This window comes from Paraburkholderia sp. BL6665CI2N2 (genome assembly GCF_004366535.1).
Lineage (GTDB): Bacteria > Pseudomonadota > Gammaproteobacteria > Burkholderiales > Burkholderiaceae > Paraburkholderia.
Map to the genome: position 1 here is coordinate 4,191,939 of NZ_SORC01000001.1, position 115,343 is coordinate 4,307,281.

Sequence of the window (115,343 nt, forward strand, 5' to 3'; positions counted from 1 at the left end):
TTTGCCCCAGTCGCGCGTAGAAGGACGCCAGCTGTTCGGCGATCTGCAACTCGCCCTCGACGACGCCGACCAGATCCTCGTCACCCTGATCGTCGTCTCAACGGCGGCCGACAATGCGTTGATTCCCGGAAACGCTCCGTGCCGCCTTGGGCGAGACCGCGCGGTACGGCTCGCACGCTGTCTCGGCATGCTCGCAGAAGTGCTTGCCCGCATCGCGTTGATCCTTGAAAAGCCGCTTTCGCCGTTCCCATATGAACTGCGCGCGCGCCTGCCAACAATCGCCCGGCGACTCGAACAGGCCATGGATCATTCGCTCTCCATCCGCCTTTTGTCAGTCAACGCGCAACGCTATCCGCCCGCAGCAACGGAACAGGACTGGTGGCGCGCGACGCTCGGCACCACTCGCAACGCGCTCAAAACGCTGCGGGCGAACCTGCGGCCTGGTTCGCCCGGCCTGCGCCACGCAGCGCGGCTTTGCCTGGCGACGACGTCCGCGTTCGTCGTCGTGCGAAGCTTTCACATTCCGTTTGGTTATTGGGCAACCATGGCGACACTGTTCGTGCTGCAACCCGCTAGCGGCACGACGCTGTCCAGAAGCCTGGAACGCGCGGCCGGAAGTGCGGCTGGCGCCGCGCTCGCCGCGGTAATCGGGCTAATTATTCACAGCCCACTCGCGATCTCGTTGGTCGTCTTCCCGCTGGTGTGCCTTACGATGGGACTACGGCGCGTCAGCTATAGCTTGTATGTCGTGTTCCTTACCCCGTCGTTCGTGCTGGTCGCCGATTTCGCCAAGCCGGCGAACGAGTTCATGTACGCACTCGACCGACTCGGAAACAACCTGCTCGGCTGTCTGGCCGCAGTGCTAGCTACCTGGATCGTCTGGTCAGCGAAAGGTGGCGAAAGTCTCGGCGACGCCGTTGAGCGCGCGGTCGAAACCAACCTCGCGTATCTGGCCGCTGCGGCAGGAATTTCGCATCGATGCGACGGTGAGATCGAGTCGCTACGGCGCGCCGCGGGCCTCGCAAGCACGCACGCCGAGGAGATTTATCGGCGCAGTTGGCCAAGCCGCACGCCTCAGCGACGCAAGACCGTTGCGACGCTCTCGCTGCTGCGGCGGATTTTGGGAACGGCAGCCGTTGTCCGGGACTCGCCAATTCCGGCGGGAGGAAGTGCGCCGTTCCGCGATGTTGTCTGCACCGCTATCGACAAGATCCACGCACAGGCACACACGAGCACCGACGCGCCACCAGGTATTCCACGTGACATTCGGCTGCGTCCCATCGAGTATGAATTGCTGCGCCAGTTAATGGAACTGTGGACGCTGCGGCGCACCATCGTCGTGAAAGAGCGCGAAGGCGAGCCGGCAACCTAGCGGATACATCAGTCCTTCGGTTGCTTCTCCGACAAGGGTGCCAGGCCCTGTCATTCCCGTTGCAGCTCGCGACTTAAACCTTGCGTGGAGCTCAAAACAGGCAACCCGCGTCCATGTGTTCAGAGCGCGTTGCCATTCGTACCATCAGCTCACGCCCGGTACAGTAGAATATTCAGCCCCCCAGGCGATTGCCCGAGCTGCATGCATGGCTCGAGAGTGCGGCAGGCATTGGGCAACAACCTCGACTAGCTATCCCGGAAGCGGACCATGGACTACTTCTCTGCAATACGCGCTTTTCTTCATGCGGCGGAGCTCGGAAGTTTCAGCAAGGCGGCAGATAAAGTTGGGATTAAGACGTCTACCGTTTCGCGCTATATCAACGAACTGGAACGGGATCTGGGAATCGCGCTTTTCAATCGATCGACGCGAGGCCTGGTGACCACCGAAGGGGGACGGGTCTTCAGGGAACACGCGCTCATCGTCATCAAGAGCCTGGACGAAGCACGCGAAATCACAGCATCACTCAATACGTCCCCGCGCGGGCTCCTGCGCGTTACGATGCCGACATCATTTGGGCGCAGACATGTGATACGCCATCTGCCGGATTTCATGGATCGCTACCCCAAAATCGATATCGATGCGGTCGTCACCGACGACGTCCTGAACATCATTGATTCGGGCATCGATCTCGCCATCAGAATTGGTGTTCTGCCGGATTCGCAGTTGATGGCGCGGCAACTGGCAGTACATCGAAGGATTGTATGTTCGAGCCCGGCCTATCTGGCACAGCACGGCACCCCAGCGTCTCCGGAGGAACTTGCAAGCCACACGACGCTACGCATGCCCCTGTCGACAGACGACACATGGTATTTCGTCAACCGCACGCATCGCACGGTTCCTCAAGAAGTATCTGTACGACTCCAGAGCCGCTTGCGTATCAACGATACCGAAGCGGTACTGGATCTCGCCATTGCCGGCCGCGGCATAGCCCTGCTACCCACCTGGGCCATCGGCCCCGCTTTCCGGAAAGGCAAGCTGGTGCAGATCCTTCCTGAGTGGGAAGCGCAACCTACGCACGCGGCGCCTGCGGTATGGGGCGTTTATCCCCCCAAAAAGACTGTGTCATCAAAGGTACGGGCGTTTCTCGACTTCTACGCAGCGATATTCGGTCAGGAAGGCTACTGGGAAAGCTGAACGGCCCGGCGGTGACCCATGCGGGTTGACAGGCTCCGCCCCCAGGTCAATCTCCGCGAGCAGCATGACCGCCGCGACACCCCAACGATCCACTGCAAGCACAGTGAGGCCCGGACAAACGCGACTCCCGATGCCCGGCGCACGCATCGCCAGATGCGCATGCGCCACTACTGCCGCATGCCCCTCTGCGCAAAGCAGAATTCCCGATTAGGTCCTTCCGCACCATGCTTGCGGCAGCTAGTCTGCAAGTGAGTACGCAGCACCGCTGATTCGCCCGCTCCCCGAGACCGGGCGAGTTACGTGCGTGCAATGGTGTCCGGTGGTACGAAATGACCGAGTATTCCATGGCGCGAGCTGCTCGATGGCGAATTCGACTGACCCCGGCAGGATTGCCGGAAACAAGTTTGAGGGGGAGGCTGATGGATACGACCGAGTATTCGTTGCGTTCGTTGATCGAAAAATGGTTCGGACCGACTCCGGCGAGTCCGGTTCGTTTAACCCGATTCAGCAATCGCACGCCCCCGAGCCGCGGACGTTATGCGTGTGTCGAGGCCTCGCGACCGGCCGCTTCGCTTGCAATATTTTTCTTCCGCCACGAGGACGGTACGTGGCACGTGTTCCCACCTGAGGCCACGCGTCCGGCGATGAGCGTTTCCCCGCAGTGCACTGCGGTCCAGGAATCTGCGGGCCATCCAACGCCGAGCAAGTCTGGAGTGAGAGGAGTTAAGAATGCTCGATGAATCTGAACATCTAACTGTCGAACACCTTCGAGAGTTACAGGTATGGACCTGCGCTTGGTACGACAAGGCCATCGCGGCGAATTTTGTACGGCCGGCGTATCAGCCCGATGAGAAGGTCATAAAGCGTCTCCAGGGTTACTACCACGCCGGCCTGTCGCCGACTGAAGCCGCGGAGGCCTGCTTCGGAAGAAAGAACTGAAGCGGCTCCGTTGTCGCCTCTTTATCCATCGTCTGCGTTTGGATATACGACGAAGCGGCGGATTCGCCCGAACACGGAATAGCGCCTTGCAGGCGGCTCGCAGACATTCCCGGAGATTGGCGTTGTCCCCCGTGAGTCGGAAAGGAAGACTTTGCACTCGTTGAGCTTTGAGCATCATTGCGCAATCTAATTCCGAAATGCCCGATTCCATGAAGCTTTCCCGTCGCGCGCTGCTTGGCGGTGGCCTCGCCGTTCCGCTGGGCCTCGGCCTGTCGCCATTTCTGGCCCTTCGTTCAAGCCTCGCCAATGCGGCCTCCCCCTCTATCGCGATTGTGATGAACTCCGGCGAAGCAAGCGTCTCGGTCATCGACATGGCGTCGCGCAGAGTCGTCCGAACCTTGCCGACAATGCGTGAGCCCAGCCACTGGACCCTTTCACCGGACAGAAGCAAGCTCTATATCGCCGACGCCAGCGGCAACGCGCTGTTCATAGTCGACCCGCGCAACGGCACGTCGCTTGGCCACAAGGTCATTGCCGACCCCTATCAGCTCGGCTTTACACCCGATCAACGTTACCTCGTCATCAACGCACTGCGGATCAACTACGTCGACGTGTACCGGTCCGATGACCTGACGCTGGTCAAGCGCTTCTCGCCCGGCGAGATGCCAAGCCATCTGGGCTTCTCGCCGGACTCGCGGTGGAGCTTCAATTCGATGCAGGAGTCTGGCACGCTCGTGTCGTTCGACCTGACGAACATGACGATCCGCTGGAAGTCGGAACTCGGCTCAACGCCCGCTGGCGTGCTTTGGCACAACGGCAAGGTGCTGGTCTGCGTGATGGGCAGCGACCATGTGGCGGAAGTCGACCCAGTAACGGGTGACGTGCTGCGGCGGGTCAAAACCGGTGTCGGTCCACACAATGTCTTCCTCACGCCGGACCGCAGGACGCTTTACGTCACGAACCGTGTCGGAGGCTCGCTGGCGGCGCTCGACGCCGTCACGCTTGAGTTGCTTCGCACGTATCCGCTTCACGCTGGGGGGCCAGACGACATCAGCGTTGCACCCGACGGCAAACTATGGGTCACGCTGCGTTTCCGTGAACAGGTCGCCGTGCTCGATCCGGCCAGTGGCAACTACGAAACCATCGACGTGGGGCGCTCGCCGCACGGCATCTTTCTCAGCACTCAAATGAGCCGGCCTGGTTTCGTTACAGCTGAAAACTTGTAGGGCGCATCATGCTTGTATTTCTCGACAGGTGGTTCAGTATGCTGGCTGGTGAAATCGACACGCATCTCATTCTGCCGGTGCTGTATCACTTCGGCTGGATGGAGTGGGAGGAGTTGTCGTTCGACTGGGCGCTTGTCGGCGTCTACGGCCTGTTCGCGGTGATCGTCACGTACGCTGTGTGCTGGCCGCTCGAAGTGTTCTTTCCGATCGAGCGCTGGGAAAACCGGACAGCCGTGCTGATCGACGCGTTCTATACGATTTTCAACCGGGTCGGCGTATTGCCCGTCTTTAGTTTCCTGCTGTTTTACCAGGTACAGGTATGGGTGTACGGTTTTGTGATCGCGCACGGCTACATACCGCCGACGCTCGAGACGCTCATACCGCCGCTTCTCGGGCATCCGGTCATCACCTTCATTGCGTATGCGTTGATACTCGACTGTACCGACTATTGGCGTCACCGCCTGTCCCATTCATCGCGCAGCGCTTACGCACTTCATGCATTGCACCATGCGCAGCGGCAGATGAGTTTCTGGTCGGATGACCGAAACCATGTGCTCGATGAACTGGTCGCTGGCGTGTGGTTCGGCGCCGTTGGTTTAGCGATCGGCATTCCCCCGCTGCAATTTCCGCTGCTGTTCCTGATCTTGCGCTTCATCGAAAGCCTGAGCCATGCGAATATCAAGCTTTCGTTCGGCTGGCTCGGCGACCGGTTGATCGTCTCGCCGCGCTTTCACAGGCTGCATCACGGCCTGCGGGCGGCGGGGCGAAACTCCTGCAATTACGGCGCTGTGTTTCCGATCTGGGACATCGTGTTTCGTACAGCCAATTTTTCTGACGAGTACCCACCTACCGGAGATCGTCGCGCACCGGAATCGATGGCCACGGGCGGCTACCTCGCGCAGCAACTGGGCGGCTTCCAGTTTTTCCTTGAAGAATGGCGACAAGCGGCAAAGGCTGCGCGTTCTCAAAGTTGAAATGCAACACCTTCACTTGTATAAGGTGTTGCCATGGAAAAACGATACCAATAGCGCCAGGCTGAAGAACCGCTGACGATTGCCAGGATGCCTCTGGAGGCACATACAACTATCGGAACTGTACCCCTGACGAAGCCGCCAAAATGTATCTCAAGCCTGCAGCCGATCGCATTTAATCTCCTGCTATGCACCCGCGAGCAGCAGGCAAACACGTCCTGCACCGTGATTCACGCTCTCACAGAGAGTGAAACGCCCCTTTTGACTGCCCACACGTTATCTCCGTCATGATCGTCCGCCCGGCGCCCAACTGGTTTCGCATGCTCTTTGTGTGGCAAGGATCTGTCCTTAAGGCAATCCTTCCCCAACTGGCGCTGATGACACTCGTGAGCGTGCTGGCCATGTGCACGCACGGCCGGATCTTCGGCGAAAAGGTTCCGTTGAATACGACGCCCTTCACGCTGTGCGGCGTCGCGTTGACGATCTTTCTAGCGTTTCGCAACAGCGCCAGCTATGAGCGCTATTGGGAAGCACGCCGCCTTTGGGGCAACGTGCTCATCGCCGCGCGTACGCTCACCTCGCAGGTCCGCCGCTACCTGCCCGGCGACAGCGCCCTGTTCGACAACGCCGCTTTCGTTCGCCTCTTGATCGCATTCGCCTATGCGCTCAAGCATCAACTCCGTCACTCGGACCCGTCGGCCGACCTTGCGAAGCTGCTCGGCACCGCACAGGCCGCGGAGCTTCGCGGTCGCCTCTTCACGCCGATGCTGCTGCTCGACGAAGCGCGTAAGCGTCTCGCCGCGCTCAATCGCGCGGGCGTGCTGGCCGACATGCATCTCTGGATGCTCGACAGGCCGCTCGACGAACTCGGCGCGGCCGTCGGCGGATGCGAGCGGATCCACGCGACCCCGATTCCCTTCGCCTACGGCGTTCTGCTCCATCGAACCGTCTACGCCTACTGTGCCCTGCTCCCCTTCGGTCTCATCGACTCAATTGGCTTTGCGACGCCGCTCATCTGCGTATTCGTGTCCTACACCTTGCTCGCGCTGGAAGCCATCGCGAGCGAAATCGCGGACCCCTTCGGCCTCGCGCCGAACAGCCTGGCACTCGATGCCATGACGCGCAACATCGAACGCGCCGTGCTCGAACTGACCGACGAGGAAGTGCCGCCCGCGATCCAGCCCGGCCCGTGCTACGAGCTTAGCTAACGTCCAGATCCGGAGAACATCTCATGTCTAGCCCTTTGATGGCGAAACCAGCGTGCCACGCGCCGCGGTGTGCTTCGAACGATTGGGCATGTCCGCCCGGTCGGTGTGGCGAACCCGCTCCCCTTTTCTCCGGTGCGATGATAAAGCCGACGAGACTCGCCGCTTTCAGAGGCCTTAGCGTGCCTGGCAGCCTGCTTCAGCGCGCGCACGCCGTCGCCAGCTTGCCGACCGTAATGACAGCCTGCTCGATTTCGGTCGACCACGGGCTGCTGTAGTTGAGGCGGATGAAATTCCGGTAGCTGTCCGATACCGAGAACATGTAGCCGGGGCCGATCGTGATGCGCTTTTCGAGCAAAAGCTTGTAGAGCATCATCGAGTCGACCTTCGAAGGTAGCTCGACCCACAGCACGTAGCCTCCCGCCGGGCTCGATATGCGCGTGCCGGCAGGAAAGAAGCGCGTGACCATCGCTCTCATCAGACTGGCCTGCTGCGCGTAGTTCCTGCGCACGCGCCGCAAGTGATGCTCATAGCCGTCGCGCTCGAGATATTCCGCAATCGCCAGTTGTGGAATGACCGGGGTAGTCAGCGTGTTCAGGAATTTCAGCTTCTCTACCTGATCGCGATAGCGGCCGGGCAGCGCCCAGCCGATGCGGTAAGCCGCCGTGAGACTCTTCGAAAATGACGCGCAGTGCAGCACCGTTCCTTTTTTGTCAAACGACTTCAGCGTGCTCGGATGCGATTTGCCGAAGTACAGCTCGTTGCAGACGCCGTTTTCAATGATCGGAACGTCCGCGCCGGCAAGCAGTTCCACGAGCGCGCGCTTGCGCTCGTCCGGCATCTGAAAACCGAGGGGATTCTGGAAGTTCGGCATCACCATGCAGGCGGCAATCGGCTGCGAGTCGATGATCCGCGCGAGCTCGTCGATGTCGATGCCGTACTCCGGGTGCGTCGCCACCTCGATCGCCTTCATGCCCGAACGCTCGATGGCGTGGAGCATCGCGTAGAAGGTCGGTGATTCGACCGCAATGACGTCGCCCGCCTTGGCGACGGCCTGCAGGCACAGATTGATGGCCTCCGTTGCGCCTACCGTCACGATGATCTCGTTCGGATCGACGGTCATGCCGTTCTCGAGGTAGCGCCGGGCAATTTGCCGCAGGAGGTCAGGGCTGCCGGGCGGCAAGCCATTCGTCACTCCCCACAGCGCCTTGTTGCGGCCGACCGCCCACGCATAGCGATTGAGCTTCTCGAACGGAAAGAGCTCGGGATCGGGATAGGGCGAGCCGAGCGGCACGGCGCGGTCGACACTGATCGAGCGCAGCGTCGAGAGCACGAGCCGGCTCACGTCGACGGAAGCAGACACTGCAATCGGTCGTGTCGGACACAACCCGTGCGCGGAGCGGTCGCCTTCTTGCGCGCGCAGGCTCACAAAGTAGCCTGACTGGGGGCGGCTTTCCAGCATTCCCCGGCTTTCCAGCAGCAGATACGCGCGAATCACCGTCGTGATGCTGATGCGGTGCTGCTGGCTCGCCTGTCGAACGGATGGCACCCGGTCGCCGGGCCGATACACGCCTTTACGAATCAGATTTTCGATGTCGTCGGCGAGCCTTTCATAAAGGTTCACAGTCCTTCCCCCTGAACGCCGCACGCAGCACAGCGCTTCGACTGTGCTGCCACTCGACGAACTGTACTCGAGCAAGTCGGGGGATTCTGTGCACTCGTGAACGCGGCCTTTGCTTTTACGCTTACGCCAATCAATCGCAGTATGCGGCTCTGTCGAAAAAAGACCGGGGTCCGCGCGAAGTCAACGGAGCCAAGGGCATGGACAAGGCAAAGCAAAAAGGCAAAATCGAGGCGTATCACCACCCCGCCGCCGGCTGGGGCGCACTGAAGTATGTCGCCATCAATCTGATCAAGGAGCGCGTTGCCGGCAGCAACTATCGTACCCTGTTCAAGCAGAACCAGCCGGACGGCTTCGATTGCCCCGGCTGCGCATGGCCCGATCGCCAGCACGCGTCGACATTCGAATTCTGCGAGAACGGCGTGAAGGCCGTCGCGGCCGAAGCCACGACCAAGCGCGTCACACCGGCGACTTTCGAGGCGAACACGGTCGAATCGCTCATGAAGCAGACCGATTACGAACTCGAGCAGCATGGCCGGCTCACCGACCCGATGGTGTACGACGCCCGCACGGACCGCTACCGGCCCATAGCCTGGGACGACGCCTTCGCGCTCATTGCAAGGCATCTCAACCAGCTGGATTCGCCGGACGAAGCCGCGTTCTACACGTCGGGACGCGCGAGCAACGAGGCCGCGTTCCTCTATCAGCTGTTCGTGCGCATGTACGGCACGAACAACTTCCCCGACTGCTCGAATATGTGCCACGAAGCAACCAGCCGCGGCCTGCCGACGACGGTGGGCGTAGGCAAGGGCACGGTCACGCTCGACGACTTCGAACTGGCGGACACCATTATCGTCTTCGGGCAAAACCCGGCCACGAACCATCCGCGCATGCTGGGCGAACTGCGTGAAGCGTCGCGCCGCGGCGCCACAATTGTATCGGTGAATCCGTTGCGCGAACGCGGTCTCGAACGCTTCGCGAGCCCGCAGCACCCGGTCGAAATGCTGACCTTCAGCAGTACGAAGATCGCCTCGACGTTCATCCAGCCGAAACTGGGCGGAGACTTCGCGCTCATCAAGGGCGTGGCCAAGCATCTCATCGAGCTCGACGACAAGGCGATTGAAAACAGCACGGAACGCGTGCTCGATCTCGACTTCATCAACCAGCACACTCTCGGCTTCAGCGCGTTCGCCGACGACCTGCGCAGCGAGAGCTGGCCGCTTCTCGAAGCGCAGTCCGGCGTCGCCCGCGAAGACGTCGAAGGTCTCGCGCGCATCTATGCCAACGGCAAGCGCGTGATCGCCACCTGGGGCATGGGCATTACGCAGCACAAGCATTCGGTGCAGACCGTGCACATGCTCTCAAACCTGCTGATGATGCGCGGCAATATCGGCCGCGAGGGCGCCGGCCTGTGTCCCGTGCGCGGCCACTCGAACGTGCAGGGCAACCGGACCGTGGGCATCGAGGACAAGCCCACGCAGGCCTTCCTTGACCGGCTGGGCAAGGTGTTCGACTTCGATCCACCGCGCGAGCATGGTCTCGACGTCGTCGAGACGGTCGAGCACATGATCGAAGGCAAAGTGAAGGTGTTCATGGGGCTGGGCGGCAACTTCGCCATGGCGACCCCGGACACCCGTCGCACCTTCGACGGCCTGCGTTCCTGCGACCTCACGGTCCACATCACGACCAAGCTCAACCGCAGCCATCTTGTGCACGGTGCCAATGCGCTGATCCTGCCCACGCTCGGCCGCACCGAGATAGATGTGCAGAACGGCATCGCTCAGGGGGTCACGGTCGAAGACTCGATGAGCATGGTGCACATATCGTATGGCATGAACAAGCCCGCCTCGCCGAACCTGATGTCCGAAACGGCAATCGTCGCGAACATCGCGCACGCCACGCTCGGCGACGAGAAGGTGGACTGGCTCGCGTACGTCCGCGACTACGCGAAGATCCGCGACGCCATCGAGCAGGCCATCGAGGGCTTTGACCGGTACAACGAGCGCATCCAGCACCCGGGCGGCTTCCATCTGCGCGTGGCCGCGCGCGAGCGCGACTGGAAGACCTCGACCGGCAAGGCGAACTTCGTCGTGCACGCCGTGCAGCAGGACACGCCGATCGCCCGTGCAAAGGCGATTCACGGCGAACGCCTGATGACGCTGATGACCACGCGCTCCCACGACCAGTACAACACGACGGTCTACGCGCTCGACGATCGCTATCGCGGCGTCTTCGGCCAGCGACGCGTCGTTTTCATCAATCCGACCGACATAGGCATGCTCGGTTTGAAGAACGGCGACTGGGTCGACATGACCACGGTCTGGGACGACGGCATCGAACGCCGTGCGGACCACTTCCGCCTCGTCGAATACGACATTCCGCGCGGCTGCATCGGGGCGTACTACCCGGAGACGAATCCGCTCGTCCCGCTGTCGAGCGTGGGCGACGTCTGCAACACCCCGACCTCGAAGTCGATTCCGGTGTTGCTGCACCGTTCGTCCGAGCCGCCCCTGCTGCCTGCGTTCTGATTCCCACTGTCGGGTCGAGTCGCGCGCGTTTCTGTTCTCTAATCACCTGGTGATCACCATGTCTATCGAAGCCCTGAATCTGGCCCGCGGTCAGTTCGCCTTGACCGCGATCTTCCACATACTCTGGCCGATCCTCACGATCAGCCTGTCCGCCTTTCTGCTCGTCGTCGAAATCCTTTGGGTCAAGACGAGCGACGTCGTCTGGTACCGCCACGCGCGGTTCTGGAGCAAGCTGCTGCTGCTGAACTTCGCCGTCGGCGTCGTGAGCGGCATTCCCCTGGAATTCGAGTTCGGCACGAACTGGGGACCGTTTTCCCAATACACAGGCCAGTTCTTCGGCAATATCCTCGGCTTCGAGGGGGCCCTGGCGTTCATGCTGGAGGCGGGCTTCATCGGCATCATGATGCTCGGATGGGGTCGCGTGCCCAAGGGCGTGCACCTGTTCGCCACCGCGATGGTCGCGTTCGGCTCGTCCCTTTCCGCTTTCTGGATCATGGTCGCGAACTCGTGGCTGCAAACGCCGAGCGGCGTAACCGTGGTGGACGGCAAGCTCGTCGTCACCGACTACCTCAAGGCGATCTTCAGCCCGGACATGCCTTGGGGCGCGTCGCACATGTGGGTCGCCGCACTCGAAACGGGCCTCGTCGTGATCGCCGGCATCTCGGCGTACTACCTGTTCAAGCGTCGCAATCCGGCGTTCTTTGCCCGCTCGTTCAAGCTCGCCCTGCTGCTGCTGCTATTCGTCGCGCCCGTGCAGATATGGCTCGGCGATTCGAGTGGCGTCGACGTCTTCGCAACGCAGCCAGCCAAGGGCGCCGCGATCGAGGGCCACTGGGAAACGAACGCGCCCGGTACCGGTGCGAGCTGGTCGCTCCTTGCGTGGCCGGATGCCGTCAAACAGCGCAACGACTGGTCGCTTGAAGTGCCCGGCCTGCTGAGCGTTCTCGGGACGCACAGCCTGCACGGTCAGGTTACGGGCCTGAAAGACATTCCCGTCCAGAATCAGCCGCCGATGATCCCGCTGCTTTACTACGCGTTTCGCGTCATGGCCGGGATCGGTTTCCTGTTGATGGTGCTCGCATTCTGGACCCTCTACGCATTGCGCAAGTCGGGCCGCCACCTCGACAAGCTGCTCGCGCAGCGCAAGCTGCTGCTCGCCTGGGTGCTGGCGATCCCGCTGCCGTACATTGCCGTCGAATGCGGCTGGATCGTGCGCGAAGTGGGCCGCCAGCCGTGGCTCGTCTACGGTCTGCTGCGCACCGAGCATGCAGCCTCCGCCATTCCGGCCGGCACCGTTTTGGGCAGCATGATCATGTTCTGCGCCTTATTCGTCATCCTGATCGTGTCGTTCTTCGTGTTCGCCCGGCGCTGGCTGCGTCAAGGTCCCGATCTCGACCTGATGCCGCCGGCCGAGCCCGCACGCCAGGCCGTTGCGCACGCCGTCGACTATTGATCTGCGCCCTCTCCCCAATTCGCTTTCACCTTACAGGAAGTCATCATGACCCCCGCATCAACCCAGGACCTGTTGAATCACGCATGGTTCGGGCTCATCGGCCTGATGTTCGTGCTCTACGTCGTCACGGACGGCTTTGACCTCGGCGTGGGCGTGCTTACGCTGCTGCAGCGCCGCCAGAGCGACCGCGACCTCATGGTCCAGTCCATCGGCCATGTCTGGGACGCCAACGAAACCTGGCTCGTCGTGCTCGGCGGCGCCCTCTTTGGCGCCTTTCCGGCAGCCTATGCGATGATCCTCTCTGATCTCTACGTCCCCGTGATGGTGCTGATCGCGAGCTTCATCATGCGTGGCGCGGCCATCGAGTTCCGTCACGCGGCCCACTCCAGCAAGGTCGTGTGGGACCGCGTTTTCGGCATCGGCAGCCTGCTCGCCGCAGTCTCGCAGGGCATCGTGCTCGGAAGGATTCTTACCGGCTTCGTGCCGGGCGCCGCGAGCCTCGGCTTCGTGGCGGTCACGGCGATCGGCGTCGTATCCGGCTATTGCCTGCTCGGCGCGACCTGGCTCGTGAAGAAGACCACGGGCGGACTCGAGAGCTCGGCGCGCCGCTACGCCATCGTTTCCGTCTTCACGACCGTGGCCGCCGCCCTCGTGGTTTCGTTCGCGACGCTGAAGCTGAGCCCGGTCGGCGTGACGCGCTGGCAGGAACAGGGCGTCTTCCATCTACTGATCGCGCTTGCGGTGCTCGCTGCGCTGGCGTTCCTGTATGTGCTTTACGCGATCCACATGCGTGGCGAACACGGCCCGTTCGTGGGGGCGACGCTGCTCTTCGTGATCTCGTTCGCGGGGCTCGCCATCAGCCTGTTCCCGTACATCGTGCCGGGCCAGCTGACCGTTGCCGCCGCCGCCTCGGATAGCGCGACGCTCACTTTCATGCTCTTCGGCATCGGCACCGTCTTCCCGATCATGGTCGGCTACAATCTTTACCAATACCATCTGTTCCGCGGCAAGTTGGTGCCGGTCAAGCACTAGGCGGCCACCGCGCTACGTCAACAACGCCTTGCGCGCGGGACACCGTGCGCAAGGCATTTTCCTTAGTGTCGCCGCGTGCGAAGCGTCACCGGCAAGCGACCCTTCGGCGCGCCAGTGCCCGCAGAAGCGCTCGACGAAGCCACCAGCGCACCTCGGACCACGGCCGCGAGGAGACTCGCGCTCGCGCGATCCAGGCGACCCTGCGCGCATTGCGTGCGCAGTCCGACCTGATCGTGATGTCGGGCGGCGCGTCAGTCGGCGAGCGCGACATGACCCGCAGCGCGTTGACGTCGCTCGGAGCTTCCTTCGTTCTGTGCGGCAAGCGCGTTAAGCCCGGCAAGCCGGCCGCGCTCGCGCAACGTACTGCTTTAATCAGACGCGGACTGTGCATTCGGGGCGGAAGGCTTGTGCACTATCCTGAGCGCAACTTGTTCGCGGGCATCGTCCGGCTTTGGAGGCCAGTGGAGTGAAGCCCGATGCCCTACCCTTGTCGCCAGCTACGGACCCTCGAAGAGATCGTGAACGCCATCGCCAAGCCCCCCATCACCGACGCCGCGCGACGTCTTCGATGCCGATTACCCGTCCCTGCGCGCGTCCGAGCGGCTGTCGTTCGATCAGATGGAGAAGGTCGCGGGAGCATTCTCGTCGCTCGGCGTCGAAAAAGATTCGCATCACCGGCGGCGACCGCTCCTGCGGCGCGGACTCGAATCGCTCATTGAACAGCTCGCATGTCTTACGACAGTCAGCGGCAAGCCGATGGGCATCGCGATGACGACGAACGGCTCGTTGGTCGCGGCACGGGCGAGCGCCCTTCGCGATGCAGGTCTCGGCCGCGTGGCTCGACGACGCCGTGCCGGTAGAGCAACTGGCCGCGCCCGTGCGTGCGCGCTGGAGCGCGCGAGACGACCGGTACCCGGAGCCGTGCGCGATCCGGCGCAAGCCTGATTCGGGCAAGGTCTGGCCCACGGTCCGCGTGTCGCTGGTCGGCGGCTGACCGCGAGCAGCGCGCCTCACAAAACGTCCCTGGAGAAGAAGACTTGATGACGCATCCCATGCGCGCCCCCGGCTGCCCTGCGCGATGTCGCGGCGCCCCGCGAACATGGCGAAAACGCGACGCCGCGCGCGGGCATCGCCGCGGGGTTCGAAGTGCGGGTAGAGCACCAGCCGATCGACGTTCAGGCCAACGTCGCGCCGATATGCGCAACGCCAACGTGGGCGCGGTGGTCAGCCTCATCGGGCTCGTGCGCAACAGCGGCGAGTTCGACGACGTCGTCGCACTCGAGCTTGAACGCTATCCCGGCATGACGGGACAGCCGCTATGGAGCATTTTCGAAGAGGCCGTTGCACGCTGGAAGGTGGACGCGTGAAGGTCGTTCACCGGATCGGCCGCGTCGCGCTCGGTCATGCCGTCGTGGTCGTGGTCGTGGCCGCGCCGAATCGCGCGGCCGCGTTCAAGGCATGCGAGTTCGTGATGGACTTTCTGAATGCACATACGCCGTTCTGGAAGAAAGAGGTTCGCCGCGACGGCTCTGCCGAGTGGGTCGAAGCCAGAACGCGCGACGAGCAGGCCATGCTGCGGAGGGGCTGACTTAGCGTTGCCCCACCGCCCACGCAACAGGAATGCAACGATGAAACTCACCATCAAGTATGTCGCGAGCATTCGCGAACAAATCGGCATCCAGCACGAAACCGTCGATATCGACGCGCCGCATCTGACGGTGGACACCCTCCGGGCGAGACTCGCCTCGCGCAACGCGCGGATAGCCGACGCCCTGAGCGAGGGCCGCCCGGTGCGTACCGCGGTGAACCACGAGTTGGTCGCTGGCACGTTCGTCGTGCGTCAGGACAGCGAAGTCGCGTTTTTCCCGCCTGTCACCGGCGGCTGACGAGGACGGACAACGCAGGCCGCGCGCCGGCGCGCGTCCGCGCACGGACGCCGCCGCTTGGCATGCTGGCGCAGGACGCCGCGAGCCGGGCCCCGATCCCGTCAGCCGGGCCGATCGAGGTGCAGCAGCATGAAGTCCCACGCTCGCGCAAGGAGTCCGGCCCGCGGAACTGCGTCGAGCGCGACAAGCGGCGCCTGTGCGAGAACCCGGCCGTCCGTTGAGACGAATTCGACGTTCCCCACCTTCTGATCCGCCGCGAGCGGCGCGACGAGCGGTGACAAGATTGAGACCTTCGGCTTGATGCCGCGATCCTGACCGGCGGGCACGGTCAGCATCAGGTCCTTCGCCACGCCCACCCTGACGCTCAATGCCGTGCCCTCGTAGAGGCGGGACGTCTCGACCGCCTGACCGGCCTTGTAGAACGCGACTTCCTCGAACGCATCGTAGGCGAAGTCGATCATTTTCAGGCTGTCGCGCACACGGTCGGATCCTGTCGGGTCGCCCATCACGACACTGATGACACGCCGCGCCATACCGGGGGCGCCGGGTACGGGCCGCAGGGCGCTGGCGATCAGGCAGTACCCGGCGGCATCGGTATGTCCAGTCTTGAGACCGTCAACAGTCGGATCGAGCCAGAGCAGGCGATTACGGTTTAGCTGCCGGATGTTGTCGTAGCTGAACGTCCTGACCGAAAAGATTGGATAGTCCTGCGGGAAATCGTGAATCAGACGCATCGCGAGAATCGCCAGATCGCCTGCCGTCGTGTAGTGATTCGGTTCAGGCATGCCGTTGACGTCCGCAAAGTGCGTGTGGCTCATCCCTATCGCCTGGGCCTCGGCATTCATCATGTCGACGAAATGCGATTGCGTGCCGCCCACGACTTCCGCCAGTGCAATCGCGGCATCGTTGCCGGACTCTACAATCAACCCGTAGAGCAGGTCGTGCACGGACACCGGCTTGTTCGCCTCGATGAACATCCTCGATTCGTCCTTGCCGACGGAGCGAACGGCATCGCTGGGCAGCACCGTTTCGTCTATGCGGATTTTATTGTCCTGCAGCGCCTGAAAGACCAGATACGCCGTCATGATTTTCGTGAGCGACGCAGGCTCCATGCGCGCCTCGGCGTTCTGCGAGGCGAGGATCTGATTGCTCGACGAGTCCATTAAGACCCAGGCGCGCGCGTTGACCGCGGGCGGTGCGGTCTGGGCCGATGCGCGATTCGAAAGCAGCGCGATCGAGCAAAGCGACGCGAGGAGGACATATCTCTTACGAAGGGACTTGCACAGACTCATACGCTCCTTGTGACGCTCAGGGTTGCTGAAATGCGGTACAGCAGTAGCAACGCGCGCACGCAACCGCGCGGTGCGCATCCGCCTTCATCCGGCCGATTGCGAGACAAGTACGGTAAAGGGCCCCCCTGCGCCCTGGAAGTCCCTTTTCCAGAATACTGTTTTGCGCGCTTGGCGCCGCCCCGACGCACGGACGCCACCCCGCGGCAACTCACCGTTTTCGTAACTCTGCTTTGCGCAACCGGTATAGCGGCCCCCAAACCACGCGTCCTAAACTACACGGGCCGGCTTCTGCTCCCGCGCTCTGCGCCGATCGGTTGGGCAGTGGATCGGGGCGCCGAGTGTCCAGACTTCTCGCGCCGCGTGAGCAGGAGGCGCCCGGCTCGCATGCGGCACCCGCGGCTCGCCTATTCGCGCCCGGTGCCCGATCGACGGCCAGGCTGAAATCGCTACAACGGAAAAAGGAAAATCTCAATGCTTTTTGAAAAAAAACTGGCCAACTGGGCGGAGGAAATACGGTCGACGTCAAACCTTCCAGCGCGCCTTGTGTTGTGGAATGGTGAGCACTTCGATTTTGGGACGTTCGCCGAGCCTCATGTTACGCTGAACGTCAGGAGCGCATCCGCATTGCCGTTGCTCCTGGATCCGAGTCTCGACAACCTCGGCGAGGCGTACGTGAACGGCAAGATCGATATCGAAGGCAAACTCACGGACATCATCGACATCGGCTACGCGCTCGCCCGTAGTACCGTGACTAACGCCCTCTCTGCTGTGCGTGCTGTGCGCGCCATGACTCACACGAAACGGTCCGACAAGCGGGCAATCCAGTACCACTACGATGTCTCGAACGAGTTCTACCAACTGTGGCTCGACGAAAACATGGTCTACTCGTGCGCGTACTTCGAGAACGGCGACGAGGACCTCGCCGCCGCCCAACTCAAGAAGATCGACTACATCCTCACCAAGATCCAGTTGCAGCCCGGACAGCGCCTGCTCGACATCGGCTGCGGCTGGGGCGCGCTCGTGCTGCGCGCGGCCCAGAAGTTCGGCGCGCGCTGTGTAGGTATCACGCTTTCGCAGAGCCAGTTCGATCTCGCCGCTGCGCGCGTGAAAGCAGCGGGACTCGAGGACCGCATTGAGATCCGCCTACAGGACTATCGCGACGTCGAAGGCCAGTTCGACCGCATCACGAGTGTCGGCATGTTCGAGCACGTCGGCTGCAGGAATCTGCCTGACTATTTCTCTCGGATCCGCGCATTGCTCACCGACGACGGCATCGCGATGAACCATGGGATAACGTCCACCGGCGCGGACAGTCGCGAGAGCAGCCTCGGTGGTAGCGAGTTCATCGACCGCTACGTGTTCCCGGACGGCGAACTACCGAACATCAGTGTCGCGCTCGAGGCGCTGCAGAGCGGCGGACTGGAGGCGGTCGACATCGAGAACCTGAGGCGACACTATGCCCGCACGCTCAACACCTGGAGCGGGAACTTCGAGGCGCAAGCTGAGCAGGCCAGAAAGCTTGTCGATGATGTGAAGTTCCGCATCTGGCGCGTCTATCTGGCGGGTTGCGCCTACGCGTTTGAGCACGACGACGTCTCGATCTACCAGATCGTCTGCCGCAAGGCCGGGCGCAGCGCGGCGACCCTGCCGTGGTCGCGCCGATACATGTACGAGCAGACGCTGCCGCGCTAGCGCATTGGCCCGGGCCGATCGCGCGGCCGCGCGGTGTCACTGTACAAGAGAACGCACAGCGCGGGCACGCGGCCTTTCCGACCTTTCGACCTCTGAAAACGACACAGTTGGGAATTTTCCTTGACTAACTACCTATCAGTAGATATAGTTGGTCTATGGACACGACATCGACAGTACGCGAGCAGATCCTCGACCACGCAGTCACGCTGATTATGCTCCGCGGTTACAACGGCTTTAGCTACCGCGATCTGTCGGAACTGGTCGGCGTGAAGACGTCGAGTATCCACTACTACTTCCCGTCGAAGGACGATTTGGTACTTGAAGCGGTCAATGAGTACAGCAGCGAAGTACTCGATACCGTCAAGGCGATCGACGATGCGTTGCCGGCCGATGCGAAGCTCAGCAAGTACACGAAGTTGTTTGGCAGGACCCTGGGGGACGGCAATCAGATTTGTCTGTGCGGCATGCTCGCGGCCGACATCGAATCGCTGCCAGACAACATCCGAAATGCGATACAGGCTTTTTTTAAGGCCAACGAAAGCTGGCTGGCGAAAGTGCTCGCGCAAGGTGCGCAGGAGCGCACGCTGACGGTCAACGGCAAACCGGAAAATGCCGCGCGCGCCCTCTTCGCGGCTTATCAGGGCAGTGTACTGGCAAGCCGGTTGTTTAAGACGAAGGCCAGGCTCGAAGATATCGAGGCTACCTTGAAAGTAAGTGCGGTAAAGCGGTAGTGCAGTAAAGCTGTAAGGTGAGGTGGTGATTCACCTCTTTAATTGGCCGTCTATCTATCTTTGCGTAGATAGACAAGGTCAGGCGGAAAGCGAGGACATCATATCTTCCCTCGCTGATTCATCTATCTATCAGTAGATTTATATCGGCGAATCACTGGTCGTGAACATGAAACTCATTGGCGTTTTTGTACTATCCGGCGCGATCGCCGCCCGCGCATTGACCGATGGCGGCCGCACGTAACGCCCACAGCCAACTATTTCCTCAACCACACCTTTGTATTGGAACTTCACCATGTCACTCGAAAAAGTTCTCTATCGCGCTCACGCCCACGCCACAGGCGGTCGCGACGGCCGTGCCGTGGTCCCCGAAGGCAAGCTCGACTTCAGGCTCACCACCCCGAGGGAACTGGGCGGGGCAGGCGGTGAAGGCGCCAATCCCGAACAGCTGTTTGCCGCCGGCTACAGCGCGTGCTTTCTCGGCGCGATGAAGTTCGTCGCTGCCCGCGACAAGATCGCCATCCCGGCAGATGTCTCGATTGACGGCAGCGTCAGCATCGGCGCCCTCCCGAACGGCTTCGGCATCGAGGTCGAACTGAAGATCGCGCTGCCCGGCATGGAGCGCGAAGCGGCGAGGGCCCTGGTCGACAAGGCTCATATCGTCTGCCCGTACTCCAACGCTACGCGCGGCAACGTCGACGTCACGCTCACCCTCGTTTGATCCAGTTCGTCACGAACCATCCTCCAACCCGATCTGAAGAAAGCACCCGCCATGAAATCATTCAAGCCCCTGCTGGCTGCGGTCACCCTTGCTGCCAGCACTACTTTTGCAGTCGCGGCGAACTCCGCGGCGCCCGCTACGCCCGACCACGTGACGAGCCAGTTCCTCCAGGCGCTGAACAGCGGCACGGGGCCAGCCCTCAACACACTGTCGCCGGCGAAGGCGCGTGAGGTGCTGGTCAACGCACAAAACGGCGTGAAGGTCGATCTGTCCGGAATCGACGTATCCAGCAAGACCATCGAGCAGGACGGCATCACCGTGCCGCTGACCATCGTCCGTCCTAAAGGGTCGACGGGCACCCTGCCGGTGTTCATGTTCTTCCACGGCGGCGGCTGGATTCTCGGCGACTTCCAGACGCACGAGCGTCTGGTGCGCGACCTCGTCGTGCAATCCGGCGCAGTGGCGGTATTCGTGAACTACACGCCGTCGCCGGAGGCGCATTACCCGGTCGCAATCAATCAGGCCTATGCCGCCACGAAGTGGGTTGCTGCCCATGGCGGAGAAATCGGCGTGGATGGTAGCCGCCTCGCGGTGGTCGGCAACAGCGTGGGCGGCAACATGGCCGCGGTCGTCAGCCTGATGGCGAAGAACAGGCAAGGCCCGGCGATCCGCTTCCAGGGCTTGATGTGGCCGGTGACGGATAACAATTTCGCTGATGGATCCTACAACGCCTACGCGGAGGGCCACTTCCTGACGCGCCCCATGATGAAATGGTTCTGGGATGCCTACACGACGGATCAGGCCCAGCGTAACGAGATCTACGCGTCGCCGTTGCGTGCCTCGGTGGATCAGTTGAAGGGCCTGCCGCCAGCGCTGATTCAGGTTGCGCAGTTCGACGTGCTCAGCGACGAGGGTGAAGCCTACGGCCGCAAGCTCGACGCAGCGGGTAACGAAGCCGCGACGATCCGTTATGACGGTACCATCCACGACTTCGGTTTGCTGAACGCGCTCGCCGAAGATGCGGAGACAAAAGCCGCGATTCGCCAGCTCGCGAACGAGTTGAAGACGCGATTGCAGTAATTGCACATAACCCCGATCGCGGTGCGGTAGCGAAGTGCCACTGCGCAGCGGTTGGCACGACAACCCACCGGCTACGGCCCACGGTCTGTGAACAACGAAACCGCGTTACGCGTGCGTCAGATCATTCGACGCCTTGGGAGACAATCCGGCGCCGCGCCTGGAAATCGTGCAATGCAGGTCGAGCAGCGCGGGAAAGGGACTCACCCCCTGCGCAGACCGATCGCAAACTGCCGCATACTGAGCGCGACGCGACGCGCGTAGCCCTTGCTGCCGCCGCTGTAGCGCATTAATGCCAGATTCAGATCGCCTTACGTCGCGTCGAGATAACCACGAAGGATCGAAGAGCCGATGCGCACGTTCTCGGCGGGGTCGGACAAGTCCTTGTTCAGCGCGACCACCTGCGGATGGGCGGTCGGCAGAACCTGCATGAGGCCTTTCGCACCAGCCGCGCTGATCGCGTGACGGTCGAATCCCGATACTATGCCAAACCTGTGGCGACTCTGTGACGCAGCTGTGCGCCACGCCAATATGCTACGTTACATAGCGGCGCCTCGGGGTGTCGTTTCCCAAAGAGCGGGAGACAGCTGCAAATGGGCGCTGCCCGTTTGATCCGCGTGAAGCCCGCAATCTGTGCTGCGTCCATCGGCACTGGTTCACTATCCCTCTTTCTCAACGGCACGTCCTGCGCGGTCACACTGCGTCCGCTGCAGGCGTGGCAAGCACTCGGTGCACTGGTACCGACGAGCCGCTACGTTCCAATACCATTCCAACCCCACGAGGAGCAATGTGCATGAAGTATGAAGGCGCTCTGCACCACAGCATCAAGAGGCGGCTCGAGCAAGTGATAGAGATGGCCGAACTGGTCGGCTTGCTGGTCATCGGCATCGGGACCGCCCTGGCGATGGGGCACCTAATCTGGAACATGGCGGACTCCGGCGACGTTACACTGACCGATCTGCTGCTCATGTTTCTATACCTCGAAGTGTTCGCCATGGTCGGGCAGTACCTGAAGGCGGGGCAATTGCCGGTGCGCTTTCCGCTCTACATAGCGATGGTCTCGATCGCGCGCGACGTGATCCTGCGCGCTGGCGCGAATACGGAGCTGCATCTTGTCGCCTCGGCCGGCGCCATCTTGCTGATAGCTCTAGGTGTGCTGTTGATTCGTTATGGAGAGTCCAAGTATCCAAGCGATACCAACGAACGGCCTGACGAGGAGGCGCGTTAAGCGGGCACTGGAGATGTCGGTAGTCGCGGGACAACTCCGCGTTGTTTTCACCGAGGTCTGCATGTCCGCGCCCGCGGGTGCGTCGCGGTGTGAAGGGTGCCGGAGAGACGGCCACTTTGCGCTAACTCTGCGCGAGGGACTGACGCGGGAGTGGCGTCGCGGTTATATGGATCGAGCGGGCGAAGTACGCCCGATACTTGAGCGCGAAGAAAGCCAGTCCGTCGTTGGTGCGACTGGCATTTTATTTTGGACGCGCAGTTTTCAAAGAACGCTTATGAATTTCGACTTTGGGATGGATACGCGATCGGCTGAAGTCGGACCCACTTCTGCCGTTGGACGCCTCATCATGTAGACGGCAGCTTTCGAGGGCGCAACGGTCATCCGTGCCTCCGCGGCTGCCGATACGCTCTCGGCCTTTGCGTACGGTCGCGCAGCGTTGGCCAAGGTCGACCGTTCGGCGGAAGGTAGCTCCAGACAGGCGCTTTTGATCGTGACCCTCTCCGTTCACTTCATGAGCGTATCTTTTTCGCTGAGCCGCGTCGGTGGCGCGCCTGGCCCCAACCTTGGCCGAGATCCTGATATGACTTTCGCAGTCAAGTACCGCAAGGTTTTGTTCTGAGCGCCTATCGCTTTTAGGGAATCTTCTGGGGGCGGCGCAGCCTGTAACGTCGACGGTGGATCCGGCTGATATCCGTGGGTTGGTTACCACATTACAGGGTTCCGTCTTGTGAACCTGCCGCACTCTATGGCCAAGAGTCTGCCTCGGAGGCTGTCTCGTAGGATCTTCGCGGATTGTTCACGGACCGTGCTGCGCCGTCCTCAGGAGACTGTTCCCCCTCCGTTGAATGTGGGATGGTGCTGTGATCAGTGCGTGTGTGGTTGCGGGTCGGGCGTAGGTGAGGTCATTCGCGCGATGTCCCGCACGAATGCGGCCAGCTCCCGGGCGATGGCGATCACGGCAACGTTGGGATGCTTGCCACGGGCGACCAGTCTGCGATACCGCTTGCACAGCCGCAGCTGTGCGTCCCACGCGCGGCCGACGATCGCCTTGGGCAGTCCATCATGGCGTTGCCGGATGGCGGGGCTGACCTTGGCGGGGTGACGGTACGACCAGGCCGCTTCAACCAGCAGGCGACGCGCACGGCTGTTGCCGGCCTTTGTGATACTACCCAGCCTGCGCCTCTGACGGGAGGAATGTTCGGATGGCGTAAGTCCAAGCCACGCAGTCAGCTGCCGCGGGTGATCGAAGCGTGACAGATCACCGAGCTCGGCAAGCATGCCGATCGCGGTGGTGAACTGAATGCCCCGCAACGCCTGAAGCGTTTGGACTGTCGGATAGAAACGCCACTGCGGCGCCATTTCGCGCAGCGCCGTCTCCAGCCGGGCGCACTGGGCAAGACGGTCTTCGATCGTCCTGCGATGTTCCTCGAACGCGAGTTGCTGCCAGGGTGAATCGAACGAATAGCCGCTGATCCAGCGCCGGTGCACCGGCCCTCAGTCCGAGCGGCCAGTGTAGCGCACGTCATGAACCAGCAGGAAGGCCTTTAGGCGTTGCCTTGCCTGCTTCAGATCCTGTCTGGCGTGCCCCCACGCGCGTACCAGGTCACGGAACGCCTCGTCCTCGACGGTCGGCACGTGCACAGGCGACAGATCTCCCGCGCGCAGCGCGCGTACGAGTTTCGCGGCATCGCGGCGGTCGGTTTTGACACGTTCCCCGGGCTTGCGGGGAATCAATGACGGCGAGCAGACCATGCACGGGTAGCCCTTCGCAGTCAACTGGCGATGAATGCAGTAACCGCAAGGGCCGGCCTCATAGACGAACACGACATTCGACGCTTTTGACTGCATGCGCTTGCACAATCGATCGATATCAGTCACGCGAGGCGCAATCTTGCCGAGGACCTCTACTTCACCAAACCCGACGGAATACGCGACCACGATCGAGTCCTTGTGGACATCCAGGCCGACAAACACAGTGCTATCGTTATTCACGCTTTGCGACACGTGTCGCCGTCTGCCGGACGTAAACCGGTTGAGGTATTGGATGGCAAAGCTCCTCCCTGTCTTGTCGCACTCCGCCGCCATTGCTATTTGCGGCAGAGCTGTGACCTGCTGTACGACCAGCAGTTGCCTACCAGGACATGCGCGATGGGTAACTGTCGGGTGTGAAGCTCTTGGGACAATGTACTTTCGAATGACGGCTCATCTCGGTGACGAGGGGGCCGACACTGCAAGCAGCAACGCGGTGTGAAGGCTAGGCAAGTTCCGAACGCACAACGTAAGTGAATTGCCGCTCGAATCCTCGAAAAAACGGACAAGCCAAAGCTGCTGATAGGCTTGAACCAAAAGGTGAATGGCCGGTTACTTCCTTAGCGTGTGGAAGTACGTCGTCGAAGCGCCATCGGGGAACAGGCAGGTGCTAACCGGATAGGCCCACCGACGTGGGTCGGCAAGGATGGGAACGTGGTAAACCCGATTTCTCGCCTTCATTCCAGTGAACCGGTATGAAGGCAGGCAATCCGCAAGGAAAGCTGTTGGGGGAGCGGGCATGGGATTGCGGAAAAAGCGAACGGCGGCCTGTAATGGGCCGCATAAGGGTTCAAGATTTGCCCTGACCTGAAAGGGTGCCCACTTCCGCATGGTGCAGCTGTCGTATGCCATCGTCTGAGATTCGACGAGAGGAAGCCTGGAAGAGACCGGTATCACTGCGGTTCGGCGCCTCTCGCCTTGCAATACGGTGAATCAACGATGAGACGTATGCGAAGTCCATGTGTAGTCAACATGGTCGGTGTCTGGACGACACTTAACGCTGTGCTTGAGCGCAGTGCGGTGAAAGTCGCACGCTGCGTTCTTAGGGGGCGGCGACGCAGCAATGCGTTGCTGCTACCCGCCGACCTCCAGCCGGAAACAGGCTGTTGAGTATTGGCTTAGACCATACTCTTGCGGCTCTGGCATTCGTTGCTAACCCGCGTTTCATCTCCGCGCGGCGGTCAGCCTCGTACGCAGCGAAAGTCATACTGTCTATGGCGCCGCAGTGGTCGACGTGTATCCTGACCAGATGCATGCTGCTGTAAGCGTTGCTGGAGTTGCCGTCTCGTAGATTGCTTTTCGAGCGCACCTGCCCAGTTAAGGCGGAGAACGAAGCATCAAGCAAGGAGGGCCGCCGAATGATACGAGGTGGACCGCAGTACCATGAACAAGCCACTCTCTTGGCGAGCCTGGAACGAAGTCAAGCGGAGTGCGGCCAAGTCCGGCGAGAGCGCGAGGAAGCTCGCAAGACCGCCACGGAGGCAATTTGCGCCCGCGACGAGGCAGTCCGGGCCTTGCAGGATAGCGAGCAACAGTATCGCGATCTGACCGAGGCGTTGCCCCAACTCCTCTGGCTCACGCGGCCCGACGGCTGGCATGTGTACTTCAATCAAAAATGGTGCGCTTACACGGGTCTGACCTTGGAGGAGAGCAACGGCCACGGCTGGAACCATGCCTTCCACCCCGACGACCGCCAGCGCGCCTGGGAGCGCTGGAAGCAGGCAACCGAGACAGGCGAGGCGTACGAGATCGAATACCGCCTCCGGCGTGCGGACGGCAGTTACCACTGGGTTCTTGGCCGCGCGCTGCCTCTGTGCGATGCCTCCGGCCAGGTCGTCAAGTGGTTTGGGACCTGTACCGATATCGACGACCAGAAACGGGCCGTACCAGAAGTCCACGCTCCAATACCCGCTTGTCATGAATCAGTCTTAGCCACCTTGCGTAAGCCCAGATCCGCTCGTTGAATGTGCTTACAGCCTCCACTTCGTCGCCCGCGACACCTTCATCGCCGGGATTGCCGTTGCCAACCGCATCACTCGTGGTGCTCAATATTCCCGAAGGACTGAGCGCGACGATGTTCGCGACGATAGTGGCTTACCATGGAAATCGCCGCAATTACTAGCACCAACGAGCCGATCATAGTTCCCATCAACGATTCACTCATTGCACCCCCCTCGTTACCTCCCATCTGTGATGTCGACCGGCTGAGTTCCTTGCAGGTGTAACTATCTATCATCGCGTTGAACGATTCGATCGAACGAGTCCCGAGGGTACGTTCCGGGCGCGTCGACCCTGGATCATGATGACGTGTTGCGTGCCAAGGCGTTGCATGCGTAACCCGTGATTTCTTGACGTTGCCAAATGAGATCTGATGTGGCGTATGACGTTCACTTCGGGCCAAAGGCTCCGGCATGCCGCGACGCGGAACCATCCATACGTAGGGAAGGGTTAGCGGGGCGCGTGGTAATCGGCTGGCCGTCAGAACCCCTTTGGCGAACGGGCTAAAAATTACTCCCCGCCAAACCAATTGGCCTTTATGTATTATTTATGCGTTCTGCGAGGAAAGGTAACATTTTTCCCTTGACGAAGATGGGACATTAAACTGCCATCGCCGATTCCGCGAACATCAATGAGAGGAGTTGCCATGGTTCTATATCGCCACGGCGCAGTAATTCAACCCTGCGTCACGAAGCATGGCAAAGCCTTTGTAGCGCGTGCATCAATCTTAGCGGAAGGCGGTGAAGCTACTTCACTCGGGAATCTCGGAGAGTTCGCGAGTCAAGAATGCGCTTTCGCGTTTGCCGCGCGCAGTGCCACTGCTTTCGTGGATGGCGAATCCCTGCCGCGCTCACCTTTTGAACTAGCTCAGGCCGCGTAGCAGTCGCGTAACGTGGCGGCAAGATCACGTCCCTCGCCGATGGAGCAGTGAATGCGGAAGTCGAACTCACCACCCTCGGCGGCGACAAGATCGTCGCCATCGTCATCGGGGGCAGTTGCTCTCGATAGCATGTCGATGCCCGCCGGCTGGGCTTAACTTCACTGTCGGGAATCTCTCCTTCATCGGAAAATGGGAGCTGTCAATGAATGAAGAAGTCTTCAACCTCAGCATACGCAAGTTCTTAAAAATGGTTGGCGTCAATTCGCAGCGCGAGATCGAGCACGCGGTAGCCAAGGCCCTTGCTGACGGCACCATCGCAGGTACGGAATCGTTTCCCGCAAAAGTAACGCTGGAAGTTGCAGGGCTGAAGCTGAAAGTGGAGTTTGATGGCGAAATCACGCTCCAGTAAGTGCGAGATGACGTTTTCTGCACGGCAGCCGCGACGACTATCGGCAAAGGTACGCGACGGTTTTTCGACCAATGTGCCTTCGGCGACGTCAACCGCGAAGGATCGCTGTCGCCAAAGGCAGGCACCGGGCCATCTACTGCCCTTCGACCATGCTTTCGTTCGGGCATTCGAACGTCGGCTTTACCCGGCGGATTCAACCGGTCGATGCAACACAATGAACGTCGCATGAGCGGCGGGGTCGTTGCAAATCATACAGAGGCGCCGGATCTATTACAGCGAAAGCCAGAAAGCATTGATGTGGGAACGCTGGCGTAAAGGCGAGTCGTTGCAGCACATCGCCCAGCTATTTGCCCGCCGTCACTCGTCAGTACAGAGAATCCTGGCGCAAACTGGAGGAATCCAGCCTGCACCTCGCCAGCGATCCAGGCTGGCGCTGACGCTTGCCGAACGCGAGGAGATTTCGTGAGGCCTCGTCGCGGGCGATTCGATTCAGTCAATCGCCCGGCGACTGTCGCGATCACCGTCCACGATCTGTCGCGAGATCAAGCGCGACAGTGGGCAGGCCGGCTATCGGGCCAGCCACGCCGACCAGCTTGCATGGGATCGGTCGCTGCGCCCGAAAGTCTGCAAACTGGTCGAGCACCGGATGCTGGCTCGTATCGTGGCCAACAAGCTCCAGTTGCAGTGGTCGCCCAAGCAGATTGCTGGATGGCTCAAACGCGCCTGGCCAGGCAGCGAGGGCTACCGCGTGTCACACGAGACCATCTATCGCAGTCTTTTCATTCAGGAACGGGGTGCACTGAAGAAGGAGTTGCCGGAGCATTTACGGCGCACCCGGGCCATGCGCCGCTCGCGCCATCACACGCAGAAAACGGACGATCACAGCAGGATCCGTGACGCGGTATCAATCCGTGAGCGCCCCGCCACTTTGGAAGGCCGCGCGGTGCCGGGGCACTGGGAGGGAGACCCTCCTGTGTGGCAGCGGCGGCAGCCAGATTGCAACGCTTGTAGAGCGTCAGACACGCTATGTAATGCTGGTGAAGATCGCGAGCAAGGACAGTGAATCGGTTGCCAATGCGCTCATCAAACACGCTGGAAAGCTGCCTCAGGAACTCTATAAATCGCTTACGTGGGATCGGGGAACAGAGATGGCGGACCACAAACGGTTCACCATCGCCACCGACATTGCCGTGTATTTCTGCGCTCCCAAACACCCCTGGCAACGCGGCTCGAATGAAAACACCAACGGCCTGTTAAGACAGTACTTTCCGAAAGGTATCGACTGTCGGTTTACTCACAGACTAAACTCAACGCCGTGGCACGAAGGCTCAACGAGCGACCACGAAAGAGACTGAATTACGGAACATCGGCTGAACGATTCCATCGAAACTATTGCATCGACCGGTCGAATCCGCCCTCCGACACACGACCTTCATTGCATCTTGCGCAGGTGTTCACATGCCGTCAACACCCATTGCGTGGAGTTGTCGGTGTGGATGGAATAGATCGGAATACAGAGGAATGTGGCGGAACAAGAAATATTTTTTGGATTTACCTCAGTTCCATTCAATGCACGTGGACTTTCACGCACTCATTGCTCACGCACACGAACGTCAGCGGACCAGTCAGCGGCGTGACCACAGCAATGCGCACCTTGCCGTTCTGCGCCTGCGCGGCGCCGAAGGCACCCCACAGGCAGGCAGCGCTCAGCGCCACAGTGGTCCAGCGACGCATGTTTCGAGAATTCATCCTGTCTCCTTCTGGTTGGGCCCGGTTCACTCGGTGCCGATAGCGCCCTGTGATGGATGTCCAATTAACATAACATTCCAGGGCACCACTCGACGAATTGTTGTCTAATGGCCGGACACAAACCAGCGCTTTGTCCACTAATCGAACTTGAAAACAAGCTCCGATGCAGGCTCACTCAAGCGGGGAGTCGTTCTGCTGAAACTGCTGGCGACGGCCGGCAACCGCGGACTCGCACTGTCGGAACTGGCGGCGAAATCGCAGCTATCGCATCCCTCGGTGCATCGCCTGCTGCGCCAGCTCGCGGCCGAGCGGCTGGTGATCCACAACGGCGAGACGCGGCGCTACAAGCTGGGGCCGCTGGCCTTCGAGCTGGGCGCGGCCGGCTCGACGATGCATGACATCCGTGACCTGTGCGAACCGGCAATGAACGCGCTGGCCCAGGAGACCGGCGACACGATCTACCTGGTCGTGCGCAGCGGCTTCGATGCGGCGTGCATGCACCGGCGCGAGGGCGAATTCCCCAATCCGCGCCCTGGTGCTGGAGGTCGGAAGCCGACGCCCGCTCGGCGCGGGCGCGGGCGGACTCGCCATCCACTCGGCCATCGGCGACGAGGAGCGCGCCGAGATCATCACCAGGGTGGCGCCCAGTCTGTCCGCTTTCGGCAAGCTGTCCGCAGAAGATCTGGCCGAAGCCTGCGAGCAATCACGCGAGATCGGCGCGGCCGTGATTCAGAACCGCGTCACTCTCGGCGTGCGGGCTGTCGGTGTCGCCTTTCGCGACTCGATGGATCAGGCAGTCGGCGCATTGAGCGTTGCGGCCCTGACCCAGCGACTGAATCAGCGTCGCACCAACCAGGTCGCGGAGATGCTCCTCAGTGCGACAAGGTCCGTCGAAATCTCAATGCGCAAGCGCGCAACCAGTCTGCCTCATCCTTGATGAGAGCGCGGCACGCCGCACGAGGAGAACAAGGCATAGAAGCAATCAGCGATCAGGCGCGGAAAATGGGAGGAATGGACCATGATCCTTGCCGTCTCCGTCCCGCCTCATCACTTCGCCCGACTTGCTTCCTTGGAGTGCTGCCTTTCCGCTTCTGGCTGTCAGCCGAGGAATTTACGTCGATCGAGTTACGACACCTTCGCTACTTCGTCGCCGTTGCAGAAGAACTCAACTTCCGCCGCGCTGCCGAACGAGTGCACATCGACCAGACTCCCCCCTGGGGGTCGTCTTGATGGCGCGTTCCATAGCCGCCTGACAACCCGCCTGCGGATCGAGCGATCTCGGTCCGAACCGGTCTACCTATTGAAGAGGACAGGCAGAAGCGCAACGCCAGGACCGATTGAGATCCCGAGCTTATCGGCTTCCCGACCAATCAAAGAGTTACGTTGCGGGCGCGTTTCGTTTGCCCTTTTCCGTTGCTCTGCGAGAATGCAGCCCATGCAAAGGCTCCGGAGAAACGCATGGAATTGCGACAGTTACGATATTTCGTCAGCGTCGTGGAGCACGGAAGCATGGGCCGCGCGGCGCTCGAACTCGGCGTGGTCACGTCCGCGCTGAGCCAGCAGATCAGCCGGCTGGAGAGCGAGCTGTCGACCCGTCTGCTGCAGCGCACGTCTAGCGGCGTTGTGCCAACCGACGCAGGTCTCGCGTTCTGGCGGCAAGCGCAGCTTGCACTGCGTCATGTCGACGATGCAGCACTCGCCGCCCGCCAGGCCCGTCTTTCGGGCCATGTGAGCGTAGGCCTCGCACCGAGTACGACGGGCGTACTGGGCCTGACCTTCATGCAGGCGATGCGCGAACGCTACCCCGATGTCCGGCTGCGCATGGTCGAGAGTTTGTCGGGGTATCTTGCTTCCATGCTTGGCGCGCGACAGATCGATCTCGCGATCCTGTTCCACGAGGAGCCGGCCCAACGTTGGAGCGTCATACCGTTGCTTGACGAACGGCTGTTCGTCATCGGCACCAGCACGCTTCACGGCATGCCTGCCGGCTCACAAGTCCACATCGCGAAGCTCGGCGAGCTGCCGCTAATTCTGCCGAGCGGCTCACACGGCCTGCGCGCGCTGCTGGCCGCCTCATTCAAACGCGCAAGGTACGAGCCGCGTATCGTCGCCGAAGTCGATGGCCTTGCCATGCTGATGGACGCGGTGCGCGGCGGGCTTGGGGCAACGATCCAGCCAGGCGCGGCGCTGGCGCGCCCGGAAAACGCGGCTCTAGCGAGCGTCCAGATCGCGGATGCCGACGCGAGAAGACCGAACCTGATCGTCAGCGTCTCCGATGACGAATTGTCGCCCGCCGGGCTCGCTGCGCGGGTCGTGCTTGCCGATGTCGCCCGGGCGGTCGTAGCCGAAGGCCGCTGGCCGGGCGCGACTCTGCGCTAGAGGACCCTTCACGAAAACTGAAGCCCCCTTGCCGCTTTGCTGATGGCGGCGGATGTCGTCGTCTTCTACAGTTCGTCTCAAAGGAGACAACTGAGATGATCGACGTTCTCATCATAGGCGGCGGGAATGCGGCGCTATGCGCCGCCATCATGGCCCGCGAAGCCGGCGCCTCCGTGCAACTGCTCGAATCGGCACCCCGAGAATGGCGCGGCGGCAACTCCCAGCACACACGAAATCTGCGCTGCATGCATGATGCGCCCCAGGATGTGCTGGTCGACGCCTATCCCGAAGAAGAATACTGGGAGGACCTGCTCAAGGTCACTGGCGGCGTGACGAACGAGCATCTGGCGCGTCTCGTGATCCGTGCGTCGTCCAGTTGCCGGCCGTGGATGCAGAAGCATGGCGTGCGGTTCCAGCCTCCACTGTCGGGCGCGTTGCATGTGGCCCGGACCAACGCGTTTTTCATGGGCGGCGGCAAGGCGCTGGTTAATGCGTATTACCGCAGCGCTGAAGCGTATGGCGTCCAGATCCGCTACGACACCCCGATAGATGCCATCGAGCTCGATGGCGACCGGTTCGTCGCTGCGAGAAGCGGCAAACAACGTTTTGAAGCACGCGCGTGCGTGCTGGCAGCCGGCGGCTTCGAATCCAATCGCGAATGGTTGCGAGAGGCCTGGGGCCAGAATGAACGCGGCGAGTGGCCCGCCGACAACTTCCTGATTCGCGGCACCCGCTTCAACAAGGGCGTATTGCTGAAATTCATGATCGATGCGGGCGCGGATGCAATCGGCGACCCCTCGCAATCGCATTGTGTGGCAATCGACGCACGCGCGCCTTTGTATGACGGTGGAATCTGCACCCGGATCGATTGTGTATCGCTCGGCGTAGTCCTTAACCGCGACGCGAAACGCTTCTATGACGAGGGCGAAGACTTCTGGCCAAAGCGGTACGCGATCTGGGGCCGCCTTGTGGCGCAGCAGCCCGACCAGATCGGCTACTCGATTATCGATGCCAAGGCCGTCGGCCGATTCATGCCGCCGGTCTTCCCGGGTGAAAGATCCGACACACTTCCGGAACTCGCCCGAAAACTGAAGCTGCCCGAGTCAACTTTCGTCAAGACGATCGACGCGTACAACGCTGCGTGCAGGATCGGAACGTTTGACCATACTGCGCTCGATGACTGTCACACCGAAAACCTGCTGCCACCGAAGACTCACTGGGCGCGTCCGATCGATACGCCGCCCTTCTATGGCTATGCGTTGCGGCCCGGCATCACGTTCACGTACCTTGGCCTAAAGGTCAACGACAAAGCGCAGGTGCATTTCGGTGGACGCCCAAGCGACAACCTCTTCGTAGCAGGCGAAATGATGGCCGGCAATGTGCTCGGCAAGGGTTATACGGCGGGCGTCGGCATGTCAATCGGCACTGCCTTTGGACGCATTGCCGGCGCTGAAGCGGCAGAGGCCGCTACCCAACACAATGGAGTTCACCGTGCACAAGCTTGAAGCGCTGGCTCGCGAGGCGCAGGAACTCGCGTCGCCTCCCTCCGGCATCCATCGCTCCATGAGCGAGCCGCCGTCCCCGGTCATTCGCGTTCTTCCGTTGACCGACAACGAAGCTGAAGTCGCAAGACAGATGCAGATATGCAATGCCTGCCGCTATTGCGAAGGATTCTGTGCAGTCTTTCCGGCCATGACGCGTCGACTTGAGTTTGGCAAGGCCGACGTCAACTATCTCGCCAACCTTTGCCACAACTGCGGAGCGTGCTACCACGCATGCCAGTACGCTCCGCCGCATGAATTCGCAGTCAATGTACCAAAGGCGATGGCTCAGGTTCGGATAGAGACCTACGCCGAATACGCGTGGCCGTCCTTCATGGGCGCGCTTTACAAGCGCAACGGCCTGACCGTCTCGCTCGCGCTTGCAGCCGGTCTCGCGTTTTTCCTCATTCTCGGCGTCTGGCTGAAAGGGTCACTCACCGCCGAGCGCATGGGCGGAAACTTCTATGCTGTGTTCCCGCACAACCTGCTGGCTGCGCTTTTTGGAGCGGTATTCGGCTTTGCGATCCTTGCACTCGGAGCCGGCGTGACGCGATTCTGGCGTGATGTGTCCGCCGGGACGGCGGCCTCGGTTCCCGCCGTCGCCGAGGCGACGAAGCATGTGCTTGGACTCACTTACCTCGACGGCGGGCATGGAGACGGCTGCAATGAATCAAGCGACGCGTTCACACTCGCGCGCCGCCGCTTTCACCATTTCACGTTTTACGGCTTCATGCTGTGCTTCGCGGCCACCGTCGTCGCAACCTTCTATCACTATGCGCTGGGACTGCACGCTCCCTACGCGTTCTTCACCCTACCTGTGCTTCTCGGCACTACGGGCGGGATTGGCCTGCTTATTGGGCCGACGGGGCTGCTATGGCTCAACCTGCGCCGCCACCCGAATCACGGCGATGCGAAGCAGAAACCGATGGATAGAGGCTTCATTGCGCTCCTCCTGCTCACCAGTGCAACCGGCCTGGCGCTTCTGGCCTGGCGCAACACCGCTCAAATGGCATGGTTGCTCGCGGCACACCTGGGCGTAGTCATGGCGCTCTTCGCCACGCTGCCGTACGGCAAATTTGCCCACGGAGTCTATCGGTCGGCCGCGCTCCTGAAGTCGTCGATAGAAAAGCGCCAAGCCAATCCCTCGCACGCCGGGTCCGACTGAACGCAAACCGGTCGTACGCTGTCGACCGGCCGTTAGCAATAAAAATACATCCATGGAGACAAATCATGAATCCCTCATCGTTAGCGGCGAAAGATCCGCTTAGCGCTCGCACATCAAAGTTCAGCGCAGTCCTGCGCGTCACCAGCGGCAACTTTCTGGAACAGTTCGACTTTTTTCTATTCGGCTTTTATGCCACCCAGATTGCCAGGGTGTTCTTCCCTTCTGGTAGCGAGTTCGCATCGCTGATGTTGACGTTTTCCGTCTTTGGGGCGGGGTTTCTGATGCGACCACTCGGCGCCATCGTGCTTGGGGCGTACATCGACGAAGTCGGCCGCCGTAAGGGGCTCATCGTGACGTTGTCGATCATGGCCAGCGGCACGATCCTCATTGCATGCGTGCCGGGATATACGACGATCGGCATGCTCGCGCCTGCACTGGTGCTGGTGGGGCGACTCCTGCAGGGCTTTTCGGCCGGTGCCGAACTCGGAGGCGTCTCGGTGTATCTTGCGGAAATGGCGTCCCCAGGGCGCAAAGGTTTCTATACGAGTTGGCAATCGGCGAGCCAGCAGGTCGCCATCGTGGTCGCAGCGGCGCTCGGCTATTTCCTTAACAGCTGGATGACGGCGAATGAGATTGGCGCGTGGGGTTGGCGTATTCCGTTCTTCATTGGCTGTGCGATCGTACCGTTCATTTTCTTCCTGCGGCGCTCATTGCAGGAGACGGAGGAATTCAAGAAGCAGCGCCATCATCCGCGCGTCGGCGAGGTGTTCCGAACGATGCTGGCGAACTGGCGCACCGTCTTTGCAGGCATGCTGCTCGTCGCGATGACGACCACCACCTTCTATCTGATCACCGTGTACACCCCGACTTTCGGCAGGACGGTGCTCAAGCTCACGACTGCGGACAGCCTGCTGGTCACTATCTGTGTTGGCATATCCAACTTTATCTGGCTGCCGATCGGCGGTGCGTTGTCGGATCGTATCGGGCGCCGGCCGATCCTGATCGCGATCACACTGCTTGCCATCTGCTCGTCATACCCGGCTCTTTCCTGGTTGGCGGCAGCGCCAAGCTTTGGCCGGATGCTCATGGTGCTGCTGTGGTTGTCGTTCTTTTTCGGGATGTATAACGGCGCGATGGTCGCGGCGCTGACTGAAGTCATGCCGGCCAACGTGCGCGTCGCTGGTTTCTCGCTCGCTTTCAGCCTTGCAACCGCCGTTTTTGGCGGATTTACTCCCGCCGTGTCGACCTATCTCATTCAAGTGACCGGAGACAAGGCGGCGCCCGGCTACTGGTTGAGTTTCGCTGCCGTATGTGGCCTCGTCGCGACGCTTGTGCTCTATCGACGAGGCGGTGCAGCCGAGCGATCGGCGACCCTCGCCTGACGAGTCGCGCAAGGCACGCACCTCGTCGCGTGGCCCGCGGCGGCGGGACCAAAGTTTATATGCGCCCGCTCCGAATGATCGGGTTTCAACAACATTTGCTCGCGGATCGCCGCGTCCCGGCGAGCCGTCATCTCGCGCCCGAATTCACCGCTGTCCGCCCGCAACATGCTGTTCTGTAAGCAGGCGAAGTGGATTGCTTAAACTTCTGGAGACATTTCCATGCAAATCACCGGGATGTTGCACGGCGCGCGCCTGCTGCAATTCGTGGGGTTTCCGGCCAGCGAAATCTTGGGTCCGAGCGCCAGCGAAGAGGAAGTCAAGGCGCTGATCGACCGTCATCGCCAGATCTTCATCAAGCCCGTCTTCAAGGGCGGTGTCGGCAAGAAAGGCAAGGCAGGTTTGCTTGGCCGCGCGACCGACCTGAAGACCGCGCTCGCGGAAAAGGAGCGGCTCTATTTCGCCGAGCATACCGTCGGCAACATCAAGGCGAAGGCAAATGGCGTGACGTTCGAAGCGGGTGTGCCAGCCGAGCATGAAGTCTATTTCTCGATCACGGATTCCACCCGCTTTCGTGCACCGACGATGACGCTTTCGCACGTGGGCGGCATGGACATCGAGGAAGTCGACCCGAAACAGGTGGCGATGGTGCCGTTCGATGCGCTGACCGGCCTGAAGGCGTTCGTCGTAGCGAATGCACTGAGCGAGATCGGCGCGCCGAAGGAGATCATTTCGCCGCTCGTGCAGCAGTTGCCGAAACTCTGGGAACTCTTTCACGACTTCGGCATGACGACGCTGGAGTTGAACCCGATCCGCATGCGCGAGGACAGGCACGGTCGCCTTACGCCGGTTGCGTGCGACTTCAAGTGCGGCTTCGAGCGCGACGATCCGCGCTGGGCGCGTCTTGGCCTGCCGCCTCATCTGTTCGCCGCCGATTACTCGGATTTCGAGCAGGAGATCAACCAGCTTCGCACCCATCAGGGCCAGAGCGACGTATATGTCATCAACGAGAAGGGGACGATCCTCGCCCCGACCTTCGGCGGCGGCGCCAACTCGCTCGTCACCGAAATGCTGGGTGACGCCGCGATCATCTCGTCGGATTTCGGCGGCAATCCGCCTTACGCGAAGATGAAGGAAGTGGCGCGCATCTGTTTCAGACACTGGCTCGAACAGGCGAACGTGCTCTTCATCATTGGCGGCAAGTCCAATAACACGGACATCTACGAGACGCTGCGCGCCATGGCCGACGCTCTGCGCGAGCACTTCAGCGAGCACAGCCCGACGCCGCTCTATGTCGTGCTGGGCCGTGGAGGTCCGAACCTCGTGCGCGGCATGTCGGCGCTGAGGGACACCTGTGATTCGCTGGGCCTGCCTTATCGGCTGTTCGGCTTCGACTCTGACATCAGCGAAGTGATCCAGTACGCACGCCAGGCGGATGCCTGGATGCGCGCCGGTGGCCGGGCCGAGATCGCAGCACGGATTGGTGCGTCACCGAGGCAAACCGGAACGGCTCATGCCTGAGGAGATCGACATGTACAAGCAAGGCAGCAATACGTTCAAGTATTTCGTTGGCGTCAACTCACTCGCACAGATCGCCACGCGCGAGGATCGCGTGTGCGTGCTCAACATCCTGGGCGGTGAGTCGTCGGACGTGACGCCCGTGAGTCACGCCTTCTCGGGCGGTAACGTCGTATTCGGCACCGCGCCGGGCAAGGGCGGGCAAGTGCTCCCGACGCCGGCCGGCGACATCCCGGTGTACAACAACGTCCGCGAGGGGCTGCAGGCGGGACACCGGTTCAACTGCGGCGTCGTTTACCTGCCGCCGTCCGCGGCCCGCGACGGCGTCGCTGAACTGATTCGCGTGAATCCCGAGTTGCGGAAGATTTTCATCATCACCGAGAAGATCGCGGTCCATGACGCCCGCGAAATCCGCGCGATGGGCCAGCAGGCGGGCATCGACATCTTCGGCGCGAACGGCCTCGGCGTCGCCGATTCGTGGAATCGCGTGAGGATCGGCGGAGCGCTCGGCGGCGACAATCCTGACGATTCGTTGCGCAAGGGCTCGATCGCGATCTTCTCCAACTCCGGTGGTTTCAGCACGACGATTGCGCAATACCTGCGCATGGGTGGCTGGGGCACGTCGACGGTCATCTCGAGCGGCAAGGACGTCTATATCCACTATGCCGCGCCGGAATTTGCGTTCGCACTCGCCAACGATGCGCGCAGCAAGGCTGCCGTGCTTTACTGCGAACCGGGTGGCTACTACGAGGCCGATGCGGTCTTCACGAAGCCAGTCGTCGCGTGCGTCGTGGGACGGTGGAAGAGCCGCCTCACGCGGGCAGTCGGCCACGCCGGCGCGATGGCCGGCGGCAACGACGATGCGCAAGCCAAGGAACGCTGGTTCACGCAGAAGTTCGGCGTCGCGCGCCTCTTCACGCCGGATGATCCATGCTGCTCGACGAAGGGTGCCGTGGTGACGAACATCGCGCACATCCCGGCCGCTCTGAGCGCCGTGATGCGCGCCAACGCGACCATGCCCGATTTCGAGTCGGAGGGCAGTCTCGCACTCAAGCCATGGTTCGGCTCCGATCAGGGCATCGCGCTGCCGGACGGCCTCGCGATTCCAGTCGTGGAAGCTGTTGCGCCGTATAACGAGCAGGTCCATCAGGTGAATCGACAGATCGGCGTGATCGCTCCGCGCCAGGCGCTCAAGGACGCATCGGGCGCGTCGCAGATGGACGCTGAAACGCAAGTGAGCAGCCTGCACGGTGCGTCGATGCTGGAGGCTGCGACGCGTTCGCTCGAAGCGAACGTCGGCCTTGCCCTGCTGCGCGAATTCGGCGGCGAGAACGACGAAAAACTCATCGATGTGGCGATCGCCGCATTCGTCAATCTGCACGGCAGGCCGGAACTCGCGGCGGCGCAGGCAGCACGCGAAGCGGAGAACGCCCCGAATGCAATTCTCGCGGCTGCGGCGTCGATCGTCGGGCCGAAACGTCAGCGCGCGGCGCGGGAGGCGACCAAGTGGCTGATCGATCGTTTTGCGGCCGCCGGTCTTGCCGACGCGCTGAATGAAACCTTCGACGTCGCACGCATCGACGCAAGCGGCTGTGAACAGTTCTTCGCCGACTCTCACGATCCGCTCGCCGAAGCAATGCTCGCGGGACTCGCCGCGCGCGGCGCGAAATCGGCGTTCGTCCGCTGGCTGACGTCGCAGCCCGCTCACCCGACCGGCGACGCGGTGCTCGCCGCGATCACGACGACGCTGGCGTGGGGCCCGCTCATGCGCAAGCGTATCTCGCGCGTGACCGCCGAAAGCCTGCCCTGGTGGAGCATGCTATTTGGGACGCTCATCGGTGCATCGGCCGATGCGTCCCGGCATGGCCCGGACGGTTTCTGCGGCTTCTCCACCAACGAATTGCTGAACGAGCGCAGTCTGACCGAAATCAGCTTCGCCGCGCTGCTCAACCTGAAGCCCGGCTCCGACGACCTGTTCGCCTTCAAAACGCTCGTCGGCCTGCTGCTCACCAACGGTCCGGGTGCGATCTCGGCGCAGGGGGCGAAGGGCGCGGTATCCGCCGACGGTCCGGAAGGCCCCGAGCGCGTGCAGCTCAACAAGGCGCTTGTCGGCTTTCTCTCGCATACCGGCTATACGCACGGCGGGAACGGGTACGAGGGCATCGCGTTCCTGATTGATGCTTTCAAGGAAACCGCGCTGGACGATCCGTCGAAGCCCGGCCACGGCGTGGACCTGCGCTCGCTCGCCGAGCGCTCCGTCGAGCGATACGCGCAGTACAAGGCGCGGCAGAAGCATGCGGGCAGCCTCGACATCGCGAAGCTTCCGGGCGTGAATCATCCAGTGTTCAAGGACAGACCGGTCAACCACGACCCGCGCGAAGTGTTCATCGCGCAACTGTGCGAGAAGCGCGGTGAATACAATGTGTTCCATGCGTACTATCGCGAGCTGGTGCAGGTGTTGTTCGACTCAGGTGTCTCGCGCAACGTCTATTGCGTCAATGTCGATGCGGTGATCGCCGCATTGCTGCTGAAGATGCTGTGGCAGCCGCTGCGACGCGGTGAATTAAGCGAGTCCGATCTGGAGACTGCCGCGTTCACGATCTTCCTTTATCCGCGCATGCTCGGCTGCGCTGCGGAAGTCGACGATCATCTCAACCGCGGACGCAACATGGACACGCGCACGCCTGCGTCCCAGTGCCGCTTCGTGGCCTGAGCGGCGTCTTACCGGCGCAATCGCGACCTGGAGGTAGAAGTTGAACGCGAGCGCTCCGGTGCCATGCTATTCGGCTACGGTGCCAAGAGTCTCACTTCATCCAGAAGCTCACAGACGAAATTCGAAGACAGGCTCGCGCGATGCATCGTAACGATGGCCGCCATCGCCAGTTCCGTGCGGCGCCCGGGTCGTTCGCCGGAACGTCACTGGTTGCTATACTTCCAAAGTAGTCCGCGAGATCAGCGTCAACAACGTCCGTTTGCCCTCGATGCAACCGCTCCTCCACCTCGATCACCGCCTGCTGGGCATTGCGGCCCGCACGATAAGCGTACTGCTCCGGTGGAAGGTCCGCTTCGAAGATCGGTTCGAGCACCAGCATCGCTGCTGTCATGCACACCCGATCCCGCAGGGTCGAGATACCCAATGGCCTCAGCTTGCCGTTGGCCTTCGGGATAAACACTCTTCTGATAGGGTCCGGCCGGTAAGTCTCCTGCCTGGGCGCAAGCGCCAGTTCGCCGAGCCACTTCTGCACCCCGTACGCTTCGACCTCCGCGAAGTCCTGTCGATCGACACCCGGTGCGCCCTTGTTCGATCGACACTGTGCGTACGCATGCGCCAGCACATCCTCGCGATAGATCTTGTCGTACAGCGCGTAAAAGCGATACCCGGCTTCTGCCTTCGCTTTCGCGTGTAACGCCATCTGCAGCTTCTGAACACGAATCGGAGTTGATAGGTTGCCCAATCTCCACGTCCTCACTACGTATTGCGTCTGTCTTGAACTGAGGCCCCTTCCCTCCACCGGCATTACCCGGCTTCACCGGTACTACGGGCCTCTCCGTCATCCCAAGGCGCCCGGCCTGTCCCTCGCGGGCGTCCGGTTGGTCATCCCTGACCACGCCGAGGGACTTCCCGTGTTGCGTACGCTTTCCTTGTGTACATGCTGTCGCCACTACCCCGGCGCAGCGACTGGGCGTCCAGCCTGCTCATTCACCCAGTCGTATCAGCCTTCCCCGATAGGGTTGCCGGGTCGGCCTGCGCATCGTCCTTTTCGAGGTTTGCTCGGCGTTCACTCGCGTTACGGCCTGCACACTCGCGCTGTCACCTATTCGTGACACGCATTACCAGAGGCTTCAGCCACTTCGTTACCTCCATGACTGCTCCAGTTGCTTCCGGCTGGAGCGGTTGCCGGGCGGGGCTTGCACCCGCTGGAAAACGCCGCCTTTTCACGGCGCACACCCCGAACGGACGTCGTAGGCGCGTACTGCCTATGACCGCCTTCAGGCTAGAACGGGCATCGACGGACTGAGATTGCGCCGCGAAAACGGACTGCTATCCTTTGGATAAGGAGGTGCCAAAATGGGCAAGCATGGAGCACCGCATCCGGCGGAGTTCCGGGCTCGCATAGTCGAGCTGGTGAAGCGGGGCGAACGCCTGAGCAACTGGCGCGTGAGTTCGAGCCTAGCGTGCAGACGATAACTAACCGGGTGGCGCGCAGACTGACATTGATGCCGGCGTGTGTCACGACGGTTTGACCACGGCTGACCGTCAGGACCTCGCACGTCTGCGCCGGTGGGTCGATTTCGCCAAGCATGGCGAAGGGTAGCAACCGTTCGACCCTACCGCCATATGAAGGGCCGGTCTGGTTCGGCGATCGGCCGTCCGGCCATTTTGCCTGACTGGTTAGGATAGTTTCAAATGTCAGGCCTACGAACGGTTATTCCCCTGAGTATGAAGAGAGGCGTTAATCATCCATATATTCAAGCGTGGCCGGGTCGCTGAAGCGGAAGATTGCGTACCACGGATTGGTCAGCGCGCCGCCTCTCACGACCGTGCGGCAGCTGCCCGACTCGGGGCTGCAACGCCAGACTTCGCCTTGTCCCGGCACTGGCGAGATGGTGTAGCCTTCGGGTCCAAGCATGGTCGGACCGCGCGCGATCGGAGCGAAGATGTCGCCCTTGGGTCCCATCACGATGACTTGCGCCGACGTCCGGTAATGCTTCAGATCGTCATATTCCGAACGCCCCAGCGGAATGAAGCCGCTCTGTGTCTGGCGCTTGACATCGATCCTGAGCAGGACATCCAGCTGCGTCTTGTCGCCGCTGTTCTTCCGAAAACTCGTGACCCAAAGATCGCCCTTGCGATCGAACAAGATACCTTCGGGCCGATGCAGGAGCGGAGCGCCTTTCAGGTGCGACACGATCCTCTTGTCGAATTTATCCGTGCGCGGATCGAAGCGCAGCACGTATCCGGCTTCCGGGTCGTATTCGGCACCGACGCTGGTCGGACAGCCGAACGCGGTGACATACAGATAACCATCCGGTCCAAACACGAGTCCGCGTGGATGGAAGCCCGGCTTGCCGTCCGCCACGAACCCTTCGATGCTGAGGTCGGCCACCCACGCGTGCGTACGGCCGTCGTATTTGCGGATATGGCCGTCGGCGCACGGGCCGGTCTCCAGACCGAACTCTGCGACGTAAATCATGTTGCCCGGCCCGCGAACTACGCCACGCGGCGCGTAGGGCGGATTCGGATCACCGCTGGAGACGACCTTGCCGGCGAATTCCCCGCTTCTGCCGTTGTAGCTCAGCACTTCGCCGCTGAAGGGCTGATTGACGTTCTGGTTTACGACCAGCAGCCTGCTGCCGCTGAAAACCATGCCGCGCGGCCCGCGCAGCCCGCCCGCCTGCGACTGCACGAACGTTTGACAACTGCCGCGCTGGATGTCGCAGCGCTGGATCGTGTCGTTGGTGGTCTCGCCGATGTAGATGTCGTCATCGCCATAGCCGTCGCCATTGCCGGCCAGCGACACCGATGCAGACGCACCTAAAACGAGACCCGCTATCGCGGCGAGGCAACGCATCATCTTCATTGCGAACTCCTTTATATCGGGTTCCTAATCATTTAGGCAATGCGGTACACACCGGCAGACTCGCCATGTCTGCGCTGCCGGAATGAAAGAGATGTTAAGGAATCGACCTGCAGTGCTTCTTGTTTTGATTTAATCTAGAAGCCGGCAAGGGCAATGTCAAGAAAAGGAAAGCGGGTGTTCAGCACGAACGCCCGCTCATGAAAGGAGGCCCGCGTTGTGAGCAGTGCTCTTCGAGGACCTCGCTTTTAGAGTACCAGCGTGCGATCGTCGCGATGTCGGCCACGAAGCGATACTTCACGTCGCTCGTCGACATGCGCTCGTAAGCGTGGTTGATCTCGTCCGTCCTGATCATCTCGATGTCGGACACGACATCGCGCTTGCCGCAGAAGTCGAGCATCTCCTGCGTTTCCGCGGTGCTGCCGATGAGGGAGCCCGCGGGCGAACGGCGCTTGAAGATCATGTTCATCACCGAGGGCGCCGGATGCGCTCCGATCGTCGAACGCTCAACGTCGGCGAAGGCCGAGATGCTCGCCTTGGAAATCCGGCCAGTTCCGAAGGGGATCAGCCGTTCGAGTGACCGCTCGATGTGTCGGGCGAGCGGCAGAAATTGGCCGAACTGAGTCCGACGGCGGCCGAACCGAGTCGACACTGAGCTGCCCTTATACGCGGCGCGAGTTCAACGGCAACGATCCGGATAGTGACGACCATCCGTTACGTCGTGCTGATCACCGCGCGATTTGCAGGCCGCCACGTAACAACAGAGACACCAGTTCAGCCTGCCTGTGCGTGTCGGTCTTCGCCAGGATCTGCTTAAGATATCCGCGCGCCGTTCCGATGCCTATGCCGGATTGCGAGGCCGCTTCTGCCAGATCCATTCCTTGAGCGAGCAGCGCGGCAAGTGCCGCCTCGCGTCGCGTCAGATGAAAGCTCGCGGCGAGGACCATGGGATCGATCCCCACTGGCTTGTCCAGCTCAATCACGAATAGGGCTGCGCGGGTGCCCGCGCTGATCCCTTCCAGCATGTCCGATGCATTGACAGGCAAGACGCGGACGACGAGCGGCAGGCGCGGTGGTCTGCGGGACAGATAACAGCGCATCGGTACCTGAGGTCGCACGGCAGCTTCACTGGCGTCCCGGCCTGTGTCGTTCAGGCCGATCGCCCTTGTGATCACGTCCCTCAGGTTTTTCGCATCTGAAGCGCGGGATGCCGATACGTCTTTTCCGGTGAGCAGTAGGCCATCACAGGTCCGAGCTAGCGCTTCGGCGCAGCGGTTGACAAAGATGGGGTGCATTGCCGCATCGAGCAGCACCACGCCGATATTCAATTGCGTGATCACGTCGTACGCACTTTTGGCCCGGAGGTCCGCCGCAGCCAGCCGATTTCCTATCTGTAGCGCCGTTGTCAAATGCGGAACGATCAGGCTGGCTGCGCCGACATCGTCGTCGCTGAAGTCGGCAGTGCCCAGGTTGCGACCTGCGCAAAAATGAACTTGTCGATCAGGAAAACGAACCAGCGGCGCGACGATCCCATAAAATCCGCCCGCAGGGCGAACCACTTCGTTATAGATATCCGTGTGCCTGAATTCCGCGTCCGATATCGCCGAGGTCTGACGCAGCGGCGTGCCGACCGGAATGGCTTTGATCCACCCAGGCAGGCGGGTTTCGAACTCCCGTTGCAGACGCCGCGCGTGTTCGGTCTCAAGCCCGGTGGAGATCGCGAAACAAGATGCCGCCTGCGTTGCCTGTACATGCAGCATCGCCTTGGGCGCGCCAATAGCCTCTGTGACCGAAACGATGGCGCCTGGCCATCCGTTCGGCGCAAGCGCTGCCTCATAAACGTGCCGGATCGCTCGATGGATGGTCTCGACGCGCGTCATGCTCGCTCCTTCCGAGGCGGATTTCCCTCCCAAATGGGAGTGTCGGGCGTACGTAAGTTGGACGAAAGTATGGGCGGAAATTTCAATTTCGCCGGACCAGAACCAGCTACCCGACAAATATCAATGGCCCTCGCGACAGTTCCAGCAATTCGGCATTAGACGGCGGCCATGCCGCCTTCCGCTCCTGTTATCGCGCGCGCACCACTGCTCAGGGTGCGGAGAAAAGAAAATGGCTATTTCCGACAAGACGGTCAATCCCCTTCAATACGAGGGCAACGACAGGCTCACCGCCGGAATCGTGCTCGCGGTTGTTACCTTCTGGCTGTTTGCTCAGACGACGCTCAACGTGCTGCCGGCCATAAGAACGGAACTGAGGATCAACGACGGTATCAGTGACATTGCCGTCAGCATTACCGCACTCTTTTCCGGGGTTTTCATCGTCGTAGCGGGTGGGCTAGCCGATAGGTTCGGCCGCGTGATGATGACCTACGTGGGCCTTGCGCTGAGTGCCATTGGCTCTCTTCTGATCGCCACTTCTCCATGCGGCACAGTGATATTCCTGATGACTGGGCGCATCATTCAAGGCGTGTCAGCTGCATGCATCATGCCGGCTACCCTGTCCCTGATGAAAGCTTATTACGATGGCGCGGCGCGGCAACGGGCACTCAGCTTCTGGTCGATTGGTTCGTGGGGCGGTTCGGGCCTGTGCGCGCTGCTAGGCGGTGTGGTCGATGCCACGATGGGATGGCGCTCTATCTTCTGGATGTCCATTGCCGTTGCCATGGCGAGTTGGAGGCTCATTCGTGGGACGCCGGAAAGTCGCGGTGATGCAGACGCCGCTACACAGCCGTTCGATTGGATCGGCCTGGCCGCGCTGCTGATTGCCATGGTGGCTTTCAACGTAGTGGTGGGGCAAGGGTCGACGCTTGGCTGGCTCAATCCAATCGTACTTGCGTTGATGGTCGTCTTCGCGGTTGCTTTGCTCGTGTTCATTCGAACCGAACGTCGTTGCAGTCATCCATTCGTCGATTTCCGGCTGTTCGAAAACACAGCCTATCTAGCCGCCACGTTATCGAATTTTCTCCTGAACGGCGTGGCAGGGGCGCTCCTGATTGTCTTATTGCTGGTTCAAAAGGCCTATGGGCTCTCGTCGCTTCAGTCGGGCTTGATGACAGCGGGCTACCTCGTCGCAATCCTGATGACGATCCGGGTTGGAGAAAAATTGCACCAACTTTGGGGTGGTCCGCGTAGGCCCATGCTAATCGGCTGCGCGGTAACAGCGGGCGGCATTGTGCTCACCACGTTCACGTACGTATCCGCAACCGGGTACGTGATCATCGCGGTCATTGGGTTCACGCTGCTCGGCATCGGTCTGGGCCTCTATGCGACGCCCTCCACAGACGCCGCACTATCCAGTGTCGCCGACGCTCGGTCAGGCGCGGCGTCGGGCATCTACAAAATGGCATCGTCTCTCGGTACGGCATTTGGCATAGCGATATCCGCCGCGATCTTCACCGCCCTAACCGCCACGGACGGCTTCTCACCGATGCGATCCCTGCCCGCAATCCATCCTGACCGACTCCGGTTCGCTGCTGCAATAGCGTTGTGGTTCAACGTAGCAATGGTTCTGTTTGCAGCGTTGGCAATCAGGCTCGGCATGCCGAAGCAACGCAGCTCTTCGGAATGCGGGAGAAAGCCGGAAGACACAGGGAGGGTGGAATTGCTCACAGAGTTACCGAACGAAAAATGACGATTCCAGCCGGGCCCTTGTCCACTCAAGAATCGCTTGCGGGCTGCGGCAGACCTCCGGGCACAAACAGCGCACAAATCATGTTCTCCAAGTCTAGTTCAAATACGCGCGACTGAAGCCGAACGCGCTCCGACATAGAAGGTCCGGCGAGGTCGGCCATTGATCCGCCGTGTCGGGCAGCAGTCGACCCAGGTTGTGTGGAAACCCGATTGAATTGCAATGCGACGCATGACCGCCGAGCCCAGCGGCGCGGTTGGCTGCCTTCACGGCCATCACGGCGACGACGAGGAGGTGAGCCTCTCCGATGCGTTCCAGACGAGTTTAAGGGCTTGTTTCAGGACCTACGGGGTGCTCACGCACCATCCTGTCGCGGTATTCGCGCATGACCTACTCTCTTTCCCAGCCCGACTTTTTCCAGCCAGGAGGCACGAGACCGAGCTGCTTCGCGGTGGCGACCGGCAGGCGCAACAGCACCGTGCCGGGCCCGCGCTCCAGGTTCCCGAGCATCGTGACTTCAGCGGCTACGCCGTCAAGTTCCAGATACACGACGTCCTCTGGCTCAAAAATCTCGGCGTAAAGATCCCAGCCGGGCTGACCGCCCTCTTTCGCCTGATACCGGATGTGGTCCTTGCTGCTCATAAATCGCTGTTCCTTTTGCGGACGTTTAGCCGACGCGCCACGGGTCACGGGCAGTCGCTTCAGATACTGGACGCAATCCGCGTCGTCAATGACATAAGCCTTCTTCTGCCTCGCGGCGGTCGCGCGTTCGGACAGGTGCCCATCAGATCGAGCTGGCACTTGCATCCTGGTATCAGCGATGACCGTTGAGAAAATCGAACCAGTCTTGCGCATAAGCGCAACCTTGATCGGGAATGCCCGAACCGGACAGTTCCCGGTGGAAAAGGGCCGGTCGGGTCGGGAAGTTCATCCATGGTTATGCTTCGAATGTTCCGCGGAACCGGCGTGCGGCATCAACGACCGCAACGTGGTGATCGAGCGCATCCCTGGGCGCGATCGGGGCAGTACAACCGTCCTCCACAAGCCAGCCGTTGGGAAAGTGAAACCAGGCGGCAATTGCCCACGGGTCCGTGGTGTGTCCGAGTTCTGCCAGGATTTCCTTGATGATTGGTAGTGGCTGACCGCGATCATCGAACTGGTATCGGGCATAGTACAGATGACCTTCAGCTTCCACGCCAAAGATCCAGCCGCGTTGCTGCCATCCGGCTACGTCCGCGGGAACGGTGTCTGCCCCAATCCACTCGCCCTCGGCCAGTATTTTCAGGATCGTCTCTTCTCGCAGGGTCTGAAGACTGTGGGGGGCTGTCGTCATCGCTGTTCCTGTTTTACGCGTGTCGAGCGAAGGCCTTCAGGCGCGCCCGCAACGGGGCGCTGCTCCCGTCAGGCGGCAATGACTGTCGCCGTCTTTTTCGCCGGTTCGCCCTGGTCAGGCGCGCTCCATGTCGGGATGCTCCCTCGAGTCCGTAGTCGTGGCGGTCAACCATTTTTTGCCGGCGACCTCCTCGCGGCAGCGCCCATGCGCATCGCCGGAACGTTTGCGCCGCCCCAGCGCGCCACGACACAGCTCCTCACAACTCCATCACCAGCGCCGGATCAAACGCCGGATTTTCCCGTTCCAGGTCGGTCGCTGCACCCGCCATCAGACGGTTCGTCGCATAGCCGCGCGGGTTGGCGATCACACGTGCCCGGCCAACGCGATAATCGAACGAGTCATGCACGTGACCGTGAATCTACACGTCGGCCAGCCCGAGCAGAGGCCCGAGGTCACTCAAGAACGCAGCGTTGACCGGGTTGTCAGCGTAGCGTGGATGCACCGACGGCGGCGCAACGCCGTGATGGGTTACCACGACGGTGCGGCCCTCGAAAGGTTTTGCCCGTTCGTCACACAGCCAGCAGAACGCTTTTTCGTGCTCCGCCAGCGCGTGCCTTGGCCCGAACCGCTCATTGTCACGGATCCGGATCACACGATGGTCGTGCAACATCCGCCCGGCCAGCGCCATGCTCCGGTCGCGCATGCATTGAGCGCATAATCGGTCCAGAGGCAACAACCGGGAAACCGCACATCACCGATGACAAACGTGTCGCACTCAAGGTAATGCACCGCCGTGCCGGCCGCGCATCTTCGGGGTGTCGAACGCTTCCTCGCAGTTCGCTCAAGTGCCATGCTGTATTGGCAACCCTTGTGTGATTGGCCGTTACCATTCGAGCAAAGACCGTAGACGCACCATTAGCCAGTCCGTCTCCACTGCACTGGTCCACCGCTTACCCTCAATTCCACGCCGCACACGCTCCAGTGTCACGTCGCGAGAATGCTCCGGATACTTCGATGCCTCTTTGCGCGCGACTCCAACCAGTTGCTGTGCGAGATCTTCACATATATCCCACCGCTCGAATCGTTCCTCTTCCGTCAGGCCAACGACGAACTTGCCGTCAATAAGCCGCCCGGCGAGCTTCGGATGAGCGCCCGCCAGCGACGCTGGCGCGACGTCTCGAGGAAAGTCTTCGGGTACCTGTTGGCTCATCTGAGATTCGCGATAACGCGTTTAAAGGGTTAGTAAAGTTCGTACGCGCGCGGAAGCGTCCGATCCGAGCACCTGCGCCCGTCCATTTCATACAGTTTCTCTTTCAACTGTGCCAGCGCCTCCGGCGCACTGATTCCGAAGATCGGGTCTGTGCGTACCAGACGGTCTTCGCACCAGCGCGGCCAGTTCTCGACATCATCGTCGAGCGCTAGCCATGTCTCCGGCTTACGGCGAAGCACATCGGACCACACCTGAAAACCTCGCGGTGCGTCATCGAATACACTCAGGTCCATGCGACTATGGAAGGTGGCGCCAACAACTCTTTCCCGTAACGCCGGAGTCAGTCCGCGCGACACGCGACGAATGCTTCCACGGTAACGCCGCACCCACGACGTGCTGAGCACGATGCGCACACGCGGATACGGGGCCAGCGCGTCCTCAAGCAGCCGCGCATGCTCGAATAGACTGTGATCCGGATAGCCAAAAATAAACGGCCCCGAGCCCTTTTCGAATACGGCGTCTGGATGCAGGCAACCGTCCAGATCGAGATAAAGGACACGACCGCCCATCCGGCGCGGTGGTGGAACGGTATAAGCGGGGCCCGGCAGTCCTGTCAGCATCGTGCACTTAGCGTGCCAGGTGAAAATCGCAAGGTTATGGTTTCGGATAGAGTCGATCAGATCAGCGCGTTCTTCCATGGAGAATGATCTCCTTTTACAACGGCTCGCCAGCAGGGCAATGAAGCTCGACCGGATCGCGCCCGGGTCCAATGCAGCCATGCAGTCCTCGACCCGCGCCCCTCAGTCAAGACCTTGATGCCACCAGATCCGCGTCAGGCGGTTCGATTGGCCTCCAGCTGGCAAAGCTCGGGCCCGGCATTTCCAGCTGCAGGTGCGAGGCGGTCCGGATGCCCATCCGTCAGGTCGAACCTGCTACGTTGCCTGCCGCGAGCGGACGGGCAGTTTTCGCGGAACGCACGGGTTTGGTCCCGTAAACAAGCTTGCCGCGAGAATGCTTCTCCGCGATAGCGATGGGCATCGAAAACTCCCGACCCTCGATGGTCGTGTAACGGACAAACGAGACGAGTGGATGCTTGTCGTCGTACGCGCGCGTCGCCCCGAGGTGGATCTCGCTGAGCGGTTCCAGCACCCACTGCGCGCACTCGTGTTGCGGCCTGGCACTCAGCACCGCCGCGCCGCGCACTACGTGCCCGTCCGACGTCAGCTTTTCAAGCGTCACAGCGCCCGAGGACAGCTCCACCATGGCGACCCGTGTCAGTGCCCGCTTCGTGGCCGCAAACTGCAGGATCAGGACATCCGCACCGCTCCACATCTCGACGATCGCCCACATCGCGGCGCCGGGCCCGCCCAGCGAGGACCCCATGGGCAGTCGGTTCTGGTCAGAAGTCAAAAACATACTCTTGCTCCCAAAAACTACAGACTTACCAGGACATCAGGGTGCGACATGTGTGGCAAACGCTGAATTGCATTGCGAGCGGCCCATGGCGGGTCGATACCCGGAAACATGGCGCAACGATCACTCCTTACTCAATGAGACGCGCAGAGATTCACGCCAGTCAACATATCGTGTTGACACTCAACATATCATGTTGTTACGCAAACTGCCAGGTCGAGCGAGCATTCGTGTTGACCAACCACACGTCATGTTGACCCGGCCGCCTTGTCCGCAGAACAGAACTTCGCCGAGCAGCTCGGCAAAACGCTCGCCCGCGCCCGCATAGCGGCCGGCTATGCCCAGGAACTGGTCGCCGAACAGATCGGCGTCAATGCGGAAACGATTAGCCGCTTCGAGCGCGGCACGGTCCTGCCCACGCTGCCAAGACTCATCGAACTGGCGGAAATCTATGGCGTCCCCGCCAGTACCTTGCTGCGTCGGGGTTCTTCACGCCCGAGCGATCTTGCAGAAGAACTGGCCGAGACGCTCAGTCACCTGAACGCCACGGACCGCGTCTGGGTGAGCCAGTGGCTGTCCGAACTGTGTGAGCGTCTTCGCTACGCCCCCACCGGGGGACGTGCCAGCCGGAAGCCTCATCGCTAGGGCAACCTGCCATGCCATAAACACGTGCCAGCCAGTCGCCATTCTTCAGCGTTACATCGAAGAACTGCCGCGGCATGCCTTGCAGGCAAGCAGATCTGTTTTACGGTGATAAGGGCGTTTATCACCGGAACCCGTTCGATTCCCGCCTGAAAAGCGGTTTCCTGACGTTCGGTGTGTGCGTAAACCCGGCGGTGCACTAGACTGAAACGAGCGCCCAGCTCCCTCCACCGGGCGCCGGAGTCCCGCCATGGCCCGCCCCGCCGCCGTCACCCCCGACCAGATCCGCACCACCGTGCTCGCGATGCTCGCCGAAGCGGGCGACGCGGCGTCCGCCGCCCCGGCCACCCAGGCCACCCGGGCCACTTCAGTCACACCAGCCACCCCGGTCACCCGCGAACGCTTCCGGCGCGCCGTCTCCGTGCGGCGGCTGCGCGCGCGCCTCGGCGCTGGCGACCCCGCGATGCTGTCGCGGGCGCTGAACGCGATCGAGGCCGAACTGGTGCAGGCGGGTCTCGCTGAGGTCGCGTTGCCCGGCCTGCCGGACGCGATCGCGGCACAGATGCGCGCGCTATGGGCCGCCGCCGTCAGCGTGCAGCTCGACGACGTCGTCCGGCTACGCCTGCACGCGCAGCAGGCAACGGCCGATGCGCAGACGGCTCGGCACGACGCTGACGTGCGTAGCGAGATGCTGCGGATCGAGCTCGGCGAACTGCGCGAGCGGCTCACCGCCCGTGACGCCGAACTGACGGAGCTACGCGCCAGCAGTCGTCACGCGGCCGAAGGCGCGCAGCGCCTGGCCGATGAGACGGCCGCCCTGCAGACGCAGCTCGACACCGCCCGCACCACCCTGGAGAGCCTGCGGCACACCCACGTGACGGAACTGGCTGACGCGCGGTCCCGTTATGACGGTCTGTCGAAGCGCCTGCTGCAGGAGACCGAGCACCAGCGTCACGCGCTCGCCGCCGAGCGCGAGCGGCTGGCGACACAGTTCGCCGACGCGCAGACCCGGATCACCGCGCTCGAAGGACTGCGCGAGCGGCTGCTGGAAGAGCTCGCCACAGAGCGCGACGCTCACCGGCAGGCAGCCGCCGGGGCCGTGGCACTCGCGACCGTGGTCGCCGAACAGCGCCATGCACTCCAGGCACTGCAGACCCTTCAGGCACGGCCGGCAGCGCACGCCACGCAGTCTGCCGCGCAGAAACGGCCCGCCCGGCACCCGCCCGCGCGACACGCGGGTCCCGGCCACGCGGCGGCCATCGCCGCCGCGCCGCGCGCACGGTCCCGCGCATCCCGTACGCGTAAAAGCCCGACATCATGAAGCCCGCCGACTGGATCGACACAGGCGTGCTGCCACCGCAGCGGCTGCCGTCCGCCGTTGACGCCGCACTCGCGTATCTCGAGCAGACACTGGGGCACGTGCTGTACCGCCGCTGGATGCTCGCCGACCTGAAACGCGCCGCGCCGTCGCTCGCCGACGCGAAGCGCGCGCACCCGGCCGTGTTTGCGCTGCTGCTCGAGCACGATGTCGCGATCGAGTACTGGGCGCAGGGGCGCCTGCATCTGACGGCCACGGGCGCCGCACCTTCACCCGATAGCGTGCTCGCGCGCGTGCTGCACGCGCACCGCCGCCGGTTCCGGCAGCTGCCCGACGGCGACACAGCGGACGCTGCCGGCCAGCCAGGCCAGCCCGGCGTAAGCACAGACAATGAGGGCGATGGCGCCGTCACACCCGCTGAGGCGACGCGCGATACCGCCGGTATGGCGGTCGCCGACGCGGTCACGCTGTCCGCGCTGGTCTCAACACCCGGCAGCGACGCCGCGGCGCTGCGGACGTGGCTCACGCGCGCCGGCCGCTTCATGAACGCAACGACCACCAATTCCCTCGGCGTGACCGACGATGCCCGGGCTCTCGCGCTGTTTCTGCGCGACCGGGCGCAGCGCTCACCGCACACCTTACGCGCGTACCGCACCGAACTGCGCCGCCTGACCGGCTGGTGCGAGGCGCACCGGCGCGGGCCGTTATCCGACCTGACGCGCGATGACCTTCTCGCGTTCCGGCAAACACTCCGTCCCGCGGGCCGCACGGGGGGCCCCTCCTCCATGGTGCCGTCCCAACCCGGTGCCGTGCGTGCCGGCACGCGGCCCCTTAGCGACGCGGGCCGCCGCCGCGCGCTGGCGGTCATTTCGAGCCTGTTCCGTTACTGGCAGAAGACGGGCTACCTGGTGATCAACCCGGCCGCCGAACTGTCGGGCGGCGGGGCTGCCCGCATGACGTGGACCCCGTCGCGGATCCTGCCCGCCCGGGTGCTCGCGCAGTGCGACACGGTGACGGCCGGCGCGCGGCCGCCGGGGGTATCGACCCTCCTCTGGGCGCGCCGCTGTGCGATCTGGACGCTCTACCGCTTCGCCGGCGTGCGCCTCGCCGAACTCGAGTGGTCCGCCGAACTGGGACTGCCGCGCCTGAGTGTCGAGCCAGACGGCACCACAGCGGCCGCCAGGGCGGCTGACCCGGCGCACGGCTCATCCGGTGCGACCGGTGCGACCGGCGCGACCGGTGGTCAGTGGACGCTGCACGTGCTCGGCAAGGGCGGCAAGGTGCGCGCGATCCCGCTGCCATCGCGTTGCGCCCCGGTGCTACGCGACTATCGCGTCCTGCGCGGTCTCGCCGCCGAACCCGCGCCGTTCGAGTCAGCAACCCTGATTCACAGCGAGAAGCGCGACGCGCTCGGGCACAGTGGTCTCTACGATGAGGTGAAGGCGGTGCTGCAGGCGGCGGAAGAGACGGTCCCGGCCAGTGACGCGGCGACCCGGGCGCTGCTCCACGCGGCGTCGACGCACTGGCTGCGGCACGGCTATGCGCGCACGCTGGTGGTCGATCATGCGGTGCCGCTGCCCGTCGCGCAGACGTTACTGGGGCACGCGTCGGTGCAGACCACCGCCGCGTATGCGCGCACGGACCTCACGCAGCTGCGGGATTTTGTGGAGGGGAGTTTTCCGGACCTCCAATCACCTCATTCAATGCCTTGAAGTCACTTGATCCAACCATAGGACAACGTCTAGCATTCCTGGTCCGACCTTTCCACACTCATCAAAAGGGTCTGCGGATCAACGTCCCACTCGATCTTACGATAACGGACCGCCTTTGCCGTGAGCTTGCGGACGCGTCTCGGCTTTAAAAAATGCGAACGCGATCTGAATATTCTCCATAGGCGAAATCGCAGCGCCCAGCGATGCGCCCGGGTGCTCTGCCCGCTGCAAAGGATCTGAGAATCACCGCGTGCAATCACCCTCGGCGGGACGGTGCCGTGTAGCAGGGCCAAGTTCGGAATCACCTGCCAATAGGCCTCCACAGTATGCGCCTGGAGAGACTTCGAAAGACCTTGGCGGTCGTATGCGGTAAGGTCCGTTAGCCTGACGCGCGAGTGCCAGAGTCGCACGAACCGGACAAACATCGCCCAGAAGTCGCGGAGCATGTGCGTTAGGAGATCAGTGTCATCAGCCAACTGGCTTTCCCGTGCGTGCGAAATCATCGCGTCGTAAGCAACGCCATACGTCACCAGGTCACCCACCGCCTGCGCGCGCACCATACAAAACGCGGCGGCGTTGACTGCTGCCCAGATGATTGACTCGCCAGGTCCCTGAGGCTTGCAAAGCGAAAAAAAGAAGCAGCACGCATCGAGTTCGTTCGTTGGATCGTAGGGTATGTCAATGCCCATGGATTCAACCCGGTTCCGAAAGGCCTCCAGTTCTCGAAGAGGCCAATAACCCCTACTCACCATCTCCCAGATCGGGGCATCGAATAGCGTGGCGACCAGGTCGGTATGTTTCGCAAGGTGCTCGAGGCAGGTCGACACAATGCCATTCACGCGCTTTTCAGAACCGTTAAATGACGACACATAAACCATTAAGCGCGCGTATCGCTTTCTGACCGTCTCAACGTCTTCCTTTCCGCAGAACCTGCGCGCGATGGCGCTCGGGCTTGGATCTCCCGCCAGACGGGCAGCGAGGCAATAAAGGAGCCGCGCCTTGATATGGTCAAGATGGATAGCTCTCGGCATCTGATCTAACAGCGTGGGACCTAGCCACTCGAAGAAAAGATACTGACCTTCCTGCGCCATATCCAGGGCAACTGGCTCGAAATGAAATGCCATCCGTCAATCTCCGAGAGCCGGACAAATTCAGGATGAAATTTGTCCCGTGCAGTTTTGCCTCCGCTTTAGTAGGCTGACTAAATGGTACTTCAAGCGACAGGCATCGACCTCAATCGCGGAAAGACTGCATCATGAATTCAAGCGAATGCGGAGACCGCGGTGGTGAACAATTGCTGCGAGCGCACGGCCCTTTAATGAGTGGACGCAGTTTATGGCTCGCCCTCGGTGAACCGACCTCGCAGGCTTTAGGCAAAGCGGTTGAGCGAATATCGTACCCATCGCGACGTTCCGAATCCCTCACCACCGTGGCCGTTTCGCGCTGACCCACGACGTCTTGCACTGGCTGCGCGTCATAACACCAAGCGCCGCAAATGATGGCTGACCGTACCACGCGACGCTACCCAATCACTGAAAGAAGGGGAAAGCCATGCATTGATCCAGTCGTTGGCTGTGCCTGAAACGAAGGCGCCCGGATGCTTTGCGGACATCCGGGCGCGATCACACTACCTAGTCAGGTTCTTGCGGAACGACTGACTTTAGTGTGGCCCACCTGCCCCCGGAAATCAACCGGGTTCTCTGCTCGCGCCAGCGCGACTGCGAGGAAGGTGTCTCCCCTGCCTTTCAGGGGAGCGTTCGCGCGCGCCTACTCTCCTATTTCCGCCAAGCAACGCGCCCTCATGCTCGCGTCGGTCCGGCTGCCAATGCCGGAAGGGGCACGATCCCGCCGCAGCATGCACGGTCCTCTGTGCGTCACCTCCGGTGGCCAAGGAGCGAGGCAATGAAAGCAGCCAACAGGCCCTCAGAACGGCAATCATCACGCCCGCCCACGGGCCAATCCAGTCCGGATCGGAAGCGCATCCGGCAAGGTGCCGACCGGCCTGACGACATGACAATCCCGAGCCGTCCGCTGCATCTGGCGTCGGTAACGCAACCGATTATGGATACCCCGGACCGTGGCTGGCTCATGTACCGGATCGAGCAGCGTAAGGGCACCGTAGATCCTGCCGTGCCTGTATCTGCAGTGGAGGACGCATACCGCGATTCGACCCACGTCTGCGGCAGGAGGATGAGGTTAATTGATGGCTCCTGCGAGCCCTGCAGGTTCCGTCACAAACCGCATCAGCGCGCCATGCCCCCAATCCATTGGATCGGAGCGCTGCGTGTACCTCAAAACCTTGCACATTCCCCGCTCGCCGATCGATGCGAACTTGCGGTCGGGCCGCATGACACCTGCACAGCACGCGTTGGCCTTTGGTTCGCCCGACTCACTCAGCACCATCGAGAACGAAACAACCCGCATCGAAATGATCTGGGACGCCAGTCCTCCCCGACTCCCATCCTTGACGAAGCCTCTAGGTTGAAAGAATTCTGCATCTCTGCGCCTCGACATTACTCAGGATGCCGATACATTTCGGATCTCGTTCCGCAGGATGGAGTTGTTGTCACCGGAAAACATGATGGCCGAAGTAGTCTTCTCACACTGATCCGCAACGGGGTCGGACGAGGCCATCGCGACGACTACATTCCGCTCTTAGAACCGGGGTCCGCCGGGATCCACCCTTCGCGGCGTAGTGGACGGGCTGGCGGGCCACACGCGATGTCGCCTGCTCGATCCGGCGCGGTGGCCTCGCGTACACTCGTCGTGATCTCGAGCCTGTTCCGCTACTGGCTCAGGACCGGTTACCTGAGCGCGCCCCCGGTCGCCGACCTGCCCGGGGGCGCCGCCGCCCGCGCGGCCTGGACGCCAACCCACATCGTCCCCGGTCGCGTGATCGCGCTGTGCGACACGGTCATCGCCGGTGCTGCCCCCGTAGCCCTGGCACCGCTGGCGTGGGCGCGCGGGTGCGCCATCTGGTCACTGTGCCGGGATGGCGGCGTGCGGCTCGCGGAACTGGTGTGGTCCGACACCTTGGCGCTGCCGCGGCTGGAGCTGGACGCTGACGGCCAGTGGACCCTGCACGTGCGCGGCAAGGGGAACCGGCTTCGGGCCATTCCTCTACCCGCCTGCTGCGTGCCGCCGCTGCGCGCGTACCGGCTCGCGCGCGGCCTGTCGCCGGCCCCGGCGCCGTTCGAACGGCTGCCGGTCATTCACATCGAAATGCGCGACGCGCTCCGCACGAGCGGACTGTACGACGAGGTGAAGGCGATCTTCCATGCGGCGGAACACTGCGTCTCCCCGCGTGACGCTGTGACGCTGGCGATGCTGCGGGCGGCCTCAACCCGCCGGCTGCGGCACGGCTACGCGCGCACGCTGGTTGTCGATCATGCGGTACCGCCGCCGGTCGCGCAGGCGCTGCTCGGGCACGCATCGGTGCAGACCACGGCCGTCTACGCGAAGACCGATCTGGCACAAACGCGTGCGCCCGTCGAGGGACGGTTTCCACCGCGTCTCCCTTTGAGTAATCCGGGAAATCTCGAAAGCCCTGTTGCACCGGATCGGAAACAGTCCGACATAAACGGATGGACGCCATGAGCCCTGTACAGCGCACGACGCTAGCGTGGGTACCGGTCCTGAGTCCTCCTGGCTCCTCGATCCCGCTTCTGTTCTTTCCCCAGGGAAACATCTGCTACGAATTCTATGCATTTCTCACCCGCCCTTCATTTCGAGGGAAATCCGGAGCGTGGCAACGCCTTCATGCGCAGGCAGTGGCACTTCTTTACGAATTCTATGCCACAAACGGCAGTCCACAATCGCTCGCGTCCCAGACTGACGCAGATTCACTGATTGCCGACTTCGTCCAAGCTCTCCTCTTTGGCACCGTACAAGCTGACGGAACGGATCCCAAGGGAATGTACTGGCGAGCAAACAGTGCCGACCATGCAAAACAGATTCTCGATGCGGCGCGAAGGTTTGGCGCATTCCTCGAAGAGGAAGGGTCACTGGTCACACTTCATCCGACAGTAGCCTATAGAGCCGACTGGTTGAAGCACCAATTCGCCTTCGCGATGCGACGCAACACGTCAATGCTGGCCCACCTGAAAAACGAGCGTGATCATCTCGCTGCACCTGAATCGACACCGTTCCAACGACAGATCACACAGGGACGTGGGAGAGGTCGCCCCATAGCCTTCCCCAAGCCGTTGGAAGCCGAATTTTTTAAAACGGGACTATTTTCCCGTCGGCAGCGCAACCGGATTCAGAGCGTCTGCCCCCACACAGTCCGCGACACGCTCTACTTCCTGTTGCTGATGTACGGAGGACTTCGCAAATCCGAACCTTTACACCTTTTCCTGCAGGATGTCGTAGCCGATCCCGATCAGCAGGGATGCGCACTGGTTTTTCTGTTTCACCCGGAGACCGGCTCCGTACCCGGAGAACGCGCTCGCCGGAATGAGTACCTCCGTGTGCGGTACCAGCGCGCTCCCCGCAACCTACTGGCCATTACGGACCCTCTATTTGCAGGGTGGAAGTCAATGCTGCTTGATGAAACGACGCGGATCACGGGTCCGCGGACCCGTGTCTACTGGCGCAATCTGGAAGCGGGTCGCCTCTTCTGGCAGCTACATAAAGTTTATATAAGCATCGTTCGCCCGAAACGGACGAACCACCCTTACTACTTTGTCAGCCTCTCAGGGACGAGCATAGGACGCCCGATGACGATCGACACAGTCGACGACGCGTTCGAGCGCGCGCTAGCGCGCATGGACCTCTCACCCGATGCCAGCGCCGGTCTGAATCCGCACGGCATGCGACACCTCTACGCACAGGAATTGGTAGACGCCGGCGTCGACCCCGCAGTCATTCAGATATGCCTGCACCACACGAGCGTCGCGTCCCAAATTACATACACACGGCCTACCCCAGGGCGGCTCGTGGATATCCTGAAAAAAGCGGCCGACAAGATTGATCAGGGACACCTTGATTTCGATCCGTCATCGCTAGGCATCAGGTGGAAGAGCGACCCTCTTGGCATCTTCGTTACCAAAAAACATAGAGAAACATAAGACATGAAAGAAAGAAAAAGATCTGGTGTTGGCCCGGGCGTCAACCCTCGAAAGAAAAGCATGGCGAACAAAGCGCGCCTCCGCACGTTTCTTGAGCAATGCGCCCGCGGGGAGGCGGAGTTGCCGACGCGCGGTCTGAACGTTAACTACGTCGCACTATCTCGCCTACTCTTTTCGACGCAAAGCTCCATCAAGCCAGAAAATCGCGCGATGCGAGAGATTATTGAAGAACATGTAGCGAAACATCCCATCACCTATGCTGGCGACAATCGGGAAATTCGGGCAAACGCAGCCGCACTAGGATTGCTCGTCACGGCGACTCCCCCGCGTGCCCAAGGCTCGGAAAATCGGAGCTCACAAGTCGAAGTAATGGAACAGCTGAACCGCTATCTTGACCAATGTCGGAATGGCGAGGTCAGACTTCCGCGCCACCGTACGAGGCCCAACTACGCCCTTATCGCAAAAATTCTTCAGGGCGACGTCCCGCACCGCTCTCGATTTGGAGTGTCAAAGATCTACAAGCCGCTGATCGATGCCTGTTTCGACGAAGTTTATGGCGCCAATATCTCGCACACGCGCGAGTCATTGTCGGTAACATTTGACGGATTGCTAAGCACGGGACCCGTGTTAATTAATCCATCGGCAACGCAGCTCGCGATAGTTGACTGGGACGCCGCTTCTTTCCATGCCAAAATGCCTGCCGTCGAAACGGCAATGGCCGCCGAATTCACCTGCCCCGCCGCTTTCACCAGGACATTTGAAAGCTGGCGAGAAATAGCGACGCAACAGCAGCTTGTCAGCTGGCTCGATCGTGTACTCGCCACCAACCTTTTCCGCGGTACAAGCCTCGGCGGACTACCTTGGTTCGTGCTTGCCGAAATGCGGCACCATGGCCTCCTTCTCTCCACCATTGGCTACGCGGCTCAAGTCGCCTTCCCTCCGTTCATGATGGAATACGGGAGACGTCTTATCGACAGGTTCACACCGTTCGAACTGAAGCTGGTCGAGCAAGAAAGCCGAGACAAGATGCAAATATTGGGACTACTGCTTTGTATGGGGCCGCTTCACAAGATCACAGACTTTCCCCTTCGCCAATTCAACCAGACACTGCTCGCAATGATGAAGCAGTTTCCCGTCGACATAGATCAACGCAATTTTCTTGCGCTTCTGCGTCGCCTAGCGCGCACACTTGACCGCGTGGCGCTAGAAGACCGCCACCCATTTCAGCCTTTGGCTCGCGTACAGATCGAACAGGTTACGCTGGATGGAGGTTGGCGCAAGAAGGGCACGACTGCAGATCCGTTGACGCTGGCGGTGAACCCGGTTGTGCTCGAATGGGGACGCGCGTTGCGCAAATACATTGATGCCCAGCACTGGAAAACGGCATACGCGCGAATCGACCGGTGCCGGACAGTATTGGCTTTTCTCGAATGCCAGCCGGACCCATGTCCACTGCACGCAGAAGATTTGCGCAGCATGATGTTCGGGGCCGAGCATCGCCTTTATGACTGGCTGTGCGACCATGGAACACCATCTGGCGCAGCGCAGGCCATACGAACTCTTTTTAACTTTTTCGTGTGGTTCGGCGAACAAGATCCGAGCTTTGTAATACCTCTGCGAAAATCGGAACTTCCTCCAGCAAAGGACGGCCCGTCGAAGACGACAAAAGCACTCATTCCGCGCACTATCCTCGACGAAGCGAAAAGCATCTGTCGAGAACTGATTGAAGTAGCACTCTCTGGGCAAACGGCACTGCCAGACACCATTCACTGCGCCAAAGAATTTGCGAACGTCCTGAGTTGCAAGTTTGCGGAGCCGGGTATTGGACTCGTCGCCAGGTTCGTGCCTGTGCTGCCAATACTCCTATACACGGTGCTGACTCTTCCGATCAGGAGTATCCAGGCACGTCTTCTCGATAGCGGAGAAGCCGACAATGAGTTCCCGATTGCCTCACCCGGCGATGCTCCTATCGGCGAGCGGATCAAGTGGATATCCAATCCCAGCCCGCTCGCAAACATTAGGCGTGCCGAAGGATGGCTTCGGCGCATCCACGATACGTCGGTGTGGAAAGAGTACCTCGGTTTCTGGATCAACACGAACAAAACGGCTGCCGTGGGGCGTGGCGACGCTCGGGATTTCGGGTACGAGATTCCTTGGCAGCACGACGAACTCATCAACACACTTATGCGGCTTCGTGACTGGCAGATTGCCAACAACCCGATCGAGAAGCTCAGTTCCCGTGCAGATCTTTCAGAAAAATCAATACGTCCAACGGCCGCTTTGTCGAAACTGATGCCTGCATATGCCTACCTGTTCCGCCATCCAAAGGAAAGCGATCTGACCTGTTGGCACGAACCTGTGCGCTACGAAGCGGTCAATCAGTTCTTCCTGATGTTAATGAATGAGATCGAAGCGCGCCGCCGCAACACACCAAACGAAGTCAAACTTATCCTCACACGCGACCGTTTCCACCGCCCTGTGTCATCGATTTTCACAGTTCACGGCCTTCGCGTGGCCGGCATTACCGCTTTTGCCGAAGCTGGGGTTCCCGCGCCAATAATTGCCGAGTTTCTGGCAGGTCACATGACTGTGCTCATGACTGTCTATTACCAAAAATTCGGCCCGGCAACCGTTACAAGGATGCTAAACGACGCCTTGCAGGCACTTGACAGGGAACGGATCTCGAATGCGCTGTCAGGAGCAAGCGACATTGAACACCTCAGGGGTAAATTCGTCTCAGAACAGGTCGACGCCTTCATCACTGCAGCAGACACCACCCCTTCTCTTTGGGCGCTCAAGATCGACGGCATCTGTCCGAACGGCCAGACAAAGTGCGCCGAAGGCGGTGCAAGGCACCACACGTCAGTGTATGGTCCCGTTCCCGGCGGAGCCCGCAACTGCCCTCTATGCCGATTCTGGCTAACAGGCCCCGCGTTCATAGCAGGACAAGCGATTACTCTCAATGCACAACTTTACAGGCTGCGGGAAAAGAGTGAAGTGCTGGTCAGCCTGCATGCGCGCCTGAGAACACTGGACGCGAGCGATGGCAAGCGCGACGCGACGGAGCATTCCATCGACGCTATCGAAGCCGAGATCGACCTGATGATTAGTACCCTGCAAGCCCGCTATAGGCTTGTAATGGCATCTCTCCAACTATCCGAACGGGAAAGGCCCACAGGCGAGAACCCGACCTTCTCCATGGTCTCGCGAGGCGGTCGAGACGATGCAGAGAGGTCACTAACCGACGTTACCGATTTCAGGATGCTCGATTTCCTCAGTCGCAGCGTCGAGATATTCCCTGAGATTGACTGCGGGTCCGCAGTCTTCAAACGCAATCTGTTTCTGGACAACCTCCTCGAGAAGGAAGGATTCGACGCGATGCTATTCCGACTCCCTACGGAAGCGGCTCACCGGGCCGGCAATGCACTTGGCAAGTTTCTTGGGGATCTAGCCGGCGACGAGATACTCGATGACATCGCCGACGGAACACGCACCCTTCAAAGCTTCGGCATTGAGCGCATACAGGAAGGGATGGAAAAGATAATGGGTCACCCTGTACGGTTTGTGTTACACACTTCGCCAGACGCTCCCCGTCCCAAACGTCGCCTTTCTTCCAAGTGACTGAAAGGAAACAGATGGAAAGTATGGGAACCAAATTGTGACCACCTATCAGAAGCCTGACCTGTCAAAGATTGCCTTTCGCGACGACCCTCGCTGGACTGCGGTTGCTGCATTGTTTGAGCAGCTTAGTGCCGACAAACATACCCCTCAGGCGCAAGCTACGCTAGCGCGTATTGGCTGGGCGATTGTGACCCTTGATGGCGCTAGCGCTACCATCACGGCTGCAGCAGTTGGCAAGCTATGCGTCGATACCTGGGGCGGGCCACGAGCGCAGTCCATCGCAAACGACCAAGCCGGGTATGCGAAGCTCGTTTCCTTTGCCAAAGCAGCACAAGCGGTTCGCACCGAACGCAAACGCCCACCGGCCCGCAAGGACGATCTACTGTCTCGCATTAACGACCCGATGACGCGTGCGGAGGTGCAGCTACTCGTTGCCGAGTTACAGACGTCGAGAAGTCAGGTCGCAACCTTGCGAGCTGGGCTACGGCGAGTCGAAGCGTTAGGCCCGATCACCGCGGCTCTCGCTCAGTACAGAATTGAAAGTCTGGAGCAACTGGCCGACTTGCTAAGAGAGAGCAAGCGCCCGACCGGGCACACGTTCACCAGCGACGAAAAAGACTCGGTCCACAGGTTTCTTGCGGCGCTTGACGCCGAGGGGTTCACTGTGAATGAGTCGACCGGCGAACTATTCGGTCGTACTGGCCGACGCCTGGCGCGCAATGGCTTTGTTCATGTATTGCGACGGATAGCCGAATCCCTTGACACGAACTCCTGATCAAACGGTACTGGTAGGATACTCTTATATCCCATTGTTTTCATTGACTTAGTACCGGCTTCACCCCCCGTAGTTCGGAATGTCTGAAAACAATTCGCGATTTCGCCCAGGCGGAACAGCCCGACGTGCTCTATATGCCGAGCGTCGGCATGTTCGCGCTCACGGTGTTCATGTCGAACCTGCGTATTGCGCCGTTGCAGATCGCCGGCCTCGGGCACCCGGCCACCACGCACTCCGACAAGATCGATTACGTCAGCGTGGAGGAAGACTACGTCGGCGACCCCGACTGTTTCAGCGAGCGTCTGATGAAGCTGCCGAAAGACGGCCAACCATACCGGCCGTCGGTGGCGCTGCCGGAGATCGTCGCCGAGATTCCGCCGTCACGCGAGACGCTGGAGATCGTCATCACGGCAAGCGCAATGAAGCTCAATCCCGGCTTTCTCGAAGCGTGCCGTGAAATCGGCGAACGCGCGGCGACGCCGGTCCAATTTCACTTCATGAGCGGCGTGCCGTTCGGTTTGCCGCTCGAGCGCATGCGCGACGTGATCCGCCAGACGCTGCCGCACGCCGTCGTGCACAGCTTTCATGAATACGCGGGCTATCTGGCGCGCGTCAATCGCTCGGACCTGTTTCTCAGCCCGTTCCCGTTCGGCAATACCAACGGTATCGTCGACGCGCTCACGCTGGGTTTGCCCGGCATCTGCAAGCGCGGGCCGGAGGTGTTCGAGCGGATCGACGGCGCGCTGTTCGAGCGCGTGGGCATGCCGTCGTGGACCACCGCGGAGAGCGTCGAGGATTACGTCGCCGCCGCCGTGCGAATGATCGACGCCCACGACGAGCGCACGGCCCTGCGGCAGCGCCTGATCGATATGCGGGCGGTGGAACGGTGCTTTGAAGGACGTCCGCAGGCGTTTGGTGAATGCGTGCTGGAACGGGTGCGGGCGAAGCAACGCAAGCGAGACGAGGCGACGGCTTGAGTTTCGGCGCCGCGCGCTGTGCTACTCGGTCGCGCTGGCGGCCGGCGTCGCCAGACTGGCCGGCGCGAGCCAGTTGAATGCGCTCAGCGTCGGGCCGTTGAACGTGCACTCCGCGGCCGCCGGCGTGACGGTCTTCCGCGTCCTGGCGGATTTGAACCAGAACCCTCCGGTTGCCGACGCATCTGATGCGCCCGATGCGCCTGTCGCACCTACAGCCACAGTCGACGCTGCGAGCGGCGCACTCGCCGCCCCGGGAGCGGACGCCGGGACCGCCGCCCGTTCGATCGATCCTTCGACCACCACGCGCGAGCCGTAGATACCGGCGGCGGCATGGGTGATCTTGAGCGGATCGGGCGACGTTTCCGCCAGCTTGCTTCGCATCAACTGTTCGCATGCGTCCGTGTTCTTGTAGACGGCCGTGCAGCCCGCCAGCAGCGCAGCGGCGGTCGTGACGCAGACGAGAGAGAGAATCCGAATCTTCATTGATGTTCCGTTTTTCAAGCCGTCGGCAATTGTAGCTTACGGCCTGCTTCAACGGCAGCGGTGTCGGGCGCCGGCGAGGCACGCCGATCCGGTGCGATGGCACCGCGCCGCTACTGCTGATCCTGGTGGCCATCGGCGCCGCGGTGATCGCGCAGAACGGTACGCTGCCAATCGTGTTCAGACTCTGACCCGCGCCCGTATTCAGGCCACACGCGGCCCCTCGCCCGAAAAAAGCTCAATTGAACAACACAGTCCGTGCGGGGATGCGCTGCTATCCAACGCGCGATGCGGCACGACTGTCGTCCGCGGGGCCGCTCAATTCGAGGGCATTGCCGGTTGCACGTAGGTGCGCACGCCGGCGAGCGGCGAACCATAACCGCCGGAATTGGTGTGATTCGGCAGGCCGTTGACCAATTGCGCGCGCGGGTCGGTCGGATTCAGGTTCATTTCCCCTGCCTGCTGGTTGCCGTGCGTCGGATATTCGCTGCCTCGCGCCGCGTTCGGCATCAAACGCGTGCTGTTTTGCGGCGCGTTCATGTCGTCCTGCGGGCTCAAACCCTGCGCGCCCGCCTGCGAGGCGATCGCGCACGCGGCCGCGCACAGTAAAACCCGCCCTACCTGCGACATCGTCGATGTTCGTTTCATACCTGCCTCCGGCAAAATGAAATGAAGGGGATCAAGTCGCGCCCCGGCATACAACAGGCCTGCACGGGACGGCCAACGCTGACCACACCAGTTATACGCGCCACGCCGCGCTTCGGATTCGGCGACCTTCAGGACGCGCCGCGGTCAACAGGGAAACCGGCGGGCACGGTCTTTTATTCCGGTTGCGGCGAGCGCCACGCGAAACCCGGCGAACGCCTATCCTTACGCCTATTACCGATTTTGTTCCCGCGCGGTCGCGCCCGATAATGGACGTCATGAACCCACAACCCAATCTTCAGGCTCGCACGCTGCGCGCCACGCTTGCGACGCTCACCGCAACGTTGCTGCTGGCGGCCTGCGCCGGCCCGTCGGCCTCGAATTCCGCGTCAACTTCCGCATCGTCCAGTCCGGCGCTGCTCGATGCCGCGATTTCCGGACCGCAACGCAGCGACAAGGCTCGCGCCCGCGACATCTACCGCCATCCGAAGGAAACGCTGCAATTCTTCGAACTCGCGCCGTCGCAAAGCGTGCTGGAGATCGAGCCGGGCGGCGGCTGGTACACGGATATCCTCGCGCCGTATCTGCGCGAGCACGGCAAGCTCTACGAGGCGCAGTACGACGGCCCGCAGAGTGCGCCATCGGCGGAAACACAGGCCAGTCGGGCCGCGTTCGCGCGCAAGCTGGCGGCCACGCCCGCCGTGTACGGCCATGTCGTGGTCGGCACGCTGCACGCCGGCCAGTTCAGCGGCTTTCCGGCCGATGCCAGCGTCGACGAGGTCCTGACCTTCCGCAACATCCATAACTGGATCAAGGACGGCCAGATCGACGCCAACCTGCGCGCGTTCTACGCGGCGCTCAAGCCGGGCGGCGTGCTCGGTGTCGAGGAACATCGCGCGGCGCCGGGGACCTCGCTGCAACAGACCATCGACACCGGCTATGTGACGGAAGACTACGTGATCGAACACGCACGCGCGGCCGGCTTCGAACTGGCCGGAAAGAGCGAAGTGAACGCCAACCCGCGCGACACGAAAAACTACCCGAACGGCGTCTGGTCGCTGCCGCCGACCTTCGAAGGCGGCGACGTCGACCGGGCGAAATATGCGGCAATCGGCGAATCGGATCGCATGACTTTGCGCTTCGTGAAACCGGCGCATTGACCTCCGCCAGTCTCAAGCCACAAGGGAACGGCGCTTGACGCCGTCCCGATAATATGGTCCTATTGCGCACTATGTACCGCGCCCAGACCATCCTATCGCTACTACTAGCCCCCTCTACCGGGCTAGGTCTGCTGCTGCGCGCTTCCATCTGAAACACCCGAAGCACCGCAAAATTCCCCAGTAACTGACCCAGCCCCGGTTTTCGACCGGCGCCTCGTCATGTCTTTTCGTCGTCCGGTCGACTCCCAGCTACCTGGTCTCACCCACGGATGATGAAAATGTTGAAGAACCCCGCTACCAAGTACCGCTCGTTCAAACCCGTCACCTTGACGGATCGCCAGTGGCCGTCGCGCAGCATCACGCACCCGCCGATCTGGATGAGCACCGACCTGCGCGACGGCAATCAGTCGCTGTTCGAGCCGATGGACGCGCAGCGCAAGATGCGCATGTTCAAGACGCTGGTGCAGATCGGCTTCAAGGAAATCGAAGTCGCGTTTCCGTCCGCTTCGCAGACCGACTTCAATTTCGTGCGTGAGCTGATCGAAGGCGGCCATATCCCCGACGACGTCACCATCGAAGTCTTGACGCAAGCGCGCGACGACCTGATCGAGCGCACCTTCGAATCCTTGCGTGGCGTGCCGCGCGCCATCGTCCACCTGTACAACGCGACCGCGCCGGAATTCCGCAAGATCGTCTTCAATCTGGAAAAGAGCGGCGTGAAGGAACTGGCGCAAAACGCTGCGCGCACGATGAAGCGCATCGCCGCCACCATGCCGGAAACGCAGTTCACGTTCCAGTACAGCCCGGAAGTGTTCAGCGGCACGGAAATCGAATTCGCCAAGGAAGTCTGCGACGCCGTGTTCGATGTCTGGCAACCGACGCCGGAACACAAGGCCATCGTCAATTTGCCGGCCACCGTCGAAATGTCCACGCCGAACATCTACGCGGACCAGATCGAGTGGATGCACCGCAATCTCGCGCGCCGCGATTCGCTGATCATCTCGGTGCATCCCCATAACGATCGCGGCACCGCCGTGGCCGCCGCTGAACTCGCCGTGATGGCCGGCGCGGATCGTATCGAAGGCTGCTTGTTCGGCAACGGCGAGCGCACCGGCAACGTGGACCTCGTCACGCTCGCATTGAATCTGTACACGCAGGGCGTCGATCCGGGCCTCGACTTCTCGAACATCAACGAAGTCGCGCGTACCGCGGAAGAATGCACGCAGTTGCCGATCCATCCGCGTCATCCGTATGTCGGCGATCTGGTGTTCACGGCGTTCTCGGGCTCGCATCAGGACGCGATCAAAAAGGGTTTCGCGGTGCAGAAGCCGGACGCGGTCTGGGAAGTGCCCTACATGCCGATCGATCCGGCCGATCTCGGCCGCACTTATGATTCGGTGATTCGCGTGAACAGTCAGTCCGGCAAGGGCGGCATCGCGTATCTGCTCGAACAGGGCTACGGCGTCGTGTTGCCGCGCCGCCTGCAGGTGGACTTCAGCTCGGCCGTGCAGCGCTTCACCGACGACAGCGGTCAGGAAGTCACGTCCGCGCAGATCTGGGAATTGTTCCAGCAGGAATATGTGCAGAACACCGCGCCGATTCATTACGTGGGCCACAGCCTGGCCGAGCGCGACGGACGCGAGCGCATCAAACTGACGGTCGACATCCACGGCACACGGCGCGTGCTGACCGGCGAAGGCAATGGCCCGCTCGACGCGTTGATGCACGCGATCGGCGTGCCGGTGCGGATTCAGCACTATGAAGAACGCGCGTTGACGCAAGGCGCGGATGCCCGCGCGGTAGCGGTGGCCGAAATGGCCGGCGCCGATGTGACCGGCAGCGCGTTCGGCGTCGGCATCGACGCCAACCTGGTGACGGCGTCGATTCGCGCGGTGATCAGCGGGGTGAACCGCGCTTACGCTCGTGTCAATGCGCAGGCGCAGGAAAGCTTCTTTGACGCCGCAATGAACGATGCCGCGGAAAGCGTGGGCGTTTAAGGTTCGATGAGCGTGGCTGCGACTGCGTAGCGGTGTTGTTAGAAGGGGGCGTTCCGACGCCCCCTGTTGTTTGGGCTGCTGTCTCGGTGCGTCGCCGTGCTGGCGCATCGCAGTCATGCCGCTGCCGCTTTGCGCCCTGCCGCACAACAGCCCTGCCGCGTTACCGCCGTCCGGCCCCGCCCGATTCAGTCCATTCATCCGGCAAACTATGCGTCAACGTCGAGACGAAACGCTCCGTTTCCGGCGCGCGCGGCTGCATGAAAATCTCGCGCGACGGCCCGGCCTCCACCACCACGCCGTTATTCAGAAACACCACGTCACGCGCGATCGTCGCGGCGAGCCGCAAGTCGTGCGTGGCCATCAGCATGGTCATGCCTTCAACGGCAAGCTGCTTGAGCACTTCCACCACTTCCGCCGCGAGGCCAGGATCGAGCGCCGAGGTCGGCTCGTCGCACAACAGCACTTCCGGCGACGGCGCCAACGCCCGCGCAATCGCCACACGCTGCTGCTGACCGCCCGACAGCGTGGAAGGCCATGCGTCCGCCTTCTGCGCGATGCCGACCTTTTCCAGCAACTCGTCCGCGCGAGCGCGTGCTTTGTCCTTGTCCCACTTCAGCACGGTCACCAAGCCTTCCATCACGTTCTGCCGCACCGTCAGATGCGGAAACAGCTGAAAGTTCTGGAACACCATGCCGGTGCGGCGGCGAATCGTCAGCACCGCTTCGCGAGAAGGCCGCTGGTCGCGGCTGAATTCCAGCCGCTGGTCGCCGAGTTCGAGAGCCCCGGACTCTGGAATCTCGAGCAGATTCACGCAACGCAACAGCGTGCTCTTGCCGCTGCCCGACGGACCGATCAACGCGGTGACATTACCGGACGCGAGTTGAAGATCGACCGAGTTGAGCACCCGCTGGCCGCCGAAATACTTGTCGATTTTTTCCAGCCGGATCATCAGTTGCCTGCCTGGAAAAGTGCGTGGCGCCCGAATTTGCGTTCGAGCCTGACTTGCGCCGACGACAACACCGAACTGAACACCAGATAAACCAGCGCGGCTTCCGTGTACAGAATCAGCGGCTCATAAGTCACCGATGCGATACGTTGCGCCGCCTGAAACACCTCGGGCACGGTCAGCACCGCGGCGAGCGAAGTGTCCTTCACCAGCGCGATAAACGAATTGGACAACGGCGGCAACGCGACGCGCGCAGCTTGCGGCAGGATCGCGCGACGCAAGGCCTGCTCACGCGTCATCCCCATCGAATACGCCGCTTCCCACTGCCCTTTCGGGATCGACTCGATCACGCCGCGTATCACTTCGGAGTTGTACGCGCCGACATTCAGCGAAAAGCCGATGATCGCCGCCGTCAGAGGATCAAGCACGATGCCCACGTTCGGCAAGCCGTAGAAGATCACGAACAGTTGCACGAGCAACGGCGAGCCGCGAAACAGCCACACATAGAAGCGCACGATCGCGACGGCCCACTTCGGCCCGAACAACCGCACCAGCGCGACGAGAAACGCCAGCGCGAGCCCGATCGCGAACGAGATCAGCGTGAGCGGCACGGTAAATACGAGCCCCGCATACAGCAGGGGCCACAGCGACTGCGCCATCAGATGCAACCATGCCGGCATGATTCAGACTCGCGGAAGGCGTTTACTGGGAGACGTCTTTGCCGAAATACTTCTGCGAGATCTTCGCGTAGGTGCCGTCTTTCTTCATGTCGGCGAGCGCCTTGTTGATCGCCGCCTGCAGTTCGGGGCTGCCCTTCCTGATCAGCACCGCCGATTTGTCGCTGCTGTCGGGCGAGGTATCGAGCGCGGCGATCTTCACTTTCGCATCCGGCTTGTGCTTCTTGAAGTCGAGGAACGACAGCGAGTCGTTGACGGTGGCATCGACACGGCCCGAGGTCAGCAGATCGATCGACTCATTAAAGCCCTGCACGGGGATCACTTCCGCGCCATGCGCGGCCGCGATCTTGCCGAAGTTGCTGGTCAGCGTATTGGCCGACTTCTTGCCCTTCAGGTCGTCGAAGTTCTTGATCGTGGTGTTGTTCGACGCCACGATCAGCGCCGCGTGCGACGTGATGTACGGATCGGAGAAATCGTATTTGGCCTTGCGCGCATCGGTCACGGCCACTTCGTTGATCACCGCGTCGTAACGGTTCACGTCGAGGCCGGCAATCAGACCGTCCCATTTGCCTTCGACGAATTGCGGCTTGACGCCGAGACGCTTCGCGATCTCCGTGCCGATCTCGACGTCGAAACCGGTCAGCTTGCCCGATTCGTCGTGGTACGTGAACGGCGCATAGGTGCCTTCGGTGCCGATCTTGAACACGCCGGTGGATTTGATCTGCGCGAGTTCGTCGGCGGCGAATGCGGAAGTCACGGCCACCGCCTGGAACAACGCGAGCAGCAGAATGGAACGAATCGATTTCATCAGGCGGCTCCGTCAAATGTGCCACGTCGGTGGCTGAGTCTTGTGTTGGACAGTCCCCGCCGGCGCGTGCGCCTTGCAGAGTGGGCGGACTGTAGCAAACGGCCTGCGTTTTTACAAAGGATCAGGTTTTGGATCGATATGCGCTCGCGTGCTAAGCGAACAGCCAAGGCCTCTGGTATGACGCGGATTCCAACTCTACAGCAGATAGGACAGACGCGGGTTGCATCGCAACACGGAACCTATGTTGCGCGCCATCGGGGAAAACGCGAGAGCGGTGCTGCCGCGGCGAACGCGCGGCATAAAAAAGAGCGGCGCCGCGTTTGAATGCGGCGCCGCCCGTTGGCGGATTGCGAATGGCTTACCGCTCCACCGGATGCGGTTCCTTGCGCTTGTTGGCGACGCGGATCGCGTCGAAGTAGGCACCGTTCGGCGGACGTTTCAGATAGCGACCGGCGCCGCGCTCCGCCCGCAACTCGCCGTCGGTCCAGGCGAGCGCGCCGCGAGTGAGCGTGTGCATCGCCACGCCTTGCACCGTCATGCCTTCGAACACGTTGAAGTCGACCTTCTGGTGATGCGTCTTCACCGAAATCGTTTTGCTCGCGTTCGGGTCCCACACCACGAGATCGGCATCCGCACCGACCCGCACCGCGCCTTTGCGCGGATACAGGTTGAAGATCTGCGCGGCATTGGTCGACGTAATGCGCACGAACTCGTTCGGCGTGAGACGCCCCGAGTTCACGCCGTGATGCCAGAGCACCGCCATGCGGTCTTCCACACCGCCGCAGCCGTTCGGGATCTTCGTGAAGTCGTCGCGGCCCATGGCTTTCTGCGACGCGCAGAATACGCAGTGATCGGTTGCCGTGGTGTGCAGCTGGCCGGCTTGCAAACCCCGCCACAATGCCTCGCGATGCTCGGCCGAGCGGAACGGCGGGCTCATCACGTGGGCCGCCACGCGGGTCCAGTCGGGATCGCGATACACCGCTTCGTCGATCACCAGATGGCCCGGCAATACCTCGCCGAACACGCGCAGACCTTCGCTGCGGGCGCGGGCGATCGCATCGACCGCGTCTTTCGAGGACACGTGCACGATATACACCGGCACGCCCAGCACCTGCGCGATCCGGATCGCGCGATTGGCGGCCTCGCCCTCCACTTCCGGCGGCCGCGACAACGGATGCGCCTCCGGACCGGTAAAGCCTTTCGCCAGCAACTGACGCTGCAATTGAAACACCAGCTCGCCATTTTCCGCATGCACGGTCGGCAGCGCGCCGAGTTCGAGCGAACGCGAGAAGCTGTTCACCAGCACTTCGTCGTCGGCCATGATGGCGTTTTTGTAGGCCATGAAGTGCTTGAAGCTCGACACGCCGTGTTCATGCACCAGCGTGCCCATGTCCCGATAGACCGAATCGTCCCACCACGTCACCGCCACATGAAAGCCATAGTCTGACGACGCCTTCTCGGCCCAGCCGCGCCACTCCTTGAACGCGTCCATGAGCGGCTGCTTGGGGCTTGGAATCACGAAGTCGATGATGCTCGTGGTGCCGCCCGATAAACCCGCCGCCGTGCCCGTGTAGAAGTCGTCGCTCGCCGTGGTGCCCATGAACGGCAATTCCATGTGCGTGTGTGGATCGATACCGCCGGGCATCACGTATTGACCGCCCGCATCGACGATCGCGGCGCCGGCGGGCGCCTCCAGGTCCGCTCCGATCTGCAGGATCGTGCCACCGTCCTGCGGGTCCGCACACAACACGTCCGCACGATACGTGTTCTCCGCGTCGATAATCGTGCCGCCGCGAATCAGGGTCGTCATGTTGCCGCCTCCTTATGAACTGCTGGTTTCGGTGCTACGTAATCGCTGGCACTCGTGGGCCGGCTTTATGCGCTCGCCACGCGCGCGCTCGGTCCTTTGCTCAGCTTCATCCACGCGCTATATACGATCGACGCCAACGCGAGTCCGACAAACCACGCGTACGTATAAAGCGTATTGAAGATCGCCGGCACGTTCGGGAACGATGCCGGAAACGCGGTATGCAAGAAGCCCGGCAGATTCGGCAGCACGCCGATCACGAGCGCGACCACCGCGCCGATATTCCATCCGCCGGTGTAGCTGTATTCGCCGTGTTCGTCGAACAGTTCACGCGTGTCGAGCCGCGTGCCGCGGATCAGGAAATAGTCGACCATCAGAATACCCGCTACGGGACCGAGCAACGCCGAATAGCCGACCAGCCACGTAAAGATATAGCCTTGCGTGGTGGCGAGAATCTTCCACGGCATCATTACGATCGCGATGGTGGCGGTAATCATGCCGCCCACGCGATACGAAATGCCCTTGGGCCACAGGCTCGAAAAATCATAAGCGGGGCCGACGAGATTTGCCGCGAGATTGCAGCACATGGTGTCGAGCGTCAGGATGATCAGCGCGACGCCCACGCCGATGCCGGTCATGCGGCTCGTCAGATCGATCGGATCCCAGATCGCCTTGCCGTAGATCACCACCGTCGCCGACGTAACAACCACCGAGATCACCGAGAGCAAGGCCATCGGCACCGGCAAGCCGACCGACTGGCCGATAATCTGATCGCGCTGCGTTCTCGCAAAGCGCGTGAAGTCGGGGATATTGAGCGCAAGCGTGGCCCAGAATCCGACCATGGCCGTGAGGCCGGGCCAGAACGTGGCCCAGAACAGGCCTTCTTTCTTGCCGCCCGGCACGAATTGCGACGGCGCCGACAGCATCGAGCCGAGACCGCCCGCTTTCGATGTCGCCCACCACACCAGTGCAATGCACATCACGATCTTGATCGGCGCGGACCAGCTTTCGAGCCAGCGGATCGAATCCGTGCCGTGCACGATGAAGTAGATCTGTAGCGCCCAGAACACCAGGAAGCACGCCAGTTGCGCGAGTGAGATGTCGAGAAACGGCAAGGCCGCGCCGTGCAGCGCGTTGCCGGTGAGAATGTTGAGCAGCGTATAAATCGCGCTGCCGCCGAGCCACGTCTGAATCCCGTACCACCCGCACGCGACAATGGCGCGCAGCATTGCCGGCAGTTTGGCGCCCTGGGTGCCGAACGAGGAGCGCACCAGCACCGCGTACGGAATGCCGTGCTTCGCGCCGGCGTGGCCGATCAGGAGCATCGGCACCAGCACGATCAGGTTGCCGAGCAGCACGGTCACCACCGCTTGCCACGGCGACATGCCCTCTTCCGTCAAGCCGGCGGCGAGCATGTATGACGCGATGTTCATCACCATGCCCACCCACAGCGCGGCGAAGTGATACCACTTCCACGTACGCTGCGCGACGCCGGTCGGCGCAAGGTCGTCGTTGTAAAGACTGCTGCCCTGCACGCCGGCCGCGAACTGCGGGTCGGCGGGTTGCGCTGTCTGCTTCATCTAGAGCTCTCCACTCGATCGTTGAGACCCGCGCGGCTTCTGTCGGCGCGTCGAGCCTTTTGGGGAATGACAGGTTCAGTACTAGCGCTGCGTTTGTTTCAGTTCGCTTCAACCACGTTCTGTTTTCAGGCGGCTTTTGCCGCGTGCGCCGGCTCGCCGGTTTCAGCCGCGTCCGCCGATGCGCTCAGCCCTGCGTCCACGCGCGCCGGATTGTTCGGATGCGTGGTCCAGTTCGCATACTCGCCGCTGTCCACGCGTTCCATCGAGATGCACTGTTCGACCGGGCACACGTGCATGCACAGATTGCAGCCCACACATTCGGAGTCCATCACTTCAAAATGCCGGACGCCATCTTTTTCTTTCATGATCGCCTGGTGAGCCGTGTCTTCGCAGGCGATATGGCACAAGCCGCACTGAATGCACTTGTCCTGGTCGATGCGCGCCTTGATGTCGTATTTGAGGTTCAGGTACTTCCAGTCGGTGACGTTCTGGACGGCGCGGCCGCGAATATCGTCGAGTGTCGCGTAGCCTTTTTCGTCCATCCAGTTGGAGAGGCCGTCGGTCAGGTCGGAAACGATACGGAATCCGTAGTGCATGGCCGCCGTGCAGACCTGCACGCTGCCCGCGCCGAGCACCATGAATTCCGCGGCGTCGCGCCATGTCGAAATCCCGCCGATGCCGGAGATCGGCAGATTCGGCGTTTCCACATCGCGCGCGATTTCGGCGACCATGTTCAGCGCGATCGGCTTCACGGCCGGGCCGCAGTAGCCGCCATGCGTGCCCTTGCCATCGACCATCGGCAACGGCGACATCGCGTCCAGATCGACCGCGACGATCGAGTTGATCGTGTTGATCAGCGACACGCCATCCGCGCCGCCCTTATAGGCCGCACGCGAACCCGTGCGAATGTCACTGATGTTCGGCGTGAGCTTGACGAGGCACGGCAGCCTGGTGCCTTCCTTGACCCAGCGCGTGACCATCTCGACATACTCGGGCACCTGGCCGACCGCCGCGCCCATGCCGCGCTCGCTCATGCCGTGCGGGCAGCCGAAATTCAGTTCGACCGCGTCCGCGCCCGTGTCTTCGACCAGGGGCAGAATCCACTTCCAGTCGCGTTCGTTGCACGGCACCATCAGCGAGACGATCATCGCGCGGTCCGGCCAGTCGCGTTTGACTTGCGCGATTTCCTTCAGATTGACGTCGAGCGGACGGTCGGTAATCAGTTCGATGTTGTTCAGGCCCGCCATGCGCTGGCCGTTCCATTGCACCGCGCCATAGCGCGAGCTGACGTTCACCACATGCGGGTCGAGGCCGAGCGTCTTCCACACCACGCCGCCCCAGCCCGCTTCGAAAGCGCGGTTCACGTTATAGGCTTTGTCGGTCGGCGGCGCGGAGGCGAGCCAGAAAGGATTCGGCGAAGTAATGCCGGCAATCGTACAGCGCAGATCGGCCATGTTCGGCTCCTTGGGGACTGCTGTTTTTGTCTGGTATGACGCTTCGTCGGGCTTGGCGCGATTCGCTTCAGGCGGCTTTCACCGCGGTACGAGCGAACTGCGCATCGATCGCGGCAGCGGCGATCTTGCCGTCCTGCACCGCCTGCACCGTGAGGTCGATGCCGCCGGTGGCCGCGGAATCGCCGCCTGCCCACACGTTCGCGAGCGAGGTCTGGCCATTCGCATCGACCGCGATACGGCTGCCGTCCAAAGTCAGCAACTCACGCTCGATGCCGACCGGTACCAGCGTTTGACCGATCGCCTTGAGCACCATGTCGGCTTCGACCACGAAGCGCTCCTCTCCACCATCCTTCGACGTACGCGCGAATTCAACACCGGTCACCACGCCGCCGTCGCCGATCAGATGCATCGGCGTGGCATGCGTGACGAGCGTGACGCCGCTCGTCTGCGCGAAGTCGCGTTCGGCCCAGGTCGCGCTCATCGCTTCGACGCCGCGCCGGTACACCATCGTCACCGAGGTCGCGCCGAGCTTGCGGCTTTGCACGGCAGCGTCCACCGCCGTATTGCCGCCGCCGATCACGACCACGCGGCGCCCCACCGGCACGGTGCCGAGATCGCTCGCGCTGCGTACCTGCTCGATGAAGTCCACCGCGTTCATCACGCCGCCGAGGTCTTCGCCTTCCATTGCGAGCGCGCGCACGCCGGTGAGGCCGATCGCGAGAAACACGGCGTCGTGCTGCTTGCGCAGCGTGTCGAGGTCGACATCGCGTCCGAGCGCGACGCCGTGTTTGATCTGGATGCCGCCGACCGAACACAGCCACTCCACTTCACGCTGTGCAAAGTCGTCGACGGTTTTATAGGCAGCAATGCCGTATTCGTTCAGGCCGCCGGCTTTTTCGTGCGCGTCGTAGATCGTCACGTTGTGGCCGGCCAATGCGAGCCGATGCGCACAAGCAAGTCCCGCGGGACCCGCGCCGACCACCGCGACGTGCCGTCCGGTTTCCGCCGCGCGCTTGAAAAGCACTTCGCCGCGCGCCATCGCCCAATCCGTGGCGTGACGTTGCAGCGCGCCGATCGCCACCGGCTTCGCATCCTGATGGTTACGCACGCAAGCGCCTTCGCACAGAATTTCCGTCGGGCAGACGCGCGAGCACATGCCGCCCAGCGGATTGGCCGACAGAATATCCACGGCCGCGCCCTTCAGATTGCCGTTGCTGATCTTGCGAATGAAGCTGGGAATGTCGATCTGCGTCGGGCAGGCGTTCACGCACGGCGCGTCGTAACAGTAGTGGCAGCGGCTCGCCGCCGCCGCGGCAGCGCTTGCGTCGAGCAAGGGCGCGATGTCGGAAAACTCGCATGAGAGCTGCTCGGGCGAGAGCCGCTGAGCGGCAATGTCGCCGGTTTGCTTGATGGCCATACTCGTTCCTTCTTCGATGTGAGGACGTAGCCGCTCCTGCCGGCCACGCTGCGAAGCCGGGACGGCATGTTCTATGGGCACTACGGTGAAGCGGGTAAAACGGGTGCTAAGGACCGCAACCGCTAAAGCGTCATGAAACCGGCTCGCACGCACGTTCCAGCATGGCGTGCAGCAACACGTTGGCGCCGGCCTCGATCCATTCGAAAGTGGCGTCCTCGATCTCGTTGTGACTGATACCGTCCACGCACGGCACGAACACCATCGAAGTCGGCGCGACTTGCGACAGATAGCAGGCATCATGTCCCGCACCGGACACCATGTTGCGATGCGGATAACCGAAGCGTTCCGCAGCGGCGCGCACGGACTTCACGCAAGCTTCGTCGAAGGCGACCGGCGCGTAGTAAAAGATCTGCTCAAGTTCGGTTTCGAGGCCGATACCGTTCGCGATGTCAGCCACGCCCTTGCGCAAGGCGGCGTCCATTTTCGCGAGCACGGCATCGTCCGGATGACGGAAATCGACAGTGAAGAACACACGCCCCGGAATCACGTTGCGCGAGTTCGGATAGACCTGCATCATGCCGACCGTCGCACAGCCGAACGGCGCGTTGTCGAGTCCGATACGATTGACCAGATCGACTACGCGCGCGGCGCCGAGCAACGCGTCACGACGGCGCGGCATCGGCGTCGGACCTGCGTGCGCCTCCTGCCCCGTCAGCGTGATTTCGTACCAGCGCTGACCTTGCGCATCAGTCACGACGCCAATGGTTTTCTGTTCGGCTTCGAGAATAGGCCCCTGTTCGATATGCAGTTCGAACGCCGCGTGCAGCGGCCGTCCGCCGCATGGAATATCGCCCGCATAACCAATGCGCTTGAGTTCGTCGCCGATGGTCTTGCCGTCCACATCCTTGCGCGACAGACCGTAGTCGAGCGTGAACACACCGGCGAACACGCCCGATGCCACCATCGCGGGCGCGAAACGCGAGCCTTCCTCGTTGGTCCAGATCACCACTTCGATCGGATGTTCCGTCTCGATGCCGTGATCGTTCAGACTCCGAATCACTTCGAGACCGCCCAGCACGCCGTAGATGCCGTCGAAGCGGCCGCCGGTCGGCTGCGAGTCGGCGTGCGAACCGGTCATGACCGGCAGCGCAGCGGGATTGCGCCCGGCGCGGCGCATGAACACATTGCCCATCTGGTCCACACTGACCGTGCAGCCGGCTTCCTTCGCCCAACTGACGATCAGATCGCGTCCTTCCTTATCGAGGTCGGTGAGCGCCAGGCGGCAGACGCCGCCTTTGGGCGTTGCGCCGATCTTCGCCATTGTCATCAGGCTGTCCCACAGCCGCTTGCCGTCGATCCTGATCGACGTGGTGGGTTCAGCGTGCTTCAGCGCTTCGGATACCGCGTTCATTCGTCTCGCTCCTTTCGGTGAACCGACATGAAACTGGTGCATCGGCGGCGGGTTTTGGGGCGTGCCCGCACGGGGGCGGTGCAGATTCGATGCCGTCGCTCGCTTCTCATACAGCGGGCAAACCCTAGGGTATCGGCCGCTCTCCCAATCCTGTCCAGTTGGACAGGTTGTAGCTGATTAAACTCGCCAAATCAACACCTTTCGTGCGGTGAGAAACATAGCGAGAAGCGTGCCATTGCATCGCAGCATGCCCGCGGCGCGCGCGATGAATGCGCGTGTGGGCAACGCGCCAAACGACTAGAATGAAGCGCGACGCGGCACCCATGCCGCCGAAGGCGAACATGAGAGACGACGACGTGGCGGCAGACATCACGGAAAGCGAGGAAACACGCGCACCTTTGCGGCGGCGCAAGGCGCACATTCGCGAGTCGAACGAAGCGCATCTTCTGGCGTGCGCCGAGGCGGTTTTCGCCGAGCGCGGACTCGACGGTACGAGCACCGCGATGATCGCGGAGCGCGCGGGCTTACCAAAAGCCAACGTGCATTACTATTTCCCGACCAAGCTCGCGCTCTATCGACGCGTGCTGGAAGACCTGTTCGAAGACTGGCATCGCGCGGCGGATACGTTCGAATGCAGCGACGACCCGGTCGAAGCGATCGGCGGGTACGTGCGCGCGAAAATGGAATTGTCGCGGCGCCGGCCGCTTGGTTCGAAGGTGTGGGCGAGCGAGATCATTCACGGCGCGGAGCATATGGAGGACATTCTCACGGGGCGCGTGAAGCCGTGGCTCGACAGCCGCGTCAAGGTGATCGACGATTGGATCGCGCGCGGGCTGCTCGCGCCGGTGAATGCGCAGACGCTGATGTATATGATCTGGGCGACGACGCAGCATTATGCCGACTTCGATGCTCAGATTCGCGCGCTTAAAGGCAAGCGCGCGTTGACGCAAAAAGCGTTCGATGCGACCACGGAGGAAGTGGTGCAGTTGGTGCTTCGGGCTTGCGGGGCGGTGTCGCCGGGGAAAGTGGATTCGGCGGAGTGCGACACGTAGGCCCTTAATCTTCGAGCAGCACTATGCCGATCCACAAACCACTATAGGAAAATCATGCGCACCAATCAGATATCAAAATCCGAATTCGAAGCCAGGGTGCTCGAGTTGTTTCGGCAGGTCGAATCTTCCGGCGAAAGTGTGATCGTGACAGACTGCGGGAAACCCGTGCTGGAAGTGCGGCCCTATCGCGGCGTGGAACGCCACGCACTCGAAGTGCTGCGTGGCACGCTTTTGCGTTACGACAATCCCACCACGTCCATCAGCGAAGACGAGTGGGAGGCCGCTTAGCGATCACTCGAGGCGAGTTCCGTAAGATTTCGCCGAACGCATGGCCGGCCACCAGCCGGTCAATACGTCTCCAGATGCAACCTCCCCTCCTTCTTCAACTTCACCCACAGCGCTTCCCAATCCAGCTGATGCTGCTCGCCAATCTCCTTGAGCGCCTGCAGCACACCATCCTCCATACCCTTCAACCCGCACACGTAAATATGCGTGTTGTCGTCCTTGAGCATCTGCGCCACATCGACCGCGCGCTCGCGCATGGCGTCCTGAACATAGCGCTTCGGTTGACCCGGCGTACGCGAAAACGCCAGATTCGTATCGATGAAATCCTTTGGCAGATTCGTGAGCGGTCCGAAGTACGGCAACTCTTCTTTGGTCCGCGCGCCGAAGAACAACATCAACTTCCCAGTCGCGCCCTTCAGCCGACGCCGGCGGCGATACTCGGTCATCGCACGCATCGGCGCTGAGCCCGTGCCGGTGCAGATCATCAGCAGATGCGAGTTCGGATGGTTCGGCATCAGGAACGTGCCGCCGAACGGGCCGATCACCTTGACCACGTCCCCCTTCTTCAGATCGCACAGGTAGTTCGAACACACACCGTCCAACGAGTCGCCGTGTTGCTGCGAAACACGTTTGACCGTCAACGAGACGTTGTTGTAACCGGGCCGCTCACCATCGCGCGGACTCGCAATCGAATACTGGCGCGCGTGATGCGTGCGGCCGTCCGCGGTCGCGCCGGGTGGAAGAATACCGATTGACTGGCCTTCCAGCACCGGAAACGGCATCGATCCGAAATCCAGCACGATATGATGAATGTCGCTATCGATCGAACCGTCCGTCAGCCGGTAGTTGCCCACCACCGTCGCGCTAGTGGGCTCCTTGTGCGTGTAGAGGTTCACGTACGGTTTCGCCGCGGACCATGGCGGCACGACCGAACCACGCACGGTATCCACTTCAATGCCGCCTGCCTCCGCCGGCGTATCACCCGACCCGCTCGCGCCCGGCGACTCGTCCGCGGCGGGCACGGCCATCGTGTTCTGTTCCGGCAGGACGTCCCACGTGAACTGCTCTTCGATCGGATATGCGTCGGCCTTCAGCACCGTGCGCCAGTTGTCGATCGCGCCAGTCGGACACGGCGGCACGCACGCCATGCAGCCGTTGCAGATCTCCGCCTTGACCACGTAGTTGTTGTCGTCGTGCGTGATCGCATCGACCGGGCAAGTCTCTTCGCACGTATTGCAGCGAATGCAGATTTCCGGATCGATCAGATGCTGCCTGAGAACTTCGATCGATACTGGGCCGTTCATGACTTCCTCCACCTTGAGATGCGGCGCCTGGCGCCACGCGCGTCAAGCGCCGCTCGCGCGCTCAGTTGAAACGCACGTATTCGAAATCGACCGGCTGACGGTTCACGCCCATCGCGGGCGGCGCAATCCAGTTGGCGAACTTGCCGGCTTGCGTGACGCGTCCCATCAACGACGCGACGTAAGCGCGGTCTTCCGGCGTAGCGAGCCATTTCGCCTCGTTGGCGGCCCATTCGGTTTCGCTGACCACGCGGCCGTCGGGCGACACGCGCGTGCCCGCGAACGTGCCGATCTGCCGATTGAATGCTTTGTGCGGCACCGTCATGCGGAAATCGATGCCGGCTTTTTCGAGCACCTTATTCCAGCGCCCCACGCCGGCCACCGAATCCTTGATGTAATCGTCGCGTAGCACTTCGTTCATCGCGTTGAGCATCGGCACTTCGCGCTCGACCAGTTTGCCGTCCTGCACGTCGAGCAATTTGTAGCTCTGGCCGTTCAACTGATGATCGTCGTCGCGCTTGTTTTCTTCATAGCGACCCTTGAGGCCCGAGCTATAGAACGTGGCCGCGTTGGACGAATGATCGGCGCCGAACAGGTCGATCGTGACCGAGTAATGGAAGTTCAGATAGCGCTGGATAGTCGGCAGATCGATCACGCCGGCCGCGCGAAGCTTCGCGACATCGTCCGTGCCCAGTTCGTTCATGACCTGGGCAGTGCGCTGAATCACGCGAGACACACCCGATTCACCCACGAACATGTGATGCGCTTCTTCGGTCAGCATGAACCTGGTGGTGCGCGCGAGCGGATCGAAGCCAGACTCGGCAAGCGCCGACAACTGAAACTTGCCGTCGCGATCCGTGAAGTAGGTGAACATGAAAAACGCGAGCCAGTCGGGCGTTTTCTCGTTGAATGCGCCAAGAATGCGGGGATTGTCGTCGTCGCCAGAACGGCGGCCGAGCAATGCTTCGGCTTCCTCACGGCCGTCCCGGCCGAAGTAGCGATGCAGCAGATACACCATCGCCCACAGGTGACGGCCTTCTTCCACGTTCACCTGGAACAGGTTGCGCAAGTCGTACATGGAGGGCGCCGTCAAACCAAGGTGGCGCTGCTGCTCGACCGACGCCGGTTCGGTGTCGCCCTGCGTCACGATGATTCGGCGCAGATTCGCGCGATGTTCGCCGGGCACGTCCTGCCAGGCCGCTTCGCCCTTGTGTTCGCCGAAATGAATCTTGCGGTCCTGCTCGCCGGGCGTGAGAAAAATGCCCCAGCGGTAGTCCGGCATCTTCACGTGATCGAAATGCGCCCAGCCGCCCGCGTCGACGCTCACCGCGGTACGCAGATATACGTCGTAGCCGTGCGAGCCTTCCGGGCCCATGTCGCCCCACCACGCCAGGAAATTCGGCTGCCATTGTTCGAGCGCGCGCTGCAGTGCCCGGTCGTCGGCGAGGTTGACGTTGTTCGGAATCTTTTCGCTGTAGTTGATCGTTGACATGGTCGGTTCCTGGTTCGGAAACTGCAGTGACGATGAGAGGCTCGTATCGGGCAATTGCCGTCGATGGTGTTCAGACGCCGATCACGCGCGCATCAAATGCGTGCCCAATGCGTATCAAACACGCGAGACGTCGAATTGCGCCTTGCTGCCCTTGCCATACACCTTGAGCGCGCCCTTCTCGCCCACTGCGTTCGGCCGGTTAAAAATCCAGTTCTGCCACGCGGTGAGACGCCCGAAAATGCGCGTCTCCATCGTTTCCGGACCGTTGAAGCGCAGATTCGCTTCGAGTCCGGTCAATGCATCCGGCGACATCGCGGCGCGCTCTTCGAGCGCGATGCGGATTTCGTCGGCCCAGTCGATGTCGTCGGGCGATGCGGTCACGAGGCCGAGACGCTCGGCTTCGACCGGCTTGATCGGCTGACCGATCAGGGAACGCACCGCGTCGAGCGGTTCGGCCTCTTCATAGAAACGCCGGCCGAGACGCGACTGATGCGTGACCATCGGATAGAGGCCGAAGTTGACTTCTGAAAGCGTGATGGCCGGCTCTTCCTCTTCATTGCCCGGCAGCGCCGCCATATACGTGCGGTCCGCGGCGAACGCGAGTTCCGCGAACGTGCCGGCAAAGCACGAACCCGGCTCGATCAGCGCGAACAGCGAGCGCGACGAAACGTCGATACGTGCAAGCGTGCGGCGCAACAGGCCGATGGTCTCGCGCACGAACCAGTGGTCCTTGTGTTGCATGAGCGAGGCATCCGCGGCGAGCAGATTGCGGGCATCGCCTTCGGTTCTGAAGACCCACGTGCCGACCGTCAGTTCGTTGGTGCGCATGCACAGGATCGCGTCGTCGAGTTCGCGGGCGAATTGCAACGGCCACCAGTTCACGCCCGCTGCGACGATCTCATCGATATTCGTGGGCGGTTCGCCTGCCGGCGCCTTGGCGGTGAACGTCGCGATACGTTTTGCACGATCGATCGTGACGTCGAGCGTCTTATAAGTGAGGCCGTCTTCGCGGTCCGTGCGTTCGATACGCGTGAGCACAACGCCTTGCGCGTCCGCGGGACGATCGCTTTGCTCGGCGAGTTCGAGCGCGCGTGCCTGGATCGCCTGGTCGAACTGGTTCGGCTTCACGACTTCATCCACGAGGCGCCATGCTTTCGCTCGCTCGCCGCGTACGCCTTCGACCACCGTGCAGAAAATGTCGGCGCGGTCGTGCCGCACCTTGCGTTTGTCGGTGACGCGCGTCAGGCCGCCGGTGCCCGGCAACACGCCGAGCAACGGCACTTCCGGCAGTGACACCGACGACGAGCGGTCGTCCACCAGATAGATTTCGTCGCAGGCCAGAGCGAGTTCATAGCCGCCGCCGGCGCACGCGCCGTTCACGGCAGCCAGAAACTTCAGACCCGAATAGCGCGACGAATCTTCCAGGCCGTTGCGCGTCTCGTTGGTGAACTTGCAGAAGTTGACCTTCCACGCATGCGTCGAGAGACCCAGCATGAAAATGTTGGCGCCCGAGCAGAACACGCGGTCTTTCAGGCTCGTCAGCACCACGGTTTTCACTTCGGGATGCTCGAAGCGGATGCGCTGTATCGCGTCGTGCAATTCGATATCGACGCCGAGGTCGTACGAATTCAGCTTCAGCTTGTAGCCGTCACGAATGCCGCCGTCCTCGGCGATGTCGATGCCGAGCGTCGCGACGGGACCGCTGAAGCTCAGTTTCCAGTGCTTGTACTGCGAGGGATCGGTGCGGTAGTCGACCGGCGCGACGGCGGTTTCTGCTGCGGACATGGGGCGTCTCCTGACTGGACGATGCAATTTTGTTTTTTGAACAATAGTGCATCATCTTACCCATGTAAAGCACTTTAGTGCATATTTGCTAGTAAACCCTGACACCGCGGCGCAGGTTAGCTCGCACGCGCTTCGTCGGGCGATTCCGCGGCGAGTCTTGCGGCGAGGCGGTCGCGCAGTTGCAGGTAGGCGTCGGCCAAGGTTTTTTCGCTGGTGTCGAAGCTCATGTCGGCGCGGCCGTACAGCTCGGAGCGCCCCGCCAGAATGCGCTTCAGGTCATCCATCGCCTCCTTGTTGCCCGACATCGGCCGCAGGTCGCCCTGCGCGACGACGCGGCGCATGTGCTCTTCCGGCGCGGCCTGCAGCCACACCGTGTAGCAATGCGACAGCAGCGTATTGAAGGTGCCCGACTCCGACACGAGTCCGCCCGGCGACGCAATCACCGCGCGCTTGTGCTCCTGAATCACGGCCTCCAGCGCGCGGTGCTCATAACGCCGGTAAGCGGCCGCGCCGTAAAGCGAATGAATCTCCGAAGGCGGACAGCCGGCCAGTTGCTCGATCACGCGTGTGAGCTCAACGAACGGCACTTTGCGCTCCTGCGCCAGCATCCGCCCGAGCGTCGATTTGCCGGCGCCGCGCAGGCCGATCAACGCAATCCGGTCCTTGCGATGCGGGTCGCGCGGCGCCTGCGCGAACATCTCGGCGAGCGCCACGCGGGCGCGCTGCAAGGCCGCCTGATCGCGTCCCTGCAGCAATTCGCGAATCAGCAGCCATTCGGCAGAAGCCGTGGTTTCGTCGCCGATCACCTCGGCCAGCGAGCAGTTCAAGGTAGCCGCGATCTGCCGCAGCACCAGCACCGACGCATTGCCCACGCCCGATTCCAGATTCGCCAGATGCCGCTCCGACAGACCGGTCTCCGTGGCCAGCGTCTTGCGCGTCATGCCGCGGCGCGCGCGCAGCAGGCGCACGCGGTCGCCCATCGCCGTGAGAAACGGATCACGCTCGGCGCCGCGATCCGGCGACCGTTCGGCACGGGGCGCGTCCTCGTCGGATGAGTCGTCAAGGGGTGGCGGAGAGTAATTTTGGTTCATGTTTTGCTGCCTCATAACTGCGATACATGTACTATAGTGCTTGACAGACCCCGGGTGAACGGTTAATTTTCGCCAAATATTGATCCAATAACAAACGCTGTCGAGATTTTCGGCGGCGTCACGGAGATGGCGCGACGACTCGCATGCATTAACGTGCGTGTGCCGGTCGGAGGCGCCGATCTGGAGACTCGCATGTCCCCACATGAATTCCAGCGCCTGATCGCGGGCGTCACTGAGCAACTCGCCGGCCGGCCGCTCGACGGCAAGCTGGCGGACTGGCTGAACGAGACCTACCCCGCCGGCGGCGACGCGTTCCGCGAGCTTGCAGAGGCGTGCAAAAGCGGCGTCGCCGAAGGCTGGCTGTGCAACCGCGAAGGCGGCGGCATTCGTTACGGTCGCATCTTCAAGGCGCTGCACGAGACCCACGGCTTTTCCGTCGACGTCGTCGATATGAAGGATATTGCGGGACCGCATCATGTTCACCCGAACGGCGAGATCGATCTGATCATGCCGCTCACCGCAGGCGCCACCTTCGACGCCCACCCGGCCGGCTGGTGCGTGTACGGGCCAGGCTCCGCGCATCGTCCGACGGTGGCGAACGGCGAGGCGCTGGTGCTGTATCTCCTGCCGCAAGGCGCCATCGAATTCACTCCCGCCTGAGCACCGCCATGACCGAACTCCTGAAGAACCATGTCGCCCGCGAGCGGATCGCCGGCCGCGGCGCGAACGTCACATTCACCGATCCGCTGACGGGCGTTGCGCTCGTGGACCGGGCAAGCACATCAGCCTGACAGCATCGAGCGGATCATGAGCACAGAACAGCCGGACCGCGCCCACCCGATGGAGGAGACACATGGAAGCCTTGTTGGAAAAGGCAGCGAATCAGCCCGCCGCGACAGTCGAAGCGCCGCCCGCGCTATTCAACTTCGCGGCCTACCTGTTTCGACTGAACGAAGCCCGCGCCGCCAAGACCGCCTATATCGACGACACCGGCAGCGCCACGTACGGTGAACTCGAAGAGCGCGCGCGGCGCTTTGCGAGCGCGCTGCGCACACTCGGCGTGCATCCCGAAGAGCGCGTGTTGCTCGTGATGCTCGATACCATCGCCCTGCCGGTTGCCTTTCTCGGCGCGCTCTACGCGGGCGTTGTGCCGGTCGTCGCAAACACGCTGCTCACGCCCGCCGACTATGTGTACATGCTCACGCACAGCCACGCGCGCGCGGTGATCGCCTCGGGTGCGCTGGTGCAGAACGTGACGCAGGCGCTGGAGTCCGTCGAACATGATGGTTGTCAGTTGATCGTCTCCCAGCCGTGTGAGGGCGAGCCGCTCATCGCGCCGCTGCTCGAAGAATTGATCGACGCCGCCGCGCCCGCCGCCAAAGCCGCGGCAACCGGTTGCGACGACATCGCCTTCTGGCTGTATTCATCAGGCTCGACCGGCAAGCCGAAAGGCACCGTCCACACGCATGCGAACCTGTACTGGACCGCCGAGCTTTATGCCAAGCCGATCCTCGGCATTGCCGAAAGCGACGTGGTGTTCTCCGCGGCCAAGTTGTTCTTTGCGTACGGTCTCGGCAACGCCTTGACGTTTCCGCTGTCGGTCGGCGCCACGGCGATCCTGATGGCGGAGCGTCCCACCGCCGACGCGATCTTCACGCGTCTCGTCAAACATCGCCCGACTGTGTTCTACGGCGTGCCCACGCTCTACGCCAACATGCTGGTCTCGCCCAACTTGCCCGCACGCGCCGATGTCGCGATGCGCATCTGCACGTCGGCGGGCGAAGCGTTGCCGCGTGAAATCGGCGAGCGTTTCACCGCCCATTTCGGCTGCGAGATTCTCGACGGCATCGGCTCGACTGAAATGCTGCATATCTTCCTGTCCAATCGCGCAGGCGCGGTCGAGTACGGGACGACGGGCCGTCCGGTGCCGGGATACGAAGTCGAGTTGCGCGACGATGCCGGTCATGCCGTGGCCGATGGCGAAGTCGGCGACCTATATATCAAAGGGCCGAGCGCCGCCGTGATGTACTGGAACAACCGCGAGAAAACCCGCGCCACCTTTCTCGGCGAATGGATCCGCAGCGGCGACAAGTACTGCCGGCTGGCGAACGGCTGCTATGTCTACGCGGGCCGCAGCGACGACATGCTCAAAGTCAGCGGCCAGTATGTCTCGCCCGTCGAAGTGGAAATGGTGCTGGTCCAGCACGGCGCGGTGCTCGAAGCGGCGGTGGTCGGCGTCGATCACGGCGGCCTCGTCAAGACGCGTGCATTCGTGGTGTTGAAGCGTGAATTCGCGGCCTCTGAGATACTCGCGGATGAGTTGAAGGCTTTCGTGAAGGACCGGCTCGCGCCGCATAAATATCCGCGCGATATCGTGTTCGTCGACGATTTGCCGAAGACTGCCACTGGAAAAATTCAACGCTTCAAACTGCGCGAGCAGTCATAAGGTGATCTATGCAGAACCCCGCCATTGGCAACGTTGCAGCGACGAGCGCCAGCGAATTCGCTGACTTGCCCGCTTGCGCGTCGCATGGGCCGTTGCGCATCGAGTATCGTTGGCTGAATGAAGCGGCCGGCAACGCGCCGATCGCCGTCTTCCTGCATGAAGGCCTCGGTTCGATCGCGATGTGGCGCGACTGGCCGCAAGCGCTGTGCGAGCGGCTCGGCATGCGTGGGCTGGTTTATTCGCGGCCTGGCTACGGACTTTCCACGCCGCGTCCGCATGAGGTGAAGTGGCCCGTCGATTTCATGACGGCGCAGGCGCGCGATATCCTGCCCGCGTTGCTCGACGCGCTCGATATCGATATGCGCGAACGCCGGCGTATGTGGGTGATCGGCCATAGCGACGGCGGCTCGATCACGCTGCTGTATGCAGCGCTCCATCCTGAAGAATTGGCCGGAGCGGTGGCAATTGCGCCGCATGTCTTCGTCGAAGATATTTCGGTGGAGAGTATCGCGCAGACCAAACAACTCTACGAAACAACGGATCTGCGCAGCAAGCTCGGCCGCTATCACGCGGACGTCGATTCCGCGTTTTATGGCTGGAACGATATCTGGCTGAATCCGGCTTTCAGGCAGTGGTCGATTGCAGAAGAATTGGCGTCGATCCGCAAGCCGTTGCTCGCCGTGCAAGGCCACGACGACAACTACGGCACGATGGCGCAGATCGAGACGATCGCCGCACACGTGCCGCATGCGCAACTGGTCAAGCTCGACGCTTGCGGACACTCGCCGCATCGCGACGTGCCGGGGCCGCTGAACGAAGCCATTGCGGCATTCGTTTCGAGCGCAACGCGTTTGGACCATTGAGGTCATGAGCGCGGCGCGTCTTCCCGACGACGTGCCGCGTCACACGCTATTTCCGGCAAACGCCTCAGATTAACTTCACGCACTGCACACGCGGGGGCAATCTCGCGCTCCGCGGTCGGCGCGGGTTCGCTGCCGGGCAATATTACCGTCGAGATCGAGGCCATCGTCGCCATCCAGGATTGACGGTCGCGCAATTCTCAACAAATACCCAAATTTCCACATCTTCACAAAAGTTACACAGGTAAGCGACTATTCTTGCGCATCGCTGACCTGGGCACATGGACGCCCTGGCTCATCTTCCCCGTGCCGGAGACATTGCCATGTCTGTTGTGTCGAACCCGTCGATTGCCTTGCATTGCAAACGTTTGGCGGCCGCACTGGTCGCCGTGTCGCTGTGCATGCTGCTCGGCGCATGCGGCAACGACGACGACAAAACCCCGGACACGCGCGCGGTTACGTCTACCGGGAGTCCGGCCAGCGACAGTAACGCCGGCGCCGTGCTGTCGGCGAATCCGTCCTTCGCTTCACCCGCGCCCGCTGCCGTTACGATTCAAACCCCCGCACTACCCGCATCAAGCGCCGACCCGGCATTGTCCGCCGCCGCGTCGACGCCGCTCGCCACACCCGTGATCCATACCGTCGACTGAGTTTCGCGCGTCACGCGGCGCGCGGGCGAGTCCCTCGTGCGTTGCGTGCATCGTTCCTCCACCGAAGATCGAAAGCCAATACCATGACCTCAAAAAATCGCCGTGATTTTCTGCGCTCCGCCGCGCATGCAGCTGGTTCCGCCACCGCGCTGAGCATGCTGCCGCTGGGCATTCGCAACGCCCTCGCCATTCCCGCCAACAACAAGACCGGCACCATTCGCGACGTCGAGCACATCGTCGTGCTGATGCAGGAAAACCGTTCGTTCGACCACTACTTCGGCACGCTCAAGGGCGTGCGCGGTTTTGGCGACACGCGCGCGATCAGTCTGCCCAACGGCAAGCCTGTGTGGTATCAGCCGCTGGCGGCGGACGCCGGTTACGTGCTGCCGTTCCGCCCGAGCGCGCCGAATCTGGGTCTGCAATTCCTGCAGGATCTCGCGCACGACTGGACCAGCACGCACGCGGCATGGAACGGCGGCCGCTACGATCAATGGGTGCCCGCCAAAAGCGCCACGACGATGGCCTATTTCACGCGCGAAGACATTCCGTTCCACTATCAACTCGCCGACGCATTCACCATCTGCGACGCGTACCACTGCTCGCTGATGGGACCGACGGACCCGAACCGCTATTACATGTGGAGCGGCTGGGTCGGCAACGACGGCAGCGGCGGCGGCCCGGTGATCGACAACTCCGAACTGGGCTATGGCTGGTCCACGTACCCCGAAGTGCTGCAAAACGCGGGCATTTCGTGGAAGATCTATCAGGACATCGGCACCGGTCTCGACGCGAACGGCTCGTGGGGCTGGACGCAGAACCCGTACATCGGCAACTACGGCGACAACTCGCTGCTCTATTTCAATCAGTACCGCAACGCGCAGCCCGGCAATCCGCTTTACGACAACGCGCGCACCGGCACGAACGCGGCGAAGGGTGACGGCTACTTCGACATCCTCAAGCGCGACGTGCAGAGCAACGCATTGCCGCAAGTGTCGTGGATCGTCGCGCCCGAAGCCTACTCCGAACATCCGAACTGGCCGACGAACTATGGCGCGTGGTACATCGACCAGGTCTTGCAGATTCTCACGTCGAATCCCGAGGTGTGGAGCAAGACGGTGCTGCTGATCAATTACGACGAGAACGACGGCTTCTTCGATCACATGGTGCCGCCGTTCGCACCGTCGTCGAGCGCGAACGGTCTGTCCACTGTCGACACCAGCAACGAAATCTATCCGGGCGACGCGAAGACTCCCGCCGCCCCGTATGGACTCGGACCGCGTGTGCCGATGCTGGTGGTGTCGCCGTGGTCCAAAGGCGGCTACGTGTGCTCGGAACTGTTCGACCACACGTCGGTGATCCGTTTCATCGAAAAGCGTTTCGGCCACGAGCACAATCTCGGCGAGTCGAACATCACGCCGTGGCGCCGCGCGGTGTGCGGCGATCTGATGTCGGCGTTCAACTTCAGCAATCCGAACGACGCTTTCCCGACGCTGCCGGGCACGAGCGGCTACGTGCCGCCGGATCAGAACCGCCATCCGGATTACGTGCCGCTGCCGCCCGCGTTGCAGGCCGTGCCGAAGCAGGAACCCGGCGTGCGCCCCGCGCGCGCGTTGCCGTACGAGTTGTTCGTGCGTGTGCATGGCGAAGGTTCGGCCAACCAGCTCACGATGCGCTTCGTCAACACGGGCCGTACCGGCGCGGTGTTTCTCGTCTACGCCGCTCATAGTCTCGACGCGCCGCGCACCTATACGGTCGAAGCCGGCAAGCGCCTGCAGGACGTATTGCCGCTGAATGCGGACGGCAGTTACGACTTCACCGTGTACGGCCCGAATGGCTTTCTGCGCCGCTTCGCGGGCAAGCCGGTCGCGCGCAGTTGGTGGAACGGCTCCGACATCGCGCGTCCTGAAGTCGAGGAAGGTTATGACGTCGCGAACGGCAATCTGCAACTGCGTCTGGAAAACGTGGGCAGCGCGCCTGCCCAGTTCAAGATCGTCAACGCGTACGACCCGAACAACGTGATCCGGCATACGGTGCGCGGCGGCGATACCGACCAGATCTACCTCGATCTGCGCAACGCGCACGGCTGGTACGATCTGGCGATTACGGTCAATACGGATCCGCTGTTCGCGCGGCGATTTGCCGGACACGTGGAAACCGGCAAGAGCAGCATGAGCGATCCGGCGCTGGGTAGCTAAGCCTTAGCCGAACGTATCGGTGAAATACAGCGGCCGCTGCGATGAAAAACGCAGCGGCCGTTTTTTCATGCACCATGCCTGGTCACTGCATCGAGCAACGTCACGCGGCGACAGCGGACGATAACGACGCGCGCTCGCGTGCCTTCTCGCGAATCGCCTGCACGATGAACTCCGCATCGCGCGCGACGCCGGAGAAACGCCCCGAGCCCCACGTATGCAGCCACGGCAAGCCGACGAAATACAAGCCGTCGATCGGCGTAATACCGCGCGTATGCGCCGGATAACCACGACCGTTGAACACGGGTGCATCGAGCCAGCTGAAGTCCGGCGTAAAACCGATGCACCAGATGATCGCGGCAATGCCGCTTGCTTCCAGATCAAGGGTGGTGCGTTCCTGTGACGGACGCCAGACAGGTTCGTACACACCGCCCTTCGGCGCGTCGATACCGCGCTTCTCGATGAAGTTGTCGATGCTCACGTTGATCCGGTTATACGTATCGTCCGCCGCATCGAGATTGGCCGCGAGCGTGGGCGAGAAATGAAACTGGCCGTCGCGCAGATCGTCGAGGCGGCCGTACAACTCCATGCCTTCGGCAGCGAACTTGCGCAAATCGATATCGCGGCCGCCGTCGCGGCCCGTCACGTAATGATTGGTGTTGTCGCGCACGCCTTCGCGCAACGGATGTTTTTCCACCGGCATGTCGTAGTACTGCATGTCGGCCAGCCAATCCACCACGTCGCGGCCACGATAGAAGCGCGCGCAACGCGGCGCCTCGCCGACCGCCAGCACCACCTTGCGGCCGGCCAGATGCAGGTCTTCCGCGATCTGCGCGCCGGACTGCCCTGTGCCGACCACCATCACCGCGCCGTCAGGCAGCGCCTGCGGGTTGCGATACGCCGACGACTGCAGTTGCACGATTCGCGCGGGCAAGCGCTCTGCCAGGCGGGGCACGATCGGTGTGTGATAGCCGCCCGAGGCCACCACCACCTGATCCGCGCTGAAATCGCCCCGCGTCGTCGTGATCGCGTAGACACCGTCGTCGCGCCGCTTGACGCGTTTGACCTCCGTGCGCTCCATCAACGGCGCATCGACATGTTCGATGAAACCGTCGAGGTAAGCCACGATCTCGTCCTTCTTCATGAAGCCGTGCGGATCGTCGCCGCGATACGGATAACCGGGCAGCGCGCATTGCCAGTTCGGCGTGACCAGACAGAAAGCGTCCCAGCGCTGCTCACGCCACGTGTGCGTCACGGTGTTCTTTTCAACGACCAGATGGTCGATGCCGGCCTCTTTGAGGTAATAACTGACCGACAGACCCGCCTGCCCGCCGCCGACGACGAGCACGCTGTAATGGCCCTCGGCACGCGCGTGATGTGCTGGATTCGACATGATGCGTCCTCTGAAAGAATAAGCGCCTAGCTGAATTCGATAACCTTGACGGTCGCGTCCGGCCGATCGCGAAAGCGCGCCGCGTCGCGCTCGATCTGCGCAAGCTGGTCCATTGCCGCCGAGCAGGCAAAGCCATATTTCTCGCGCACCCGCTCGGACGCGATGCCCAGCGCCTGCCGCGAGCGCGCCACGAAATCCTCCAGCGCGTAGGCCTCGCCCGGGATGAAAAAATCGCCGATCACGTGCGAGGGCGAGTAACAGTTCGCTTCGTCGCCATCAGGCCATTGAATGCGAAAGTGCATGACAGGCATCGCTGATCCTCGAATCAATGAGTGGGGACGAACACGGTTGCGTCGTGCCCGTGTATCGTCAAAAGCGTCGTCAGTTCGAGCGTGTGCAGGACGCCGTCACGCGGGTTGACTGTGCACAACGCGTTCATGTCACGTCACCCTTCCCGACAATGAAAGGCTCGCGTTGAAAATCCCATAGCGTCGCAGCGTCGTCTCTGTGATGCACGACAACCTGACTCGCCGCACCGACCGATCCGATCACTGCACACGAGAGAGCACGTGCATCGAATAGCGCCTGCACAGCATCGACATGCGCGGGTCGCACGGATAGCAGATAGCCGAAACTCGGAAACGCGGTCACCCAGCGTTCCAGCGCCACGCCTTCGGGTTTGGGAATGCGAGCGAGGTCTATCCGCGCCCCTACTCGCGAGCATTCGAGCAACATCAACGCCGTGCCGAGCGTGCCCGCCATGCTGATGTCTTTCGCGGCGTCGCACAGGCCGTTTTCCGCCAATTGCGGCAGCAGTTCGAGATCGCCGCGCAGACGCTCGGCCGGCGCATCCACCGACGCATTCCAGAACGGATACGGTTCTTCAAAACGGCCCCGCAGATCGACTACCATCATCAGGCTGTCGCCTGGTTTCGCGTTGAAGCTCGATAGCAAGGCCTTGGCGCGGCCGATAATCGACACCGCCAGTTGCGCCGCGTCGCTGCGCGTATTCGTGTGGCCGCCGACAATCGGCACGCCGTACGCGACCGACGCCGCCGCCATGCCCGCCAGCACCTCGTCGGCCGCGTCGATGCCCGGACTCCACAGCGCGTCCACCACCGCCAGCGGCCGGCCGCCCATCGCGTAGATATCGCTGACGTTGACCATCACGCTGCTGTAGCCGGCAAACCACGGCATGGCGCTGACAAAATCGCTGACCATGCCTTCGATCGCAAAGAGCAGAAAGCCGTCGCCATCGGCAAGCGCGGCGCAGTCGTCGCCGAGCGCCACGGCTTGCGCGAGATCGCGCGTGCCGTGAGGCAAACGCTTCGCCAGCGCGCCGACCACGTCGACGATATCGGTCTTGTGGCGGAACCCACGACTTTCGCGCAAGCTCTCGACAAGATCGGCGACGCTCATGCCGCACTCCGCGCGGGCTCGACACGGCGCGAATACACTTGCGCTTGCGTACGCGTGACGAAACCGCCAAAGGGCGTGACGCACGGTGGATAGCGGTCCAATTGCGCCTGCATCAGATGATGCGGCCTGCCGAGCAGCGTTTCCTCCGCAAGCACGTCCCAATGCATTGCGCGAAAGAGCGGCACGTTCTGGCTCTGCACATGGGCCAAAAACGTCTCGCAGCCCAACGCATGCGCGCTGCTCACCGCGAGACGAATCAACGTCGCGCCGATCTTTCCATGCCGACGAAACGCCGCGTGCACGGCGAGGCGCGAACCGAACCACACGTTGTCGTGATCGCGGTGAATCCGCACGGTGCCGACCACCTGCTCCGGCATGCCGCCGAGACAACTGACGGCCACCAGTTGCTGCGCGTGCCGATCGATATCGTCGCGATCATCCGCGATGAAAATGCCTTGCTCGATGCAGAACACCGCGCGCCGCAATTTGAATGCCTCTTCGGCTTCCCAATTCAACGTGGTCCACTTGATGCGGAATTCACTCGGCACATACGGTGCGGAATCGATGTCACCGTCCAGCGTCTCGCCGGCAATCGCTTCACCGAACATGGTCACTCCTCGTACGACGACAACGACGAACACGCGCCGCATTTCCCACAGCCGGCCTTGATATCGCTTGAACGCATGGCCGCGGCATTGAGCATGCCGCCCAGCGGCTGCAATACCGACTTCATGAATTCGGGCGTGGGCGCCGGATGATCTTCGAGCGGCGTGCCGCTGATCGGCACGAAGGGCACGACGAACGGATAGACACCCAGCTCGATCAGTTCGCGCGACATCGCCAGAATCGCCGCCGCGCTGTCGCCGAGCCCCGCGAGAATGTAGGTACTGACCTGGCCGCGCCCGAATACGGCCACGGCGGACTTGAACGCTTCCATGTAGCGCGACAGCGGCACGCTCGCCTTGCCCGGCATGATGCGTTCGCGCAAAGCGGGCGTCACCACTTCGAGATGCATGCCGAGCGTGTCGATGCCGCTCGCTTTCATGCGCGCGAACCAGCGGTCGTCGTCAGGTGGCTCGCATTGCGCCTGGATCGGCAGATCCACCGCGGCCTTGATCGCGAACGCGCTCTCGCACAGAATCTGCGCGCCGCGATCCGGCGTGGGCGGTGTGCCCGTGGTCAACACCATATGCTTCACGCCGTCGAGCAACACCGCCGCGCGCGCCACTTCCGCGAGTTGCTCCGGTGTCTTGCGCGCAATCGTGCGGCCCGCCGCGAGCGACTGCCCGATCGCGCAGAACTTGCAACTCTTGCGCCGGCTCTCGTAGCGAATGCAGGTTTGCAAGACGGTGGTGGCGAGCACGTCCGCGCTATGCAATGCGGCGATATGCGAGTACGGCACGCCGTCGAGCGTCTGCATGCCGTAGAAACGCGGCGCTTTCGGGAAGCTGATGTTGGCGATTGGAATCGTGCCGCGCAACAGCGCGCTCGAACCGCTCGCATCCGGCGTCTGCGCGACGAAGGGCGAATGCCACGCGGTGCTCGTATGCACGGGCACCATGATCGTCACACCATCCACCGTCACCGCCTTGTGATCCGACGGACCCGCGCCGCCGCGCCGGCTCGCTGCGCCCGCATCCGGCGACACGAGCCGCAAACCGGTCGACTGCAATTCAGTCATCAATTGCCGGCTCTGCGCCGACAGCGACTCGCTGGCGTTCATCGCATCCTCCTTCGGTTGAATTGAAATCCACGCTCGATGTGGCCGACCACGCCGGCATCGGCGCGACGGTTTCCGCGGGCCGCCGGTTGATCGCGAGGCTCAGCAATTCGGGCCGCGCGTAATGGCCGACCGAATCCATCATGCGTTTGCGCTTGGTGATCAAGGCCATGTCGAGATCGGCGATTACCATGCCTTCGCCCTCGCGCAGCGGTTCGGCGAGATGCTGTCCTTCAGGCGAAACGATGGCGGTATTGCAGCCACCGCGCAGCGCCTTCTGCAAATTCGTGTCCGGCGTCACTGACGCGATCTGCGCTTCGGTGAGCCATCCCGTTGCATTGACGACGAAGCAGCCCGACTCCAGCGCGTGATGCCGGATCGTCACCTCGATCTGCTCGGCGAAAATCGGCCCCACGAGCGAACCGGGAAACTGGCTGCAATGAATCTCTTCGTGTTGCGTCATCAACGCATAACGCGCGAGCGGGTTGTAATGCTCCCAACAAGCCAGCGCGCCGACGCGCCCCACCGCCGTATTCGCCACCGTCAAACCCGCGGCGTCTCCCTGCCCCCAGATCATCCGTTCATGAAACGTCGGGGTGATCTTGCGGCGCTTGAGGACGATCCGGCCATCCACGTCGAAGATCAACTGCGTGTTGTAGAGGCTGCCGTGATCGCGTTCGTTGACGCCGAGCACCACCACCATCCGGTGCAAACGCGCCTGCTCGGCCACCGCCTGCGTCACCGGGCCCGGCACGATCACGGCCTCTTCGTAGAGTTTCATGTGATCGGCGCCGGACACGACCGGCGGCCGCACGAAAGAAAAGTACGGGTAATACGGCACGAAAGTTTCGGGGAACACGATCAGCTGCACGCCCTCGCGAGCGGCTTTCCCGATGGCCTCGCAAACCTTCTCGAGCGTGCCGCCGCTGCGCTCGAAGTCGGGTGCGATCTGAACCGCTGCGGCGCGCACGATACGTTTGTCGGACATGGTGGTCACTTGCCTCTCGTCAAACTGCCGTCAGACCGTCCATGTGTGGATGACCAACGCATTGTCCTTGCGGTGAAGCAACTGGATGTCGAGCACGTCGAGCGGGCTGATCGGCCGGATGCCTTCGATCAGCGAAGCTTCGCCATGGCCATACAGTGCTTGCAGCGCGAAGCGGCATGCGTAGACCTTGCCGCCCTCTTCCATGAACTTCGTCAGTTGTTTGTTGAAGTTCAGATGGCCGGGAAACGCTTCGTCGCCGAGCGTCGGAAAGCCGCGTTGCAAGCCGAGCGTCACGCCCGGCCCATACAGCAACACCGATGTTTCGAAGCCCTTACGTTGCAGGCGCGTGGCCTGCAGCATATTGACGAAACCGATCGAACCTTCGAACGCGACCGTATGAAACGTGACGAGCGCCTTCTCGCCCGGCTCGGCTTTCACGTCTTCGAAGACTTTCTCCTCGTAGTCGACAAGGTAATCGCCTTTCTGATGCAGCGGTTTGTTGACGGCTGGCATGACACTCTCCGATCAGGTTTGCTAAGTAAAAGAGGACGCGCGTTCAAGCTGTGCGCGCTTCTTCCAATGCAACGGCCGTGCCATTGATCGGGCATGCGAATGCGATCAATCAGCAATCAATTCCGTCTCGATTCGAAGTGCGACTCGAAAAAATTTTGGCGCGAAGGTTGCATACAGCCGAGGCATGTCGTGCAAACGCTGTCTGTAGCGCATTACCGCACCAGCCATGTGCGATTCACGCATACCGACGTGTCGGCGTGGTGCAGTCATTCACCACAGTCGATCAATCCGATCATTGATCGCATGCGAATGCGATCAAGTTCTCTCAACGTGAATAGAGACCCGAAACCAATGAGCAGCCCGACACATCACTGGATCAAACGTCTCGCCGACATTCGCAAACCCGCCTATCTGGCGATTCCCGATCTGATCGAAGAAGATCTCGCCACTGGGCGGCTGCGTCCACGCGACCGCTTGCCGGGGCTGCGCGATCTCGCCCTGGAACTCGCGCTGAACTACACGACGGTGGCGCGCGCTTACGCCGAAGCGCGCAAACGCGGCCTGCTCGATTCGCGCGCGGGCAGCGGCACGTTCGTGCGCGGCCGTACAGCCACGTTGCCGCTCGCGGGCGGCAGCAGCATCGAGATGTCGATGAACACGCCGCCCGAGCCGCCCGACTTCGCGATACGCCTGCGCGAATCCGCCGCGCGGCAGATGGCCGATAGCGATCCCTATCAATTGCTGCGTTATCAGGACTTCGGCGGATCGGCGGCCGACAAGGACGCGGGCGCCGAATGGTTGAGACGCCGCGTGCCGCATTGCGACGCGCAAAACGTGCTGGTGTGCCCGGGCATCCATAGCGCGCTGGTGGCGCTCGTCTCGCAGTTGGCGCGGCCGGGCGGCACCATTTGCCTCGATGCACTCGCCTACCCCGGCATCAAGGCGATCGCCGCGCAACTCGGCGTGCGTCTGCAGGCATTGCCGCGCGATGACGAAGGACCGCTCGCGCACGCCTTCGAGGCGCTCTGCAAAACCGACAAGCCGAGCGCGTTCTATTGCAATCCGACGCTGCAGAATCCGAGCACGCTCACCCTCACGCACAAACGGCGCGAGGCGCTCGCCGACGTGGCGCTGCGCTACAGCGTGCCGATCATCGAAGACGATGCCTACGCGATGCTGCCGCAGAACGCGCCCGACGCACTTGCGAGTTTCGCACCCGAACTGACCTACTACGTCACCGGTTTGTCGAAGAGCTTCGGCGCCGGTCTGCGCGTCGCACATCTGCATGCGCCGACGCCGCGGCAAACGCAGCGGCTAGCCGGCGCATTGCGCGCCACCACCGTGATGGCGAGCCCGTTCACGGTCATGCTCGCGACGCAGTGGATCGTGGACGGCACCGCGGCTGACATGCTCAACGCGATCCGCAACGAGTCGCGCGCCCGCCAGATCATCGCTTCGCGCATGCTCGAAGCATGGCCTTTCGAAGCGCATCAGGATGGCTTTCATTTGTGGTTACCGGTGCCAGCGGAAAGCGGCTGGAGCGCATCTGAACTCGCGTTGCAGTTGCGCAATCAGGGCATCGCCGCCGTGGCGGGCGCCGCGTTTTCGACCGATGGCAATCCGCCCCACGCCATGCGCGTCTGCCTCGGCGGATCGAAAACGCGCGATGAATGCGAAGAGGCGCTGCGCATCGTTGCGGAGACACTCGATCATCCGCATCATCTGCACTCTCCGGTGATGTGAAGCGATCCTTGGACGCCTCTAGCCGGCGTTATCGTCATACGAATACGTGCGCATTGAAAAAGCCAACGCGCAAGAAAAATTTCGCGCGAACTCGACACGCCGCCCCGCACCGCTCACCCGCCGTTGGTGAGCAATTGAAAGCATTCCCCGCTCAAGTCCCACTAATTGGAGCCGTATACACCGTGTGAGGCCCCCGCCTCACCGACTCCGACTCCGGTTCACCGCTCACTCCGAAAGACTCCCGACATGTTCACCTCCATTCGCGCGCGCATCGTCGCCCTGTGCGTCGCTATCGTTGTGGTCGCGCTCGCCGCCAACGCGGTTCTCAACTATGTCGTCGCCAACTCGTATAACGCCGATGCCATCGACAGCAGTCTGACCGCGGTCGAAAGCGGTCACGCGGACGGCATCGGCGACTGGGTCGCCACCAACAGCCAGATGATCAACTCGCTGCAGGACGCGGTGCTGCAAGCGGATCCGTCCGCCGCGCTGAAGCAGATCGCTGCGGCCGGCAAGTTCACCAACGTGTACGTCGGCTATGCGGACAAGACGGCGAAGTTCTCCGATCCGACCGGCATTCCGCCCGACTACGATCCGACCGGCCGTCCCTGGTACAGGCAGGCCGCGGAAGCGGGCAAGCCGGTGGTCACGCCGCCTTACGTGGACGTGGGCACGGGCAAGCTGGTGGTGGCGTTCGCCGCGCCGGTGGTGCGCGACGGCGCGGTGAAAGGCGTGGTGTCAGGCGACGTCGCGATGGATAGCGTGATCGCCAACGTCAAAGCGATTCATCCGACGCCGGCGAGCTTCGGCATGTTGATCGATGCGAGCGGCCATATCGTCGCGCATCCCGATGCGAAACTGACTTTGAAGCCGGTCTCCGATGTGGCGCCGGGGTTGACCGGCGACAAGCTCGCTGCTCTCTTCAGCGCCGGGCGTCCGCTCGAAATGGACGTGAACGGCAGCACGAAGCTGCTGCGCGCGCAAGCGATTCCCGGCACCGACTGGTACGCGGTCGTCGCGCTCGACAAAGCCGAAGCGACCGCCGGCATGCGTTCACTGCTGACCGCTTCGGTGATCGCGTTGATCGTGATCGCGGGCATCGCCGCCGCGGTCGTGGCGGCGGTTACCGCCGTGTCGTTCCAGCGTCTGTCGAAAGTGCGCGACGCGATGGATGCCATCGGCTCCGGTGAGGGCGACCTCACGCAACGCCTGCCCGCCGTCGGCAACGACGAAGTCGCGCAGATCGCGCGTTCGTTCAACACCTTCATCGACAAGCTCAGCCACGTGATGCGCCAGATTCGCGACGCCAGCGAATCGGTGCGTGTGGCCGCGAATGAAATCGCCGCGGGCAACGTCGATCTGTCGGGCCGCACGGAGTCCGCCGCGGCGAGCTTGCAGCAAACCGCCGCGTCGATGGAAGAAATTACCTCGACCGTCACGCAGTCGGCAAGCGCTGCGAAGCAGGCGGACGATACCGCCGTGTCCGCCTCGCAGGTTGCCTCGCGCGGCGGCGTCGTGATTTCCGAAGTGATTGCGACGATGGGCGAGATCCAGCATGCGTCGGTCAAGATCTCCGACATCATCGGCGTGATCGACGGCATTGCGTTTCAGACCAACATCCTCGCGTTGAACGCCGCGGTGGAAGCCGCGCGCGCGGGCGAACAGGGCCGCGGTTTCGCGGTGGTGGCCGGCGAAGTGCGCAGCCTCGCGCAGCGCAGCGCGCAGGCCGCGAAGGAAATCAAGGCGCTGATCGAATCGACAGTGGCGAGCGTGACGTCGGGTTCGGGCCAGGTGCGCCAGGCCGGCGAGACAATGACGGAGATCGTCAGCAACGTCGCCAACGTAACGACCATCATTTCCGAAATCACCCAGGCCGCCAGCGAGCAGACGCGTGGCATTCAGGAAGTGAACCGCGCGGTCAGCCAGCTCGACGAGATGGTTCAACAGAACGCTGCGCTGGTCGAGCAATCCACGGCGGCGGCCGCCGCACTGCAAAACCAGGCCGTGAGCCTGGCAGGCGCGGTGACGCAATTCAAACTCGATTAAACGCCTTACCTGGGACATTGCAGTGACGTTCTATAGAAATCTGAAGATCGCCGTTAAATTAGCCTTGCTCGGCGCGGTGTTGCTGGCCGCGACGATGATCGTGGGCCTGGAAGGCTGGCATGCGCTGGCGAAAACGCATGCGCTGCAAATCGAGTCGGCGCAATCGCTCGCTCACTATGCGCGAGCCGCCGACACGGCGCGCGTCGCACAGGTCGAGTTCAAGAAGCAGGTGCAGGAATGGAAGGACCTGTTGTTGCGCGGCGCCGATCCGGCCGCGTTCGCCAAATACCGTGATGCCTTCAGCAAGGAAAGCGGCACGACGCACGCCGCCCTGCTGCGTCTGAAGGATCAGTTGAGCGCATTGGGCGCAAACGTGGACGGCGTCGACAACGCGCTCGCCACGCACGCTTCGTTGCAGGACACTTACTTCGATGCGCTCAAGCATTACGACGCCGCCGATCCGAACACCGCGCACGTGGTCGACGCTCTCGTGAAGGGCATCGACCGCGCGCCGACCGCCGCGATCGACGACATCGTCGCTTCCGTCATGCAACAGGCGCAGGATTCCAGCGTGCGCACGAGCGAAGCGGCGGAACGCGCCTATACGATCGCCACGGTGCTGTTGCTGTCGGTCGTGATCGGCTCGCTCGGCGTCGGCGCATTTGCGGTGTGGTTTCTCAGCCGCAGCATCACACTGCCGGTCAGGCAGGCCGTGGGCGTCGCGCAAGCGGTGGCGGCGGGCGATCTGCGCGCGGACGTGGCCGTGGTGAGCCGCGACGAGACCGGCCTGCTGCTCATCGCGCTCAACGACATGAACCGGCGCTTGCGGCAGATCGTCAGCGAGATTCGTGAAGGCGCGACGACGATTTCGTCGGCCACGCAGGAGATCGCCGCAGGCAACCTCGACCTGTCCGCACGCACTGAACAGCAAGCGGCCTCGCTCGAAGAAACCGCCGCGTCGATGCAGCATTTCACCGACTCGGTTCAGCGCAACGCCGCCAATGCGCGCGAGGCCACCACGCTTGCGCAAACCGCGGCGCAGGCTGCGCGCGATGGCGGCGCCGTGATGAGCGACGCGGTGCGCACGATGGGCCAGATCGAAGCGGCGTCCAGGCGCATTGTCGATATCATCGCGGTGGTGGAAGCCATCGCGGCGCAGACCAATATCCTCGCGCTCAACGCCGCGGTGGAAGCGGCCCGCGCCGGCACGCAAGGGCGCGGTTTCGCGGTGGTCGCAAGCGAAGTGCGCAGTCTCGCGCAACGTTCCGCCGATGCCGCGCAGGAGATCAAGACGCTGATTCGCGAGTCAGTCGCCACGATCGACGCCGGCACGCAGTTGATCAATCACGCGAGCAATACGATGGACGGTGTGGTGGCGAGCGCGGGCAGCGTGACGCGCATCGTCGAATCCATCGCGACGGCAAGCGTCGATCAGGCAGCGGGTATCGCGGAAGTGAACGATGCCGTCACGCAGATGGATCAGGTGACGCAAAGCAACGCGGCGCTCGTCGAGCAGGCGGCTGCCGCGGCCGATGCGGTGCAAAGCAAGGCATCGGGGCTCGTGCAAAGCGTGAGTTTCTTCCGGCTGGGAGCCGCGGCTTAAGGCTTGGCGCCGCGTGACGCCCGCTGTTATGCAAGCGTGAAGCGGCGCGCAATGCGCCGCTTACGATTCGAAATCGAGTCCGCCGATCAACACCAGAGGATCGGCCTGCGTATGCGAGAGAAAATCCAGCTCGCGCGCATGATTCCAGGCTGCGAGCTTGCGCGGCAGCGCGGCCAGATAGCCGGCGAAACGCGAGGGCCCTTCCGCGCCCATCAGTCGCTCGATTTCGTCGCTGTCCCAGGTCAGATACAGATTCAGCGGATAGGTGTAGTGCCCCATGTCTTCGATGGGCGCTGCGTGAATCCGCACGCGAGTGGGATGCCCATGGCCGCCATACGGCAGCACTTTGGTCTGCACGGTTGTCGCGAAACAGGCGGCAATCGCCTCGGCAATGCGAGGCGCGAACTCTTCATCGAAACGGGCGGCACTCTCCGGACTCATCCAGGTCTCCAGCTTTATGCGTGATGAGCCGGCTATCCTAGCACGCGGTCGGGCGAGCGCCGGTTGCGTCGCGGCATGTCTGCCTGGTAGTCACGCGCAACCGCGGCGGCGGCTGCGCGTCGGCATCCCGCATCAAACCGTCTTCAGAATTCGCGGCTTCGCTTCGTTCACCGCTGCCGCCAGTTCGGCCACCGCATCGGGCGCGCCGGCGCCCTTTTCCGTGCGCATCGACAGATAGCGCAAACAGCACACCCGCAAAAACGAGGCGAAGTTGGTCGGCATCTCGCCGCGCAGCGCGATCAGTTCGTCGTAGAGCTTCACGGCGAACTGGCTGGTCGTCATGCTCTCGCGCGCCGCGATTTCGTGCAGCACGTCCCAGAACAGATTCTCCAGCCGAACCGTAGTGATCACGCCGTGAATGCGCAACGAGCGCGTGCGCGACTCATACAGGATCGGATCGGCGTTGATGTATATCCCACACATAACGTTTGCTCCTTGTTTCCGGGCGTGCGCCGTGGCATTTCATGCAGCCACGGCACGCCGCCCGCCTTCGTCAACATACGCCGGCATTCGCCGCCCGACAATCGCATCGAACCCGAACGCCGCGCCTGCCCTGTCCAGCCGCGTTACACCGCGCGTTTATTCATCTGCCCGGCGATGTGATCCGCCTGACGGATCGCCAGTGTGACGATCGTCAAGGTCGGATTTTCCGCCGCGCCGGTGGTGAACTGGCTGCCATCCGAAATGAACAGGTTCGACACTTCATGCGTCTGGCCGAAGCGGTTGCACACGCCGTCTTCGGCTCGCGCACTCATGCGGGCGGTGCCGAGGTTGTGCGTGGACGGATACGGCGGCACGCGATACACCGTCTTCGCGCCTGCCGCTTCGTACACCGCCGTACCCTGCCTGAACGCGTGCTCACGCATCGCTTCGTCGTTCGGATGATCGTCGAAATGCACGTTGGCGACCGGCTGGCCGTATTGATCCTTCACGTCCGTGTTCAAGGTCACGCGATTGCTCTCGCGCGGCATATCCTCACCGACGATCCACATGCCCGCCGTGTACGCGTATTGATCCATCGCCTGGCTGAAGTTCGGCCCCCATGCGCCCGGATCGAGAAAAGCCGCGTAAAACGGCAGGCCGAGCGACACGGTCTCCATGTGATATCCGCCCGCGAAGCCGCGTTGCGGATTGAACACCGCTTCGTCCTCGATGATGCCGGCCATCGTCGTGCCCTTGAACATCTCCACCTTGTCGTTGAACACCGCATACACCGAGCCCGTGGTGTGACGCATATAGTTGCGGCCCACCTGGCCCGAGCCGTTCGCGAGCCCCTGCGGGAATCTGCTCGAATGCGAGTTCAGCAACAGCCGCGGCGTCTCGATCGAGTTGCCGGCCACCGCGACGACGCGCGCCTTCTGCCGCTGCAATTTGCCGTTGCCGTCGTAGTAGATCACCTCCTTCGCTTTGCCGCGCGCGTCGGTTTCAATGCGCACCACGTGGGCCTGCGTGCGCAACTCCATATGGCCGGTTGCCTGAGCGCGCGGCAATTCGGTGTAGAGCGTCGACCACTTGGCGCCCGTGCGGCAACCCTGAAAGCAGAAGCCGCGCTGGAAGCAATGCGCGCGGTCGTCGCGCACCACGCTATTGATCGCCATGTGGCCGGTATTGCATTCCTTGTAGCCGACTTTCATCGCGCCGGCCGACATTACCTTGAAGTTGTTGTTGCCCGGCAGGCCCGGCAGACCGTTGGTGCGCGTCACGCCCATTTTCTGCGACGCGCGGTCGTAATATGGATCGAGCTCTTCACGCGTGAGCGGCCAGTCGAGCAGATTGGCGTCCTTGATATCGCCGTAGGTCGTCTTCGCCTTGAATTCGTACGGCTGGATGCGCAGACTCGCGCCGGCCCAGTGCGTGGTCGTGCCGCCGACCGTCTTGCAGATCCACGCGGGCAGATTCGGAAAGTCTTTGGCGATGCGCCAGCTGCCTGACGTGGTGCGTTTGTCGAGCCATGACAGCATCTGGAACGCGCCCCATTCGTCCGTCGTGAAATCGGCCTGCGTATGCAGCTTGCCCGCTTCCAGCACGACGACGTTGATGCCCTTCTGCGCGAGTTCGTTGGCGAGCGTGCCGCCGCCCGCACCCGAGCCGATGATCACGACGACCTTGTCGTCGTTGTGCGAAAAACGCACCTTGTTGTTGTCTTGATCCATGTCTTACCTCCTGTCGACGGGAGTTAGCGCTTCAGCGCTTACTCCCGTCCCATGCAAAGCGGTCGACGGGAGTTAGCGCTTTAGCGCTTATTCCCGTCCCATGCAAAGCGGTCGATCAGAGTTGGCGCTTCAGCGCTTACTCCTGCCCCATGCAACGCCTTCATCGCGATTAGCTGTCCGTAGGGATCGGTCCGCTGGCGGCTGCCGGCGGATTAGGCAGCCACGAAAGGCTGTTGAACCCTTTCGTCAGGTAGCCGCCGTCGCCTTCCGAAGCGCCGTAGCCGAAGTGCGCATACGCCATGGTGTTGGCGTACAGCGAAACCACCGCGGTGCTGCGTATCGTGTTGAAAAACGGCGTGCCCGCGAGCGCGGCGACATCCTTGGCCTGGTCCGCGGGCGCACGCTTGAGCCAGTCGGAACCCGCTTGCGCGTCGAGTTGTCTGACGCCGTCCGCGAGTTGCTGACGCACCGCCGGATCGGCTTTCGCTTTCGCGTCGAGGTCCTTGACCACCAGCGCGTAGACCGCGTTGTCGAGCGTGGGGTGTGGATAGATCTGCCGCGTGAAGGCCAGAATCACTTCGCCCTGGTGCGTGTCGAGACCTTGCAGTTCGAGGGCCCACGCGCGGCTCGGCGCGAGCGTCGACAGTACCGACGAGAACGCCAGCGTGCCCATCAGCACACCCGTGCCTCTCAAAAGCTCGCGACGCGTGAGCGGAAGCCGCAACGCGGCCGCGGCAGCCTTCGCCGCGCGATGCTCGCCGCCGTGCTCATGCGTGTGCTCATGCGTGTATTCGTGCGTGTGTTCGTGAGGATGCTCATGCCGCGCGTGATCGGACGCGACGATCGGTATGACCGTTGTCTTCATGGTTGTCTCCTGTCGACCAGAGCTGGCGCTTCAGCGCCTTATTCCGGTCCCATCCAAGATGGTTGCTTGTGGGTATTGCGACTACGCGCGGCGGCCGCCGGATTACTTTGGCTATTGATAGTGGCCGTGGCGTTCCAACACTTCGATCTTGTAGCCGTCAGGGTCCTGAATGAAAAAATAACGTGCCAGCAACTCGCCGTCGTCGTTGTGAAACTCGCGCAGATCGTTGGGCGTCATGCCGAGATCGAGTAGACGCTGCCGTTCGTGTTTCGCATCGTCGACCACGAAAGCGACATGGCCGTAGCCGTCGCCGTGCGAATACGGTTCCTCGCGGCCTTTGTTCCAGGTCAGTTCTATTTCGGCGTCGGCTTCGGCGTTGCGCAAATAAGCGAGCGTGAAGTCCGGAAAATCGAGCCGGTGCGATACGTCGAAACTGAAAGCCTTTTGATAGAACGCGAGCGAGCGCGGCAGATCCTGCACACGGATCATCGTGTGGATGAGTTTGGCCATCGGTGTCCCCTCCTGTTTGGATGAAGTTTAGGAGGACGCACGCGCGAGTGGTAATGCACGGCTAAATCGCGCCAGGGACTTGCCCTATGTTGCGGCAGCGTCGCTTGCGGGGATTTCGTGCGCGCGTCGACGGCGCGAACATTGATGGACGTGGCGCGCACTCAGGTTGCATTGCAGCACGCCGGCCTGTTCAAGCGACCATGTGCCGAATGGCATTAGGCAAAACCCGACGTCGACGTAGCGCCAACGCACATCCAGTGAAGCCCATTCGTTTTTGCCCGACAGCGATACACAGATGCGTCGAGTTTCCATAAGATCGGGTTCGATGTCTTTCTAATGCCGTGGAGCGTAGTGCGTTATGGAATTCGATACGAAAGTCGCGATCATCGTGCTGGACGATCTCGCTGTCTGGCAAAAACTCAATGTGACCGCCTTTCTCGCGACGGGGATCGCCGGCGCCGCACCGGAGGCGATGGGCGAGCCGTACGAGGACGCGGCGGGCCGCCGGCACGCGCCGCTGCTCGGCCAGCCGATGATGGTGTATCAGGCGGACAACGCGGGTTTGCTGCGCGCGTTCCGCCAGGGCATTGAACGCGAATTGACGCGCGCCGTGTATGTGCGCGCGATGTTCGCAACGGGCCACGATCAGGCGAACCGTGAAGTGTTCCGCGCCGAACCCGCCGATGCGCCCGACCTCGTCGGCATTGCCGTGCGCGGGCCGAAGAAGGCGGTCGATAAAGCCGTGAAAGGTCTCTCACTGCATGCGTGACACGCCGCGCTGCGAGCGCGTTCAGAGTTCAGGACTCGGGCCGCGCTCCAGATAGGTGGTCAGCGCGATATAGCTGCGCGTGCCGGTAAAGCCTTCGATCGCGTGAATACGCGCGAGCAGTTGTTCGAGCGATTGCGTGTCGCGCGTGCGGACCTTGAGCAACATTGCGCTCTCGCCCGTCACGGTATGAATCTCCTCGACATCGGGCAGTTCCTGCAGCGCCAGCAGTTGCCGCGTCACCGCCCAGCTCGTCGTATCGACATGCACGAACGCAAGCAATGGGCGATTCAGCCTCGCGCCGTCGAGCGCGGCGACCGTCGCCTTGATCACGCCTTCCTTTTTCAAACGCCGGGTACGTTCGTGGACCGCGGGCGCCGACAGAAACAGCAGCTTGCCGAGTTCCGCGTAAGTGCGTGTGGCGTCTTCGGCGAGCAGTGCGAGCAGCTTGCGGTCAGTATCGTCGAGCGAGGCCGGGCCCGGTTGAGCGCCCGGCGTCCGGAGCGCCCTGCCGCTGCGCGTGGAAGGTGAGCGCGGACCCGTGCTCATGGTTTTGCGGCGGAATCGTTACCTTCTTGTGCGAGTCCCTCGCGCAAGGCTTTGCGGATCACCTTGCCGGTCGGCGTCAACGGCAGGCTGTCGACAAAGCGGATCTCGCGCGGATATTCGTGCGCGGCAAGGCGCGTTTTGACGTGATGCTGGATCTCGCGCACGAGCGCCTCGTCGCCGACAAAACCGGCCTTGAGCACCACGAACGCCATCACGATCTCGGTGCGCTCGGGATCCGGCGCGCCGATCACGGCCGCCATGGAAACAGCCGGATGACGCAGCAAAGAATCTTCGATCGAAGCCGGTCCGATTCGATAACCGGCACTCGTGATCACGTCATCGCCACGGCCGACGAAGCGGATGAAACCGTCCGCGTCGCGCGTGCCGAGGTCGCCAGTCAGCAGAAACTTGCCGCGGAATTTTTCGCGCGTGGCCGCCTCGTTGCCCCAGTAGCCGAGGAACATGACCGGATCGGGCGCGGCCACCGCGATGTCGCCGATTGCGCCTTGCGGCAGTTCATTGCCGTCCATGTCGACGATCGCGACATGATGCCCGGGCACCGCGCGGCCGATCGCGCCGAAGCGCGGCTCGAACAGCGCCGCGCACGACGACACCACCACGTTGCACTCCGTCTGCCCGTAGAACTCGTTGATCGTCACGCGCAGCGCCTTGCGGCCCCAGCCGATCAGTTCCTCGCCGAGCGATTCGCCGCCGCTTGCCACCGAGCACAATGCGAGGCTCCAGCGTTCGGGATGCTCGACACCGCGCATCATCTTCAGAGCGGTCGGCGGCAAGAATGTATGCGAGACCGCGTGACGCGCCATCAGATCGAACGCGGCCTCGCCGTCGAATTTCGCAAAGCGGCGCGCCAGCACCGCGACGCCGTGATGCCACGAAGGCAGCAGCACGTCGAACAGGCCGCCGATCCACGCCCAGTCCGCGGGCGTCCACATGAGCGTGGCGTGCGCGGGAAAGCCCTGCTGCGACATCTCCACACCCGGCAGATGGCCCAGCAACACGCGATGCCCGTGCAGCGCGCCCTTCGGCTTGCCGGTCGTGCCCGACGTGTAGATGATCACCGCGGGATCGTCGGCGCCGGTGTCGGAGGGCCTGAAGCTGGCGGACGCGCTGTTCAGCGCCTGCCAGAATGAATGCACGGGCGCTTGCGGATCGCCGTTGTCCTGATCGATATCCACGCTGAAGACATGGCGCAATGCCGGCAATGCCGCGCGGATTTCGTCGACCTTCCGCACGCCGGCGTGGTCGGTGATCAATGCCACCGCGCCGCTGTCGCCGAGCCGGTGTTCGATCGCGTCGACGCCGAACAGCGCGAAGAGCGGCACGGCCACCATGCCGGCCTTGTAGGCGGCGAGATGCGCGAGCGCCGTTTCGATCGATTGCGACAGGAAGATGCCGATGCGGTCGCCGCGTTGCGCGCCCGCCGCGAGCAGCGCATTGGCAAAGCGATCGGACAGCGCCTTCAACTGGTCGAACGTATAGCGGGTGGCGTTGCCCTCGGCGTCCTCGTAGATCAGCGCGAGGCGGCCCGAACCGTCGGCCCATTTGTCGCAAACATCGACACCGATGTTGTAGCGCGCCGGGATGTCCCAGGCGAAGTTTGCCGCGAGCGACTCGTAGGTCTGGCCGTCGAGATTCATCCTGTCTGCTCCTGCAAGCCCGTCGGCGGTTGATAGCGCGGGAAGCCGTTATATTCGATCGTACGCTGCGCTTCGGCGAGCGGCCATGAATGGCGCGCGTTCGGCACGCCGCCGTCGACACGGATCACTGTGCCGTTGATGAACGCCGACGCCTCCGACAACAGAAAGACCGCCGCGCTGGCGAGTTCCGATTCCGTGCCGAAACGCTGCAATGGCACCTTGTGCTTCAGCGTGCGCAGCAGCGCCTGGTACTCTTCGTTGTAGCTGTCCATGCCCGCCGACGCAATCCAGCCGGGCGCGACCGCATTGACTCTAACGCCGGCGTGGCCCCATTCGCAGGCGGCCGTTTCGGTGAAGTTCCATACGCCCGCACGCGCCGCGCCCGAGTGCCCCATGCCAGGCATGCCGCCCCAGATGTCCGCCAGCATGTTCACGATCGCGCCGCCGTGATGCTGCATCCATTGGGTATAGCACTCGCGGGACATCAGAAACGTGCCGTGCAGATTGTTGCGCACGACCGCGTCCCAACCGTTGAGGGAGATCTTTTCGAGCCTCGCGGGGAATTGCCCGCCTGCGCAGTTGAAAAGGCCGTCCACGTGGCCCAGATCGGTGATGATGGAAGCGATCGTGTCACGGACCTGCTGCTCGTTACGGATGTCGCAGGAGTAAATCTTGTGGCCGTTGCCGGAGGACGGATGATCCGTGGCCAGTTCGGCTTGCACCGCTTTCAGCTTGTCTTCGCTTCGGCCGACCAGCGCCAGGGTCGCCCCCAAGGACGCCAGTTCGTGAGCCGTGCATCGGCCAAGTCCGCTGCCCGCGCCGGTGACGATCACCACCTTGCCGGAGAAAAGACCTTCGCGAAAAACTGAACGATAGCCGCTGGATGGCGGCGAGGTACTCGACGAAGCTGCGGGCATTCGGGTGTCTCCTTCACGAACTGCGCTTTCGGTGTTTTCTGAGTTTAGCTCAAGTTTTGTTCGCGCGTTGTTGTCGCCCTCAATTTTATTTCCCTTATTTCGTGCTTGATATTTCATTAATTTTTGAGCCAGGCTCAACTCCAGCCCACTCGACTTCCCGCGCGGCACCCACCGTCGTGCGTTCATCGAGCGCGCCGGCCGGATCGTCAACTGGCCGCGAACGTGGCCGCCCCAACGCCGCCCTCAGCTTGTCCCGATCCAGTTCCTTCTCCCACGCCGCAATCACAATCGACGCCACGCCGTTGCCCATCGTATTGGTCAGCGCCCGGCACTCAGACATGAACCTGTCGATGCCGAGAATCAGCACCATCGCCGTCACCGGCACAGTGGGCACCACGGAAAGACTCGCGGCCAGCGTGATGAACCCCGCCCCCGTGACGCCCGTCGAACCCTTGGACGTCAGCATCGTCACCGCCAGCAGCGTGATTTCCTGAGCGATCGTCAAATGCGTGTTGGTGGCCTGCGCGAGAAACAGCACCGCGAGCGTCATGTAGATATTGGTGCCGTCGAGATTGAACGAGTAGCCGGTCGGCACCACGAGACCGACAATGCCGCGCGAGCAGCCGAGCCGCTCCAGCTTCTCCATCAGTTGCGGCAGCGCCGCTTCCGACGTGGAAGTGCCGAGCACGATCAGCAACTCATCCTTGATATAGACGACGAAGCGCCACAAGCTGAAACCGCATGCTCGCGCAATCAGACCAAGGCCGCACGAGACGAACAGAAACGCGGTCAGATAGAACGTACCGATCAGTTTCACCATCGGCAGCAAGGAGACGATGCCGTATTTGCCGATCGTGAACGCGATCGCACCGAACGCGCCGATCGGCGCGAGGCTGGTGATCATCCGCACGATGCGGAAGAACGTTTTAGACAGCAGGTCGATCAGACCGATCAGCGGTTTGGCGGGTTCGCCCAGCACCGCGAGCGCGGTGCCGAACAACATTGCGATCAGCAGCACCGGCAGAATATCGCCCTGCGTGAAAGCGCCAGCGAACGTATCGGGAATGATGTGCATGAAGAAGCCCGCGAGCCCTTCGCCGTGTGCGGCTTGCGCGGCATAACTCGCGATCGCGCCGGCATCGAGCGTGGCGGGATCGACGTTGAAGCCGATGCCCGGTTTCAGCACATGCGCGGCGAGCAGGCCGATCGCCAGTGCGAGCGTCGACACCACCTCGAAATACAGCAAGGCCTTGCCGCCCACGCGCCCGACTTTGCGCATGTCGTGCATGCTGGCAATACCGGTCACGACCGTGCAGAAAATCACCGGGCTGATGATCATGCGCACGAGTTTGATGAAGGCATCGCCGAGCGGTTTCATCGCCACGGCGTCCGCGGGCAGAAAATGCCCCAACGCCACGCCGATGATGATCGCCACGATCACCTGCACATACAGCACCTTGTAGAGCGGTTTGCGTTTCATGTCTCCTCCGTTTTGACAGGCAAAGCGTGTCCCTTCCCTTCTGTCGGGGAATGGGTCACGCGCGGTTAGCGTTGAGCGGCGACCTGCACGTCGCCAGGGTGTTACAACACGGCGGCCCAGCTATGCCGCGTGAAATGGTCTCGCTCGAATGCTTCAATGTCGTGCAATGAGGCGAGCGTCAGATCGATGGTGTCCATGCCTTCGACCACCATCTGTTTATGGCGAGCGCCGAGTGGAAACGCAAACGCGCGTCCCGTGGCGGACGTCACTGTTTGCCGTTCGACGTCGATATGCAGCGGCGCTGCGGGTTGCGTTGCTGCGTCATGCAACAGGAGGTCGATTTCGTCGCGTTCAAGTTGCACGAGCAGCAGACGGTTGTTCATCGCGTTCGAATAGAAGATCTCCGCGAAGCTCGGCGCGATGACCGCTTCGAAACCGGCTTGCTGAAGTCCCCACACCGCGTGCTCGCGGCTCGACCCGCAGCCGAAGTTCGAGCCGCCGATCAGAATGCGAGCGTCACGATACTCCGCCAGATTCAACACGCAGTCGCTGCGCGGCTCGCCTTGCGCGTCGAAACGCAAGTCATACAGCAAGCCTTCCTTGAGCCCCGCCTTGTCGATAATGCGCAGAAACTGCTTCGGCATGATCTGATCGGTATCGAGGTTTTCGATTGGCAAAGGCGCGGCGGCGCCGTGGATTTCGGTAAGTCTCATGACTGCGTCTCCAGCGTGCGGACGTCGGTGATGCGTCCGGTCAATGCGGCCGCCGCGGCCATCGCGGGGCTCATCAGGTGAGTACGGCCGCCACGGCCCTGGCGCCCTTCGAAGTTGCGGTTGGTGGTGGAGGCACACCGTTCGTCGAGCGCCAGAAAATCGTCGTTCATCGCGAGACACATCGAGCAGCCCGGCTCGCGCCATTCGAAGCCGGCCTCGCGCAATGTCGCCGCGATGCCTTCGGCTTCCGCCTGGCGTCGCACGCTGCCCGAGCCGGGCACGACCATCGCGCGCACGCCCTGCGCGACGTGGCGCCCCGCGACGATCGACGCGACGATGCGCAGGTCTTCAATGCGTCCATTGGTGCAGGAGCCGATGAACACGCGATCGATCGGCGTGCCCGCAATCGGCTGATCCGCGTCGAGGCCGATATAGTCGAGCGCGCGGCGCAACGCGGCGACGGCTTCCGGTGTCTTTTGCGTGGCCGCGGCGGGGATCAGTTCGTCGACGGCGATGGCCTGGTCGGGACTCGTGCCCCACGTGACAAACGGCGCGATATCGCGGGCATCGAAACGATGCTCGATATCGAAGCGCGCGTCCGGGTCCGATTTCAGTTCGCGCCAGTCGTTCATCGCCGCTTGCCACGCGGTTTCATCGAGCGACGGTGCGTGTGCGCGGATGTAGTCGAACGTGGTGGCATCGGGTGCGATCAGCGCGGCGCGCGCACCCGCTTCGACGGTCATGTTGCACAAGGTCATGCGTGCTTCCGCCGACAGCGACGCGATCGTCGATCCAGCGAATTCCACCGCATAGCCGCGCGCGCCCTGCGCGCCGATGCGGCTGATGATCCACAGAATCAGATCCTTCGAAGATGTGCCATACGGCATCGCACCCTCGATCGTGATGCGCATGGTCTGCGCGACGCGATACACCAGCGTCTGCGTGGCGAGCACGTGCTCGACCTCGGACGTGCCGATGCCGAATCCCAAAGCGCCAAGCGCGCCATACGTCGTTGTATGACTATCGCCGCACAGCACGACCATGCCCGGCCGAATCACCCCACGCTCGGGCGCGACGATATGTTCGATGCCTTGCAGCGGATCGTTCGCCGCATGCAACGCGATGCCGGCCTCCGCGCAATTGCGCGCCAGGTTGTTCGCGAGCAGCAACGACGCGGCATCGCGAATCACACGCGGCGATTCCGCGTGCGTCGGAATGATGTGACTGACCACCGCGAGCTGCTGCTTCGGCCGGCGCACGCGCCGCGTTTTCGCGGCCAGCGCGCTGAACGCTTGTGGGCTGGTGTATTCGTTCATCAGATGCAGATCGACGTACAGCAGCACGTTCTGTTCATCTACACGCGTCACGACATGCGAATCGACCAGCTTCTGGTAAAGGGTTCGTGTTGACATGATGAAGGCCCGCGCGACTAGGACTGCAGAAACGGAAGGACGCGTTCGAGCAATAACCCGGGCGCTTCCTCGGGAATGTAGTGGCCGCACGGCAGCGCTTCGCCGCTCACATTGGCCGACCACTTCCGCCATTCGGCGAGGGGCTCGAAGCATTGTTCGATGACGCCTTGCGCGCCCCACAGCGCCAGGAAATCGCATTCGATCTTCCGCCCTTCAGCGAGCGACGCGCGGTCGTGTTCGAGGTCGATCGTGATGCTCGCGCGGTAGTCCTCGCAGATGCCGTGCGCGGTGCCGGGGTCGCTCAGGCAGCGCAGATATTCGGCGTAGGCCGCGTCGGTGAATGGCGCGAGGCCGGCGCTGCGCGCGCCGATGGTCTGCTTCAGATAGAGGTCGGGATCCGCGCGAATCAACGTCTCGGGAAACGGCGCGGGTCGCACGAGAAAGAACCAGTGCCAGTAAGCGCGCGCGAAATCGAACGAGGTCTGTTCGTACATCGCAAGGGTCGGCGCGACGTCTAGCGTCACGAGCCGGGTCACGGTTCGCGGATGATCGAGCGCCATGCGGGCGGCCACCCGTCCGCCGCGATCGTG

General features: G+C 62.1%; 97 protein-coding genes and 6 pseudogenes (2 of these 103 cut by a window edge). 53 read left to right on the forward strand and 50 right to left on the reverse strand.

Features of this window, described 5'->3' with window-relative positions:
* From B0G81_RS18650 to B0G81_RS18685, 7 genes are all read left to right on the forward strand, one after another.
* A protein-coding gene (locus tag B0G81_RS18650) for an FUSC family protein (protein WP_116120404.1) crosses the window boundary here: on the forward strand, window positions 1-1,372 show its 3' portion. The gene continues 737 nt to the left of window position 1, outside the view; 1,372 of the gene's 2,109 nt are visible here — the last part of the coding sequence; its start codon lies off the left edge, out of view; its stop codon occupies window positions 1,370-1,372.
* 267 nt (window positions 1,373-1,639) lie between these two features.
* Complete coding sequence (locus B0G81_RS18655) at window positions 1,640-2,566, forward strand: LysR family transcriptional regulator (protein WP_134137934.1); 927 nt, start codon at window positions 1,640-1,642, stop codon at window positions 2,564-2,566.
* 729 nt (window positions 2,567-3,295) lie between these two features.
* A complete protein-coding gene (locus B0G81_RS18665; protein WP_116120400.1) occupies window positions 3,296-3,505 on the forward strand; it encodes a hypothetical protein in 210 nt (69 codons plus the stop codon).
* Window positions 3,506-3,547: 42 nt separating this feature from the next.
* Window positions 3,548-3,640, forward strand: a complete 93-nt coding sequence (locus B0G81_RS18670; protein ID WP_243856780.1) for a rubredoxin — start codon at window positions 3,548-3,550, stop codon at window positions 3,638-3,640.
* Window positions 3,641-3,702: 62 nt separating this feature from the next.
* Entirely contained in the window at window positions 3,703-4,731 is a 1,029-nt protein-coding gene (locus B0G81_RS18675; RefSeq protein WP_243856525.1) for a YncE family protein, read from the forward strand.
* A gap of 38 nt (window positions 4,732-4,769) precedes the next feature.
* On the forward strand, window positions 4,770-5,705 hold the full coding sequence (locus tag B0G81_RS18680) for a sterol desaturase family protein (RefSeq protein ID WP_243856527.1): 936 nt from the start codon (window positions 4,770-4,772) through the stop codon (window positions 5,703-5,705).
* 284 nt (window positions 5,706-5,989) lie between these two features.
* Window positions 5,990-6,910, forward strand: coding sequence for a bestrophin family ion channel (locus tag B0G81_RS18685; RefSeq protein ID WP_134137936.1), 921 nt, complete (start codon window positions 5,990-5,992; stop codon window positions 6,908-6,910).
* Window positions 6,911-7,106: 196 nt separating this feature from the next.
* On the opposite strand, the gene B0G81_RS18690 is transcribed toward B0G81_RS18685, so the two are convergent.
* Window positions 7,107-8,531 (reverse strand): PLP-dependent aminotransferase family protein, encoded by a 1,425-nt coding sequence (locus B0G81_RS18690; RefSeq protein WP_116120395.1) that lies wholly within the window; start codon window positions 8,529-8,531, stop codon window positions 7,107-7,109.
* 197 nt (window positions 8,532-8,728) lie between these two features.
* Here B0G81_RS18690 and B0G81_RS18695 point away from each other — a divergent pair, with 197 nt between their 5' ends.
* The 7 genes and pseudogenes from B0G81_RS18695 to moaD all read left to right on the forward strand — a co-directional run bounded on the left by B0G81_RS18695 (window position 8,729) and on the right by moaD (window position 15,427).
* Entirely contained in the window at window positions 8,729-11,056 is a 2,328-nt protein-coding gene (locus B0G81_RS18695; RefSeq protein WP_134137937.1) for an FdhF/YdeP family oxidoreductase, read from the forward strand.
* Window positions 11,057-11,114: 58 nt separating this feature from the next.
* Window positions 11,115-12,509, forward strand: coding sequence for a cytochrome ubiquinol oxidase subunit I (locus tag B0G81_RS18700; protein ID WP_134137938.1), 1,395 nt, complete (start codon window positions 11,115-11,117; stop codon window positions 12,507-12,509).
* Window positions 12,510-12,554: 45 nt separating this feature from the next.
* Window positions 12,555-13,541 carry a cytochrome d ubiquinol oxidase subunit II gene (locus B0G81_RS18705; RefSeq protein WP_134137939.1) on the forward strand — a complete coding sequence of 329 codons (987 nt, stop codon included), beginning with the start codon at window positions 12,555-12,557 and terminating at the stop codon, window positions 13,539-13,541.
* Window positions 13,542-13,606: 65 nt separating this feature from the next.
* Window positions 13,607-14,011, forward strand: coding sequence for a molybdopterin-binding protein (locus tag B0G81_RS45400; RefSeq protein ID WP_279590535.1), 405 nt, complete (start codon window positions 13,607-13,609; stop codon window positions 14,009-14,011).
* Between the two features lie 380 nt (window positions 14,012-14,391).
* A complete protein-coding gene (locus B0G81_RS43695) occupies window positions 14,392-14,535 on the forward strand; it encodes a hypothetical protein (RefSeq protein WP_166679021.1) in 144 nt (47 codons plus the stop codon).
* A gap of 134 nt (window positions 14,536-14,669) precedes the next feature.
* A pseudogene (locus B0G81_RS18715) lies at window positions 14,670-15,129 on the forward strand (molybdenum cofactor biosynthesis protein MoaE); the annotation flags it as partial.
* A gap of 40 nt (window positions 15,130-15,169) precedes the next feature.
* Window positions 15,170-15,427, forward strand: coding sequence for a molybdopterin converting factor subunit 1 (moaD, locus tag B0G81_RS18720; RefSeq protein ID WP_134137940.1), 258 nt, complete (start codon window positions 15,170-15,172; stop codon window positions 15,425-15,427).
* 101 nt (window positions 15,428-15,528) lie between these two features.
* Here moaD and B0G81_RS18725 read toward each other — a convergent pair whose 3' ends face one another.
* Entirely contained in the window at window positions 15,529-16,719 is a 1,191-nt protein-coding gene (locus B0G81_RS18725) for a D-alanyl-D-alanine carboxypeptidase family protein (protein ID WP_134143161.1), read from the reverse strand.
* A 471-nt stretch (window positions 16,720-17,190) separates the two neighbouring features.
* On the opposite strand from B0G81_RS18725, the gene B0G81_RS18730 reads away from it, so the two are divergent.
* From B0G81_RS18730 to B0G81_RS18745, 4 genes are all read left to right on the forward strand, one after another.
* The gene (locus B0G81_RS18730) at window positions 17,191-18,411 is read left to right on the forward strand and encodes a cyclopropane-fatty-acyl-phospholipid synthase family protein (protein WP_134137941.1); all 1,221 of its coding nucleotides are present in this window, start codon (window positions 17,191-17,193) and stop codon (window positions 18,409-18,411) included.
* Window positions 18,412-18,566: 155 nt separating this feature from the next.
* Window positions 18,567-19,142: a TetR/AcrR family transcriptional regulator gene (locus B0G81_RS18735; RefSeq protein ID WP_134137942.1), complete on the forward strand. Its 576-nt coding sequence runs from the start codon at window positions 18,567-18,569 to the stop codon at window positions 19,140-19,142.
* Between the two features lie 292 nt (window positions 19,143-19,434).
* Window positions 19,435-19,860, forward strand: a complete 426-nt coding sequence (locus B0G81_RS18740) for an organic hydroperoxide resistance protein (RefSeq protein ID WP_134137943.1) — start codon at window positions 19,435-19,437, stop codon at window positions 19,858-19,860.
* Between the two features lie 51 nt (window positions 19,861-19,911).
* The gene (locus tag B0G81_RS18745) at window positions 19,912-20,940 is read left to right on the forward strand and encodes an alpha/beta hydrolase (protein WP_134137944.1); all 1,029 of its coding nucleotides are present in this window, start codon (window positions 19,912-19,914) and stop codon (window positions 20,938-20,940) included.
* A 308-nt stretch (window positions 20,941-21,248) separates the two neighbouring features.
* Here B0G81_RS18745 and B0G81_RS45405 read toward each other — a convergent pair whose 3' ends face one another.
* Window positions 21,249-21,467 (reverse strand): lytic transglycosylase domain-containing protein, encoded by a 219-nt coding sequence (locus B0G81_RS45405; protein WP_262413625.1) that lies wholly within the window; start codon window positions 21,465-21,467, stop codon window positions 21,249-21,251.
* A gap of 263 nt (window positions 21,468-21,730) precedes the next feature.
* Here B0G81_RS45405 and B0G81_RS18755 point away from each other — a divergent pair, with 263 nt between their 5' ends.
* On the forward strand, window positions 21,731-22,165 hold the full coding sequence (locus tag B0G81_RS18755; protein WP_134137945.1) for a phosphate-starvation-inducible PsiE family protein: 435 nt from the start codon (window positions 21,731-21,733) through the stop codon (window positions 22,163-22,165).
* 864 nt (window positions 22,166-23,029) lie between these two features.
* Here B0G81_RS18755 and B0G81_RS18760 read toward each other — a convergent pair.
* Window positions 23,030-24,157: pseudogene (locus tag B0G81_RS18760) on the reverse strand (IS110 family transposase).
* Window positions 24,158-25,374: 1,217 nt separating this feature from the next.
* Between B0G81_RS18760 and B0G81_RS18770 the strand changes: the two are divergent.
* Window positions 25,375-25,938, forward strand: a complete 564-nt coding sequence (locus tag B0G81_RS18770) for a PAS domain-containing protein (RefSeq protein ID WP_166679022.1) — start codon at window positions 25,375-25,377, stop codon at window positions 25,936-25,938.
* Between the two features lie 901 nt (window positions 25,939-26,839).
* On the opposite strand, the gene B0G81_RS43700 is transcribed toward B0G81_RS18770, so the two are convergent.
* Window positions 26,840-26,983, reverse strand: a complete 144-nt coding sequence (locus B0G81_RS43700) for a hypothetical protein (RefSeq protein WP_166679023.1) — start codon at window positions 26,981-26,983, stop codon at window positions 26,840-26,842.
* A 71-nt stretch (window positions 26,984-27,054) separates the two neighbouring features.
* Between B0G81_RS43700 and B0G81_RS18785 the strand changes: the two genes are divergently transcribed.
* Together B0G81_RS18785 and B0G81_RS18790 are read left to right on the forward strand one after the other, a co-directional pair.
* Window positions 27,055-27,261 carry a DUF6494 family protein gene (locus tag B0G81_RS18785; protein WP_116120373.1) on the forward strand — a complete coding sequence of 69 codons (207 nt, stop codon included), beginning with the start codon at window positions 27,055-27,057 and terminating at the stop codon, window positions 27,259-27,261.
* Window positions 27,262-27,508: 247 nt separating this feature from the next.
* A pseudogene (locus B0G81_RS18790) lies at window positions 27,509-28,651 on the forward strand (IS30 family transposase); the annotation flags it as partial.
* Window positions 28,652-28,827: 176 nt separating this feature from the next.
* Here B0G81_RS18790 and B0G81_RS43705 read toward each other — a convergent pair.
* Entirely contained in the window at window positions 28,828-29,010 is a 183-nt protein-coding gene (locus tag B0G81_RS43705; protein WP_166678904.1) for a hypothetical protein, read from the reverse strand.
* Window positions 29,011-29,157: 147 nt separating this feature from the next.
* Here B0G81_RS43705 and B0G81_RS44725 point away from each other — a divergent pair.
* The 8 genes and pseudogenes from B0G81_RS44725 to B0G81_RS18830 all read left to right on the forward strand — a co-directional run.
* A pseudogene (locus B0G81_RS44725) lies at window positions 29,158-29,268 on the forward strand (IclR family transcriptional regulator); the annotation flags it as partial.
* Between the two features lie 277 nt (window positions 29,269-29,545).
* Complete coding sequence (locus B0G81_RS44730) at window positions 29,546-29,947, forward strand: IclR family transcriptional regulator C-terminal domain-containing protein (RefSeq protein ID WP_243856529.1); 402 nt, start codon at window positions 29,546-29,548, stop codon at window positions 29,945-29,947.
* A 521-nt stretch (window positions 29,948-30,468) separates the two neighbouring features.
* Window positions 30,469-31,389, forward strand: a complete 921-nt coding sequence (locus B0G81_RS18805) for a LysR family transcriptional regulator (protein ID WP_134137949.1) — start codon at window positions 30,469-30,471, stop codon at window positions 31,387-31,389.
* Window positions 31,390-31,484: 95 nt separating this feature from the next.
* On the forward strand, window positions 31,485-32,894 hold the full coding sequence (gene tcuA, locus B0G81_RS18810; protein ID WP_134137950.1) for an FAD-dependent tricarballylate dehydrogenase TcuA: 1,410 nt from the start codon (window positions 31,485-31,487) through the stop codon (window positions 32,892-32,894).
* Window positions 32,881-34,095, forward strand: coding sequence for a tricarballylate utilization 4Fe-4S protein TcuB (tcuB, locus tag B0G81_RS18815; protein WP_279590536.1), 1,215 nt, complete (start codon window positions 32,881-32,883; stop codon window positions 34,093-34,095). Before tcuA ends, tcuB begins: the two co-directional genes overlap by 14 nt.
* A 65-nt stretch (window positions 34,096-34,160) precedes the next feature.
* Window positions 34,161-35,477 carry an MFS transporter gene (locus B0G81_RS18820; protein WP_134143162.1) on the forward strand — a complete coding sequence of 439 codons (1,317 nt, stop codon included), beginning with the start codon at window positions 34,161-34,163 and terminating at the stop codon, window positions 35,475-35,477.
* Window positions 35,478-35,696: 219 nt separating this feature from the next.
* Window positions 35,697-36,995 carry an ATP citrate lyase citrate-binding domain-containing protein gene (locus tag B0G81_RS18825; RefSeq protein WP_134137952.1) on the forward strand — a complete coding sequence of 433 codons (1,299 nt, stop codon included), beginning with the start codon at window positions 35,697-35,699 and terminating at the stop codon, window positions 36,993-36,995.
* A gap of 10 nt (window positions 36,996-37,005) precedes the next feature.
* Window positions 37,006-39,705, forward strand: a complete 2,700-nt coding sequence (locus B0G81_RS18830) for a CoA-binding protein (RefSeq protein ID WP_134143163.1) — start codon at window positions 37,006-37,008, stop codon at window positions 39,703-39,705.
* 91 nt (window positions 39,706-39,796) lie between these two features.
* On the opposite strand, the gene B0G81_RS18835 is transcribed toward B0G81_RS18830, so the two are convergent.
* The 4 genes and pseudogenes from B0G81_RS18835 to B0G81_RS18855 all read right to left on the reverse strand — a co-directional run bounded on the left by B0G81_RS18835 (window position 39,797) and on the right by B0G81_RS18855 (window position 44,451).
* The gene (locus B0G81_RS18835; protein WP_243856531.1) at window positions 39,797-40,510 is read right to left on the reverse strand and encodes a reverse transcriptase domain-containing protein; all 714 of its coding nucleotides are present in this window, start codon (window positions 40,508-40,510) and stop codon (window positions 39,797-39,799) included.
* Between the two features lie 936 nt (window positions 40,511-41,446).
* A complete protein-coding gene (locus tag B0G81_RS18845; protein ID WP_134137953.1) occupies window positions 41,447-42,574 on the reverse strand; it encodes a hypothetical protein in 1,128 nt (375 codons plus the stop codon).
* A 259-nt stretch (window positions 42,575-42,833) separates the two neighbouring features.
* Window positions 42,834-43,058: pseudogene (locus tag B0G81_RS18850) on the reverse strand (NAD(P)-dependent alcohol dehydrogenase); the annotation flags it as partial.
* Window positions 43,059-43,299: 241 nt separating this feature from the next.
* Window positions 43,300-44,451, reverse strand: a complete 1,152-nt coding sequence (locus tag B0G81_RS18855) for a helix-turn-helix transcriptional regulator (protein WP_116121863.1) — start codon at window positions 44,449-44,451, stop codon at window positions 43,300-43,302.
* A 229-nt stretch (window positions 44,452-44,680) separates the two neighbouring features.
* On the opposite strand from B0G81_RS18855, the gene B0G81_RS18860 reads away from it, so the two are divergent.
* Window positions 44,681-46,201, forward strand: coding sequence for an MFS transporter (locus B0G81_RS18860; RefSeq protein WP_134137954.1), 1,521 nt, complete (start codon window positions 44,681-44,683; stop codon window positions 46,199-46,201).
* Window positions 46,202-46,588: 387 nt separating this feature from the next.
* On the opposite strand, the gene B0G81_RS44735 is transcribed toward B0G81_RS18860, so the two are convergent.
* The 6 genes from B0G81_RS44735 to B0G81_RS18890 form a co-directional block, all read right to left on the reverse strand.
* Complete coding sequence (locus tag B0G81_RS44735) at window positions 46,589-47,053, reverse strand: hypothetical protein (RefSeq protein WP_243856533.1); 465 nt, start codon at window positions 47,051-47,053, stop codon at window positions 46,589-46,591.
* An 82-nt stretch (window positions 47,054-47,135) separates the two neighbouring features.
* Window positions 47,136-47,531 carry a hypothetical protein gene (locus tag B0G81_RS18870; protein ID WP_134137955.1) on the reverse strand — a complete coding sequence of 132 codons (396 nt, stop codon included), beginning with the start codon at window positions 47,529-47,531 and terminating at the stop codon, window positions 47,136-47,138.
* 418 nt (window positions 47,532-47,949) lie between these two features.
* Window positions 47,950-48,219: a hypothetical protein gene (locus B0G81_RS44740; RefSeq protein WP_243856534.1), complete on the reverse strand. Its 270-nt coding sequence runs from the start codon at window positions 48,217-48,219 to the stop codon at window positions 47,950-47,952.
* A 195-nt stretch (window positions 48,220-48,414) separates the two neighbouring features.
* Window positions 48,415-48,741 carry a hypothetical protein gene (locus tag B0G81_RS18880; RefSeq protein WP_134137956.1) on the reverse strand — a complete coding sequence of 109 codons (327 nt, stop codon included), beginning with the start codon at window positions 48,739-48,741 and terminating at the stop codon, window positions 48,415-48,417.
* A gap of 29 nt (window positions 48,742-48,770) precedes the next feature.
* A complete protein-coding gene (locus tag B0G81_RS18885) occupies window positions 48,771-49,520 on the reverse strand; it encodes an HAD domain-containing protein (protein ID WP_243856537.1) in 750 nt (249 codons plus the stop codon).
* A 139-nt stretch (window positions 49,521-49,659) separates the two neighbouring features.
* Window positions 49,660-50,157 (reverse strand): hypothetical protein, encoded by a 498-nt coding sequence (locus B0G81_RS18890; RefSeq protein ID WP_134137957.1) that lies wholly within the window; start codon window positions 50,155-50,157, stop codon window positions 49,660-49,662.
* Between the two features lie 264 nt (window positions 50,158-50,421).
* Between B0G81_RS18890 and B0G81_RS18895 the strand changes: the two genes are divergently transcribed.
* The 3 genes from B0G81_RS18895 to B0G81_RS18905 all read left to right on the forward strand — a co-directional run bounded on the left by B0G81_RS18895 (window position 50,422) and on the right by B0G81_RS18905 (window position 53,826).
* On the forward strand, window positions 50,422-50,799 hold the full coding sequence (locus B0G81_RS18895; RefSeq protein ID WP_134137958.1) for a helix-turn-helix transcriptional regulator: 378 nt from the start codon (window positions 50,422-50,424) through the stop codon (window positions 50,797-50,799).
* 247 nt (window positions 50,800-51,046) lie between these two features.
* On the forward strand, window positions 51,047-52,117 hold the full coding sequence (locus tag B0G81_RS18900) for a DNA-binding protein (RefSeq protein ID WP_134137959.1): 1,071 nt from the start codon (window positions 51,047-51,049) through the stop codon (window positions 52,115-52,117).
* Complete coding sequence (locus B0G81_RS18905; protein ID WP_134137960.1) at window positions 52,114-53,826, forward strand: tyrosine-type recombinase/integrase; 1,713 nt, start codon at window positions 52,114-52,116, stop codon at window positions 53,824-53,826. Before B0G81_RS18900 ends, B0G81_RS18905 begins: the two co-directional genes overlap by 4 nt.
* A gap of 29 nt (window positions 53,827-53,855) precedes the next feature.
* On the opposite strand, the gene B0G81_RS18910 is transcribed toward B0G81_RS18905, so the two are convergent.
* Window positions 53,856-54,950 carry a hypothetical protein gene (locus B0G81_RS18910; protein WP_134137961.1) on the reverse strand — a complete coding sequence of 365 codons (1,095 nt, stop codon included), beginning with the start codon at window positions 54,948-54,950 and terminating at the stop codon, window positions 53,856-53,858.
* Between the two features lie 1,597 nt (window positions 54,951-56,547).
* On the opposite strand from B0G81_RS18910, the gene B0G81_RS43710 reads away from it, so the two are divergent.
* The 5 genes and pseudogenes from B0G81_RS43710 to B0G81_RS18935 all read left to right on the forward strand — a co-directional run.
* The gene (locus B0G81_RS43710; protein ID WP_166679025.1) at window positions 56,548-57,423 is read left to right on the forward strand and encodes a site-specific integrase; all 876 of its coding nucleotides are present in this window, start codon (window positions 56,548-56,550) and stop codon (window positions 57,421-57,423) included.
* A complete protein-coding gene (locus B0G81_RS18920; protein WP_166679026.1) occupies window positions 57,420-58,895 on the forward strand; it encodes a site-specific integrase in 1,476 nt (491 codons plus the stop codon). Before B0G81_RS43710 ends, B0G81_RS18920 begins: the two co-directional genes overlap by 4 nt.
* Window positions 58,896-58,898: 3 nt before the next feature.
* Complete coding sequence (locus B0G81_RS18925; protein WP_134137964.1) at window positions 58,899-62,516, forward strand: VPA1269 family protein; 3,618 nt, start codon at window positions 58,899-58,901, stop codon at window positions 62,514-62,516.
* Between the two features lie 37 nt (window positions 62,517-62,553).
* Entirely contained in the window at window positions 62,554-63,291 is a 738-nt protein-coding gene (gmtX, locus tag B0G81_RS18930; protein ID WP_134137965.1) for a gamma-mobile-trio protein GmtX, read from the forward strand.
* Between the two features lie 77 nt (window positions 63,292-63,368).
* Window positions 63,369-64,268, forward strand: a pseudogene (locus tag B0G81_RS18935) (glycosyl transferase family 1); the annotation flags it as partial.
* A 21-nt stretch (window positions 64,269-64,289) separates the two neighbouring features.
* Here B0G81_RS18935 and B0G81_RS18940 read toward each other — a convergent pair.
* Window positions 64,290-64,751, reverse strand: coding sequence for a hypothetical protein (locus B0G81_RS18940; RefSeq protein WP_134137966.1), 462 nt, complete (start codon window positions 64,749-64,751; stop codon window positions 64,290-64,292).
* 315 nt (window positions 64,752-65,066) lie between these two features.
* The gene (locus B0G81_RS18945; protein ID WP_134137967.1) at window positions 65,067-65,396 is read right to left on the reverse strand and encodes a hypothetical protein; all 330 of its coding nucleotides are present in this window, start codon (window positions 65,394-65,396) and stop codon (window positions 65,067-65,069) included.
* 266 nt (window positions 65,397-65,662) lie between these two features.
* Here B0G81_RS18945 and B0G81_RS18950 point away from each other — a divergent pair, with 266 nt between their 5' ends.
* Window positions 65,663-66,553: a class I SAM-dependent methyltransferase gene (locus tag B0G81_RS18950; protein WP_134137968.1), complete on the forward strand. Its 891-nt coding sequence runs from the start codon at window positions 65,663-65,665 to the stop codon at window positions 66,551-66,553.
* 278 nt (window positions 66,554-66,831) lie between these two features.
* On the forward strand, window positions 66,832-68,550 hold the full coding sequence (gene leuA, locus B0G81_RS18955) for a 2-isopropylmalate synthase (RefSeq protein ID WP_134137969.1): 1,719 nt from the start codon (window positions 66,832-66,834) through the stop codon (window positions 68,548-68,550).
* A gap of 160 nt (window positions 68,551-68,710) precedes the next feature.
* Here leuA and B0G81_RS18960 read toward each other — a convergent pair whose 3' ends face one another.
* The 8 genes from B0G81_RS18960 to B0G81_RS18995 form a co-directional block, all read right to left on the reverse strand.
* Window positions 68,711-69,499 carry an amino acid ABC transporter ATP-binding protein gene (locus tag B0G81_RS18960; protein ID WP_134137970.1) on the reverse strand — a complete coding sequence of 263 codons (789 nt, stop codon included), beginning with the start codon at window positions 69,497-69,499 and terminating at the stop codon, window positions 68,711-68,713.
* Window positions 69,499-70,176 (reverse strand): amino acid ABC transporter permease, encoded by a 678-nt coding sequence (locus tag B0G81_RS18965; protein ID WP_012433671.1) that lies wholly within the window; start codon window positions 70,174-70,176, stop codon window positions 69,499-69,501. Before B0G81_RS18965 ends, B0G81_RS18960 begins: the two co-directional genes overlap by 1 nt.
* Window positions 70,177-70,198: 22 nt before the next feature.
* Window positions 70,199-70,981 carry an amino acid ABC transporter substrate-binding protein gene (locus B0G81_RS18970; RefSeq protein ID WP_134137971.1) on the reverse strand — a complete coding sequence of 261 codons (783 nt, stop codon included), beginning with the start codon at window positions 70,979-70,981 and terminating at the stop codon, window positions 70,199-70,201.
* 358 nt (window positions 70,982-71,339) lie between these two features.
* Window positions 71,340-72,791 (reverse strand): dihydropyrimidinase, encoded by a 1,452-nt coding sequence (hydA, locus tag B0G81_RS18975; RefSeq protein ID WP_134137972.1) that lies wholly within the window; start codon window positions 72,789-72,791, stop codon window positions 71,340-71,342.
* Window positions 72,792-72,856: 65 nt separating this feature from the next.
* Entirely contained in the window at window positions 72,857-74,368 is a 1,512-nt protein-coding gene (locus tag B0G81_RS18980) for an NCS1 family nucleobase:cation symporter-1 (protein WP_134137973.1), read from the reverse strand.
* A 125-nt stretch (window positions 74,369-74,493) separates the two neighbouring features.
* Window positions 74,494-75,822 carry an NAD-dependent dihydropyrimidine dehydrogenase subunit PreA gene (preA, locus tag B0G81_RS18985; RefSeq protein ID WP_134137974.1) on the reverse strand — a complete coding sequence of 443 codons (1,329 nt, stop codon included), beginning with the start codon at window positions 75,820-75,822 and terminating at the stop codon, window positions 74,494-74,496.
* A 67-nt stretch (window positions 75,823-75,889) separates the two neighbouring features.
* Entirely contained in the window at window positions 75,890-77,239 is a 1,350-nt protein-coding gene (locus B0G81_RS18990) for an NAD(P)-dependent oxidoreductase (protein WP_134137975.1), read from the reverse strand.
* Between the two features lie 130 nt (window positions 77,240-77,369).
* Window positions 77,370-78,650 carry a Zn-dependent hydrolase gene (locus tag B0G81_RS18995; RefSeq protein WP_134137976.1) on the reverse strand — a complete coding sequence of 427 codons (1,281 nt, stop codon included), beginning with the start codon at window positions 78,648-78,650 and terminating at the stop codon, window positions 77,370-77,372.
* A gap of 302 nt (window positions 78,651-78,952) precedes the next feature.
* Between B0G81_RS18995 and B0G81_RS19000 the strand changes: the two genes are divergently transcribed.
* A complete protein-coding gene (locus B0G81_RS19000) occupies window positions 78,953-79,702 on the forward strand; it encodes a TetR/AcrR family transcriptional regulator (RefSeq protein ID WP_181916709.1) in 750 nt (249 codons plus the stop codon).
* Window positions 79,703-79,756: 54 nt separating this feature from the next.
* Window positions 79,757-79,990 carry a type II toxin-antitoxin system Phd/YefM family antitoxin gene (locus B0G81_RS19005; RefSeq protein ID WP_134137977.1) on the forward strand — a complete coding sequence of 78 codons (234 nt, stop codon included), beginning with the start codon at window positions 79,757-79,759 and terminating at the stop codon, window positions 79,988-79,990.
* A 59-nt stretch (window positions 79,991-80,049) separates the two neighbouring features.
* On the opposite strand, the gene boxA is transcribed toward B0G81_RS19005, so the two are convergent.
* The 4 genes from boxA to B0G81_RS19025 form a co-directional block, all read right to left on the reverse strand.
* Window positions 80,050-81,291: a benzoyl-CoA 2,3-epoxidase subunit BoxA gene (gene boxA, locus B0G81_RS19010; protein ID WP_134137978.1), complete on the reverse strand. Its 1,242-nt coding sequence runs from the start codon at window positions 81,289-81,291 to the stop codon at window positions 80,050-80,052.
* Window positions 81,292-81,352: 61 nt separating this feature from the next.
* Window positions 81,353-82,780: a benzoyl-CoA 2,3-epoxidase subunit BoxB gene (gene boxB / locus B0G81_RS19015; protein ID WP_116139986.1), complete on the reverse strand. Its 1,428-nt coding sequence runs from the start codon at window positions 82,778-82,780 to the stop codon at window positions 81,353-81,355.
* 114 nt (window positions 82,781-82,894) lie between these two features.
* Window positions 82,895-84,565, reverse strand: coding sequence for a 2,3-epoxybenzoyl-CoA dihydrolase (gene boxC / locus B0G81_RS19020; protein WP_134137979.1), 1,671 nt, complete (start codon window positions 84,563-84,565; stop codon window positions 82,895-82,897).
* Window positions 84,566-84,681: 116 nt separating this feature from the next.
* Window positions 84,682-85,656, reverse strand: a complete 975-nt coding sequence (locus B0G81_RS19025) for a helix-turn-helix transcriptional regulator (protein WP_134137980.1) — start codon at window positions 85,654-85,656, stop codon at window positions 84,682-84,684.
* A 192-nt stretch (window positions 85,657-85,848) separates the two neighbouring features.
* Between B0G81_RS19025 and B0G81_RS19030 the strand changes: the two genes are divergently transcribed.
* The 6 genes from B0G81_RS19030 (at window position 85,849) to B0G81_RS19055 (ending at window position 91,807) form a co-directional block, all read left to right on the forward strand.
* Window positions 85,849-86,316, forward strand: a complete 468-nt coding sequence (locus B0G81_RS19030) for a DUF4863 family protein (RefSeq protein WP_134137981.1) — start codon at window positions 85,849-85,851, stop codon at window positions 86,314-86,316.
* An 8-nt stretch (window positions 86,317-86,324) separates the two neighbouring features.
* Window positions 86,325-86,447 (forward strand): hypothetical protein, encoded by a 123-nt coding sequence (locus B0G81_RS45410; RefSeq protein WP_279590542.1) that lies wholly within the window; start codon window positions 86,325-86,327, stop codon window positions 86,445-86,447.
* A 62-nt stretch (window positions 86,448-86,509) separates the two neighbouring features.
* Complete coding sequence (locus tag B0G81_RS19035; protein ID WP_134137982.1) at window positions 86,510-88,102, forward strand: benzoate-CoA ligase family protein; 1,593 nt, start codon at window positions 86,510-86,512, stop codon at window positions 88,100-88,102.
* A gap of 8 nt (window positions 88,103-88,110) precedes the next feature.
* Window positions 88,111-88,965: an alpha/beta hydrolase gene (locus tag B0G81_RS19040; RefSeq protein ID WP_134137983.1), complete on the forward strand. Its 855-nt coding sequence runs from the start codon at window positions 88,111-88,113 to the stop codon at window positions 88,963-88,965.
* A gap of 320 nt (window positions 88,966-89,285) precedes the next feature.
* On the forward strand, window positions 89,286-89,612 hold the full coding sequence (locus B0G81_RS19050) for a hypothetical protein (protein ID WP_134137984.1): 327 nt from the start codon (window positions 89,286-89,288) through the stop codon (window positions 89,610-89,612).
* Window positions 89,613-89,695: 83 nt separating this feature from the next.
* A complete protein-coding gene (locus tag B0G81_RS19055) occupies window positions 89,696-91,807 on the forward strand; it encodes a phospholipase C, phosphocholine-specific (protein WP_134137985.1) in 2,112 nt (703 codons plus the stop codon).
* Window positions 91,808-91,907: 100 nt separating this feature from the next.
* Here the strand turns inward: B0G81_RS19055 and B0G81_RS19060 are convergent, their stop codons facing one another.
* From B0G81_RS19060 to B0G81_RS19090, 7 genes are all read right to left on the reverse strand, one after another.
* Window positions 91,908-93,197, reverse strand: a complete 1,290-nt coding sequence (locus B0G81_RS19060; RefSeq protein WP_134137986.1) for an MSMEG_0569 family flavin-dependent oxidoreductase — start codon at window positions 93,195-93,197, stop codon at window positions 91,908-91,910.
* A 26-nt stretch (window positions 93,198-93,223) separates the two neighbouring features.
* Window positions 93,224-93,508: an MSMEG_0570 family nitrogen starvation response protein gene (locus B0G81_RS19065; protein WP_116117786.1), complete on the reverse strand. Its 285-nt coding sequence runs from the start codon at window positions 93,506-93,508 to the stop codon at window positions 93,224-93,226.
* A gap of 124 nt (window positions 93,509-93,632) precedes the next feature.
* Window positions 93,633-94,616: a sll0787 family AIR synthase-like protein gene (locus B0G81_RS19070; protein ID WP_134137987.1), complete on the reverse strand. Its 984-nt coding sequence runs from the start codon at window positions 94,614-94,616 to the stop codon at window positions 93,633-93,635.
* Window positions 94,613-95,224: an MSMEG_0567/Sll0786 family nitrogen starvation N-acetyltransferase gene (locus B0G81_RS19075; protein ID WP_134137988.1), complete on the reverse strand. Its 612-nt coding sequence runs from the start codon at window positions 95,222-95,224 to the stop codon at window positions 94,613-94,615. Before B0G81_RS19075 ends, B0G81_RS19070 begins: the two co-directional genes overlap by 4 nt.
* Before the next feature lie 2 nt (window positions 95,225-95,226).
* Window positions 95,227-96,297 carry an MSMEG_0568 family radical SAM protein gene (locus B0G81_RS19080; RefSeq protein ID WP_116119592.1) on the reverse strand — a complete coding sequence of 357 codons (1,071 nt, stop codon included), beginning with the start codon at window positions 96,295-96,297 and terminating at the stop codon, window positions 95,227-95,229.
* Entirely contained in the window at window positions 96,290-97,324 is a 1,035-nt protein-coding gene (locus B0G81_RS19085; protein WP_116117789.1) for a Nit6803 family nitrilase, read from the reverse strand. Before B0G81_RS19085 ends, B0G81_RS19080 begins: the two co-directional genes overlap by 8 nt.
* Window positions 97,325-97,354: 30 nt before the next feature.
* Window positions 97,355-97,837, reverse strand: coding sequence for an MSMEG_0572/Sll0783 family nitrogen starvation response protein (locus B0G81_RS19090; RefSeq protein ID WP_012433701.1), 483 nt, complete (start codon window positions 97,835-97,837; stop codon window positions 97,355-97,357).
* Between the two features lie 351 nt (window positions 97,838-98,188).
* Between B0G81_RS19090 and B0G81_RS19095 the strand changes: the two genes are divergently transcribed.
* The 3 genes from B0G81_RS19095 (at window position 98,189) to B0G81_RS19105 (ending at window position 103,229) form a co-directional block, all read left to right on the forward strand.
* Window positions 98,189-99,580, forward strand: coding sequence for a PLP-dependent aminotransferase family protein (locus B0G81_RS19095; protein ID WP_134137989.1), 1,392 nt, complete (start codon window positions 98,189-98,191; stop codon window positions 99,578-99,580).
* Window positions 99,581-99,826: 246 nt separating this feature from the next.
* Window positions 99,827-101,626 (forward strand): methyl-accepting chemotaxis protein, encoded by a 1,800-nt coding sequence (locus B0G81_RS19100; RefSeq protein WP_116139962.1) that lies wholly within the window; start codon window positions 99,827-99,829, stop codon window positions 101,624-101,626.
* A gap of 22 nt (window positions 101,627-101,648) precedes the next feature.
* Window positions 101,649-103,229, forward strand: coding sequence for a methyl-accepting chemotaxis protein (locus tag B0G81_RS19105; protein WP_134137990.1), 1,581 nt, complete (start codon window positions 101,649-101,651; stop codon window positions 103,227-103,229).
* Window positions 103,230-103,289: 60 nt separating this feature from the next.
* Here B0G81_RS19105 and B0G81_RS19110 read toward each other — a convergent pair whose 3' ends face one another.
* From B0G81_RS19110 to B0G81_RS19130, 5 genes are all read right to left on the reverse strand, one after another.
* On the reverse strand, window positions 103,290-103,670 hold the full coding sequence (locus B0G81_RS19110) for a DUF5594 family protein (RefSeq protein WP_116139958.1): 381 nt from the start codon (window positions 103,668-103,670) through the stop codon (window positions 103,290-103,292).
* A gap of 132 nt (window positions 103,671-103,802) precedes the next feature.
* Window positions 103,803-104,153 carry a ribbon-helix-helix domain-containing protein gene (locus tag B0G81_RS19115; protein WP_134137991.1) on the reverse strand — a complete coding sequence of 117 codons (351 nt, stop codon included), beginning with the start codon at window positions 104,151-104,153 and terminating at the stop codon, window positions 103,803-103,805.
* Between the two features lie 143 nt (window positions 104,154-104,296).
* Window positions 104,297-105,883, reverse strand: coding sequence for a GMC family oxidoreductase (locus tag B0G81_RS19120; RefSeq protein ID WP_134137992.1), 1,587 nt, complete (start codon window positions 105,881-105,883; stop codon window positions 104,297-104,299).
* A 169-nt stretch (window positions 105,884-106,052) separates the two neighbouring features.
* Complete coding sequence (locus tag B0G81_RS19125; protein WP_134137993.1) at window positions 106,053-106,748, reverse strand: tat (twin-arginine translocation) pathway signal sequence; 696 nt, start codon at window positions 106,746-106,748, stop codon at window positions 106,053-106,055.
* 111 nt (window positions 106,749-106,859) lie between these two features.
* A complete protein-coding gene (locus tag B0G81_RS19130; RefSeq protein ID WP_134137994.1) occupies window positions 106,860-107,258 on the reverse strand; it encodes a VOC family protein in 399 nt (132 codons plus the stop codon).
* A 358-nt stretch (window positions 107,259-107,616) separates the two neighbouring features.
* On the opposite strand from B0G81_RS19130, the gene B0G81_RS19135 reads away from it, so the two are divergent.
* Window positions 107,617-108,027, forward strand: coding sequence for a DUF2000 domain-containing protein (locus tag B0G81_RS19135; protein ID WP_106279245.1), 411 nt, complete (start codon window positions 107,617-107,619; stop codon window positions 108,025-108,027).
* A 21-nt stretch (window positions 108,028-108,048) separates the two neighbouring features.
* Here B0G81_RS19135 and B0G81_RS19140 read toward each other — a convergent pair whose 3' ends face one another.
* From B0G81_RS19140 to B0G81_RS19170, 7 genes are all read right to left on the reverse strand, one after another.
* Window positions 108,049-108,573, reverse strand: coding sequence for an Lrp/AsnC family transcriptional regulator (locus tag B0G81_RS19140; RefSeq protein WP_134137995.1), 525 nt, complete (start codon window positions 108,571-108,573; stop codon window positions 108,049-108,051).
* Window positions 108,570-110,231, reverse strand: a complete 1,662-nt coding sequence (locus B0G81_RS19145; RefSeq protein WP_134137996.1) for an acyl-CoA synthetase — start codon at window positions 110,229-110,231, stop codon at window positions 108,570-108,572. The genes B0G81_RS19140 and B0G81_RS19145 overlap by 4 nt, the downstream gene beginning before the upstream one ends.
* Window positions 110,228-111,148, reverse strand: coding sequence for an SDR family oxidoreductase (locus B0G81_RS19150; RefSeq protein ID WP_134137997.1), 921 nt, complete (start codon window positions 111,146-111,148; stop codon window positions 110,228-110,230). Before B0G81_RS19150 ends, B0G81_RS19145 begins: the two co-directional genes overlap by 4 nt.
* 94 nt (window positions 111,149-111,242) lie before the next feature.
* Window positions 111,243-112,628, reverse strand: a complete 1,386-nt coding sequence (locus tag B0G81_RS19155) for a dicarboxylate/amino acid:cation symporter (protein ID WP_134137998.1) — start codon at window positions 112,626-112,628, stop codon at window positions 111,243-111,245.
* 101 nt (window positions 112,629-112,729) lie between these two features.
* Window positions 112,730-113,341 carry a 3-isopropylmalate dehydratase small subunit gene (gene leuD / locus B0G81_RS19160; protein ID WP_134137999.1) on the reverse strand — a complete coding sequence of 204 codons (612 nt, stop codon included), beginning with the start codon at window positions 113,339-113,341 and terminating at the stop codon, window positions 112,730-112,732.
* Window positions 113,338-114,753 (reverse strand): 3-isopropylmalate dehydratase large subunit, encoded by a 1,416-nt coding sequence (leuC, locus tag B0G81_RS19165; RefSeq protein ID WP_134138000.1) that lies wholly within the window; start codon window positions 114,751-114,753, stop codon window positions 113,338-113,340. The genes leuD and leuC overlap by 4 nt, the downstream gene beginning before the upstream one ends.
* A 17-nt stretch (window positions 114,754-114,770) precedes the next feature.
* Window positions 114,771-115,343, reverse strand: the 3' portion of a protein-coding gene (locus B0G81_RS19170; RefSeq protein ID WP_134143165.1) for an alpha/beta hydrolase. Its footprint extends 306 nt past the window's final position; the window shows 573 of its 879 coding nt (coding positions 307-879); its start codon lies off the right edge, out of view; it ends in the stop codon at window positions 114,771-114,773.

What these genes read in the sequence shown, in the direction of transcription:
- B0G81_RS18905 (WP_134137960.1), top strand. Translation starts at nt 52,114, where the DNA reads ATGAAGCCCGCCGACTGGATCGACACAGGCGTGCTGCCACCGCAGCGG.
- B0G81_RS19090 (WP_012433701.1), bottom strand. Translation starts at nt 97,837, where the DNA reads ATGCCAGCCGTCAACAAACCGCTGCATCAGAAAGGCGATTACCTTGTC.
- B0G81_RS18970 (WP_134137971.1), bottom strand. Translation starts at nt 70,981, where the DNA reads ATGAAATCGATTCGTTCCATTCTGCTGCTCGCGTTGTTCCAGGCGGTG.
- B0G81_RS18855 (WP_116121863.1), bottom strand. Translation starts at nt 44,451, where the DNA reads ATGACGCGCGTCGAGACCATCCATCGAGCGATCCGGCACGTTTATGAG.
- B0G81_RS19100 (WP_116139962.1), top strand. Translation starts at nt 99,827, where the DNA reads ATGTTCACCTCCATTCGCGCGCGCATCGTCGCCCTGTGCGTCGCTATC.
- leuC (WP_134138000.1), bottom strand. Translation starts at nt 114,753, where the DNA reads ATGTCAACACGAACCCTTTACCAGAAGCTGGTCGATTCGCATGTCGTG.
- B0G81_RS18900 (WP_134137959.1), top strand. Translation starts at nt 51,047, where the DNA reads ATGGCCCGCCCCGCCGCCGTCACCCCCGACCAGATCCGCACCACCGTG.
- B0G81_RS18835 (WP_243856531.1), bottom strand. Translation starts at nt 40,510, where the DNA reads ATGCCGGTGGAGGGAAGGGGCCTCAGTTCAAGACAGACGCAATACGTA.
- B0G81_RS18655 (WP_134137934.1), top strand. Translation starts at nt 1,640, where the DNA reads ATGGACTACTTCTCTGCAATACGCGCTTTTCTTCATGCGGCGGAGCTC.
- B0G81_RS19095 (WP_134137989.1), top strand. Translation starts at nt 98,189, where the DNA reads ATGAGCAGCCCGACACATCACTGGATCAAACGTCTCGCCGACATTCGC.
- B0G81_RS18920 (WP_166679026.1), top strand. Translation starts at nt 57,420, where the DNA reads ATGAGCCCTGTACAGCGCACGACGCTAGCGTGGGTACCGGTCCTGAGT.
- B0G81_RS18695 (WP_134137937.1), top strand. Translation starts at nt 8,729, where the DNA reads ATGGACAAGGCAAAGCAAAAAGGCAAAATCGAGGCGTATCACCACCCC.
- B0G81_RS19065 (WP_116117786.1), bottom strand. Translation starts at nt 93,508, where the DNA reads ATGCCTGTCATGCACTTTCGCATTCAATGGCCTGATGGCGACGAAGCG.
- B0G81_RS43700 (WP_166679023.1), bottom strand. Translation starts at nt 26,983, where the DNA reads ATGCTATCGAGAGCAACTGCCCCCGATGACGATGGCGACGATCTTGTC.
- B0G81_RS18980 (WP_134137973.1), bottom strand. Translation starts at nt 74,368, where the DNA reads ATGAAGCAGACAGCGCAACCCGCCGACCCGCAGTTCGCGGCCGGCGTG.
- B0G81_RS18965 (WP_012433671.1), bottom strand. Translation starts at nt 70,176, where the DNA reads ATGCCGGCATGGTTGCATCTGATGGCGCAGTCGCTGTGGCCCCTGCTG.
- B0G81_RS18675 (WP_243856525.1), top strand. Translation starts at nt 3,703, where the DNA reads ATGCCCGATTCCATGAAGCTTTCCCGTCGCGCGCTGCTTGGCGGTGGC.
- B0G81_RS18925 (WP_134137964.1), top strand. Translation starts at nt 58,899, where the DNA reads ATGAAAGAAAGAAAAAGATCTGGTGTTGGCCCGGGCGTCAACCCTCGA.
- B0G81_RS18950 (WP_134137968.1), top strand. Translation starts at nt 65,663, where the DNA reads ATGGACGTCATGAACCCACAACCCAATCTTCAGGCTCGCACGCTGCGC.
- B0G81_RS19040 (WP_134137983.1), top strand. Translation starts at nt 88,111, where the DNA reads ATGCAGAACCCCGCCATTGGCAACGTTGCAGCGACGAGCGCCAGCGAA.
- B0G81_RS18665 (WP_116120400.1), top strand. Translation starts at nt 3,296, where the DNA reads ATGCTCGATGAATCTGAACATCTAACTGTCGAACACCTTCGAGAGTTA.
- B0G81_RS18910 (WP_134137961.1), bottom strand. Translation starts at nt 54,950, where the DNA reads ATGGCATTTCATTTCGAGCCAGTTGCCCTGGATATGGCGCAGGAAGGT.
- boxC (WP_134137979.1), bottom strand. Translation starts at nt 84,565, where the DNA reads ATGTCCGCAGCAGAAACCGCCGTCGCGCCGGTCGACTACCGCACCGAT.
- B0G81_RS18680 (WP_243856527.1), top strand. Translation starts at nt 4,770, where the DNA reads ATGCTGGCTGGTGAAATCGACACGCATCTCATTCTGCCGGTGCTGTAT.
- B0G81_RS43710 (WP_166679025.1), top strand. Translation starts at nt 56,548, where the DNA reads ATGTCGCCTGCTCGATCCGGCGCGGTGGCCTCGCGTACACTCGTCGTG.
- B0G81_RS18685 (WP_134137936.1), top strand. Translation starts at nt 5,990, where the DNA reads ATGATCGTCCGCCCGGCGCCCAACTGGTTTCGCATGCTCTTTGTGTGG.
- B0G81_RS18740 (WP_134137943.1), top strand. Translation starts at nt 19,435, where the DNA reads ATGTCACTCGAAAAAGTTCTCTATCGCGCTCACGCCCACGCCACAGGC.
- B0G81_RS18860 (WP_134137954.1), top strand. Translation starts at nt 44,681, where the DNA reads ATGGCTATTTCCGACAAGACGGTCAATCCCCTTCAATACGAGGGCAAC.
- B0G81_RS19000 (WP_181916709.1), top strand. Translation starts at nt 78,953, where the DNA reads ATGAAGCGCGACGCGGCACCCATGCCGCCGAAGGCGAACATGAGAGAC.
- B0G81_RS18700 (WP_134137938.1), top strand. Translation starts at nt 11,115, where the DNA reads ATGTCTATCGAAGCCCTGAATCTGGCCCGCGGTCAGTTCGCCTTGACC.
- B0G81_RS18805 (WP_134137949.1), top strand. Translation starts at nt 30,469, where the DNA reads ATGGAATTGCGACAGTTACGATATTTCGTCAGCGTCGTGGAGCACGGA.
- boxB (WP_116139986.1), bottom strand. Translation starts at nt 82,780, where the DNA reads ATGTCAACGATCAACTACAGCGAAAAGATTCCGAACAACGTCAACCTC.
- B0G81_RS18730 (WP_134137941.1), top strand. Translation starts at nt 17,191, where the DNA reads ATGCTTTTTGAAAAAAAACTGGCCAACTGGGCGGAGGAAATACGGTCG.
- B0G81_RS19145 (WP_134137996.1), bottom strand. Translation starts at nt 110,231, where the DNA reads ATGAATCTCGACGGCCAGACCTACGAGTCGCTCGCGGCAAACTTCGCC.
- B0G81_RS18830 (WP_134143163.1), top strand. Translation starts at nt 37,006, where the DNA reads ATGTACAAGCAAGGCAGCAATACGTTCAAGTATTTCGTTGGCGTCAAC.
- B0G81_RS18705 (WP_134137939.1), top strand. Translation starts at nt 12,555, where the DNA reads ATGACCCCCGCATCAACCCAGGACCTGTTGAATCACGCATGGTTCGGG.
- B0G81_RS18820 (WP_134143162.1), top strand. Translation starts at nt 34,161, where the DNA reads ATGAATCCCTCATCGTTAGCGGCGAAAGATCCGCTTAGCGCTCGCACA.
- B0G81_RS19050 (WP_134137984.1), top strand. Translation starts at nt 89,286, where the DNA reads ATGTCTGTTGTGTCGAACCCGTCGATTGCCTTGCATTGCAAACGTTTG.
- B0G81_RS19025 (WP_134137980.1), bottom strand. Translation starts at nt 85,656, where the DNA reads ATGAACCAAAATTACTCTCCGCCACCCCTTGACGACTCATCCGACGAG.
- B0G81_RS19120 (WP_134137992.1), bottom strand. Translation starts at nt 105,883, where the DNA reads ATGGATCAAGACAACAACAAGGTGCGTTTTTCGCACAACGACGACAAG.
- B0G81_RS19075 (WP_134137988.1), bottom strand. Translation starts at nt 95,224, where the DNA reads ATGTTCGGTGAAGCGATTGCCGGCGAGACGCTGGACGGTGACATCGAT.
- B0G81_RS19140 (WP_134137995.1), bottom strand. Translation starts at nt 108,573, where the DNA reads ATGAGCACGGGTCCGCGCTCACCTTCCACGCGCAGCGGCAGGGCGCTC.
- B0G81_RS18890 (WP_134137957.1), bottom strand. Translation starts at nt 50,157, where the DNA reads ATGTTTTTGACTTCTGACCAGAACCGACTGCCCATGGGGTCCTCGCTG.
- hydA (WP_134137972.1), bottom strand. Translation starts at nt 72,791, where the DNA reads ATGACGACCCTGATTCGCGGCGGCACGATTATCGACGCGGAGAACACG.
- B0G81_RS19035 (WP_134137982.1), top strand. Translation starts at nt 86,510, where the DNA reads ATGGAAGCCTTGTTGGAAAAGGCAGCGAATCAGCCCGCCGCGACAGTC.
- boxA (WP_134137978.1), bottom strand. Translation starts at nt 81,291, where the DNA reads ATGAACGGCCCAGTATCGATCGAAGTTCTCAGGCAGCATCTGATCGAT.
- B0G81_RS19110 (WP_116139958.1), bottom strand. Translation starts at nt 103,670, where the DNA reads ATGAGTCCGGAGAGTGCCGCCCGTTTCGATGAAGAGTTCGCGCCTCGC.
- B0G81_RS18870 (WP_134137955.1), bottom strand. Translation starts at nt 47,531, where the DNA reads ATGACGACAGCCCCCCACAGTCTTCAGACCCTGCGAGAAGAGACGATC.
- B0G81_RS18745 (WP_134137944.1), top strand. Translation starts at nt 19,912, where the DNA reads ATGAAATCATTCAAGCCCCTGCTGGCTGCGGTCACCCTTGCTGCCAGC.
- B0G81_RS19060 (WP_134137986.1), bottom strand. Translation starts at nt 93,197, where the DNA reads ATGTCGAATCCAGCACATCACGCGCGTGCCGAGGGCCATTACAGCGTG.
- B0G81_RS19125 (WP_134137993.1), bottom strand. Translation starts at nt 106,748, where the DNA reads ATGAAGACAACGGTCATACCGATCGTCGCGTCCGATCACGCGCGGCAT.
- B0G81_RS18945 (WP_134137967.1), bottom strand. Translation starts at nt 65,396, where the DNA reads ATGAAACGAACATCGACGATGTCGCAGGTAGGGCGGGTTTTACTGTGC.
- B0G81_RS18785 (WP_116120373.1), top strand. Translation starts at nt 27,055, where the DNA reads ATGAATGAAGAAGTCTTCAACCTCAGCATACGCAAGTTCTTAAAAATG.
- B0G81_RS19005 (WP_134137977.1), top strand. Translation starts at nt 79,757, where the DNA reads ATGCGCACCAATCAGATATCAAAATCCGAATTCGAAGCCAGGGTGCTC.
- B0G81_RS18990 (WP_134137975.1), bottom strand. Translation starts at nt 77,239, where the DNA reads ATGGCCATCAAGCAAACCGGCGACATTGCCGCTCAGCGGCTCTCGCCC.
- B0G81_RS18880 (WP_134137956.1), bottom strand. Translation starts at nt 48,741, where the DNA reads ATGAGCCAACAGGTACCCGAAGACTTTCCTCGAGACGTCGCGCCAGCG.
- B0G81_RS19150 (WP_134137997.1), bottom strand. Translation starts at nt 111,148, where the DNA reads ATGCCCGCAGCTTCGTCGAGTACCTCGCCGCCATCCAGCGGCTATCGT.
- B0G81_RS45410 (WP_279590542.1), top strand. Translation starts at nt 86,325, where the DNA reads ATGACCGAACTCCTGAAGAACCATGTCGCCCGCGAGCGGATCGCCGGC.
- B0G81_RS19030 (WP_134137981.1), top strand. Translation starts at nt 85,849, where the DNA reads ATGTCCCCACATGAATTCCAGCGCCTGATCGCGGGCGTCACTGAGCAA.
- B0G81_RS44735 (WP_243856533.1), bottom strand. Translation starts at nt 47,053, where the DNA reads ATGCGCAAGACTGGTTCGATTTTCTCAACGGTCATCGCTGATACCAGG.
- B0G81_RS18755 (WP_134137945.1), top strand. Translation starts at nt 21,731, where the DNA reads ATGAAGTATGAAGGCGCTCTGCACCACAGCATCAAGAGGCGGCTCGAG.
- B0G81_RS18960 (WP_134137970.1), bottom strand. Translation starts at nt 69,499, where the DNA reads ATGATCCGGCTGGAAAAAATCGACAAGTATTTCGGCGGCCAGCGGGTG.
- B0G81_RS44740 (WP_243856534.1), bottom strand. Translation starts at nt 48,219, where the DNA reads ATGGCGCTGGCCGGGCGGATGTTGCACGACCATCGTGTGATCCGGATC.
- B0G81_RS18825 (WP_134137952.1), top strand. Translation starts at nt 35,697, where the DNA reads ATGCAAATCACCGGGATGTTGCACGGCGCGCGCCTGCTGCAATTCGTG.
- B0G81_RS43705 (WP_166678904.1), bottom strand. Translation starts at nt 29,010, where the DNA reads ATGAATTCTCGAAACATGCGTCGCTGGACCACTGTGGCGCTGAGCGCT.
- B0G81_RS18845 (WP_134137953.1), bottom strand. Translation starts at nt 42,574, where the DNA reads ATGAAGATGATGCGTTGCCTCGCCGCGATAGCGGGTCTCGTTTTAGGT.
- B0G81_RS19080 (WP_116119592.1), bottom strand. Translation starts at nt 96,297, where the DNA reads ATGACTGAATTGCAGTCGACCGGTTTGCGGCTCGTGTCGCCGGATGCG.
- B0G81_RS19130 (WP_134137994.1), bottom strand. Translation starts at nt 107,258, where the DNA reads ATGGCCAAACTCATCCACACGATGATCCGTGTGCAGGATCTGCCGCGC.
- B0G81_RS19085 (WP_116117789.1), bottom strand. Translation starts at nt 97,324, where the DNA reads ATGTCCGACAAACGTATCGTGCGCGCCGCAGCGGTTCAGATCGCACCC.
- tcuA (WP_134137950.1), top strand. Translation starts at nt 31,485, where the DNA reads ATGATCGACGTTCTCATCATAGGCGGCGGGAATGCGGCGCTATGCGCC.
- B0G81_RS18995 (WP_134137976.1), bottom strand. Translation starts at nt 78,650, where the DNA reads ATGAACGCGGTATCCGAAGCGCTGAAGCACGCTGAACCCACCACGTCG.
- B0G81_RS19115 (WP_134137991.1), bottom strand. Translation starts at nt 104,153, where the DNA reads ATGTGTGGGATATACATCAACGCCGATCCGATCCTGTATGAGTCGCGC.
- B0G81_RS19055 (WP_134137985.1), top strand. Translation starts at nt 89,696, where the DNA reads ATGACCTCAAAAAATCGCCGTGATTTTCTGCGCTCCGCCGCGCATGCA.
- B0G81_RS18885 (WP_243856537.1), bottom strand. Translation starts at nt 49,520, where the DNA reads ATGGCTGCATTGGACCCGGGCGCGATCCGGTCGAGCTTCATTGCCCTG.
- B0G81_RS19155 (WP_134137998.1), bottom strand. Translation starts at nt 112,628, where the DNA reads ATGAAACGCAAACCGCTCTACAAGGTGCTGTATGTGCAGGTGATCGTG.
- leuA (WP_134137969.1), top strand. Translation starts at nt 66,832, where the DNA reads ATGTTGAAGAACCCCGCTACCAAGTACCGCTCGTTCAAACCCGTCACC.
- moaD (WP_134137940.1), top strand. Translation starts at nt 15,170, where the DNA reads ATGAAACTCACCATCAAGTATGTCGCGAGCATTCGCGAACAAATCGGC.
- preA (WP_134137974.1), bottom strand. Translation starts at nt 75,822, where the DNA reads ATGGCCGATCTGCGCTGTACGATTGCCGGCATTACTTCGCCGAATCCT.
- B0G81_RS18725 (WP_134143161.1), bottom strand. Translation starts at nt 16,719, where the DNA reads ATGAGTCTGTGCAAGTCCCTTCGTAAGAGATATGTCCTCCTCGCGTCG.
- leuD (WP_134137999.1), bottom strand. Translation starts at nt 113,341, where the DNA reads ATGAGACTTACCGAAATCCACGGCGCCGCCGCGCCTTTGCCAATCGAA.
- B0G81_RS18940 (WP_134137966.1), bottom strand. Translation starts at nt 64,751, where the DNA reads ATGAAGATTCGGATTCTCTCTCTCGTCTGCGTCACGACCGCCGCTGCG.
- B0G81_RS19070 (WP_134137987.1), bottom strand. Translation starts at nt 94,616, where the DNA reads ATGAGCGTCGCCGATCTTGTCGAGAGCTTGCGCGAAAGTCGTGGGTTC.
- B0G81_RS19135 (WP_106279245.1), top strand. Translation starts at nt 107,617, where the DNA reads ATGGAATTCGATACGAAAGTCGCGATCATCGTGCTGGACGATCTCGCT.
- B0G81_RS18735 (WP_134137942.1), top strand. Translation starts at nt 18,567, where the DNA reads ATGGACACGACATCGACAGTACGCGAGCAGATCCTCGACCACGCAGTC.